Below are 83,413 nucleotides of genomic sequence, written 5' to 3'. Positions count from 1 at the left end.
TATATGTTGATTAGTCTTTCTATTCAGTTTTCAGAGATCTAGGAAAGCCCTTTTTGGGCTTTTTTATTTATCTTTTTAGTACAATATATGAATATGAAACAAATCACTAAACAAAGCAAAAACTATCATATTAAAGACATCACTAAGGCTTTGCAATTGCTACTTTTTTATTTTTTGATTGTAGCTATCTTTGCTTTATTTATGATGATGGGAAAATATATAAACAACGATCAATACTTCAAGAATAAGTTAGTTGTTTCGTATTGATTAATTGCTGTAATATTAGTTAGTCTTTGTTGTGCAACTTATGATTTTATAAATTATAAAAAAGGTTGAGTAGCAATTAAAATATTTGCTTGGTTTAGTCTTGTTTTGTATATTTTAGCCTCGGTAATATTTGTCATTATTGTTTAAGAAAAGGCTAAAAAATCGTTTTGTAAAAAAATCGTTTTTTGTTATAATTAATAAGCAACTACGACTGTGATACATAAGGTTGTAATACTCCGAGCTTAGTTGTTCTTCTCGGAGATTAGTTTTTATGTGGAGTCAGTTCAAAATTAATGAACAAGGAGAACAAATGAAATTACAAATCAAAGTTAAATCATTCGAACATGCTTTAGTTGACCAAGCTAGTGTGAAAATTGTTGAATTAGCTAAAAGCGAGAAAGCTAATGTAAGTGGACCAATTCCATTGCCAACAAGAAAAGAAATCATCACTATCTTACGTTCAGTTCACGTTAACAAAAAATCACGTGAACAGTTCGAATCAAGAACTGACAAACGTTTAATCATTATTGATAACGTAAGTGAAAAACTAGCTGATAGATTCAAATCTTTAGAATTACCAGCTGGAGTTGAATTAAGTATCAAATCTGTTAAGTAATTAACAGTTTGTTTTTATTTTATATATGCGCCCGTGCGTACATATAAATATCAATTTCAATAACAAAATGAAAGGATCAAGATGAAAGGAATCTTAGGAAGAAAAGTTGGGATGACTCAATTATTCACAGCTGAAGGTAATGCAATTCCTGTTACTGTGATTGAAGTTAAACCAAATGTTGTTACTAAAGTTCTAACAGCTGATAAAGACGGTTATGTTGCTGTGCAATTAGCTGTTGAAGACAAAAAACAATCAAGAATCAAAAAACCTGAAGTTAATAGATTCGCTGCAGCCAACACAACACCTAAGCGCTTCGTAAAAGAAATTCGTAACATGTCAGGTTACGAATTAGGGCAAATGGTTGATGTAATTATTTTCGAAGCAGGAGAAGTCGTTGACGTACAAGCAACTTCTAAAGGAAAAGGGTTTGCAGGAACCATTAAACGTCACAATCAAAAAATCGGACCTAAGTCTCACGGGGGAGGGGGAGGAAGCAAACCTATCCGTCAAACTGGATCAATCGGGGACATTTCTGGAAACCGTGTTGTTAAAGGAATGACCATGCCAGGTCACTTAGGAAACGTTAAAACTACTGTACAAAACTTAGAAGTTGTTGCTACTGATAAAGAAAACAACTTAATCATTATTAAAGGTTCAGTACCAGGACCAAACAAAGGATTTGTAACAGTTAAACAAAATGCAAAACATATTGCTAAAAGACCAGCTATTGAATTAGTTGATCTAAAAGTTGCAATTGCTAAAAATGAACTATTCGAAGAAGCTAAAAAATATGGTGTGGTATTAGAATCATCAATGTCACTAGATGAAATGAAACAACTATTAGAAGAAGCAAAACAAAAAGCTGAAGAAGCTAAAGAACAAGAACAAGAGGTTTAATAATGGCAGAAAACAAAAAAGCTACAACTAAAAAAGAAGCTAAACCAGCTGTTGATGTTGTTAAAACACAATCTCAAAGTCTAAAATTTGCTTCAGATAAATTACCACAAAGATTATTCGGATTAGAAGAAGTTCACGCACAAGCAATTTTCGACACTATTTTAAGTGATCGTGCTTCAAGAAGATTTTCAACTCACAAAGTTAAAAATCGTGGAGAAGTTTCAGGGACAGGTAAAAAACCTTGAAGACAAAAAGGAACTGGTCGTGCACGTGCAGGATCAATGCGTTCACCAATTTGAGTAGGTGGGGGAAGAGCATTTGGACCTACCACAGCTAAAAACTACTCATTAAAAGTAAACAAAAAAGTTCGTGCTCTAGCAGTTAAAAGTGCTTTAAGCCAATTAGCTCAAGCACAACAAGTTTTTGTTCACGAATACAAACTTGCAAAACCTTCAACTAAAGAACTAGTTAGTCAATTAAAGGCAACAGGTCTAGCTGATGTTAAAAACGTTTTATTAGTGACTAATGATGAAAATGTTTTCCTATCAGCAAGAAACTTACAAAACGTAGTTACTGTTAAAGTAAGCTCACTAAGCGTTGAAAGACTATTAGCAGCTGATGTGATGGTAATTAGTGAAAACGATGTAAAAGTATTAGAAGGGTTGGTTAAATAATGAACGTTAATGATGTAATTAAATATCCAATTTTAACTGAAAAAAGCTACAACCAAATGTCAGACAATATTTACACATTTGCAGTAGATCGTCGTACAAACAAAGTTGAAGTAAGAAAAGCTGTTGAATTCATTTTTGACGTTAAAGTAGCGAGTGTTAACATTCTAACAGTTGCTGCCAAACCAAAAAGACTAGGACGTTTTGCAGGATACACAAACAAATACAAAAAAGCTTTAGTATATCTACAAGATGGATACAGCATCAATTTCTTCCCAGAAGAATCTAAAGCTGAAGAAAAAGAAGAAACTGCAGTACAAACAGAAGTTGCAGAAAACAAAAAAGACGCTAAAGCAGTAGAAGCAAAAGTTGCTGAAAAATTAGCTAAAAAAGCTGCTAAATAATTTATCTTGCTAACCATAAGATAAGTTTTGAAACAGAATTAATCACCTAAAAGACAAAATCTCATTATTTTTAGGTCAATCATTAAAGGAGAATACGATGGCTATTAAACATTACAAGCCAACCTCTAATGGTCGTAGACACATGACATCGTTAGATTACAAGAAAAATCTAACTGGTCATGCTCCTGAAAAATCTCTACTAGTTACTTTAAAAAAACACGCTGGTAGAAATAATCGGGGAGTTATAACAACTCGTCACCACGGAGGTGGAACTAAACGTAAATATCGTATTATCGATTTCAAACGTAACAAAGATGGAATCGAAGGAATTGTTAAAACAATCGAATACGATCCAAACCGTAGTGCAAACATTTCATTAGTTGTTTATCGTGATGGAGAAAAACGTTACATCCTTCACCCTAAAGGACTAAGTGTTGGAAGTGTTGTTGTTTCAGGAGACAGTGCTGACATTAAAGTTGGAAACAGCTTGGCACTAAAAAACATTCCTGAAGGTACATTCGTTCACAACATCGAATTACAGCCTAAACAAGGGGGAATTATTGCCCGTAGTGCTGGAACAAGCGCCCAAATTTTAGGTAAAGATGAAGAAGGTAAATATATTATTCTAAGACTAAAAAGTGGTGAAGTACGTAAAGTCCTTGGAGAATGTCGTGCAACTATTGGAGTTGTTGGAAATGAAGAACACTTATTAGTAAATATCGGAAAAGCAGGACGTAACCGTCACCTTGGAATTCGTCCAACAGTACGTGGGTCAGCAATGAACCCTAACGATCACCCACATGGAGGGGGAGAAGGGCGTCAACCAATCGGACGTAAAGCTCCACTTACACCATGAGGTAAAAAAGCTCTTGGAGTTAAAACTCGTTCAACTAAGAAAGCTTCAAACAAGTTGATTATAAGAAGAAGAAAGGCAAGTAAATAATGGCTAGATCACTAAAAAAAGGTCCATTTGTTGATGACCATTTAATGAAAAAAGTTGTTGCTATTCTAGAAAACAAAGCACCAAAACGTCCAATTAAAACTTGAAGTCGTCGTTCAACAATCTTCCCAGAATTTGTTGGATTAACATTCCAAGTTCACAATGGAAAAGTTTTCAACGATGTTTTCGTAACAGCTGACATGGTCGGACATAAATTAGGAGAATTCTCACCAACCCGTACATACACAGGACATGGTGCAGATAAAGGGAAGAAGAAATAATGAAATCAGCAAACGCAAGTGTTAAAACACAAAGAATTTCTGCTCGTAAAGCCCGTCTAGTTGCTGACTTAATTCGTAACAAATCAACTCAAGAAGCTATCGCTATTCTAAAAACTACTAATAAAAAAGCTACTTACATTCTTTTAAAACTTCTAAAAAGTGCTATCGCTAATGCAACCAACAACCACGGTCTAAACGCTGATAAGTTATACATTTCAAAACTACTTGTAAATGAAGGTCCAACTTTAAAACGTTACCAACCTCACTCACAAGGTAGAGCATATCCAATCTTAAAGAGAACAAGCCACTTCTTCATTGAAGTAAGTGAATATTAATTAAGGAGAGTTTACTATGGGACAAAAAGTTAATCCAAATGGTTTTAGATACGGAATTACTAAAGACCACAACTCAACTTGATATGCTGACAAAGCACAATATGCTGCTAACTTATTACAAGACCAAGCAATTTACCGTTTCTTCAATAAATTAGTTCGTAACTACCAAATTGGAAATGTACAAATTAAAAGAGACAACAAAGAACACATTTCAGTATTATTGCACACAGCAAAACCAGGTGTTGTTTTAGGGACAAACGGAGACAACATTAAACAACTTACTGCTGATTTGAAAAAAGCGTTAAGAAATAAAAATTTAAATGTCAACATTGAAGTTGTTGAACTTAAAAAACCAGATTTAAATGCTAAATTACTAGCAGAACAAATCGCTGTTAAATTAGAAAACCGTGGAAGCTTTAGACTAGCTCAAAAACAAGCTATCAAGGCTGCTATGAAAGCTGGAGCTAAAGGTGTTAAAACTGCAGTTTCAGGACGTCTAAATGGAGTTGACATGGCTCGTAAAGAGGGATACAACGAAGGTGAAATGAAACTTCACACCCTTCGTCAAGATGTTGACTATGCAACAGCAACAGCTCGTACAACATATGGAGCACTAGGAATTAAAGTTTGAGTATCATTGGGAGAAAAATTAGAAAAAGGAGCTAACGATGTTACAACCAAAAAGAACTAAACACCGTAAAATGTTCCGTATCCGTCACGACAAAACCAAAGCATTTCGTGGAAACAAAGTAAGTTTTGGAGAATACGGATTGCAAGCTAAAACTTCTGCTTGAGTTTCAGCTCGTCAAATTGAAGCAGCCCGTATCGCTATTACCCGTAAAATGGGACGTGAAGGACAAGTTTGAATTAGAATTTTCCCACATATGTCAAAAACTTCTAAACCTATTGGAGTTCGTATGGGATCAGGAAAAGGATCTCCAGATCAATGACTAGCAGTTGTTAAAGAAGACACAATGATGTTTGAAGTTAAAGGTGTTAAAGAAGAAATTGCTCTAGAAGCACTACGTCTAGGTGGACACAAACTACCAGTTAAAGTAAAAATTGTTAAACGTGAAGAAACAGAAGGAGAAAACTAATGGAATTCAAAGATTTTCAAGCTAAAAGTGTTGAAGAACTAGAAAAATTAGTAGCTGACTACAAAGCTAACTTATTCACTCTTCGTTTCAAATCAAAAACTGGACAATTAGAACAAAACCACAAAATCAGAGAAGTTAAAAAAGATATCGCAAGAGCACTAACAGCATTAAATGAAAAAAAATCAAAGGAAGTTAAATAATGGAAAGATCAAACAACCGTAAAGTTTTAACTGGAAAAGTTGTTTCAACCAAAAATGATAAAACCATTATCGTTTTAGTAGAAACATATGTAAAACACCCAATTTACCAAAAACGTTTCAAAAAATCAAAACGTTTTGCAGTACATGATGAAAACAACCAAGCAAATTTAAATGATGTAGTTAGAATTCAAGAAACTCGTCCACTTTCAAAAACCAAACATTTCCGTCTAGTTGCAATTAAAGAAAAAGCTCTAGTAGGAGAAAACTAATGTTACAAGAATTATCAAGAGTTGTAGTAGCTGATAACTCAGGTGCTAAAGAAGTCGGAATTATTTGTAACTTAGGAGGAAGTGTTAAGAAATTTGCAAACATTGGTGATGTTGTTATCTGTTCTGTTAAAAAAGCTCTTCCAAACGGAATAGTTAAAGAAGGACAAATTGTTAAAGCTGTTGTTGTAAGAACTAAATACGGAATTCAACGTAAAAACGGTTCAAACATTCGTTTTGATGATAATGCTGTAGTAATCATTAAAGAAGATAAAAACCCACGTGGAACTCGTGTTTTCGGACCGGTAGCGCGTGAACTTCGTGATAAAGGATACTTAAAAATCGTTTCATTAGCACCGGAGGTACTATAATGGCTAGTCAAAAAATTCGTAAAAATGACACAGTTGTAGTTATCAGTGGAGCTCAAAAAGGTAAAGTATCAACCGTTCTAGCAATCGATCCAGTTAAACAATTAGTTACTTTAAAAGACGTTAACAAGAAAACTAAACACCACAAACCAAGCCAACAAAAAAATGAAGGTGGAATTGAAATTAAAGAATTCCCTATCCACATTTCAAATGTTGCTATTCTAGTTAAAAAAGGAACAGCAACAACCCCAGCAACATATTCAAGAGTAGGATTTAAAGTTGATAAAAACGGTAAAAAAGAAAGAATTGTTGTGAAAACTCAAAAAGCTATCTAATTAAGGAGACATTATGAATAAATTACAAAAACACTATAATGATGTAACCAAAGCTGAACTTAAACAACAATTCAACTACAAATCAGATATGCAAATCCCACGTATTGAAAAAATCGTTTTAAACATGACTGCTGGAAATGAAGTTTCAAACTCAAAAGCAATTGAAGAAGTTATGAATGAACTTGCTTTAATCGCAGGACAAAAACCATACCAAACCACAGCTAAAAAATCACTAGCTTCTTGAAAATTACGTGCTGGTATGCCAATGGGAGGAAAAGTTACTTTAAGAAGAGAAAGAATGTGATCATTCTTAGCAAAACTAATTGAAGTAGCACTACCTCGGGTACGTGATTTCCACGGTACAAATCCAAAAAGCTTCGATGGTAATGGAAACTATGCAATCGGAGTTAAAGAAGAAATTATCTTCCCAGAAATTAGTTTCGATAAAATCCGTAAACTAAAAGGACTAGATGTTCTAATCGTTACAAGTGCTAAAAATGACAAAGAAGCTTACGCTTTACTAAAAAGTTTAGGAATGCCTTTTGCGAAGGCTGAATAAGGAGTAATTAATGGCAAAAAAATCATTAAAAGTTAAAGCTAAAAAGACTCCAAAATTCTCAACCCGTTTCTATACACGTTGTGAATTATGTGGACGTCCACATGCAGTTTTAAGAAAATACAAAATCTGTAGAATTTGCTTCCGTACATTAGCTCACGAAGGTAAATTACCAGGAATTAAGAAAGCGAGTTGATAATATATGGCTATTATTATTGATCCAATTGCGGACATGTTTGTTCGTATCAAAAACGCTAATGCTCGTAAACACCGTGAAGTAGTTGTTCCTCACTCAAACAAAAAAGTAAAAATCCTTGAAATCTTTAAAAACGAAGGATACATTGCTGATTTTAAAGAAGTTGAAAAAGATAACCATAAAGCAATTTCAATTTCACTAAAATACAAGGGATACACCGGTTCACAACCAGTTATTAGTGGACTTAAAAAAGTTTCAAAACCAGGACTAAAAGTTTATGCATCAGCTAAAAACTTACCTAAAGTTCTTTCAGGATTTGGAACTGCAATTATTTCAACATCACAAGGACTAATGACCGATAAAGAAGCAAGAAAGGCAAATGTTGGTGGTGAAGTTATCGCCTACATTTGATAGGAATTAAGAATGTCTCGTGTCGGAAAAAGAGTTTTAAATATCCCAGCAAACGTTGAAGTTAAAATCGAAAAATCATTCGTTGAAGTTAAAGGGCCAAAAGGAACACTAAGCTTTCAATTCTCAGATTTAATTGAAATTAAAAACGAAAACAACCAAATTACTACACACCGCCTAAACGAAGAAAAAAACACCAAACAATTACACGGAACAACCAACTCTTTAATTAGTGGAATGCTAAAAGGAGTTAGTGAAGGATTTAAAAAAGAAATCGAAATTAAAGGGGTTGGATATAAAGCAACTCAAAAAGGTAACCAAATTGAAGTTATCGCCGGTTACTCACACCCAGTTTTAGTAGACATTCCTGCTAACTTAAAAGTAAGTCTACCAAAACCAACAAACATTGTTATTGAAGGAATTGATAAACAAGCTGTTGGTCAATTCGCAGCAGTTCTACGTGACATTCGTCGTCCAAGCGTTTACTCAGGAAAAGGAATTATGTACAAAGACGAAGTTATTCGTCGTAAAGAAGGAAAAAAAGCTTCTAAATAATCGAAGCTAGAAAGGTTAGACAAATATGCAAAAATCAAGAAATGACAGACGTAAAGTAAAACACTTAAAAATCCGTCAACACTTAAGTGGAACAGCTTCAGTTCCTCGTGTATCTGTTTACAAATCTTTACATAATTTCTATGCACAATTAATTAATGACGAAAACCACACCACACTAGCAGCTGCTTCAACTAAAGATTTACCACAACATGCTAATAATATTGATGCGGTAAAACAAGTAGCAAAATTATTTGCTAAAAAATTACACGAACTAAAAGTTGAACAAGTTGTTTACGACCGTTCAGGATACATCTACCACGGAAAAGTTGCTGCTTTTGCTGATTCACTAAGAGAAGAAGGGATTAAATTCTAATGGCAAACGAAAATAAAAACGTAAAAGAAATCACCGAAACAAATGCAGAAGCAAGAAAAACTAGAGTAGTTAAAAAAGCACGTCCAAACAACGCTGATGAAACTAAAGCAGTTCGTAAACCAAGAAATACTGAAAATAATCAAGAAGAAAGAAGACGTCCAAATCGTCAAAATTCTAATCGTGAATTAAATTCAGAATTCGAAGAAAAAGTTATTGACATCGCCAGAGTTACTGTCGTTGTTAAAGGGGGGAGAAGATTTAGCTTCTCAGCCTATGTAGTAGTTGGAAACAAAAAAGGAAAAGTGGGATTTGGACACGGTAAAGCAAACGAAGTTCAAGACGCTATTAAAAAAGCTGTTAAAGATGCACACAAAAACATCTTTGAAGTTCCCGTTGTAAACGGAACAGTTCCACATGAAATTCAAGCTAAATTCTTAGCTTCAAAAGTACAACTACGTCCTGCCTCAAAAGGAACAGGATTCAAAGCTTCAAATACCGTTCGTAGTGTTATGGAATTAGCCGGATATACTGATGTTTCAACAAAATCATTAGGATCAAGAACCAAACAAAACGTTGCTCACGCTGTAGTTAAAGCTTTAAAACAACTAAGAACCGCTCAACAAGTAGCTGAGCTTAGAGACATTAAAGTAGAAGATTTACAATAATTAAGGAGATTTTATGAAACAAACATTAAGCAATTTATCATACACTCCTGGTTCTCGTAAAGAAAAACACCGTGTAGGACGTGGACACGCTGCTGGAAAAGGAAAACAAGCAGGACGTGGACAAAGTGGTCAAACTAAACGTAACACAGTAAGACTAGGATTTGAAGGGGGACAAAACCCATTATTCAGAAGAATTCCAAAACGTGGATTCAAAAATGTTAACCACGTGGAATACCAAGTTGTTAACTTAGATCAATTACAAGAATATTACCAAGCAAATGAAGTTGTAAGTTTTGAATCTTTATTCAATAAAGGTCTAATCAAAAAATACGATATGCCAGTTAAAATTCTTGGAAGAGGAGAACTATCAAAAGCTTTAGTAGTTGAAGATGTTCACGCTCTAAGTCAATCAGCTAGCGAAGCAATTGTTGCAGCTGGAGGAAAAATCGAGGTTAAATAATGGCCTTAACAAAGAAAAAAACAAGCACTAACAATCGCAAACAAAACCAAGTGCGTTTCGATGCGAAGTGAGTGAAATTTAAAAATAGTTACACCGAGTTTTGAAAAAACCATGATCTTGTAAAAAAGATTTTGTATACTATTTTTCTTTTAACAATCTTTGTTGCAGCGGGAACTATTACTGTTCCAGGAATTAATTTAGTTAACCGAGATCAATTAAATGGTGGAGACTTTTTAGGAATCTTGAATCTAGTTGGTGGTGGAGGACTAAGAAACTTTAGCATTATGGCTTTAGGAATTAGCCCCTTCATTACTGCTAGTTTGATTATGATGATTTTACAAACTAAGCTCTTTCCACCAATCTATCGTCTAAGTCAAGCAGGACCACAAGGGAGAATAAAAATTAATATTATTACTCGTTTTGTAACGCTTGGCTTTGCAATTATTCAGGCTATTGTTTTAACAAGAGCCTTAAAAAACCCAACAAGTGGGTTCGGAATCAGAATTGTTGATAGTTTGAATACTAATGCTTATGCATTCTTCTTGCTACCTTTAATTCTGATTGCTGGTAGTCTCTTTGCCTTATTTTTAGGTGAAGAAATTACTAACAAGGGTGTAGGAAATGGAACAAGTTTAATCATTTTTGCTGGAATCGCTTCGAATTTGATTCCAACATTCAGAAATGCTTTCGAGTTTTTAGTTCCTTCATTCAAACAATCTAGTGCTACACTAAAAGAATTACTAAACTTTGGTGTTTATGTTCTTGGCTATTTATTAGTTGTAATGATAGTCGGTATCTTCTATCTAGCAGAAAGACACATTCCTATTCAACAAGTTGGAGCAGGGCTTTCAAGAAATGAAAAAGAACTTTCATATTTACCTTTAAAAGCCAATCCAGCTGGAATTATGTCAGTAATTTTTGCTTTAATGTTTCTAAGTTTACCAACTATGATTGCTGGATTATTCAATCCCGCAACAAGTGCTTTTTATCACTGAGTTTATACTAATTTACAACTAACCCAACCAATCGGTTTCTTCTTATTTGTTGTAATAACCTTTGCTTTCACACTTCTATTTGGTTTACAACAATCTAAAATTGACAAAATTAGTGAAGATTTTGCCAAAAATTCAACCTTCATCCCTGGTGTTAGACCAGGGGAACAAACCGAAGATTATTTAATTGCCAAAATTCTTAATTTAAGTTATTTTTCAAGCATTTATTTAATCTTAATTGGGGCTATGCGTTACATCGAAGAAATTTTAGGAATGCCACAATCAATAGCGTTCGGTGGAACTGGATTAATGATTTTAGTTTCAGTAACTATTGAAACAATCCAACAAATTCAAGCGCGTTACAAGTCTCAAGAACTTGCTCGTAAACGTAAAAAAATATTATATTCACAACAAAATGGTGAAGAAGGTGATTTATTGTGATAAAAGACTGAAACAATGTTAACCTAATATTCTTAGGTGCTCCGGGAGCAGGTAAGGGAACCATTGCGGAAAAATTATCCCTTCAAGATAATTTTGCCCACCTATCAACCGGTGCAATGTTTCGTGAAGAAATTAATGCCAAAACGCCATTAGGTTTACAAGTTGTTGAATTGACCAGCAATGGCCTATATGTTAGTGATGAAATTACTAATCAATTAGTTAAAAACAAGTTGGAAAAATTGACACTTGCAAAACGCCACTATATTTTAGACGGTTACCCTCGAACCGTTGATCAGGTCAATTTTCTTGACAATTTAGACTTTACTAAAATTGACTGAGCAATCTTGTTAGAAATCGATTCAGAAAGTGTTATCAAGAGACTAAGCGAAAGAAGAGTATGTCAAAAATGCTCGCGTACTTATCACTTGTCTTACAATCCTTCAAAAGATAACATTCACTGTGACGATGATGGTGAGAAATTAGTTCAAAGAAAAGATGACCAAAGCGATGTTGTTTTAAGAAGATTAAATGTTTATGAACAGCAAACAAAACCACTAATTGATTTCTACGCATCAAAAGGAATTTTAATTAGTATCAATGCCGACCAAGAAATTGAAAAAGTTTATCAAGACGTGGTTGATGCATTGAAACAAAAGGCTGCAAATGAATATTAAAATTAAAAATAAGCAACAAATTGATGATTTAAAAAAATCATGTGCTATCCTGGCAGAAGTTAAATACTTAGTTTATGACTTTATAAGACCAGGTGTTTCTTTAAAAGAAATTGATAGCATCGCTTTTAAAGAAATCATTGCTCGTAAAGCAAAACCTGCCTTTTTAGGCCAATATGGGTTCCCTAATACTTGTTGTATAAGTGTTAACGAAGAATTAATTCATGGAATTCCAAGCGACAGAGTTTTACAAGAGGGAGACTTAGTCAAAGTTGATATGGGTGTTATTTGAAATGGCATGTACAGTGATTCGGCTTTTACTAAGTATGTGGGTTCAAACCCAGGTGAAGAAGATAAAAAACTAATTAAAGTCGCCAAAGATGCTTTTTATGCCGGTTTTAATGAAGTCAAAGTCGGTAATCGAATTGGAGACATTTCAGCTGCTATTTATAAAGTTATCAAAGCAAATGGAATGTTTACTCCAGAAGAATTTAGCGGTCACGGTATAGGTACTGAGTTACACGAAGATCCCTTTGTGCCAAACATCGGCCTAAAAGGAACAGGACCACTAATTCGCAATGGTATGGCAATTTGTATTGAACCCATGATTTTGCAAGGTTCAGCAAATGTTAAAACCTTAAAAGATGATTGAACCATAGTGAGTCGCAATAATAAAAAGACAAGTCACTATGAACAAACAATTCTTATTGAAAATGATCAGGCAATCATTTTAACAGGAGACAAAATTTAAATGGCAAAAGATGCAATTAAAATGACTGGTAAAGTAACCAAAGTCCACTCATCAAAAGCCTATGTTGTAATGCTTGATAATGGTCTAGAAATTCAAGCTACAATTTCTGGAAAAATGGCTTTATACAATATTCGTATTATTCCAGGAGATGGTGTTGACGTGGAAATGAGTCCTTATGATTTAACTAAAGGACGAATCGTTTATCGTCATAAATAGCGAAAGGAAAAACGATGAAAGTTCGTGCTTCAATCAAACGTATTTGCAAAGATTGCAAAGTTATTAAAAGAAATGGTACAAACCGTATTATTTGTATTATTCCAAAACACAAACAAAGACAAGGATAGTAAATTATGGCTAGAGTTTTAAACGTTGAAATTCCTAACAATAAACGTGTAGTTATTTCTTTAACATACATTTATGGAATAGGAAAAAGTTTGGCACAAGAAATTTTACAAAAAGCTGATATCGATGAAAATATCCGGGTAAAAGATCTTTCTGAAGACCAACTTACAAAAATTCGTGACATTGCTAAAGAATACACAACTGAAGGTGATTTACGTCGTGAAGTTTCTTTAAACATCAAACGTTTAATGGAAATTAAATCATACCGTGGAATCAGACACCGTAAAGGATTACCAGTTCGTGGACAATGTACACAAAAGAATGCTCGTACAAGAAAGGGACCTCGTAAAACAGTTGCAGGTAAGAAAGGTAAATAATAATGGCTAAAAAACAAAAAAAAGTTATTACTAGCGGTATTGCCCACATTCACTCAACTTACCAAAACACTATTGTTTCATTTAGTGATGACAAAGGTAATGTTTTCGCGTGATCTTCATCAGGAGCAATTGGTTACAAAGGAACCAAGAAAAAAACCCCTTATGCAGCTGGTTTAGCAGCTGCTGCAGCCCTAGAAAAAGCTAAAGAATTTGGACTTAAAGAAGTAAAAATCTTAGTTAAAGGGGTAGGAGCTGGAAAATCAACAGCTCGTAAACAAATCGAAACTTCTGGTTTAATCATTAAAGAAGTTAAAGATGTAACACCAGTTCCACACAACGGAACCCGTCCACCTAAGAAAATTTTAAAAAGAAAGTAGAGCTTAAGTAATTATGGAAAAAATGGCAAAAATGAATTATTCAGAATTAAACAGTGAAAGAGTTGATGAATTTAGTTCAACATTTAGCTTAAAACCACTTTCAAGAGGTTTCGCTAATACACTGGGTACAGCGCTTCGTCGCACATTGCTATCATCAATTACTTCTTGCGCTCCATTCGCAATCAAAATCAATAAAGTCGAACATGAATTTTCTACAATCGACGGTATCAGAGAAGATGTTGTTACACTATTACAAAATTTAACTAAAATTCGTTTCACATACAATGAAGAACTATTTAACAAAAATCAAATTGTTAAAGTAAGCTTCCGTTCAAACAAAATTGGTGAAGTTTATGCTCGTGATATCGAGTTTCCAAGCGGTCTAGAAATCGTTAACAAAGATTGCTACATTGCTGACATCCAAAAAGATGGAGATCTAGAATTTGATATGTTCTTACGTGCTGGAAGAGGATTTGTTGATTTCGAAGACAACAAAGCTTACATCCAAACATTAGAACAACGTCTAGATTCAAAAATCAAATCAGGACAATATTTAGCAGTTGACAGTGATTTCAGTCCTGTTAAAAAAATTAGCTTCCAAACTATTGAACTTAACTCTTCAAGTGCTTTAGTGGAAGAAGAATTACTAATGAGAGTAGAAACTGACGGAACAGTTGAAGCTCGTGAAGCATTAAGTCAAGCATCTAAAATCTTAATTGCTCACTTGCAAGTAATTGGAAATGTCCAAAACATTGAACAAATTGATCTTTTTGAAGATGAAAAAATCGAAAAACCAGTGGACGATAAATTAATTCTTCCAATTGAAAAATTAGACTTAACTATTCGTTCAGTTAATGCTTTACACCGTGCTGGATACAACACCATCGATGATTTAGTTAAATTAAGTGAAGATGAATTAGGTAACATTAAAAATCTAGGTAAAAAATCAGTCGACGATATTATTAAGAAAATTCAAATGTGAAAAGAATCAACCAATAAAGGAGATGAATAATGGCAAATCCTGTTCAAGTTTTTAGACGTAATTCAAAATGAACACGTCACTGACAACGTTCACTAGTAACAGATGTTTTAGTAAACGGAAAAGTTGAAACAACTTTACCACGTGCAAAACAATTACGTCGTAAGGTGGAAAAAGTTATTACCTTGGCTAAGAAAAATACTTTAGCAAGTCGTCGTCAAGCAGCAGCTTACTTAAGAGATGTTCAAATGAAAGATGGACGTGATGCTGTGCAATACTTATTTGAAGTTTTAGGACCTCGTTACGCAGAACGTAATGGTGGATATACTCGTATTATCAAAACTGGACCTCGTCGTGGAGACGGTGCTCCAATGGCAATGATTTCTTTAGTTTAATTACTAGCAAATTAAATTAGAAGCAATAAAGGAGATTAGAATATGGCTATAGTTCCAAAACGTAAAACTTCAAAACAAAGAAAACACCTACGTCGTGCACACCACGCTTTAGATGTTAAAGCACAATCAAGCTGTTCAAACTGTTTAGCACCAGTTTTATCACATACAATCTGTAATGAATGTGGTTTCTACAAAGGTGCTAAAGTAGCAAACTTCAAAGCTAAAGCTGACAAATAATTAATTTAATTAAAACCTTTGCTTCGGCAGAGGTTTTTTTATTTTTGGTTACAATTAAAGTAAAGGATTTATTATGCGTTTAATAATTTTTGCCAATATCAACCAGGACAACATCAGTATTGAAGATTTTATTCATTTCGAAAAATCATTCGCCAAAAAAGATAATCAAGTAGTTAAATTTATCAGTTGTGGAAATAGCGAAATGCCCGATAGTTGAATTAAAAATCATTTTGACTGAGCAGTACGTGGTCCAAAAGATATTAATAGCAAGTTGGATAACTTTTTAACTGTTATTTTAAATTTTGCCAACAATATTCAGAAAAGAGTATACCTAACCTACCAACCATCAGGAGCAAAAGAAGTTGATTACAACTCAGAGCTCTCAGTTGCAACTAAGGTAGAAGAGTATTTAGCCAGCAAAAATCTTGAAATTGACAACAACATTTTTATTCACGGTTTTGGAAGATACCCGTTATTAGTACAAAATGAAAAATTTACCACAATCTGCCCTGGAGCATTTATTGACCCACTTTTTGGTAGCGCCGAAACATATCTAAGTCTAGATTTAGACAACAATAGTGGTAAAATTACAAAATTTGAATTCAAAAAAGCAGGACTTTTAAACCACTATTACGAAATGCATAATCTTCACACTTATACGCTTGAAGATGTTACCAAGAAGCAAAAATAACCATTTTTACATAAATACCTATTATTAAGGTATTTTTTTTATTACTTTTCTTAACCAAAATCAAAATATTTTTGATATAGGTGGAAACAAATGTATTATAATATGGGTGATAGTGGGAGGAAATGGGAATGTATGGTAAATATGACCGAACATTAGACGAAAAAAACCGTTTAGTTGTACCTTCTAAGTTTCGTAATGAGTTAGGAAACACTTTTTTCATAACTTACGGACTAGATAGTTCAATCACTGTTCGTAGTCAAGAACAATTTGAGTTATTACAACAAAAATTGAATCAAACCAATATGCTAGATAAAAATGCCCGTAATTTTGCTCGTTACATATTCGCTAATACCGAAGAAGTAACATTAGACAAGTCAGGTCGTTTAAGTCTACCCCTACGTTTCATTACTCGTGCCGCTATCAAAAAAGATGTTGTGTTCATTGGTATGGGTCAATATTCAGAAATTTTCGCTAAGGAAGTTTATGAAGCGACCGAAGGTTCAATGGATGATGATGAGAACTTTGACAAACTAGCCCAAACATTATTTGAAAGTGGAGTTAGCTTATAACCCACATTCCTGTGCTTCTTTATGAAAGTATTGAAGCACTTGACATAAAACCAAATGGAATTTATGTTGATGTTACTTTGGGAAGAGGTGGTCATAGTGAAGAAATCTTAAAAAAATTAACAACTGGCCATTTATATTGTTTCGATAAAGATAAACAAGCAATTTTAGAAGCAAATGAGCGCTTGAAAAAAGTATCAAATAAATTCACCTTGATACATAGTGATTTTGCTTCTTTAAAAGAACAATTGCGAACTTATGGCGTTACAAAAATAGATGGATTGATTGCAGACTTAGGAATTTCAAGTCCGCAAATTGATGATGCTAGTCGCGGCTTTAGCTATTCAAAAGATGCTAAATTGGATATGCGAATGAATCAAGAGCAAGAAATAAGTGCTTGAGATATTGTTAACCAAACTAGTGAAGAACAATTGGCAAAGATTTTGCAAAAAAACGCTGATGTTAAGCTTTTTTCAAAAGTTGCGAAGGCCATTTGCAAATCTCGTCCAATCGATAGTACTTTGCAATTGTGTGAGGTTATTAAAAATGCTTATCCTGCTGCAATATTGCGTCAAAAAAATCCTTATCGCGCCATTTTTCAAGCAATAAGAATTGAAGTTAATCAGGAATTTGAAGCAATTGAAAAAATGTTGCCACAAGCTGTTGAATTACTAACTAAAAATGGTAAATTGGCAGTTATCAGTTTTCACTCTTTAGAAGACAGAATAGTTAAGAACTACTTTAAATCGTTAAAAATAAATAGCGATACTTACAAACTTCCGGTACAAATTACCGAAGGTTATAAATTTAAAAAAATTACTGTCACCGAACAAGAAGCGACTGAAAATTATCGCTCACGTTCAGCAACACTACGAGTATTGGAGAAATTAATTTAAGTTATGGAAAGAAAAGTTTTGGTTTTTTTAAAACTGAAAAGCAAAAACTTTGAAGTTAGTGCCTTAGAGTGCATTAACAATAACTTTTATACACTTTTCCAAAAAGATATTGAATTCAAACAGGCTTTAGCGCAAGTTAAAAATGCATTTGAAGAAATTCAAAGAATTGTTAATGTTAAAAAAACAATTAACAATGTTATTTGTGTTTTTGATAAGCCAGAAAGTCTAAAAACTCAAGTTATAAATTACCAAGCAAATTATCACGGCCAAAAATTTGATGCTCTTTGTCTAAAAGAAATCGAAAATCATTTTGCTAACAATTTAGGAAATGATTATCTAATTTCAAAAAGAGACTTAAAAGTAGCTGCTAATGTTGACAACAACTTCCAAGAATATAAAAATTTAAAACAGTTAATCAATAAAAATGTAAACCAATTAATGCTAGAATCTCGTTTAAGTTTTATTGATAGCGAGGCTTTTGAAATGATGCAAGCTTTAGTTAAAAAGTTGAATTTAAAAGTCGAAAAATTCTTGTCGCAAAACGAAGTTAATGCCATCTATTTAGCAAGCAACGTTTATAGTTCTCAAAAACAAATTAGCGTTACTCTAGGAAAAGAACATTTAGAATTAAGCCTTATTCAAAAAGATAATTTAATCAATTACAAAGCAATTAATTTTGGTTTAGCAAATTTAGTAAAACAAATTGCTAAAAAACACAACTTAAGTTTTCAAGAAGCACAAAATATTTTAGTAAGTTATCCAAAAATGGTAAAAGATGCATACCAAAGTTTAACTTATAGAAATAATTTAAAAACATATCAACTATATTCATTAATTAATAATTTTTGAGAAACAATTTATCAAGAAATCAAAGCTTTTAGTCAAGAAAATGACTTAATTGGTGTTAATGTGGTTATTAACAAATCCAATTTAATCAATTTAGAAAACATGATGCAGTTTTTTAAAACAATTTCCGAAGACTTTACATTTTCTTTAAACAAACAAAGCTTTGTAGACAAAAATCTAAAACTAAACAATTCAGCAATAATCAATTACTTATGCTTTAACGATTACGAACAAGATATTACTAACACCTTTATTATTGATACAAACGTTATTAGAGATGTTAAAATTAAAACTAGTATTTTCAATCGTATTCGCATGTTATTTAATTAATAAATATAAGGAGCATTATGGATCAAAAAGAACTTTCAGCAATTGCCAAAATTAAAGTTATTGGAGTTGGTGGAGCAGGTAATAATTCAATTAAAAGTTTAATCGATGTGGTTAAAATTGAAGGGGTTGAATATATTGCTGTTAACACTGATAAACAAGCTTTAAAAGATATTGCCGATCAATCTATCTGCTTGCAAATCGGGCACGCAAGTGGTAGAGGCGCTGGTGCCAATCCCGAAGTCGGTCGCCAAGCAGCTATTGATAGTAAAGAAGAAATTCGTGAAAGAATTAAAAATGCTGAATTAGTAATTATTGCTGCAGGAATGGGTGGAGGAACCGGAACTGGTGCTTCACCTGAAATAGCAAAATTAGCTAAAGAATCAGGAGCTCTAACTTTAGCAGTTGTTACAACTCCTTTCGGTTTTGAAGGAACCAAAAGAAGACAAACAGCTGACAAAGGTTTAGAAGAACTGAGAAAAAATGTTGATGGTTATGTTGTTGTTTCGAACGAAAAATTGTTAGAAGAATATGGAAATATTCCTATTGATGAATCTTGAAAATATTCAAACAGAGTTTTAAAACAATTAATTCGCTCAATTATTGATATTACAGTTTTACCTTCATACATCAACCTAGACTTTGAAGATTTAAACACCCTAATTCGTTCTAACCCAGGAGAATTTGTGGTTGGAATCGGACAAGCAACTGGAACAGATAAAGCGCAAAAAGCTGTTGCAGCTGCTTTAAAAAGTCCAATTTTAGAATCAAGTATACTAGGTGCAACAGAATGTATAGTTCAAATTTCAATCGGTAAAAAAGGTACTTTAAACGACGTTAACAACGTAAACGAAACAATGAAAGAAATCATTGGAAGTGATGTTAATATGATTTTCGGTTACAATTCACAATCGCAAAGTGATAAAGAAACTGATGATTCAATTATTGTTACAATTATTGCTGCCGGTGTCGAAAATAAAAAACAATCAAGTCATGAAATTTCAGAAGAAATTAATGAAAGAATTAAGAGTTCAAATATTCAGTTCGAATCAGATAAAACAAGAGAAATTATTTTAAGTAAAGACTCACATTCAATGCTAAATGAATTTAACAAAATCGAAGATGAACACAGTTTTGAAAATGAGCTATCAGATGTCTTTGGTGAATAGTGATGTTTCGAAGCTACAAATGCAAAAGATAATCATTTTAACAAGAACCTAACAAGGTTCTTGTTTTTCAATTTATATCTTATTTTGAGTACTTTTTCAGTCTTACTAGCAATTAAGTATAATTTAAGTGATGACAAAGAAATTTATTGATGAATGACTAAAACAAGTTGCTCTAGAACCCTATGATGAATATCAACATGGTTCGCTAAAAGGAATTTATTTAATAAGAATTCAAAACTTACTTTATGTTGGTCAAACTGGTGAAAATTTTAAATCACGTTTTGCTTCTCATAGAAGAGAATTTTTAAAAGCCTCAAAGAATTGAAAAAGCATGAAAGAATCAGGAAAAACTAACATGTATACCAAGTGTTTTGAATACTACAGTAGATCACACAAAGATCCTGACTGATTGATTAAAAGAACTAAGTATTTCATTCTTGAGTCTCACGGTGTTGCAATTTTTGAACAATTAAATCGAAGCGAACACCACTACATAAAATTACTGAAAACCCAGATATATGGATTGAATCAACTCTCAATTGTTGCACATGAGAAACATCATCTAAGAAGAAAAGCAACCAATTGAGATGAGAAAGCACAAAAATATTGAGAAAAAGATAAACAAGAATTTCGTGCCTGACAAAGAGAGGTGGTGCAAGAATTGGAACAAAAAGACAAGAAACTACTAAAACTTTTACTCAGAACTAATGAGTGCTCTGCTGAAAGAGTTATTGGCGAGATTGAAGGTCACAAAGCATTTTGATTCATTTTATTAATAGTGCTAGTAGTGGCAGTCGTGTGTTGTATAATATTAGCATTAACTTTGAAAAAATAAAATAAATATTTTATTTAGAAAGGAATTAGATGGCAAAAATTGTAGTAGGAATGAGTGGTGGAGTAGATTCTAGTGTTGCAGCATATTTATTAAAAAAACAAGGCCACGAAGTTGTTGGTCTTTTTATGCGTAATTGGGACAGTATGTTGAACAATGATTTTTTAGGAAATGATGATATTTCACAAGATATTTGTCCCCAAGAGCAAGATTATCAGGATGCTCTTGCTGTGGCTAAAAAACTTGATATTCCACTACATAGAGTAGATTTTGTTAAAGAGTATTGAGACAATGTTTTTTCTTACTTAATTCGTGAATATGAAGCAGGAAGAACACCTAATCCAGACATTTTCTGTAACAAATACATTAAATTCAATGCTTTTGCTGAATATGCTTTCCAGACACTAAAAGCTGACTATATTGCAATGGGTCATTATGCCAAAAGTGTAGGTGATCAATTGTTTAGAGCCAAGGATAATTCCAAAGATCAAACTTACTTTTTAGCCCAACTTTCTAATTCACAAATTGCTAAATCATTATTCCCGCTGGCAGATTATCTAAAAAGTGAAATTCGCCAAATTGCTCACGATCTAGATTTAATCACTGCTGATAAAAAAGATTCAACCGGAATTTGTTTTATTGGTGAAAGAAGATTCAGTGACTTTTTAGAAAATTATATTCCTGCCCAACCTGGAAATATTATTGATATCGAAACAAAGAAAATTGTCGGTAAACACAAAGGGGCAATGTACTACACAATCGGACAAAGAAAAGGACTGAACCTTGGTGGTTTTGAAAAGCCTTACTTTGTAGTAGGACACAATATTGCTAAAAAAGAAATTTATGTTGCCAATGAAGATAATAAAGAATACTTACTAAGCGACAAAATGATTGCAAATGATTTTAATCAAATTGCTCACGAGTGAAATAGTGATAATTTAACAGCTAAATTTAGGTATCGTCAAGAAGACATTAAATGTCGAATTAAAGTTTTAGCAAACAATCAAATTGAAGTAATTTACGATGCTACTGAAGCAGTAACACCAGGACAGCAAGTTGTTATTTACGACGGTCAAAAAGTTGTTGGTGGTGCAATAATTGATAAGATTTATTATCAAGACAAATTAAAAACATTTTTATATGAGGACTAATTATGTTAACAAGCAAACAAATAAGACAAATGTGATTAGACTTTTTCGCTTCGAAAAACCACATGGTAGTTGAATCAAAAAGCCTTATTCCAGTTGATGATCCTTCACTTTTATGAATTAATAGTGGAGTAGCAACTTTAAAAGATTATTTTAGCGGTAAAAAAATTCCCCCATTCCCAAGACTAACTAATGCGCAAAAATCTATTCGTACTAATGATATTGAAAACGTGGGAATCACAACTCGTCACCACACATTTTTTGAAATGTTAGGTAATTTTAGTATCGGTGATTATTTTAAAAATGAAGCGATAGCTTTTGCATATGAATTTGTATTTGATGTTCTGAAATTTGAAAAAGAACGCATTTACATTACTTTTTACGAAGAAGATATGGATACTTACCGTCGTTGGGTGGAACTGGGTGTGGATCCAAACCACATGATAAAAGGGACAAAAGAAACTAACTTTTGAGATATCGGTCAAGGTCCTTGCGGTCCTTGTACTGAGATTTATTATGATAGAGGTCCTAAATACGACAGTCGTGGTGTGGAATTAATTAAAGATGACATTGAAAATGATAGATTTATTGAAATTTGAAACGTCGTTTTCAGTCAATTTAATAATGATGGAGAAAATAATTACACCGAATTAAAACATAAAAACATTGATACTGGAGCAGGATTCGAACGTTTATGTGCCATTATTCAAGATGTGCCAACTAATTTTGATACTGATTTATTCCAAACAATTATTCATGAAATTGAAAAATACACACCTTACCGTTACGATATAAATAATTACTTCACAAAAGAAAAACAACAAGCAATCATTAACAGTCAATTTAAGATTATTGCAGATCATATGCGGGCAAGTGTTAATGCTATTAACGACGGAGTAAAACCTTCGAATGTTGGAAGAGGTTACATTATTCGTCGTCTAATTCGTCGCTCATATCGTTCAGGATTGAAGCTAAAAATTGAAGGCAGCGCCTTTTTATACAAATTAGTCCAAGCTGTTAAAGATTCATTAATTTACGACATTGATGTTGAAACGGTTTCGAAAGTAATTTACGACGAAGAAATGTTATTTTCAAAAACTATTAATCAAGGTGAAAAATTACTTGAAAAAGAAATAGAAAAAGAAGGAAATATTTCAACCGAAATTGCTTTCAAAATGTTTGATACTTATGGATTCCCAATTGAATTAACTAGCGAAATTTTGGCTGAAAAAGGTTTAAAAATTGATATTAGAGAATTCAATAAATACCTGGAAATGCACCGGGAAAAATCTCGTTCACAAGTAGCAAGCGGGATGCAAAAAGTTATTGCTTCATTAGATTTAATAACAAAATTAGAATCTGAATTCACAGGATATAGCGAAACTCAACATAACAAAGCTAAAATTCTTTACTTACTAAATGAATTTGAAGAAATCGAGCAAACCAATAACAGTGAAGATGTAAGTTATGTAATTTTAGATAAAACTCCATTCTACGCAACCAGTGGAGGACAATTCCATGACTGAGGAAAAATGGTTCAAGATGGTGAAGAAATTGAAATTTTGGACGTTTTCAAAGATAAACACTGAAACCATGTTCACAAAGTTAAAGGAAAAATTCAAAAAGACTTGCCCGTCGACTGTTTTGTCGATGTAGAAAAAAGACAAGGATACATGCGTGGACACTCAGCAACGCACATTATGTTCCATGCTTTAAGAGAAACATTTAATGATGAAAAGATCGAACAGCTAGGTTCAAGCATTATGCCTGAATACTTCACATTCGATTTCCCTGCTGATAAAAAACCAACTAAAGAGCAAATTCAAAGTATTGAAGCTAAAATGAAAGCATACATTGCTCGTGATGTTAAACGTGAATATAAGATCATGTCAGTCAAAGAAGCAGAAGCATTCGGTGCATACATGACTATTGAAGAAAGTGATTATCATGACCAAAGCCATGTTCGTGTAGTTGTTTTTGATGGAATTACTAAAGATTTATGTGGTGGAACACATGCTCCAAGCACTGAATTTTTAGAAGATTTTAAAATCATTTCTGTTGACTCAAAAGGAACTGGAATTTATCGTTTAAGAGTTATAACATCAACTAAATTAGTTAAAGAATACTATGAACAAAAAATTCAAGAACAAATTGAATTACTAAATGCATTAAAAGCAAAAAACATTGAACTTGATGCAAATTATCAATATGAGTTGAGTCTTTTTGATACAACTAGTTACACAAACGATCAATTACATGCTTACTTAGAACAATTGGAAAACGAAGAAGATAAACTAAGAAATGACTTCAAAGAACTACACAAACAAAAGCAAAATGCGAGTCTTGACTTGAGTGGTGTTGAACTTAAAGTTTCTTCAAATGGAACTCAATATCTAATCTTGCAAGCAGATGAAGCAAGCCTAGTTAAAAAGACAGCTATTGAATTAAGAGAAAAATATCAAGAAGCACTAACTATTGCCTACAGTCTAAATGAAGGTAAAGTATTTGTAACTGTTGCAGCTAAACAAAAACCTTCAAATTTAATCCTTAAAACCATTCTTGACAAAAATAATGGTAAAGGTGGTGGAAATGCAATAGCAGCACAAGGAAGTTTTGAAACCGAAAAAGATAGCTCACAACTAGAAGAAATGTTTTTATCGATTATTAACAATGCGTAAATTAGCTTTCGATTTAGGAACAAAAACTTGTGGTTTTGCAATCACTGATTCGGATTGCATCATTGCTAGTGGTTTGGAAAATTTTCGCTTTGAAGAAAATAATTTTCAAGCAGTTATAAAACGCGTGCAATTGTATTTAGAGCAATATAAAAACGATATTGATGTTTTTGTATTGGGTTATCCATTAAGAAAAGACAATTCTAAATCAGAACGAAGTATTATGGTTGAAGAATTTAAAACATTACTAGAACAAAATTTCAGTCAAAAAGTTATTTTAGTAAACGAGCACTCATCAACAATCGGAGCTGAATCAATCTTAATCAATGCCGGTTATTCAAGAAAAAAACGCAAAGGAGTTAAAGATAAATTAGCAGCTCAGTTAATTTTAGAAGATTATCTGACCTACTATTTTAAAAAGTAATATGGCCAAAATTTATTTAAGTGACCCAGAAAGAAAAATTACTATCATGAGTGATGATAATCAAAGTCAGGATGCTATAGTTTTATTCGAATATAGCGAAAATGGAGACGAATATCTATTTGTTGTTACTGATGATGAAAAAAACGAAGCAATAGTGTTTAAACGTTCAGAAGGAAAATTGGTAGCCTTACCAGATGATGAATTTGCCATCATGGAAGAAGTTTTAAACCAATTTTTAGAAGAAAACGAAATTTATGAATAAAGAATGAGCTTCTTGAAAAACTCCACTTTTAATTAGTGTTTTTGTTGTTATTGTAATTGCCGCTGTTGCTTACTTCATTTTGCATCGTTCAGTAATAAAACTTAGAAAAAAATACGAAACCAAAATGCGTGAGGAAGCATTTGCTGAAGCTGCTACCTTCAGTCCAGATTTCGAAAAACATTTGATTGCTTTACAACAAAAAACTGAAAATTGAAAAGCTAATGATCTATTGAGTGCGTTCTTAGTTAACACAACCTTTATTAATCAATTTAAAGACGTTTATCTTGAAGATAATGTGGATGATTTTGTAGCACAAATATTGTTACGTAACAATCCTGGCTTGAATGTCGATATGCTTAAACCAAAATCTGAAGGTTTTGTTGATATTGACTCACAAAATACAGTAAACAAAGTGGGCTCATTGCAAAAAGACTATGATTTATTACTCTTGTTGAGTAGTCTTGATGATGATTATGAAAAACAATTGCTAAAATTAAATTATGCAAAACAAAGTGGTATGACAGTTTTAATTTATAATTCTTATACCAAGAGACAAGTTAAGCATCTTTGTGAACTTTTAGAACAACGCCACTACCGCTTTGAAAAAGTTGGTTATCGTTCTGTTTCACTATTGTTGATAGTAAAAGATGACAAAAGCAAAACTACTTTAAAAAAATAAAGAGGATAAAATGGAAGAAAAAGATATTATTTACTTATCAAAAGAACGTTTAGACGAATATGTTGCTGAATTAGATTATTTACGTAATGTAGTTCGTCCACAAGTTATTGACGAAATTAAAGAAGCACGTGGACAAGGTGACCTTTCAGAAAATGCTGAATATGATGCAGCCCGTGATAAACAAGCCCAAATTGAATCAAGAATTAACGAAATTCAACACATTATAGAAAATCACGTTTTAATTGACACAAAAAACAAAAAAACCACTGTTTCAATTGGTTCTACAGTAACAATCGAAAACAAAAAAAATGGTGAAAGAAAAGTTTTAACCATTGTAGGTTCTCTTGATGCTGATCCTTTTGCAAAGAAAATTTCAAACCAAAGCCCACTAGCAAAAGCAGTTTTAGGTAAAAAAGTTAACGAAGAAACTGAAGTTGACGCGCCCGAAAAATACATCGTAAAAATCATTAATATCGAATAAAAAAACAAATCACTTCGGTGATTTTTTTGTCAAAATTTTGACAAAAAGTGGTAGTCAAAAATTATTCATTTTTTTATTTCAAAGTCCCAATTTTTACTCTAAAATAGAAACATAAAAAACGGGAGGACACATTATGATTATTGGTATCAGTGGAATGATTTCAAGTGGAAAATCATCACTATCGGACAAACTACAAAAACACTATGAAAACGCCAAATTACTACACGAATTTGACGAGAATGATGAAGTATTCAACACATTTTTAAAATGACTATACGAGAAAAAACCAGATTTAACGATTGGTTTTCAATCTTACATAGTTGAAAGTCACTCAACAAAATTCAATCAAATGATGAAGGATTATTTAGCAAGTAATCCTAATATGCAAAAAGATCACATTTTCTTAGACCGTTTTAGTCTAGAACATTACATTTTTGCAAAAATCATTTTGCAACAAAAAGGTGAAAGATATCTAAAAGCATATGATGCTTTATTCGAACACTTAATTACTGAAGATGAACTACCTGATATAGCAATTTATTTAGACATCAACTTTGATACATTCCAAAAAAGAATTTTTCAAAGAGGTCGGGCAAGTGAAGTTGATAACTGAGAAGCAAACTATGACTATTTCAAACACTTGCATGCTAATTACTACTCAACATTTTTGGAATTATGTAAAAAATACAATCTAAAACGTGTTGTTATTGATACAAATAATATGACTGAAGAACAAGTCATGCAAAAAGCAATCGAAATTATTGACAATTACGCCAAGGATTTTAAAAAATAATGATTGATAAACGCATTGAAAAAGTTCTTTTTACTCAAAGTCAACTTGAAACGCGAATTACTGAATTGAGTGATTGAGTAAATAGTCAGTATCAAGATTCCAAAGACTTGATTATTGTGTCAATTTTAAAGGGTGCAATACCTTTTGTTGCTCAGTTAATCAAAACTATTAGTGTTGATTTTATTCTCGATTTTATGACAATTTCTTCATATCATGGTTCAACTAAGAGTTCAGGTAGTGTAAAAGTAGTTTTAGATTTGGCTTTTGATATTGAAAACAAAGACGTTTTGATTGTTGAAGATATTGTTGACACAGGACGTACAATTTCAAAAGTAGTTGCTATGCTAAAACAACGTAATCCTAAGAGTTTAAAAGTTTTAAGCTTACTTGATAAACCAATTGGTCGTGAAAGTGAATTTAAAGTCGATAAAAGTGGTTTTGAAATAGGCAATGAATTTGTTGTTGGATTTGGTTTTGACTATCAAGAAAAAATGCGTAACCTTCCATATATTGGAACTCTCAAAAAAGAATTAATAAAATAAAAAGCTCACTTGTTTAATGCAAGGAGCTTTTTGATTATTTTAAGTATTTGTTTAAGTAGATAACTCCACTAATTAGGGCAATAATTGCTCCTATTATTAACGGAATATTGAATAATAAAATATTTAAGCCTGTTGGTGCAAATATTGCAAATGATAATACAATCAATGCTAAAGAAATAACAATAGTTTTAACTTTGCCTCAAACTGAAGCAGATACTTCTTTATTTTTACTAATAGCTCAAATTCTTGCGCCGTCTACAAAAATGTCACGAACAATAATAACAAGTACTAAAGGAATATATGTAAGCCCTGCTGATGCTAAAAATAGAAGCATACACACTGTTATTGCTTTATCGGCTATAGGATCAAAAATCTTTCCGAACGTTGATACAACTTTTCATTTTCTTGCTAAAAAACCATCTAGAAAATCTGTGATCATACAGAAAATAAAGATAGCAACGTTGGTGAAGTAAATTGGTATTCATTTCGTTGAATGCATGGCGTTAGCGTATCTAAGAACAATCATTAAAACTATGAAAGGAACTATTAAAAACAAACGACAAAGGGTTAAAAAATTAGGAATTTTTGTTTTTATACTATTGTTTTCCATCATTTGCCTCTTCAAGTTCTAGATCTTCATCGTCATAAAATTTTTCTCTAATACTTTGTTTAGCATTTTGACGATATGTTTTCAGCACATCATCATCAATCAGTTCAGTCTGCAATTGTTTAAAATAGTTCATTTCTTCCTGACATTTTTTGTGTCAAGTATTCAATGAAGTGTTATTTAGAGTAACCAAAGCTTTTACAAAGTATTGATATTTTTCACTTTCTTTAAAATCTTTAAAGTCTTCTCTTTCATATAAAACTTGTAAAAGTTTAGCAGCTCCATTTTTTAGTTCAGACATTTTTCTTTGTCCAACACTAACTTGGAATTTGTCTAATTCTTCAAGTGAGTAATCAATAATTTCATTGATAGTTACAACATATTCACGATAAACTTCTTTGTTTACTTCGATTCTTTTGATACGTTTTCTTACTTCCCGTTTTTTATCAACAAAGTGCTTAATAATTTTGAAAATAATGTAACCTACCAAAATAACTAGAATACCACCCAAAATTGCATAAGTCACTCATGACATTGCGCTAGTTGGTCGTTGCTGAGTGTTTGTTGCTTCAGTAAAATTGATTAGTAATTGATTGTTCTGCATGTTAGTTCCTTTTATTAATGAATTAATAACTTCTAAAATTATAACATAAGCAATCTTAGTCTTTTTTAGCCTAAGCTAGCTTGATTCCCACATTTTTCTCATCCCTTGACTCAACAAAATCGATATAGTAAAATTAAAGTGAGTAGATAAAATAAAAGCACCCGAAGGTGCCTGCTCTTAAACCCGGTTTTGTATCAATGTAAATTGATGTCGATTATTTATCTAAGAATATTGATATTCTTCTCGGTTTTGGTTCAATTCCCTTAACCAAGCTCCCTTACCATAATTTAGGTTTCTAGCTTGCGGAGTTTAACCTTTGCACTCTTACCCTAACGGGTAGACTTAGTTTCTGTGTCACTAGTCGTCAGCATCAAATGCTGCCTGAATTTATTAGATTCAGCACAAACACTACTTTCATCGCAGAAAGTGCTAGCCGGGATTTTCCTCTACATTTTTTACAAATGCAGCAATCGACGAGCCATTAAGAATTATAAATTAATTTTTGAAAAAAAGAATATCTACTCGATTTAAAAACTCGCAGCAAAATTTACTTAAATAAGTAGATGAAAAAGTTTAAAAAGATTAAAAACGTTCTAATTTTCATTGCCCTAGGCAGTGTTTTGGTTGCTTCCTTATTGAGTATTAATCATTTGAAAAACCAGTCAACTCTAAAATCTAAGAAAAGGAACAATGACAAGCATTACAACGAATTTTTTCAAATCACTGTCAGTGGCGCAATAGAATTACCTGGAACATACTACTTCGAAAAAGATGCAACTTTGAGAACCGTTTTGAAAAAAGTCGGAATAATGAAGCAAGCTGATTGATCAAAAATTGATCTAAGTATGCATCTAAAAGACAAAATGAATGTTGAAATCCCTTTTAAGCCGGACTTTAAATTGCCTGTGAGTTTTTTTAATACAATCGAGAAGTTTAAAATCCTTAACATTGCACCTAAACAAGCTAAGAGTCTTTTCAATTATTTCAAAGAAAACACTTATTATCAATGAGAAGATATTGCCAAACTTGATCAAATTGGTGAAATTACTATTGCCAAATTGCGCGAGCATTTAATTTTGTAAAGCATGGTTGAGTAAGTCTCTTGACTGTGATTTTAGGTTATTATTTTTTTCAAAATTACAATTTTTATTTACTTCCAATTATTATTCTTTTAATAGCATCAAAAATAGCAAGTTTAGGTTTTTGAAAATCCATTTTGATATTATCTTGTTTGTTGTTGTTAGCACTATTAATTTCTAATCTCGCGTGACAAAATGCCCAGCACTTTAGTGTTATTGTCAGGCCAAAAATAATATTCAGAAGAGGTCTTGTTTTCCAGTTTTTAAACAAAACTTTTTTAGTTCAAAACGTAAATTATATTAAGCCTCAAAACTATTATTTTATACAAGGTTGTATTGAAAAAAATTTGAATGAAAACACTCAATCTTTTCTAGACCAACTAAAAATTGATTTTGTACTTAAAACCAGTACTTTTTCAGTCTTTAATAATAATAAAATTTACAATTTTTTAATGCACAACATTGAAAGAAACGATGTTATTTCCCAAACGTTTCTTAAGCTTTTATTACTTGGTATTAAAGATAAAAATGACATTGTGGTTCAGCACATTTATAAGTTGAATATTAGTCATATTTTTGTGGTTAGCGGATTTCATTTTGGACTAGTAGGATTTGGTTTAATGACAATGTTTAAAAAGTTAAAAATCAATAACCACATTTGTTACTTTTCAACATTTATAATTTTGTTTTTATTGTTGTGTTTACTGAATTTTTCAATCAGTGGTTTAAGGTGCTTTGTTTACTTTGTAATTCTTTATCTTTTGGATTGCAAAAAACCAAACAAATCAAATAAAGTTTTAGCTTTTTATTTAACGCTCTTTATTAATTTTGTTTACATGCCTACTCTTTTTTACAACATTGGTGCAATAGCTAGTTATAGCTTAACTTTTATGTGTTTGAGTGTCACAACAAAAGACACACGATTGAAGTTTATTAAAATTAATCTACTTGCTTATATTCTCAGTCTCGTTTTATTTTCATCAATAATGAAACGAATAAATGTTTTGGCTTTATTTTATCAATTGCTCTTTAGCACAATGATTCCATTCATTTATCTGAATTCACTTCTTTTCTTTTGGTCACCATATACTAATTATTTGATTTTTAATTCTTTGAATTGAATTTTGAATTTCTTAACATCATTACCTTCCACTATTCCTATCCTTAGTTTTGGTACAACATCGTTTCTATATTTCTACTTATTTTGCCTACCTTGATTTTATTTTCAAAAGCAACAAAAAGTAAAATCAAAATGAGAATTCACAACTCTTAAATACACTTAATCAATATTGGTGAAAATCTGTGCATTTTTTCGACTGGATAACCTTTCTTTCTGTAAGAAAAAGTCGACTTTTTACAATATCACTTTTCAGCAAAAAAGTTAATGGGTATAATTAGAATTATGAATTTTGTTTATGGTGACGAAAAATTTTTCGTCGAATTTTATATTAAAAAGTTTATAAAGGCAAACAAGGACGTTTTTGACCGTCGTAAGTTTGATGAATCTTCTGATTTGGAAGATATTTTTGACGCACTTTCTTCAGTTGATATTTTCGATGAAAAAAGATTGGTAATTATTGAAAATTTAGTGCTATTTAAAGACTTAAAAAATCAAAAAAAAGACATCGACAAATTTATTGAGGTTCTTGATAATTTATCACCAACAGTTGAAGTTTTGATTTCTTTATATAGTGAACAAGAAGCTAAAATTAGTCAATCAAAAATATTCAAATATCTAACAAAAAAAGCAAATGTCAAAAAAGTTAATAAACTAAAAGCATATGAAATGAATGCTTTTATCAAGAAATATGTCGAAGATAACAAGGGTTCTATTACTCCTGATGCAATAAACGATATCGTTGCTCGTTATGGTTCGAATTTATTCTTAATTTGCCAAGATTTAGATAAATACTTAGTTAACAAAGAACAACCAATAACTCTTAAAACAATGGAAAATGATGAAATAATGTTTTCTGAAAATCCTGAATTTGCATTTGGTGATGCCTTTCTAAAATGCGTAAGCAATGAAAAACTATATGAAAAATTTGAAGAGCAAATGCTTATGGGAACTCCTTTTGCGTTACTTAACACTTGAGTAGTAAATATCTTAGAACAAGCAATAAAAATCCACGTTTTAAGACAAAATAAGATGTCAGATTCAGAAATTATAATGATTCTGAAATTACATGCCTTTCGTTTCAAATTAATCAATAACTTTTTAAATTTTCATAAAATCGAACAAATTCAAAGCTGAATGTCACAAGTAAGCCAACTTGATTTAGATTTAAAAGAAGGTTTTCTATCTGAAGAGGTTTGTTTAAGCAAGTTTATAACTGTTTTAATGGAGTAAAAATGAATAATGATTTTTTGAATAAAAAATACCCAAAATTAAATTTCTATGAGCTAAAAGTTGACAAGTTTTTAGACACAAATAATTCTGGTTTTGGAGATTATCAAGGAGTAGAAAGAAAAATTGAATATTTTGAAAAAATGAATTTTAATGTCATTTTGTTCAACAATATCCTTGACTACTACCAGGAATTAGACAACATCAATGAAATCCATAATCGCTATGGATCTCTTTATGACTTGCGAAGAATGGTGAAATTATTAGCAGAGAAAAATATTGCTTCAGCTGTCACAATAGACATTAAAAAAATTCAACAAACTTACACGAACTTTAAACGTGCTAATCAATTTTATGACAACAACAAAACACTTGAAGAACAAAAAGAATTATCAAGTTTAGAACGTTATGTATCTTTCGAACATGTTCGTGAAAACAAAATTGATCTAAACTCGAACATCTTAAGCTATTATGAAACAATCCTGAAATTCTATGGACGTTTAGGATTTAAGTATATTTTTATTGAAAATGCTGAAGTTTTACAAGTACAAAAAAGCGACACTTTTTCTTCTGAATTGATTCAAAAATTAAAAGAAATTTACATCATGACAAAACGTTATGATGGTGAGATTAAATTAGTCTTATCAGCCAACAATGTATCTCATAAATTCATAAAAAAACTTCTTTCAGCTGATGCTACTATTTGCGATTATGTGTTTTTAAATTACTTTGCTTTAATTGGAAGAGACAAAAATTATAAAAACTACCTGATGCGAACTTTCCGGCCAGCAAAATTATTTAAAGAAATCAAAAAATACTCAAAATTGCATCAATTTATTATTTCACTTGCATCAGATAAAACAGGAAGAATTAATTCACGTTGGGGTGATGAAAACGCTTACAAATTTGAGTCTGCTAAGTCACTGGCCTTGTTGTTGTTTTCTAGTGCTAACTCAACATCAACTTATTATGGTGATGAACTTGGAATGTTAAAAGCAAAGATTTCTGATAATTCACAGTACAAAATTGCTAATTTTAATGAAATTAAACGTAATCTTGAATCAAAAAATATTAGTAACGAAAAGTTTTTAAAATCAATATCCTATCAACACCCAATTAGTACTAATGGGGTAATGAGCTGATCTAATCAACTTAATGCTGGATTTTCACAACAAAGAGAAATTAGTTTTACAAAACCAGAAAACTTTAAGGAAATTAACTTTACTTCAGAAGCAAACAATAAAAACTCACCGCTTAATTTTTATCGCTTCTTACTAAGTCTTGTTAATGATGATGATTGAGGTGATTTAATGAAATACGGTTCAACTCATTTTAGAATCTCACTAAATCGCAAAATTTTAAAAGTTGTGCGTAAACACCAAAATCAAAAAATGATATTTGTTGTTAATTTAAGCAAAAAACCTTGTTACTACAAGGTAGGTAAAAAATGACAAATTTTTGCTTCTAGCTACTCAGATAAAACCTACACCACAACACCAGAGCAACTAGATGCTTTCGAAAGTTTAATCCTAGTTAAAAAAGACGATGACATTGAGAAATTTAATGCTGAAAAATAAGCTAAAAACTTATGTAAATTATTAATTAAAATGTGATAAAATTGAAAAGCAATATATGAAGACAATAACTGCGAAAGCTTAATTTGTTATCGAGTATAGAAGTTTTGATGTATTGTATCCAAAATCTTAAAAGGAGACAAAATGAGCGACTTAAGAAATGCTAAAGTTTTGGTAGTTGACGAAATTACTAATGCTTTAAAAAATTCTCATGCTCTAGTTGTTGCACGTTACCAAGGATTAAACGTTGAACAATTACAAACATTGAGAAAAGAAGCTAAAGCTCTAGGTGTAACTTTAAAAGTTTACAAAAACCGTTTAGTAAAACAAGCTACTCCTGCTTTAGGTCACGAAGCTCTTAACGACTACTTAACAGGTGCTAACATTTATGCATTTTCAAATAACGATGATATGTCAGCAGCTAAAGTTATCGCTAAGTTTGCTAAAGAATTCCCTCAACTAGAAGTTGTAGCTGGAATTTATGAAAACCGGGTAATTGATGCCCAAGAAGTTCAAGTAGTTGCTTCTCTACCAAGCTACGAAGAAGCACTTATGTTACTTGGAAACTCACTACTTGCGCCATTGAGAAATCTTTCAATTGGTCTAGATATGTTAGTAAAAGAAAACAAATTACAAGGATAGGATAGGTAAAAACTATGGCAAAATTAACAAAAGAAGAATTTATCTCTGCATTAAAAGAAATGAACATTAAAGAAGTTATGGAACTAGTTGAAGGACTAAAAGAAGAATTCGGAATTGACCCTTCAGCAGTTGCAGTAGCAGCAGCCGCTCCAGCAGCTGGTGCAGCAGAAGAAAAAACAGAATTCAATGTTACTCTAAAATCAGCTGGAGACCAAAAAGTTAACGTTATTAAAGCTGTTAAAGAAGCAACAGGATTAGGACTAATGGAAGCTAAAAAATTAGTTGAATCAGCTCCTGCAGTTGTTAAAGAAAACGTTAAAAAAGATGAAGCTGAAGAAATCAAAGCTAAACTTGTTGCTGCTGGTGCAGAAGTTTCAATCGATTAATAATTTTCTATAAACATTAAATGGCTCTATGCCATTTTTGTTGTTTTATTAAGGCACTTTTATTTTTCGCCTAAAAACACCAAAAACACTCAAAACTGAATAAATTTTGTATACAAAAAACATTTTTTAAACAAAAAATTTGGCTTAAGCCAAGCATTATTTCTGAGGAGTTAAATATGGAACAAAACCACCAAAAATTTATTGAAAGAAAATTCGGGCCGATTACCATTCGGCGTGATTATTCAAAATCTCCTAAAGTTTTTAAAACCCCAGACTTTTTAAAAATGCAACGTGATTCTTTTGAACAATTCATTGACCAAGGAATTGAAGAAGAACTAAACTCAGTTTACCCTATCGAAGTTCCTAACAAAGTAAGAATTGAATATAAGAAAAACTCACGTGTTTTTGAAAAACCAAGTAAATCAGAATTCGAATCAATCAAAACCGCTAAGCAAAAAGGTTCTTCATACGTTGGAAAATTAAAAGCAACTCTTCGTCAAACTAACACAACAACTGGTGAGACTGAAGACTATGAAGTTGTTTTTGGAGAAATTCCAATTATGACTGATGGTGGAACATTCATTATCAACGGAAGTGAAAAAGTTATTGTTAGCCAATTAATTCGTTCAACCGGAGCATATTTTGGAGTAGGAGTTCGGAACAAACAAGCTAACGACCTGTTCAACAAACTTGAAATCTTCCCACACGTTGGTTCATGATTAGAAATTAGCCACAAAGTTACTGGAGTTAGTGTTGACTCAGTAAAAATTAAGATTGACAAAAACAAAGGAATTTACTTAACTACATTTTTAAAAGCATTAGGATTAACTGAAGCATCAATTACTAATTTGTTTGGTACAAATGATGTTTTAGCTGAAACTTTAAGAAAAGACAAGGTAAAAGAAGATGACCGTGAAGAAGCTATAAGACTTTCACAGGAACAAATTTACCGTATCATCCGTCGTGGGGATAGAATGACTGATGATAGTGTTAGAAATCTATTACCAAATGTACTATTCAACGAAAAACGTTATGATCTAGCAATCACTGGACGTTTTACTATTAACCGTAAACTAAGTGTTATCGATCGTATCGTAAACTCATATTTAGCTCAAGATTTAATCAAAACTGATGAAGACGGAGTAGTAAGTGTAATTTATAAAAAAGGAACATTCATTACTCCTGATCTAGCAACCAAAATTAATGATGATTTTAAAAATGGAAACATTGATTTAACAAGATTACCAGATATTAGTGAAACAATCTATGCAAATCAATTAAGTACCCCAACAAAATCATTAGCAAACAAACTAAATGTTTCAATGGTTCGTATTTGACCTACTGAAAAAGCAATGGAATTAAATAGTGAACCTGTTTTAGTTATCGGAAATGATCAAAGTTCAGAAGATAAACACTTAATCATTCCTGACATTATTGCTGCTGTTTCATACTACTTTAATTTATTAGAAGGAGTAGGAACTAGTGATGATAATGACTCGCTTGTAAATAAGAGAATTGTTACAATTGGAGAATTATTACAAAACCAATTCAGAATTGGATTACTAAGACTTGAAAAAGTTTCACGTGAAAAGATTTCTGGAAAAGACATTGAAAAAATTACTGCTAAAAATGTAACAAACAACAAGCCTATTTACAACCAAATGAAGACATTCTTCAACTCATCAAAACTTTCACAATTCATGGATCAAGTTAATCCACTAGGAGAAATTTCGAATAAACGTCGGGTAACCAGTTTGGGACCTAGAGGACTTAACCGTGATACAGCACAATTCGATGTTCGTGACGTTCACTCAACTCACTATGGACGTATTTGTCCGATTGAAACACCTGAAGGACCAAACATCGGACTTATCTTAAATATGGCTTCATATGCCAACATTGATAAACACGGATTCATTCAAACTCCATACTTTAAAGTAAATAACGGAGTTGTTGATTTTAACGATGTTCGTTACTTATCAGCAATTGAAGAAGTAAATTACTCATTTGCCCAATCATCAATTAATATTGATGAAAATGGAAAAATTTTAGATCCTAAAGTTGTTGTTCGTAAAAACAATGACTATATTGAAGTTGATGCTAAAGATGTTAACTACCTAGGAGTTAGTTCACGTCAAATGACATCAATCGCTGCTTCAGCTATTCCATTCTTGGAAAATGACGATGCTAACCGGGCACTGATGGGATCAAACATGCAACGTCAAGCAGTTCCATTGATTAAACCTGAAGCGCCATTAGTTGCAACTGGAGTTGAAGCAGATATTGCTAAATACTCAGCTGCTAACATTCGTTCAAACCACGATGGAGTTGTAACTTTCGTTGATGCTTCAAGAATTGACATCAAACCAAACGGACAAAAACAAGCAATCAAATACTGATTACGCACTTTTGAGCGTTCAAACCAAGGAACAGTTATTCACCAAAGACCAATCGTTAAAGTTGGACAAGAAATTGCTAAAGGTGATTTGCTAACTGATGGACCAAGTATGGAAAACGGAGAATTAGCTCTAGGTAAAAACGTACTTGTTGGATTCAGCACCTGATTTGGATACAACTATGAAGATGCTGTTATTCTTAACGAAAGATTAGTTAAAGATGACGTTTATACATCAATCCATATTGAAGAACAAACCATTCAATTCCGTCGTTCAAAAGCTGGAGACGACATTCTAACCAGTGAAATTCCTAATGTTTCTAATCGTTCGAAACGTTTCTTGACTGAAGAAGGAATTGTTAGAGTTGGATCAGAAGTTAGTGCTGGAGACATTCTTGTAGGACGTGTTTCACCAAAAGCTGAAGAAAACCCAAGTCCTGAAGAAAAACTAATGGCTGCTATCTTTGGACAAAAAACATCAACTCACAAAGATACATCACTAAAAGTTAAACACGGACACGCAGGAACAGTTGTTGCTGTTGATGTTCTAAGTCGCGAAAATGGTGATTCGCTAGAAGATGGAATCGAAAAAATCGTTAAGGTCTCAATTGCACAAAAACGTAAAATCAAAGTCGGGGACAAAATGGCCGGACGGCACGGAAATAAAGGGGTTGTTTCAATCGTTTTACCAGAAGAAGATATGCCATATCTAGAAGACGGAACACCACTTGATATTCTTCTTAACCCACAAGGGGTTCCTTCACGGATGAACATTGGACAAGTTCTTGAATTGCACTTAGGACTGGCTGCAAGAAAATTGAATACTAAATTTGTTTCACCAATTTTTGATGGAATTAGTTACCAAGAAATCAAGAAAATCCAACAAGAAGCAGGAGTTGATCCAAGTGGAAAGATGACTGTCTATAGCGGACAAACCGGAGAACCATTTGATAACCCTATTTCAGTTGGAATCATGTACTACTTGAAGCTATACCACATGGTTGATGACAAGATGCATGCTCGTAGTGTTGGTCCTTACTCATTAATTACTCAACAACCTCTTGGAGGAAAGAGTCAAAATGGGGGACAACGTTTCGGAGAAATGGAAACTTGAGCTATCGAATCGTATGGAGCAACAAACGTATTGCAAGAATTATTGACATACAAATCAGATAACATTATTGGACGTAACCAACTTTACAATGCTCTTGCTACAGGTTCAAAACTACCACAACCAGGTACTCCAGAATCATTCAGCGTTCTAAGTTATGAACTAAGAGGATTAGGAATTAAATTAGAAGTTAGTGAGCAAGAAAAAAATAAACATGTTGGTGAACAATTACCACTAGAAGCGCAAGGAGAATACTAATTATGGCAAAAAATTACAAAGGTAATCATGACTCAATTTCACATATTTCACTTGCACTTGCAACTAGTGAAGATGTTCGAAACTGAAGTAATGGTGAAGTAACAAAACCTGAAACTATTAACTATAAAAGTTACAAACCAGAACGCCACGGATTATTTGATGAATTAATTTTTGGACCAATGATTGACTTCCGTTGTCCAATCTGTGGTCACAAATACAAAAAAATTAATGAAGGACAAAACTGTTCAAAAACTGACTTGTGTAAACTAGAAAAACCAGTCATCTTACAAAAAATGGCTCGTCGTAACCACATGGGTCACATTGAACTATCTGCTCCTGTTGTTCACTTTTGATACTACAAAGTTGACCACTCAATTTTGGCAAAATTGTTAGGTTTAAGAGTTGAAAATACTAGTGAATATGTTCGTCGTGCGGATTATGAAAACTTAATTTACTACAAATCGCACATTGTTTTAGAATCAGACGGACTAAAAAGCCTACCAAAAAACAAAATCATTGAAGTTAATAACGCTGGACCTATCTACCGTGATGCTTTACAAGAATTAGCATATCGTTTTGAAGAAGGTAGTGAAGAACGTTTAGATATTGAAGAAGCAATCGAAAACTTGATTGAAAAAGGGGAATCAAAAATCGGTCAAGACTATGGGATTGACTTCTATGAATTCAATGACATTATTCAAGAGTACTCAAATGCTAAAATCGCTACCGGTTCAAAAGCTATTGAGTATTTACTAAAAAACATTAATCTAGAACAAGAACAAAGTGAAGTTGAAGCAGCAATTAGAGAAATCAATCACGAAGAATACACAAATGGAGTAATTTCTTCAACTCAAAAAACTAATCGCGAAAAACTTTACAAACGTTTACAAGTAATTAATTCATTCATTGAAAGTGGTCAATCACCAACCTCAATGTTGATTTACAATCTACCAGTTATCCCTGTTGACTTGCGTCCATTAATTCAATTAGATGGAGGACGTCACTCAACTAGTGACGTTAACGAACTATATCGTCGTATTATCATCAGAAATAACCGTTTAAAACAATGAATTGAAAAAGAAGCACCTAACTTGATTATCCAAAACGAATTACGGATGATTCAAGAAGCAGTTGATGCTTTAATTGACAATGCTCGTCGTAGCCCGAGCCCAGTCCTTTCAAAAGATAACCGTCCATTTAAGTCAATTAGTGATGCGCTAACTGGTAAAAAAGGACGTTTTAGACAAAACTTGTTGGGAAAACGTGTTGACTACTCGGGTCGTAGTGTTATTGTTGTTGGTCCGAATCTAAAAATGCACCAATGTGGTATCCCACGTGAAATGGCTGCAAAACTATTTGAACCATGAATTATTAACGTTTTAATTGAAAAAGAAATCGCTTCAACCATTAAACAAGCCAAAAAAATGATTGAAGATCAAAACCCAGTAATCTGACCACATGTTGCTGAAGTAATTAAAGGAAGATTAGTGCTTCTTAACCGGGCACCAACCCTTCACCGTCTAAGTATTCAAGCATTTGAGCCAGTTTTAGTTCGGGGGAAAGCTATTAGATTACACCCACTAGTATGTACTGCCTTCAATGCTGACTTCGACGGGGACCAAATGGCTGTCCATGTTCCAGTTAGTGATGAAGCGTTACTAGAAGCTCGTGAACTAATGCTTGCTAATAAAAACATTCTAGGTCCTAAAGATGGAGAACCTATCATCAACCCTTCACAAGATATGATTTTAGGTCTTTACTACTTAACTTTAGAAAAGCCAGGATCTAAAGGAGAAGGAAGAATTTTCCGTGACTTCGAACACATGATGCGTGCTTATGAAGCTAAAAGAGTAGACTTACATGCTCGTGTTGCTATGCCAATCGAAGCAATTAAAGATAAATCTGAATCAATTTACAATCCTGAAGACAAATACATCATTTCTTCAGTTGGAAAATTCATCTTTAACTCAGTATTCCCACGCTCATTCCCATTCATTCACCACGCTGATTTTGGAACAACAAATGAAGAAATCAAACAAAACTCAAGACGTTTTGTTCTAAGAAGTGGTCAAGATATTGAAAGTTACATTAAATATGAGTTAGGAATTCAAAAAGCATTTACCAAGAAAAACATTGCCAAAATTGTTCGTTTAGTATTCGATCGTTATGTTTCAGTTGTTTCAATTAAAGATATTGCAACAGTGATTGATAAATTAACTCCTGAAAATTACAAACAAACCTTATCAGAATACATTCAATTGCTAGATTACAATGGTAAAAACATTAATGCTTTACACGCTAATGAATTAGCACAACTAACAGAAAAACACTTTGAACACTGCTTTAATAAAGCAAAAACAGACGCAAACGGTAACTACTACAGCTATTTATCAAGTGCTGAAAAAGCTCGTATTTTAGATGGTGTTTGATTTGATTACACAAACAAAGTAGCTTCAATTCTAGACAAAATTAAAGCTCTAGGATTTGAGTACTCAACAAAGAGTGGTATTAGTATTGCTATTAGTGACATCATCGGAACTGACAAAAAATCGGATTTCATTGATGAAGGGGATAAATATATCAACGAACTAAAAGAATTCTATAACTCTGGAGAATTAACTGATGACGACCGTTATAACTTAACTATCCGTAAATGAGCTGAAGTTAAGGATAAAATTCAAAGTCAACTAAGTGAAGTTATTAAACAAAATACTTATAACCCAGTTATTATGATGATTGACTCAGGGGCTCGGGGAACAATTAATAACTACGTTCAATTAGCAGGTATGCGGGGACTAATGGCAAACAATACCAAAACCCTAAAAGCCGATGCTAAAAACGACCGGGTAGTTCGTTCAACTGTTGAAGTTCCTGTTAAATCTTCATTCCTTGAAGGACTAACAGCATACGAATTCTATTCATCAACTCACGGGGCTCGTAAAGGACTAACCGATACTGCTCTTAACACCTCAAAATCTGGATATCTAACCCGTCGTTTAGTTGACGTTGCACAAAACATTGTTGTTAAAGAAGAAGACTGTGGATCAGATTACGGATTCTTAATTAGAGACATTACTGACACAAAAACAAAGCAAACAATCGTGTCAATGTTAGACCGTATTGAAGGTCGTTTCTCTAATCAAGATGTTTATGATAATAACAACAAATTATTAATTGCTAAAAACCAACTTATTACTCCTGCTGATGTAGCTAAATTACGTAAAGCTGAAATTAAAGAAATTGAAATTCGTTCAATTTTTGGATGTAATACACGTAATGGTGTATGTAAACACTGTTTTGGAAAAGACTTAGCAACGAACCGTCTTGTAAACATCGGAGAAGCGGTTGGAATTATTGCTGCTCAAAGTATCGGGGAACCAGGAACTCAGCTAACCATGCGTACCTTCCACTCTGGAGGGGTTGCTGGGGTTGAAGATATTACTGGTGGATTTACCCGTCTAACTGAATTAATCGATGCTTATGAACAACCTTGAGGAACTCCAGCTGTTATTTCTCCTGTTGAAGGACAAGTAGTTGGAATTGAAACTCAAGAAGGAAAAGAAGGACACTATCTAGTTAAAATTGAATACATCAACAGTAACAAAGAATCACAAATTCTTACTCAACACGTTGAAACTAAGAAAAAACTACGTGTTGAAGTTGGTGACAATGTTCGTATCGGGCAAAAAATCTCAGAAGGTCCAATTATTCTTAAAGACTTACTACAAATTGCGGATGCTCATGCCGTACAGAATTACTTGCTAAAAGAAATTCAAAGAATTTATCGTTCACAAGGAATTGCAATTAGTGATAAATATATCGAAATCATTGTTCGTCAAATGATGTCTAAAGTTGTAATCACTGATCCAGGAGATTCTAAATTCTTTGCTGGAGCAATTGTTGACATTTTTGACTACCAAAGTGAAAGTGGAAAATTATTATCACAAAACAAACGTCCTCCATATGGAAATATCATCATTAAAGGAGCAAAACAAACTCCTTTACTAAGTGATTCATTCTTAGCAGCTGCTTCATACCAAGAAACTACAAAGATTTTAGTTCATGCAGCAATTTCTAACCAAGTAGATCCATTAGAAGGACTAAAAGAAAACATCATTGTTGGTAAGAAAATTCCTGCTGGAACAAACTTCTTACCAGTAGAAGAAAATTCAAAATACAACATTCGTTCATTTGCTAGCTATTTCAAAAACGATGACGAAATGAATTTAGATTTACAAACAGTAAATAAAGATTTAGAAGAAGAATTAACTCAAATTCACCAAGAAAGAGAAATTGAAAATATTTACGAATATTTTGATGATTCAAGTACTGATGAAGATAGCTATGAAATCGATGAAGAATAATTAAATAGCCCAATTTTTGGGCTGTTTTTTTATCTTTTTTGTCCCAAACACCAAAGCACTAAAAAGCAAAACATTTTAAACTTGTCTAAGACTGAAAAAGTACTCAAAATAAGCACTTTTTTGGATTTTAAAAATTCAGCAAAATCGCATTTTTATATTGACTAAAAACCTTTAAAAGTTGAATAATGTATAATTATTTAACAATGAATACAAATTACGAATCAAAAGACTTAAAAGTACTTAGAGGTTTAGAACCAGTCAGAAAAAGACCAGGAATGTATATTGGTTCTACAGATGTCAATGGACTACATCACTTAGTTTGAGAAATTATTGATAACTCAATTGACGAGGCTTTAGCGGGTTTTGCGACCGAAATTACCGTTACTCTTCATAAAGATCAATCAATCAGTGTTGAAGATAATGGAAGAGGAATTCCTGTTGATTATCGTGAAGAGTTCAAAAAGACTGGAGTTGAGTTGGTTTTCACAGAACTTCATGCCGGAGGAAAATTTGATGACTCAGTCTATAAAACTAGTGGAGGACTACACGGAGTAGGTTCAACTGTAGTTAATGCCCTCAGTTCCCGCTTGGTTGCAACCATTTATAAAAACAAAAATATTTATCAAACTGAATTTAAACAAGACGAAATAGTTCAAAGAACAAAAATCATTGGCCCAACCACAAAACAAGGAACCCTTGTTCATTTTTGACCTGATCCTACAATTTTCAAAAAAGTTAAGTTCAATCCCCAAACAATCATCGAAAAAATTCGTGAATCGTGTTTTTTGATTTCAAAATTACAAATTACGTTCATTGATGAAAATACTGAAACCAGTGAAACTTTTAAATATGAGGATGGTTTAAAAGAATATGTTCGCTTTGTTAATGAAAACAAAGACATAATAACTGACATCATCTTTTTTAAATCACAATTTAAAGGAATTGACGTTGAAATTGCTATCCAATATACTGATAGCTACTCGGAAACTATTGTTTCATTCGTTAATAACATTAAAACTAAAGATGGAGGAACCCACGAAACTGCTTTCAAAACTGCATTAACTAAAACAATCAATGAATATGCACAAGAAAAAGGTTTTGCTAAAGGTAAAACTAGTTATGATGGAAGTGATGTTCGTGAAGGTTTAACGGCAATTATTAGTCTAAAAGTTCCCGAAGCTATTTTGGAATTCGTGGGACAAACTAAAGATAAATTAGGAACTCCAGAAGGACGTGAAGCAGTAGATGAAGCATTAAGTTCTAATTTAAAAATTTTCCTAAACGAAAATAAGCAAGAATCAGAAAAAATTCTTAACAAAATCAAGAAAGCATTCGATGCCAGAACTGCTGCCCGTAACGCTCGTAATGAAGTAAGAAAAGTAAAAGATAAATTACAAAACAAAAAGACTATCAGCGGAAAATTAACTCCTGCCCAATCAAAAAATTCAACTGAAAAAGAACTGTTTTTAGTCGAAGGAGATTCGGCTGGTGGGAGTGCTAAACAAGGTCGTGATGCTAAAATTCAAGCTATTTTGCCACTAAAAGGTAAAGTTGTTAACTCAGAAAAAGAAAAATTACTTGACATTCTAAAAAATGAAGAACTAGCCACAATAATTAACATTTTAGGAGCTGGAATTGGAGAAGATTTTAATCTTAAAAATCTTCAATATAACAAAATAATCATTATGACTGACGCCGACACCGATGGAGCACATATCCAAATTCTTTTACTCACATTCTTCTTTAGACACATGAAACCATTAATTGAAAATGGTCATGTCTACATCGCTTTGCCACCTTTATACAAAATCAGTGGAAAATCTAAAACATACGATCCAGTAACTTATGCTTGAAGTGATGAAGAATTGCGTCAAATACTAGCTGAATTTTCTTCTTATACAGTGCAACGCTATAAAGGGTTAGGGGAAATGAATGCCGATCAGTTATGGGAAACTACTATGAATCCAAAAACAAGAACTTTAATTCAAGTAAGTTTAGAAGATGTAGTTTTAGCTGAAAAAAGAGTTTCAACTTTTATGGGTAAAAATGCTGAAGCAAGAAAACGCTGAATTGAAAATAACATTGACTTTTCTCTAGAAGATGACTATAAAATCGATTAAGGAGTTTTATGGCTAAAAATCGTGATGAAATTATTGAAAAAATCATCAATGAAAGCTTAGACATCATCATGTCTAATGGTTTTAATCGTTATTCAAAATATGTTATTCAACAAAGAGCATTGCCCGATGCAAGAGACGGATTAAAACCAGTTCAAAGAAGAATTCTTTATTCAATGTGAGAAATGTCACTAACAAATGACAAACCTTTCAAAAAATCAGCCAGAGTAGTAGGAGATGTTATTGGTCGTTTTCATCCACACGGAGATAGTTCAATTTATGAAGCACTAATCAGGATGTCGCAAGAGTGAAAAATGGCTTTACCATTAATTGAAATGCATGGTAATAAAGGTTCGATTGATGATGATCCAGCTGCTGCTATGCGTTATACTGAAACAAGACTGGAAAAAATCGCTAATCCTTTAATGGGTGAAATCGATAAAAAAATTGTTTCTTTTGCACCTAACTTTGATGACACTGAATATGAACCAACTGTTTTGCCGACTTATTTTCCTAATTTACTAGCCAACGGAGCTAAAGGAATTGCTGAAGGGTATGCAACTGAAATACCGCCTCACAATTTAAATGAATTACTTGATGCTTGTGTCAAAATCATTCAAAATCCACACGTTTCAAATGAAAAATTGTTACAAATCATTCAAGGTCCTGATTTTCCAACTGGTGGAATTATTAGTGATATTGATGGTTTCAAAGAAGCATTTGAAACTGGAAAAGGAAGAGTTGAAATTTATGCTAAACATCGTTTAGTTTATGACAAAAATAATAATGTTGAAGCAATTGAAATTCTAGAAATTCCTTATGGAGTAGTTAAGGTTGAATTAATTAAGCAAATTGACAATCTTATTTTTAATAAAACCATCAATGGAATCAAAGAAGTTCGTGACCAGTCTTCAAGAAATGGAATCAGTATCTATATTGAGTTAGAAACTGAATCAAATGCACAAGCAATTCTTAACTATTTGTTTGAAAAGACTGATCTTAAAAAATATTTCAATTACAACATGGTGGCAATTTGCGATAATGCGCCAAAACTTTTAGGTATTAGACAACTTCTTGATATCTTCTTAAAACACTTATTTAGCTGTAAAACAGATGCTTTAAAATATGATTTTGAAAAAATTTCGCGTCGTCTAGAAATTGTTGAAGGATTGATTAGAGTTAGTGAAATAAGTGATGCAGTAATCAAGCTGATTCGTGAGTCAGACAACAGCAAAAAAGGTGTAATTGAAGCCTTGATGCGTGAGTTTAAATTTACTGAATTACAAGCAACAGCTATTGCCGAATTGCGTTTATATAAATTGTCTAGAATGGATCAATTAGAGTATCAAAAAGAACGCCAGGAACTTCAAGAACAAATTAATCGCCTAGACTTACTTCTAACTAATGAGCAAGAATTCAAAAAATTCTTAATTGATCTTTTACACGACATTAAGAAAACATATGCTTTACCACGAAGAAGTGAAATTTCGCATGTCAAGATTGAAACAGAAATAAACACAAAAGCACTGGCAAAAAATGAAGATTTCTATGTTTTTGTATCAAATGATGGTTATATAAAACGTTTAAGCAGCAAAATTTTTAATGCTAACTCTTTTGATACTTACAATTTAAAAGAAAACGATTTTGTTATTTTTGGACAAGAAATTAACTCACTATCACAATTATTATTTTTCACATCACAAGGTAATTATTTTGTTATCAATGGTTTCGACCTAAAAGAAAACGGTTGAAAAGAACTGGGTACCCATGCAAGTGACTATGCTCGTTTAGAAGGCAGTGAAAAAATTGTTGCTATTTATAATCTCAAAAATGCCCGTCAAAATAATAATGTTTTACTAGTTTCAAAATATGGAGTAGCAAAGCAAATTAACCTTGAAGAATTGAGTCAACAAACTAATCGTAAATTCCTTGCTATCAAACTAAAAGATGAAAGTGATGAATTAGTTGCAGCTCAAATTGTGAGTCCACAAAGCAATATTTTTGTCTTGCTTTCCGACGGACTATACCAATATTTTGAAAATAGTCAAATACCTCTATATAGTCTTAAAGCAAGTGGAGTGCAAATGACTAAACTAAACGATAATTATGTTGCCAAAGTGCTAGTAATGAACGAAAATGACAAGTTATTGTTATCAACTTCACAAGGACAATTCAAAAAAGTATTGGCTAAAAATATTGTTGATGTTAAAAGAGTCAATGTACCAAAAGTTTTCTACTACATCCTAAAAAACAAACCAATTGTAATTCAAGATATTGCTACTTATGAATCAGGAATTGAGTTCTGGTACACATCACAAGAAAATAAATTGCAAAGATGATTAGTTGAAGATATTCCCGCTTCACAGCCAAAAGAAAGTTTTGGTACTGTCAAAATTAATGATTTAAACGTTGGTAGATTTATTAAAAATGTATTTATTAGTCCAGATAAAAATTCCAAAACTAAAATTCTTGATGAATCTGAAAATGATAATTTAGATGTAGATGTTATGGAAACATTCATTTTTGATGAGCCTTTATCAAGTGAAGAAATAGCAAGTGAACAAAAAGAAGAAAACGAGCCAAAACACCAAAAATCAAATCAGGATAATGTCGGAATAATAGATTGATTTAATGTTGATGCCTTAATTGAAAAAGCCAACAATCTCGAAAAAAACAACAAAAAAAATTAGTATAATTTTTAAATAAATTAACAACATTAGGAGGAAAAATGCGTATTGAAATCAGACAAAGAAACAAAGTTAGAGCTGAAAAAAGAGCTAAAAAACTAGCTAAAGAACGTGCTCGTGACCAAAAAAGAGCTGCACGTGCTGCTGAAAATAAATAGATAAATGCACACTACAAAAATTGATCTAAGTAAGATATTTAAAGTTAATTGAATTAGTATCTTAGCTATCAACATCAGCTTGTTTTTTATATTAATATTCGAACCAATGGCTGTTTTGGGAATTTTTGCACCAATAATCGCAATTTTTGCGTACTCGGTGTTAGGTTCATTTCTAGCCTTTGAAACACTAAAAGTGAAAAAAACTACCGTTTGAAGAAAAACGGAATCACTTATCGCTAATTTATTCTTAGTATTTTTAATTAGCTTTTTCGTTATCAAACTTGTTAACTTAGTATTACAAGCCATACTTTTTGACAAACCAGATAAATGACTTTTAGCGACACAAATTTTTAGTACCTTTGCTTTTGTCGTAATGATCTTAGTATTGGCAATTTTGATTTGATACTTTGTTAAAAAAGTGCGCGAAAATCGTCGTCCAACAGTTTGAGATGTAACAGATAAGTTAAAAATTATTGATCTTATTTACTATCCAACTACATTCTTGATGTTATTCTTAGCAGTAATCTTGAAACCAATAATGTTTTTTACTAATGGTTTTTGATTATCATATCAGATTGTAATTTTACCAGTTTTGTTAAGTTTAATTGTTGCTAATAATGTTTGATACGCAATAGTAAATTACAAAAATTTTCATTCAAAGAATAAGTCAAAATTGGATGTAAAAACCTTTTTAAAATAGGCACAAAAAGCCTATTTTTTTATATCCTGGCTAGTTTATAAACTAGCGTTTTAATCTATAATTAAAAGAATATGGAGAAAGCAATGAAAAACAAGACATTTTACATTACAACACCTATTTATTATCCTAATGGAAATTTACATATCGGTCATTTTTACACAACAACGATTGCTAAAACCTTGGCAAATTACAAAAAAATGCAAGGATATGACACATTTTTTGTAACTGGTATCGATGAACACGGTCAAAAAATTCAAAAAAGTGCTCAAGCTCAAGGTATTGAGCCTCAAGCCTTTGTTGATTTACAAGCTGAACAATTCAAAAAGTTATGAAAAGATAGTCAAATCGAATACGATTTTTTCTCAAGAACTACTGCCCCAAATCACCAAAACGCAATTCGTAAGATTTTTGCAAAAATGCTAGAAAAAGGTTTAATACGTTTAGGAAAATATAAAGGGTTATATTCAATAAGTGATGAAGAATACCTTACACCTTCACAAGCACTTGAAATTGATGGTAAATTCTATCACCCATCTTCAAAACATGAATTAGTTGAAATCGAAGAAGAAACTTACTTTTTTGAAATGTCAAAATTCAGTACTTGAATCGAGGCTTTTTACCAAGAAAATCCTAACTTTATGACTTCAAATAAGGTTAAAAATGAACTTTTAAATAATTTCATTCAAAAAGGTTTAGAAGACTTGAGCGTAACAAGAATTACTTTTGATTGAGGAATAAGTGTTGTTACTCCTTCACAGTTTAAACACGTTATCTATGTGTGATTAGATGCTTTATTTAACTATTTAACTGCACTTGGATATTTAACAGATGATGAGACAAACTATGTTAAATACTGACAAAACGGTAATGAAATTGTCCATGTTGTAGGTAAAGAAATTACTCGTTTTCACTGCATTTATTGACCTATCTTTTTGAAAAGTTTAGATTTAAGATTGCCAACTTGCATCTTGACTCATGGTTGAATTGTTACTCCTGAAGGAAAAATGTCAAAATCTAAAGGTAACACTGTAGATCCTTACTTTTTAATTGAAAACTATGGTGTCGAAGAAACAAAATATTTCTTCATGTCGCAAATTAATATCAATAACGATGGAGTGTTTGAACTAAACAACTTCATTAATACACTAAATGCTGATCTTGCTAACAACTTTGGTAACTTATTAAACCGTACAGTAGCAATGCTAAATCAGTCTTTTGACAATGGTATTGTTTACAAAAAGCAATCATTAGAGTCTATTGATTTAGAAATGTATGAACAAATTGCATCAAGTTTTGTTGAATACCAAGAACATTTTGATAATTTTGAGTCTGATAAAGCACTAAAAGCTGCAATTGCACTTTCAAAAGAATTGAATTTATATATTGACAAGACTACACCTTGAAAACTAAAAGACAATTTAGAACGTTTAAATGATGTGTTGTGTGTACTTTTAAATGGAGTGTATGCAGTTAATGTTATGTTGAGTGTTGTTTTAAACAATAAAAGTCAGAAAATCAACAAATTTTTAGCTCAGAACGAGTTAAGTTTTGAAAAAATATATGATTTTAGCAAGTTTGACAACAAAAAATGCTTAGTTAGCGAAATCTTATTCACTAGAATCAAAACTAACTAAGTTGTTGCTAGCAAGTCTAGCAACTTTTTTATTGCTTGTATACTCTTAAAAAGAGTATAACTTGTATAATATTAGTCATGATAAAAATTAAAGACTTGTATTATAAATATCCTGAAAGTGATTCTTTCGCTTTACAAGGAGTAAATTTAGAAATTAAAACTGGCCACTATGTGGGTATTTTAGGACACAATGGAAGTGGAAAGAGTACTCTTTCGAAACTAATAAGTGCAATTTATAAAGCTACTGAAGGTCAAATTTACATTGACGATATTTTGTACTCAAAAGAAAACTTGCAAAAGATTCGTTCAAAAATCGGAATTGTTTTTCAAAACCCAGACAACCAATTTATTGGAGCGACAGTTGAAGATGATATTGCTTTTGGTTTAGAAAACAAACTAGTTCCGCGTGAACAAATGAAAGAAAAGATTGAAAAATACACAACTTTGGTTTCAATGCAGGATAGTTTAGATCGTGAGCCACAAAATTTAAGTGGTGGACAAAAACAAAGAGTTGCCATTGCTTCAACTCTCGCTCTTGATCCTGATGTTATTATTTTTGACGAAGTTACTTCAATGCTTGATCCTAAAGGAAAACATGAAATTTTGGAAATTATTCATAATTTGCATCGTGAAACTAATAAAACTTTAATTTCTGTTACTCATGATATGGATGAAGCGATATTGTGCGATGAATTGTTAGTTTTTAGCGGTGGAAAACTAATTGCTTCAGGAAGTCCAAAAGATATCTTAAATAACAAAGAAATTGTGGAAATTGCAAAAATTGACTCACCTTTTATCTACAAGCTTAGTGAGTTAGTTGATGGCGTAGAACCAACTTATAACGAACAGGAGTTAATTGAAGCAATATGCAAATAAAAGTTGACAATATTTCAAAAGAATTTGATAAAAAATTACCTACTCACATTCAAGTTTTAAAAGATATTAGCGTAGATATTTCTGAAGGTGAAATTATTTCTATCATCGGACATACAGGAAGTGGAAAAACTACTTTTATCGAACACCTTAATGCATTACTAATTCCAGATAGTGGAAAAATTACTTTTAAAGATGTTACAAGTCTTAAAAAATCAAAAAAGAATTTGTTTGCTAAATTTAGAAAAACAAAAACAAGTCCTGAACCAGAAGATGTTGAACTGGTAACAATGGATATTGAAATTGTTAATACTAAACGCAAAATTAAAAACATTAAAGCACTGAGAAAACAAGTTGGAGTAGTATTCCAATTTGCCGAATATCAATTATTCGAAAAAACTATTGAAAAAGATATTATTTTTGGCCCTGTTTCAATGGGTATGGATGTTAATAAAGCAAAAGAATTAGCGAAAAAATACATCAAAATTGTTGGACTGCCTGAAAGTTATTTGACTCGTTCACCTTTTAATTTAAGTGGTGGACAAAAACGTCGTGTTGCCCTTGCTGGAATTTTGGCAATGGAACCGAAATTCTTAATTCTTGATGAACCAACTGCTGGACTAGATCCAGCTGGGGTTGAACAAATGTTGCAACTTTTCTATGACTTACATGTTAAAGAAAACAAAACAATCATTATTGTTACTCATGATTTAGATAATGCTTTACGTTGAACTAAAAGAACCATTTTGTTTAAGAATGGTGAAATTATTCGTGATGGTGACACCTACAGCATTCTAAATGATGAACAATGTTTAGTTGAAAACAATCTTCGTTCAACACAATTGCTAACTTTTGTTCGTAAATTAGAACAAAGAGGAGTAAGAGTTGGAAAAGTAACTAATGTTAATGAATTAGCTCAAGCAATTAACAACTGAAAACAAAGACAAAGACAATTGAAAGGAGAATAAATGAATGCCATTATAGGAAAATATGTCAATCTTAATACTCCTATCCACAAAATGGATCCGAGATTGAAATTTATTGCAAACATTTTATTTATCATTTTATTCTTCTTAGTCGATCATTTTGTTACTCTTGGGATTTTGTTAGTTTTCATTGCTTGTGTTTATTTACTGGCCACTCATTCAGTACGCTCATTAATTAAAAAGATTCGTTTACCAATTTATATCGGTCTAGTCTTAGCGCTAATCAACTTTTTTACCATTAAAGGGGCAGGTATAAATTATGTTCCTTTGAGTGGTGAGAGTAATGTTGATGCTTATGTAAATTACAATGGTTTGATTTTGGTAAATGACACATATTGAGCACCAGGTGGACCTAATAGTGCTTTCCAAATTACTCGTTTCTCACTAATGCGAGCAGCAAGCATCACAGCAAGAATTTATGGAATCATTCTTTCAACTACAATCCTAACTTTTACAACTAAACCAGTTCTACTTACAAAAGCAATTAATGACTTACTTTATCCTTTGAAGTTATTAAAATTTCCAAGTGAAATTATTACAATGATAATTAACATCGCTTTACGTTTTATTCCTACTTTATTAGATGAAGCGGGAAGAATCATGAAAGCTCAATCTTCACGGGGAGTTGACTTTAAAAACGGAAGAACAAAAGAGAAAATTAAGTCAATGTTAACCTTAATTATTCCTTTATTCGTTTCTTCTTTTGCTAAAGCAAACGACTTGAGTGATGCGATGACAGTTAGAGGTTATAATCCTTACCAAAAAAGAACACACTATCGTTTGATTAAACCGGTTTGAATTGACTTTTTAGCAGTTGTAATTTTAATGGGTATTTCAACTATGGTTATTTTCTTCCAAGTACAGTCGCAATCATTACCACACTGATGATTACAAACTTTTGTTAAGGTATAATGATGACAAAAAAAGAAAAAGATATTCGCCTGGAAATATTAGAATTACAACAACAAATTCAAATTTGAAACAACGCCTATTTTGATAATGATGATCCATTAGTAAGCGATGCTGAGTATGATGTTGCTTTAGTTAAACTTAAAGAACTGGAAACTCAGTTCGCTTATTTATTAACTGAACAAGAACTAAAAAACAGTCCCACAAATCGCATTGGGGCTTCAGTATCAAATGCTTTTACTAAATTTCAGCATGCAAAACCTATGCTTTCATTGCAAAAAGCGTATGAAAAAGATGAACTAAAGCGTTGAATTGAAAATGTTGAAAAGGCTAATTCGCAATCAACTTTTTTCATTGAACCTAAAATTGATGGTCTCTCGATTTCTTTACATTATGAAAATGGAAAATTAATTCGAGCAGTAACTCGTGGAGATGGAACAGTTGGTGAAGATGTTACTCACAATTTATTGGTAAACGAAGAAATTCCTTTACAAATTGATTACTTACAGCCATTAGAAGTTCGTGGTGAAGTTTATTTAAAACTTTCACAATTCGAACAAATCAATAAACAATTAGCACAAGAAAACAAGAAGCTTCTTGTTAACCCTAGAAATGGTGCAAGTGGAACATTGCGTCAACTAGATAGTCAAATTACAAAACAACGAAAATTGTCCGTCTATTGTTATGCTATAAATGATGCAACCAAGCATAATCTTTATACCATTGATGAAGTTCGTGATTTTTTACACACACAGAACTTTCCAGTCACAAAAGAAGGTAAAAAAGTTTACAATCTGGAAGAAATTTTGGCTTGAATTAATGAATTTAAAGAAGTCAAAAAGACTTTAGATTATGAAACTGATGGTGTAGTTATAAAGGTAAATGAGTTTAATGTGTACGACTTATTAGGTCAAACTCAAAAATTCCCTCGCTGAGCCATTGCCTTCAAGTATGAACCTGATGTTGCTACAACTGTTATTTTAGATATTTTTACTACAGTAGGAAGAACTGGTTTTATTACTTATAACGCTAAACTTGAACCAGTTTTTTTATCAGGATCAACTATCAGTGCTGCAACTTTACATAATTATGATTACATTAATAAGTTAAAAATTGACATTGGTGACTTAGTTTATATTAAAAAAGCTGGCGAAATTATTCCTAAAGTCATTGGAACAGTAAAGCAAAAAAGTTCTACTAGTTACAAAAAACAAAAATATTGTCCTAAGTGTGGTTCACTGCTAGATGATAGCGAAACCTTAATTGATCAATTTTGTACTAATGATATGTGTCCTGAGGTTAGACTAAGAAAATTGATTCATTTTGCTTCAAAAGGAGCAATGAATATTGACTTTTTAGGTGAAAAAACAGTCGAAATGTTATTTAATAAAAATCTTGTTACTGATTATTATGATTTTTACTCTTTAAAAGATCATTACGATGAATTGATTCAAATTGAAGGATATGGGAAAAAGAGTGTTGACCAAATTCTAGCAAGTATCGAAAAGAGTCGCCAAAATTCTTTAGCAAGACTGTTACATGGTATTTCTATTAAACACATTGGTGAAAAAAATGCTTACTTTATTGCTTCGGAAGTGCAAAAATTCAGTAACTTTTTGACTTTTGATTTTGATAAGCTGATTAATTTTGATGAAATTGGACAAAAAACGGTTGATTCGTTAAAGAATTTTGTTGCTAATGAAAAAAATGTTGCAATGGTTAACAATTTACTTGCCTGCGGACTAGATTTAGAACATCAAAAAAATATTAAGTCTTTAGAATTAGCAAATTTAGTTTTTGTTATTACTGGAACTTTAAGCCAAAGCAGGAAAGAAATTGAAAAAATGCTAATTAGTAGGGGAGCTAAAGTAACTAATACTGTAACAAAATCAACATCATATTTAGTCGTTGGTGAGAATCCAGGTTCTAAGTACGAAAAAGCTCAGCAATTAGGCACTAAAATCATTTCTGAACAAGATCTAATAAATGAATTTCTAAACTAATAAATTACTGATTTTAAGCAACCAGTTGGTTGCTTTTTTGTCATTTTTTTTCAAAAACAGAGGATCGCATAGCAACAAGACGTTGCTATTTTGCCGAACACAAAAAACACTTAAAATGTAGTTTTTTTAACCTATAGGTTAATTTTTTTTTGAAAAAAGTCAAAAAAATAGACCTTTTCCAAAAAAAAAAAAAAAAGTGGTAACTTTTTTGTGACTAATTTTTTACAAAAAATTAGCCTACAAAACTAGGAGTACACTATGGATAACAAGAAAGAAATAGAAAGAGCTGAATTACATAAAGCGATCTGAAAAATTGCCAATGACTTGCGTGGTCAAGTAGATGGATGAGAATTCAAAAACTTCGTATTAGGAACAATGTTTTATCGTTATATTTCAGAGCATATCACAAGCTGATGGAATGAAAATGAACAAGACAGCGATCCAAATTTTGATTATGCTAGCTATGATGATAAACTTGCAGATGAAGAATTTAAAGAAGCATCTATTGAAGAAATTGGCTTTTACATAAAACCTTCGCATCTTTTTGCAAACGTTCGTAAAAACGAAAGACAAAATGAAAATTTAAATATCTTAATTGCAAACATTTTCAAAAGTATTGAAGATTCATCTAAAGGAACAAGTAGCGAAGAAGATTTCAAAGGTCTTTTTGATGATTTTGATGTTAACAACATTAAACTTGGTACAACAGTCGCAGAAAGAAATAACAAGATCATCAAGTTGTTAGATGGTATTGGAGACATGAGACTCGGAGAATTTTCAGAAAATACCATCGATGCATTTGGGGATGCATATGAATTTTTAATGGGAATGTATGCATCAGATGCAGGAAAAAGTGGTGGTGAATACTATACGCCACAAGAAGTTGGTCAACTTCTAGTAAAACTAGCAATCAAGAACAAAACGAAAATCAACAAAATATATGACATGTGTTGTGGTTCTGGTTCACTTTTATTACAAGCAATTAAATTGCTAGGTATTGACAAGGTTAATGGCTTCTACGGTCAAGAAGTTAATCCAACAACATATAACTTATGTAGAATCAATATGTTTTTACACAAAGTTGCATTCAATCAATTCCACATTGCATTAGGGGACACACTTAAAGGCTCAGTATTAAAAGATGAAGGCCCTTTTGATGTTATCGTGTCTAACCCTCCTTACTCACTTAAATGAGACGGAAATAAAGATATAACACTTATCCAGGATGAACGCTATGCCCCTGCTGGAGTACTTGCCCCGAGAAAGTATGCAGACTTAGCTTTTGTAATGCATGCAATTCATTATTTATCTTCTGATGGAATAGCAGCAATAGTTTTATCGGTTGGAGTTTTGCATCGTGCTAGAGAAGAACAAAAAATCAGAAAATATTTAATAGAAAAAAACTTGGTTGATGCAATTATTCAATTGCCACAAAACTTATTTTTTGGAACATCTATTGCTACGTCAATCCTAGTATTGAATAAAGCCAAAAAAGATACAAGCATCCAGTTTATTGATGCATCAAATGAATTTGTAAAGGTCAAAAATAATAACAAGTTAAGTCAAGAAAATATTGACAAAATTTTAAATACTTACTTAAATAAAGAAGTTACAAAACACTTTTCAAATATTGTTCCGCAATCTCAAGTTATAGATAAAAAGTACAATCTTTCAGTTTCTAATTATGTTGAACCAAAAGATACTAAAGAGCCAATCGATATACAAGTTTTGAACAAAGAAATAGCTGAAATTGTCGCTAAACAAGAAAAGTTGAGAGAAGAAATCAGCAAAATCATCGAAGAAATCGAAGGGTTTAATAACTAATGTTTGAAAAAGAGATAAATAAACTAATGTCATCTTGTACATTAAAAAAAGAGTTGCTCGAGAATATTTGTGTTTTTGGGAATAAAGGCAATATTGCAAAGAAAGATCTAAATAAAAATGGAAAATATAATGTTGTAAATTCGTCAATTGATTACTTTGGAAAAATCGACAAATTCAACAACTCGGGAGAATGAATTTCAATTACTTCGCATGGTGAAAACGCAGGGCACGTGAAATATTTAAACGAAAATTTTTATGCAGGAAAACTATGTTACATACTGAAAAGCAAAGATGAAAATTTGATATTAACTAAATTTCTTTATTACTATTTAAAAAATAATGAAAATGTAAAAGTAAGGACTAATGTAATCAAATCTTCTATTAAGTACATGAACTTTCAAAGTTTAATAAAAATTGAAATAGCCATACCTGTTGTGGAGGTACAAAAAAAGATTGTCGAGATTTTGGATACTTTTCAATCATCTACAGCGGAGCTGACAGCGGAGCTGAATAAGAGATTAAAACAATATGATTACTATAGAGATTTACTATTATCTAATGATAATGGTGTTTTTAGCGTTGCAAATCAATACAATCTTGATGAAATCTGTGACTTTAAAAAAGGTAACGTTGTTCGTTTATCGTCTTTAAAAATGGGAAATATTCCAATTGTTAGTGGTGGCAAAGAGGTTTCGGGATATACCGATAAATCCAATTTTGATGGTGAAACAATTGCGGTTGCTGCTTCAGGTTCAGCAGGTTATGTTTCTTGATGAAATGAACCAATATTTGTATCGGACGCATTCACTCTTAAAAACAAAAATAATGATGTTTTGAATTTGAAGTATTTATTTTATTGATTAAAGTCAAAGCAAGACATTATTTATTCGTTTAAGAAGGGTGTTGGTACACCACACGTCTATATAAGTGATGTTTCCCAAATGGTAATAACACTGCCGCACATTGATAAACAAAACGAAATTGTTCGTTGATTGGACAACTTCTACACAATATGCAAAGATCTTAATATTGGACTTCCTGCCGAGCTTGAAGCTCGCAATAAACAGTATGAATTATACAGAGATAAATTGTTTGAATACATCGAAACAGGCAATATCAATGTAGATAACTTGAGAGAGAGAGAGAGAGGATCTAATTAGATTCATAGAGAACTTTGTTAGCTCAATATCATTTTTAAATGCTAAAAAAATATATTTACTCAAAGATGTTTCAACCATCAAAAAAGGGAAACAAATAAATAAAGTGCTTTTAAGTCCAATTAGAACTGACACATATTGTTATCCTGTGATGAATGGTGGTAAAAACCCTTCCGGATATTGACATAATTTTAATGCTGAAAACGTTATTTCTATATGTGAAGGTGGCAATGTTGGTTATTTAAGGATGATGAATGAAAAGTATTGGTCTGGCGGCCATAATTACGCAGTATCAGTAGAAAATACTCAAAATTGGGTAAACATCGAATATTTATATTTTTGTTTGAAACAAAATGAAACAAAACTAAAACGACTTGCAAATGGTGTGGGGATAAAAAACTTAAATTTTAGTGATTTACAAAATTTTGTAGTTCACTTGCCAAACAAAAATATTCAAGATGAAATTGCTTCAAAACTAATAAGATTTGAAAATCTTACTAATGGGATAACTGAAGGAATTCCACTACTAATTGAAAAAGTTGAACAACAATACGAATACTATCGAGATTTATTATTTAAAAAAATTGAGTAAAAAAACAAAAACTAGAAGGGTAATATGAATAATTCGCAACATATTTTCGAGACAAACAAAAATACTATTGTTGGTGAATATGAGCCAACAATAAATAACAAAAATAGATCTTTTTCAGAAGAATCTACTCTAGAAAATTTCTTGATTGAAATGCTTGAAAATCAAGGTTATGAATATGCTAGCGAAATCAAAAATGAAGAACAATTGCTAGCTAACCTAAGAAATCAGATTGAAAAGTTAAACAACACAAAATTTTCAGATCAAGAATGAAACATCCTAAAAAAAGATTATTTGTGTAAACCAAACGAAAGCATTGAAGATAAAACACAAAGAATTCAAAATGATTACTTATATACTCTCAAAAGAGACAATGATGAGTCTGAAAACATAAAAATCATTAATAAAAAAGACATTCACTCGAACTCTTTACAAGTAATCAATCAATTTAGAGCGGATTCTAAAATTCCGGGAAGAAAAAATCGTTATGATGTTACTATTTTAGTCAATGGTTTACCTTTAGTTCATATTGAACTGAAAAAAGCTGGTGTTAATATCGAAAACGCTTTCAATCAAATTGAACGCTACCAGGCTGAGTCTTTTGATGAAAGCGAAGGATTGTTCAATTATGTGCAAATATTCATAATTTCTAATGGAACCTTAACCAAATATTACTCAAATACTACTCGAAAATACGCTATTGATCAGCGTAAAGAAACAGCTAAAAAAGAAACTCGAAGCTCAAATAGCTTCAAATTTACAAATTACTGAGCCAATGTCAAAAACAAATTACTAGAAGGTATTGAAGATTTTGCCAGAACCTTTTTAAGAAAGTCTGTTTTGTTAGAAGTTTTAACAAAATATTGTGTCTATACTGAAGATAAAAAGTTATTAGTGTTGCGTCCATACCAAATAGCTGCGGCTGAAGGAATTATCAACAAATTAAGACTAGTAGTTAATTATCCAGATAAATTTAAAGGAAACAAAAAAGGTGGTTATGTTTGACACACAACCGGTTCTGGTAAAACATTAACATCATTCAAGACTGCTCAGCTAGCAACACAAATTAGTGAGCTTAAAAAGATTATTTTTGTTGTTGATAGAAAAGACCTTGATTATCAAACAATAAATGAATTTAATAAATTCCAGCAAGGCTCTGTAGCAAGTACAAGAAACACCAATATTTTGGCCGGTAAAATCACCAGCACCAAAGAAACTGATAGAGTAATTGTTACAACTATTCAAAAACTTTCTCGTTTTGTCAACAAAAATCACTCTAATTTAAGTATTTTTAATGAAAATGTTGTTTTCATCTTCGACGAGTGTCATCGTTCGCAATTTGGTAAGATGCATGCCCAAATTAAGAAGAAATTTAAAAATGCTATCATGTTTGGTTTTACTGGAACACCAATTTTGGATGAAAATTCAGCATCTGCTTCGAATAATTTAACGACTGAAGCACTTTTTGGTGAAAAGATACATTCATACACAATTATTGACGCAATCAGAGATGAAAATGTTTTGAAATTCAATGTTGAATATGCCAAAATTGAGCACAATTTACCCTTAAGTATCAGTGAAGAAGACATTTATATGCAATCTGGTTATATTTCAGCAGTTGTTAGTCATATATTAGATAATTTTGATAAAAAAACACTGCAAAATGAAAGTTATAATGCAGCAAAACTAACAAATATTAAACAATTGACAACAAGAAATGATGGTGCTAAACAAATGAGTGTCTCGGTACAACAAAATGGATTTAACTCAATTTTTGCTGTTTCAAGTATTGCACAACTAAAACTTTATTATGACGAATTAATTAAACAAATTGAAAAAAGACAAAGCAACATCAAAATTGCTGCTATCTACAGTAAAAGTGCTACCGATTCAGAAGAATATGAAGATATTGACGGAAATGACTTTGAAGCAGTTAATTCGCTTTCGGATTCTGATAAGAAATTCTTAACCAAAATTATCAACAATTACAATAATCATTTTGGTACAAATTACAGTATTGACGATGAAGGTTTTGCAACTTACTACAAAGACATTTCATTAAGAACTAAAAACAAAGAAATTGACATTTTACTAGTTGTTAATATGTTTTTAACTGGTTTTGATGCACCAACATTGAATACATTGTGAGTCGATAAGAATTTAAAACACCACAGCCTATTGCAAGCATTTAGTCGAACAAACAGAATTTATAACAATGTAAAAGATTCAGGTAATATTGTTTGTTATCGCGACCTAAAACAACAAGTTGATGAATCAATTAGACTGTTTAGTGATGAAGATACAGCATCAACTATTGTGTTGATGCGTACTTTCGAAGAATACAACAACGGTTATTACAATGATAAAGGCGAATATCAACCAGGTTTTAGTGAAATTCAAAATAACTTAAAGCAAAAATTTAATCCCAATGATCCATATGTTTTTGATAAGTTATTATCCTTTGAACCATTTAGAAATGATTTTTTACGCCAATATAACTCTTTTATCAAATTGAAAAATATAATTCAGAGATTTGATGAATTTAATGAAGAAAAACATGCCATTGTAACAAGTGACGAAAACCTTAAATACAAATCTTGATATTTAGAATTGCATGATCGTGCCAAAAATACTAGCAAAGATCATACACCAATTGAAATTCCGGAAGATATTGTTTGAAATATTGAAATCATTCGTCAAGATCAAATCACTGTGCTTTATGTTCTTAACTTAATTAACAAGTACAAACAAGCAAATAATTATATTTCATCAGAATATAGAGAAAAAATTATGAATGCGGTTAATTCTGCAATAGACACAAGACGTTTAGCTGATATTTTTGAAAAATTCATTGATATTTGTATTTCTAAAGAAGCCGACGAAGACGATATTGTTTCGCAATTCAAGAATTTTGCTATTTCTAACTATGAGCAAGAAAAAAATAATTTGATAACTAATAAAAAATTAAAACAAGATAAGATCGATGAAAAAATGGTCGATTTTTTCAAAGAAGCTAAAGTTAATTTGGAAGGTTCTTTAAATGATTTAACTGCTCAAAGAATTTCATCACGTGGTGATTCGAAAGCAAAGAGACAACAATGATTTGAAGAAATTCGTGAAGGAATTAATTATTTATTCAATAAATATTTTGTAATCAAAGATGACATCGTTGTTGAATATGAAAAGAGTCTTTCAAATTAAAGCAAAAGAATACTACCTAATTAAAAGAGCAGGAATTTAATTCTTGTCCTTTTATTTTCGATTATTAAATACGAAATTAGACCTGAGGCAACTTAAAGGTTTTTTATTTCATAAAAAAAGCGGAATGGTTATAATTTTTCATATGATTAATATAGTTTTATACCAACCTGAAATTAGTCCTAATACCGCTAATATCATTCGAACTTGTTTTAGTGCTGGTGCTAAATTGCACATTATTAAACCAATTGCTTTCGATTTACACCCACATTGATTGAAAAGAGCGGCAGCAGGAAGATTTTTAAGTGATATCGAGCACGAAATTCACAACTCATACCAAGATTTTTTAGCCAAATATGGCTCAAAAAATGTTTACTATGTAACTCGTTATGGATACACTACATATGCTGACATAGATTTTAAAACTGAATTTAAACAAAATGATGAAGTGTGAATTATGTTTGGTACTGAATCTACCGGGATACCAAAGAAAATTTTGCAAACTAATTTAGATAATTGCTTGCGTATTCCAATGACACCAGAAAGTCGTTCGATAAATTTAGCAAATAGTGTAATTGTTGTTTTATATGAGGTTTTAAGACAATTAGATTTTATGAACTTATCAAAATACGAAGTGCAAAAAGGAAAAGATTTTATCAAGGAGTAAAATGCCAAAACTTACTGTCGACCAAATTGTGAAAATGAAATTTAGTCCGGCAATTAACGGTTACAATGCTGATGAAGTTGATGAATTCATTGATCTTTTGATTGAAGATATTGTTGAATACATTGATGAAATTGAAAAATTGAAGGCAAGGTTAAAAAATGATTAATTGATTTCCAGGACACATGAAAAAGGCATTCGACCAAATCAAACAAAAAGAAAAGTTGTTTGATGTTTTTATTATTGTTTTGGATGCCCGTTGTCCAATTAGTTCTTACAATGCCGAATTTGATAAAATCTCACCACACAAAAAGCGGATTTTTGCTTTTACCAAAATTGATCTTGTAGATAAAAATCGTTTTAATCAAGTTGTTAAATCATTTAACAATCCCAACGATGAAATAGTTTTTTTAAATTTAAAAGACAATAATAAGTCTTACAATGTACTAACAAAAGTAATTAAAAAAATTTATACTCAAAAACAACAAAATACTAAAAAAGGTTTTAAAGTTCCACCATTAAAAATTGGAGTATTAGGAGTTCCAAATAGTGGCAAAAGTACGCTAATCAATATTTTAGCTAAATCTAAAGTAGCTAAAGTTGGTAATGAAGCAGGAATAACGCGGTCAGAGCAGTGAGTAAATTGTAATAACGAATTCATTGTTTTAGATACTCCTGGTTTGCTGTGACCTAAATTTGATGATCAAATGCAAGCTGTCAAATTAGCTGTCATCGGTTCAATAAAAAAAGAAGCATTAGACTTAAAAGATTTTTGTTATGAAGCATACAGGTTAGTTTCACAATATAAACCTCAAGCCTTAGAAGCTTTAGATTTAGAAGCATCGCAAGAAGATGAAATAATTTATAACAACATTATTCAACTTGCTAGACAGAAAAACTTTTTAGATAAAAACAAACAAGTTTTATTTACTGAAACTTATAATTTCTTAATTAATTATTTTAGAAATCTAAAAAACATTATTTACGACTAGGAGAAAGTATGGATTTTCGTGATTTTGTTGAATTTAAAGATAACAATAGACTACCAATACACACAAAAGTTATCGATTCTGACTTGAGAATTGTTTTTTTAGGTGATTCAATTTCAGCTGGTTTTAACTCAAAATTTGGTTTTCAGTCTTGTGGTTATTTCGACAAAGAACAAAGAAAAGTTATAGGTTTAAGTTATCCTGCCTATTTAGTGCGGATGATAGAAGAAATTAGACCTAACTTTTTAAGTTCTTATGATAATTTTGGTTTCAGTGCTATAACAGCAGCTCAATATAGTGAGCTGTTAGATTTTAAGCGTGAAGTTTCAGTTTCATTGCAAAATGAAATGGATTTTATTCGTTCAATTAATGATAATGATCAAAACCCTTTTCAACATGAATTAAGCCCTTACTTTAAAAACTTTAATTTCGGTAATGGTGATTTTGACATAATTAAGGCAAAAATTCAAGATGCTAATGTTGTTGTTGTAACCTTAGGGGCAAACGATTTTTTAGCTAAAATTCCTTGAAATTTATTACGTAATTTTTATGCTGTTAAAAATCTTTCACGTCGCGCCTTTGCTTTTTCGCAAGTTGTAGAACATTTACATATAACAAGTGAAAAAATTGTTAGTGATTTAGAGCAAGTAATTACTAAAATTAGAGCTTTAAATAGCGAAACAAACATAGTTTTAGTTGGTTATCCTTTACCTTTAATTCACTTTAAAAATGCTTTAGATGATACATTTTCAACCACTGATATTAGTTCTGAAAAAATGAGTGATATTATGTTGGGATATTTAAATGCCGCAATCAAAGAAGCTGCCAATAGAACTAACAATATGTATGTCGACAGTTTTGATCGCGATTTTTGAATCACTAACAAAAATTTCTTATATGAAAACATTTTAGACATTCATCCAACTGAAAAAGGGTACAAACATATGGCACAAAGTATTCTTTTAAAACTTGGATTAGATGACAATTATGTTTCAAAAGTCTATGGGGATGATTCTGATAATATTTTGAATTTTTTACCAAAATTTAATATCTACAAAAAGGATTTCAATAGTTATCGCAAAATTTTCAACCTTAAAGCCAATAGTTTAGGTTTAATATTGGCAGTTTTAGGTATGAATCGTGGAGATAAATTATTTTTAGACGATTACTATGAACAAGAAATCAAAAACTTAATGTTACCCAACTATCGCATTTCTGAAGCAACTAGAGCATTAGAAAAACATTTGCAAATGGGATTCGGAAGTACATTAACAAGATATATCGAGAAAAAGTTTGCTTCCGCACCACAAGAATATAAAACTAAACAAAATCTTTTAAATTTCTTAGAAGGTAAGAAATGAAGTCAGGAAATTTTTCTTACCTTACTTGAAAACAACCATGTTGATAATTTTATTTACACAGTTCAAACAAATTTAACAAAGAAAAATCAAATTGCTTGAACTGATATTATTGAGTCAAAAAATAATGTTATTAAGAGACAAAATTTATTTTACCCAGTTGCTCAAAATTTACTAAAAGCAAAATTTATTAATGATTCAAAAGAAGAGTTATGAAATATTGTTTATGATTTTATGACTGAAATTTTGACTACTCCGCTTCTGGAAACACTCATCAATCATAAATTGGATGAAAGATATAGTTACAGTCGTGATTATTTGGCGCAACTAGAAAGCTTTAAAGAATTTATTGATTTCTTATTCAATAACTTTATGTTAAATATCAAAAAATACTCAGAATTAAGATCTTTTGACGAGTTATGATACGTCTGATTAAAACAAAACCACTACAAAATCATTTTCTATTTTGACAAGATTCTAAAAGAAATCAGTTCAAAAGAAAACTTTGCCAAATCAATTCAGTTCATTAAATTAAATTTATTTTCAATTTACAAAATTAATTTTGAACTAAGCGAAAAAGAAAACGCAAAAATTGAAAGAGCAATTTCAAACTTGCTATATTTTGTTTCTGACAACAAGCCGAAACTGAACAAATTGTTAACAATGTTGTTGCAAGAAGCACAAACAATTTCAATTTATGATTATTTATTCAGTGCCGAAAAACAAAAACGTCGCAAGATGATTAAACGTAAATTCTTTGCCAAAGCTTATTTATATTCAAGAATTTTTGGAAAAATCTTTTATTCATCAAGTTCTATCCACTTAATCTTAACCAAAGCTAAAAAAGCACATAGTCAAGAAACTAAGAAAGGAAAATAATGCGTGTATATTCAAAAACAATGAATGTTTATAATGTCATTGAACTAAAAAACGGTTTAGGTTCACCACACTCACCACATATTGGTTGAGAAGAAGTAAAAGGCGCAAAATCTTATGCTATTAGTTTAATTGATCATGAAGCTAACGGGGTTGTAGGAATGTCATTTATTCACTGAATAGCATTCAATATTCACAATGACCATATATGTCGTAATTCAAGTATTTCGAAAGCAAATGAAATAGTGCAATTTGAAAATTCACTATCAAAAAATGTTAATGAAATTTTGTTACCGAGTCAATATTTAGATGATAATGCTTCACGTTATTACGGGCCTTGTCCTCCTGACCAAGATCATACTTATGAAGTGCGTGTTTATGCTTTAGATTTTGAAGATGTAAGCAAATTTGTTGATACATCAAAACCATTATTTTGAAATGATATGGAAGAAATAATTGCAAACCACGTTATTGATGAAGGGGTACTAACTTTTGCTTCGCAACAAGCATTAACTGATTCAGAAGGTAACTTATATGCCGATGAAAGTCAAACTCATGGAATGTTTTATGTCTTAAATGAAAACAAAGAAGTCGACGGCCTAAAAGTTACTATTCCTGCTTTGGAGCAAGATGATAAAAACATTCTTCACTTGCCCAAAAAATATTATTTTGATATCGACAGTGTGTCAAAACCAGACTTGAAGGTTTCAACTCCCTTAATAAAAATTAAAAACATTAAAAATGTTAAAGAATATGCAATTTTTATTTTCAATTCTTCGACAACACAACAATGAGGATTAGTAAGTTGTGAGTTTGCATGTTTAGGTATTAAACCACAAAGTGGAGATTGAACAATTATTAAAGAAAACGACTTGACTAAAGATGAAGAACGGAGCGCTCGTCACTACATTAATAATTCATTTAGTCAGCAGTCGATTATGCCAGAAGAAATTAAAAAGTATTTCGTTAATCGTCAAAATAAGTGAAATGTTTTTAAAAACAAAAAGTCAAAAACAAAAAACAAGTTCCATTGAATGATAGTTTACGCTTTAGATCAGAACATAACTGAGCGCCAAAAAGCTAACAACGTAGCGGATGCCTATCGGCTAATTAAAAATAAAGTAATAGCCGAAAAAATCATTAAATTCAAACTCAAATAAAAATTATGGTGGGTTAAAAACCTACCTTTTTATTAAAAACACTAAAAAAGACTGATTATTTTGCATCTTTTTCGTATTTTTTAAGATTCTTAATTTCATACCAAAGAAAATTTAAAAAATAATTTGAAAACAAAAAATAAAAATATGTCTATAATTATTTGCGAAAGGAAAAGTAAAATGACTACATTTAACTCATTACGCAAGTGTACATTTTATATGACATACATGTTTATTAACACATGTATTATTTTCTTTTCAAATTTTGATTTTATTATTAAGTGAATTATTATTAATAACCAAAAACTAAATTTGAAAGCAATCTAGCTTTTTGCCAAAACTTTAATTCGACAAAAGGCTAAGAAGTCCGTTTTTTTTCACATAAATAAAGTCAAAATTAATTGTTATTCTTGTGGTTTATCCCAAAATTGAAACTATTTTTAATAATTTTAATTCTAAAAGCTAGCAATTAACTTTGTCGGTTAAGTGCTAGCTTTTATTTTTTAAAAGCAGCAAGAAATAACAAAATTATCTAAAAACAATTAAGGAGAAAAAAATGAAAAAACTTAAGTGACGTAAATCGCTTCTTCTCTCATCATTGACAGTTTTAGGATTAGGTGCCAGTGCTGTGCCATTTATCGCTGCTTCATGTGATGATACAAATAGTGGTGGTGGTACTGGTGGTGGTAAAACCGAAGGTGGAAGCCAAGATGGAAGTCAAAATTCACAAAACAGTGTTGAACCAAATATCGATGTAAATGATTCTTTATATAAATCTTATTCACCAGATTTACAAAGTTATTACAATGCTAAGATTTCAAAATCAAAAAGTGATGCTCTAAAATACTGACAAGGTAAACAAACAGTTGCAAGTCTTAAAAAATGATCAACAAGTTATAACACTGATGCTCCAAACCGTGCCTTCATATATGAAGGTTCAAGAGGATATGGTTCATTAGGAAATGCTGCAAGTCTTTCAGAAACATCAACATTATTGGTTCGTATGCAAGGTTTAAATCAAGCAACGTATGAAACAAAATTAGTGATTGATGATGGTAAACCAACTACTCAAATTTTGATTGCTCGTCCTTCATACTGAAGATATACACTTGATGGTGCAAAGGCCATTTTAGTTACTAAAAACGATGGTTCAGTAGTTGTTTTCGACAATGATGAAGTAGATTCAATTGATAAACAAAAACCAGTAATGTTAGCAGATGGTATTCATTTTAGATACATGGATAACCAAGCAACTTCAAGTAATGATCGTTCAATTAACTCACAACACTTCAAAGATGTCTTAAAAGACGCAAAAAGTATGCAATTCGTTGTTCGTGAATATGCTTGAGTAGATGGTGATGGTAAAGATTCAGGAACTAAAACAAAAGCCGAAGACTACTATGTAAGTTTTGTTCGTACTGTTGCTAATTCAAAAGGGTTCAGACTAGAAAATGGTGGAACTGAAAGTTTAGACAAAATCATCAATGAAATCTCAACAAGAATGGGTTCTCCAGACATTTATGGTGAAAAATCAAAATATCCAAATGCTTACATCTACCAAGCCTTCGGAATTGACTTATCAGCACTATTGGATAAATCAAAAGCTATAACCAAAACACAAACATCTGAAGCTCAGTACAATAATTTAGATGCTTATACTTTCAGTCTTGTTGATGGAGCAACAGAGTCTAATTTCTATGGTTTATTTGAACAAGTTGCTAAATCATTTGAATGATCAGCGGCACCTAGTGACTGAATCAAGCAAAATACCAATAATATTGATGCTAGTTCTCCATATTGAGGAAATCTTGAGAGTGATGAAAAAACTCAATTAGAAAGTGCACTAAAAGATTCTCAATACAATAGTCTTGCAAAAGAAGCAGGAATTTACTGATATGGAATTACTCCAAAAGCTACTTTATACTCAGGACGTTACTTACCAACAAAAACAATTAACTCAACTGAACTAAGAAAAAACCATTCATACTGAAATCAAAATTGAGTAAATTCAGGATTAACAATTGATACAATCGTTGAAAATTACAACTTAAGTCAAAACCCTGAAGCATTCAAAGTCCAACAATACAACCAATACAAAGAAGGAAGTACATCAGCAATTTCTTATTCTTCTTTAACATCGGCACAACAAAGTGAATTTACTAAAGACATTTGAGGTTACAGATATAACCAATCAAGAAACTTAAAAACATGAGTGGCTCGTGATCTTCTTTCAGCATTCCCAACTAATCTATCTTCTTTAGTAAAAGATTTAAAATCAGACAAAAAATACACTGATCAAGTGCCAGGATGACAAGCTAAATACCCTTACAATGATGCATATGCAAAATTAATGTACGGTGCTTCATTAGAAGATATTGCTAATGGAAATGTAAAAGATGTAACATCATTTATCGCTGGAAGTGGTTTAGAATTCAGAACATTAACTAATGCTGCTTTAAACTGAAGAAAAATAGCATTTACTGTAAGCCCTAATGCTCGTGAATGATTAGTTCGTTTTGCGCAAGATACACCTTTTGGTGGAACAAACCAAGCCGAATGAGCAGCTAAAGATGAAGTCACTCCACGTGATAAATATAATGAAATTAACGCATTGTATGCAGTTGATAAAGACGGAAACAAATTAGGTTTAAATGATGACAACTCATCAATCACTCCAAAAGACAACGAAAATGCAATTCTAAAAGTTTCAGATGACTTAGATCAATACAAATCAGCTGCTTATGACAAAGTAAAAGTGGCGATAAAAGCATTGTTGGACAAATTCTATGCAGAAAATAATCTATCAAATGATGTAAAAGTAAGTTGAGAATTAATTTATCCATATTCAAATATTTCGGCTAACGACACTAAATTGTACGAAAATGTGCAAAAAACTTTGAACTCACTAGATTCTCGTTTAGATGTTAAATTCAATGCTACAATTGGAAACTGAACTGAAGTGCAATATCCAAAACTTGTAGCAGCAGGCCTTGACATTGTAGGATGAGGATACGACTACCAAACAATAGGTTCAGGATTTGACGCTTACTCATGAATGGGTTCATTGTTACCAACACTATATGAAATTGCAACTAAACCAGAATTACAAACTAGCTTGCAAAAAGCATTCCCTCACTTAGTTGAACTATCAAAAGAATTGAAAAAATTCTATGATAACAATAAATCTAAATTCAACAATCTTTTAGATGCAGATAAATGATGAAACACTGCGCTAAAAGAAGGAAGAGATTATTACTCAAAATTCGGTGACAATATTTGAACTTTCTCATACCAATTCTGACAAAATATTAATAGTACAAGTACAAATGAAAAATTACTAGCACTTGCAAATGAAGTGTCAGTATTCACTGGACCTTCACTTGATGGAAATATGGTAACAGCACGTTCAGCCTTTATTCCATACTTAGCATCAATTCAATATGACATTCCAAGAGTTGGGACAGACTACGTATACATTGCAGATTACAAACTAAATAAATAGAAAATGACTCGTTATATTTTAGAAAGAATAGGTTTTGCACTCTTAACCTTATTTCTAATTTCTTTAGTTTCGTATGTTTTAATGGCAGCTTTTTCACAAGAAAACCCATTTTTAACTTACGCTCAATCCAAAAACATTAGTCCAGTAGCTGACTATGTTAAAGCACAAGAAATTAAATATGGTTGAAACTTACCTATTATTGTTCGATTTTTCAAATATTTAGGGGGGATTTTTAAAGGTGATTGAGGTGCAATTTATAACCCTGATATAGCAACCAAGTTAGGAATGGAAAATAGTACAATTCCAAAACTATTCTTTGTTCCTTTAGTTTACTCGATCCGTATTTCATTACCAGCCTTTTTTATTAGTGCAATTATCGGAATAGGGTTAGGAACTTTATCAGGATACAAAAGAGGTACACTAACCGACAGTATCATCAATACTTTTGTACTTATCTTTATTGCATTGCCTTCATTCATCATCGCCCCACTAGCAATCAATTTAGCCGTTAAATTAGGTTTACCTTCACGGGTATTCTTAGAAAAGGACGGCTTTTCTCAGTCTAGACAGATTTTGTCATATTTAACCCCAATCATCATTGTTATTCTAGGTTCACTAGCAACTTATACTTCATATACTCGAAATCAAATTATTACTGTTTTAACTTCAAACCATGTTTTAATCGCTAAAACTAAAGGTTTGAGTAATTGACAAATTTTCTGAAAACATGTTTTAAGAAATATTTCCATTCCGTTGTTTTCAATCATTTTTCCATCATATATTGGTTTATTAACTGGTTCGATTGTTATTGAAACGTACTGAAGCGTGCCAGGAACATCACAAGTTATTATTAACTCATTCCCTAAAGGTGAAATCAATATTGTGATGTTTAACATTGTATTCTTTACATTCTTATCAGTCTTTACTGAAATTATTGTTGATGTCAGTTATGTAGTTCTAGATCCAAGAATTAAATACGCATCAGCTTCAAAATACAACTATTTAGGTTACCTAAAATCTTGAAATGAAAGAAGAAGAATCTTCAAATCAATGCAATTAGAAATTAGCGAAGGAGGACAAAGTGAAAGCGGCAGAGTTTAATAAAAAATACAAACTGAGTAATGAATTAAACGAAAAAATTCATTTTGTTGACCCTAATAAACGTAAAATCATTTCAAATATTGCTGGTAAGCCCAAAAAAATCGTTATTGAAATCTTCAAACGTTTCTTCAAGAACCCTTATGTAGCGTTTTCATTCTTTATTTTTGTTGCTTTATTGTTGTGTGCTTTTATCATTCCAGCAACATCGCAATATCAAGCAAATAAACCAGTCACCGGTGATAACTTAGAATTTATTAAATTTTTACCACCTAACAACAGTCCGATAACAACTCGTAATGTTACTTTAACTCCAGGTTCAGGAGCAGAAGCAGTCAGTGATCAAGTTTTTGCTACTTACTTAAGAATTAAAGACTTAGTAAGCAAGGATGACACTCCAGAATATGTAAAAGATTATTTCCAAATCTTGTTAAATTCTTCATCATTTTCACAAATTGGAGAATCAGTTCAAGTTGCCTTTACTTACAATAGCTATCAAATGTATCAATCTTATGTTGTTTACGCAAAATTATTTGCTTATTTAAGTGAAAATAACAGCAATTTCCCAGCTCAAGATGTTTTCGCTTCTTGAATAAACTCAGCACCAAAAGTTAATTCGATTTTAGGAACTGATGTTTACGGAAGAGATGTTTGAACAGCTTCTTGATATGCAACTGCTGAATCAATCAAAATTGCTATTTTAACCGCTATCGTGCAAACCATTATTGGAGTATCAATTGGAGCTTATTTAGGTTTCAAAGCAGGAACAAGAATTGATACCATAACAATGCGGGTAATTGAAATTATTCTTTCACCACCTTCATTAATTTGAATGCTACTATTCGTATCAATTTTAGGAGTTAACAACTGAGCTTTAATCTTGTCACTAATCATTACTGGTTGAGCATGACCAGTTTCTTCAACAAGAATGTTTATTATTACTGTTAAAGATGAAGAATACATTACAGCTGCAAAAAGTATTGGTGCTTCGACCACAAGACAAGTATTCATTCATGCACTACCAGCAATCTTAGGAAAAATTGCTAACTCATTTGTTAAAAGAATTCCGTCAATCATCTTGTCTCTTGCTTCACTTGCCTTCTTAGGTTTCTACAAAGACAACAACAATGTTAACTTAGGACAATTATTAATTGATGCAACACCACAAATTTCAAATAACTTCTGAATCTTATTATTGCCTTCATTAATCCTTCTAACTCTATCACTTTCATTGCATTTCATTGCTATCGGAGTACACGATTCACTCGATCCGCGTATAATTAGTGCGAATAAAAAATAGAGGTTTTTATGTCAAAAAGTAAAAAAGTCGTTTTAGACGTTGAAAATTTATCAGTCAGTTTTCGCACTGGTAAGAAAAAAATCTTAAACATCATTCGCGGTGTTGATTTAAAAATTTATGAAGGACAAATTGTTGGATTAGTTGGTGAATCAGGTTCAGGAAAAAGTGTTACATCCAAAAGTTTAATTAATGTTAATGGTAAAACTATTTTTAAAGCTGACAAGGCAATGGTTGAAGATGTTGATTTATTGAGTCTAAAAAAAGATAAAAGTTGGCAAAAAGTGCGTGGTTCAAAAATTGGTTATATACCTCAAGACCCACTTACTTCGTTAAATCCAACTCGTAAAATCGGGAAACAATTACTTGATGCCTTAAATCACAATAGTGAGTGAAAAAAGGCTTCTTATGCTGCCAAAAAAGATTATTTAATTGGCTTGTTGAAAAAATTTGGTCTAAGAAATGCAGAAGAAATTTTCTACATGTATCCACACACATTAAGTGGGGGGATGAAACAAAGAATTGTTATCACAATGGTGGTTGCTTTAAAACCAAAAATTATTATTGCTGATGAGCCAACAACCGCTCTAGATCCTACTGTTCAGGCTTCAGTATTGGCATTATTTAATGACATTAATCGTGAGTTTGGAATATCAATTATTTTAATTAGTCACAACATTTCAGTAGTTGCTAAATTCTGTGATTACATTTACGTAATGTATGCAGGAAGAGTAGTTGAACGAGGAACTAAAAAAGAAATTTTCACTGACCCACGTCACCCATATACTTGAGCATTAATTAGCGCAGTACCAGAAAATAAAGAACAACGTCTTTACTCAATTAAAGGTACTCCACCTGATATGGCTAATTTATCGTTAGGTGATCCATTTGCACCACGTAATGACTATGCTTTAGAGATTGATTTTATTAAAGAACCACCTTTAATCGAAGTCAGTCCTACTCACTCAGCTGCGACTTGATTATTGCACCCAGATGCACCAAAAGTTGAGCTTAATCCTGATTTAGTAAAACGTTTAGAATCATTTAGAAAGGTTTTTGAAGATGAACAAAGATAAGCAAAAAGTTGTTTTAGAAATAGACAATCTAAAGAAATATTTTATTCATGGTTCAAACGTTAACAAAGCAGTAGATTCAGTATCTTTCAATGTCCATGAGTCAGAAATTGTTGGTTTAATCGGAGAGTCTGGTTCAGGTAAAACAACTGTTGGACGTTCATTAATGCGTCTGTATGATGATTACAACGGGTTCGTTCGTTTAGATGGAAGAATAGTTAGTGGTCGCAAAATTAGCCGTGATACTGAAAAGTTTCTGCGTCGTAATGTACAAATGATTTTCCAGGATCCACATGCTTCTCTAAATGGACAAAAAAACATTTTCTCAACACTAAAAGAACCACTTGTAGTAAATGGAATTATGCGTGAGAAAATGAAGGATCTATTCAGTGACTGAAGACACGTTAAGAAAAATTTCCGTTACACTTTTAAATCATTAGCACAAGAATATGAAATCATTAATTTAAGTTCATTCAATAATATTGCTAAAGATTTTGTTGTTGAGTGAGAAAATAAATTCAATAATTTAACTTTTGACAGTCAACTTTCAAATGAAGATAATTTCAATCAATACTTTGCATTTTTAGAAGAAAAGCAAAGCATGGAGACTGAAGTTATCAACACCATGTACTCAAATACAAACAAATTGATTGACTTTTATTACCAGAAACAAAAAGACTACCGTGAAGACAATATCGACTTAGATGAAATTGAATTACGCAATGCTTTAAAAAATTACAACAATGCTAAACTAGGTCTTCGTTACACAAACGAACAAGTTAAACTTTACCATGAGTATAAAAATGTTAGATCTCAGTATAAAGCACTCAAAAAAGAACACAGTGAGTTTTTAAAAGTTTCTAAAAATGCTTTTACAAATTATATTTATGAGTTCAAAAATGAAAAAAACATGCTAAAGAACTCACGTTTGCTTTCGACAAATTTAGATTTTTATATTTATAACCTAAAAAGAGAATTAATTAATTCAAAAGCAAATGAATTTCTAAAAGAAGTGTATCCTGAACTGAAATACTTAGAGTTTGAACAAATCAAAGCCTTAATTAAACACTTACGTGAATACATGGTTGGTTTTTATAGAATTAAACTGAATGTTGAATACTCAAAACAAGCAAAACAATTGTTACAAGAAACTATTGATTCTGAGTTTAATTTCAATATCGATGAGTATCTAAAACAGTCCAAAACCAATAAAGCTAACTTTGATAAAAGATTTAAAGACATCGAAAGCCAAATTGCTTTCTATATTGAAAATTTGGCACCTAAAACTGTTGATAAAGCACAAGCTAAACAAGATTTAAATAAAGCAAAACAAAGACTTTCACTGGCTGAAGATAGCTATCAAAAACGTTATATTCAACATGTTAGTGAAAGAAAAGAATTAATTGCAGCAACTGAGGCTAAAATTGTTGAAATTAATGAAACTTACTATGCTTTAAGAAAACAAATTAAAGAATTAGTTAAAAGATTTAAATCAGTGCACAAAAATTTCATTCAATATCTAAAAAATCAAGAAGTTGCTAGTAAAAAAGCAGCTAAAAAACAACAAAAATATGAAATTATTTCTTTCAATACAGTTGTTAACGCTAAATTAGAAACTCAAAAATCATTTGCTATTGAGTATCGCTACTTGGTTAAAGATATTCACAACATTGACTTACTACTAGGAATAAACCATAATTTAGTAGACATCATTTTCAAAGACAAATATCCAAAATTGCGTTTTTTCTATGCAAATTACATTTTTGCTCCTTTTGCTTGAATTAGATTAAAGAATCTTTTCTATAAAACAATAATTTACAAAGCTTTAGAAGATGTTGGTTTATTAAAACAATTTGCATATCGTTATCCACATGAATTTAGTGGTGGGCAAAGACAAAGAATCGTTATTGCGCGGGCATTGATTACTCAACCAAAAGTAATTATTGCTGATGAACCAATTGCTTCACTTGATATTTCAATTCAGGCTCAAGTTGTTAACTTGTTAAAAGATTTATGTAAAGAAAAAAACATTGGACTAATATTTATCGCTCACGACTTGTCAATGATTGAATACATTGCTGATAAAGTGCAAATTATGCACCTTGGGAAAATTGTTGAATCAGGTGACACTGAACAAATTTATGCTCACCCAGTGCACCCTTACACAATCAATTTATTCAAAGCGATTCCAAAAATTTCCAATGCAAATGAAAAATTTGAAAATGTAAGTTTCGAACTAAATTACTTAGAACAACAAAAATTCCCTAACGTTCCGAAAACTTGACAAATTGGTCAAAATCACTTCGTTTACGGAACTAATCAACAAGTTCATGAGTGAACTAAAGAAATTAGTGATGTTAAAACTTTAAAACTAAATAGTGATGATGATAGTTATTTTGAAGAATTAATTTTAAGCAACGAAGAAAAGAACAATGACAAATAAAGAAAGATTAACTTTTAAGCAACGATTTTCAAGTTATATAAAAAGAGGTTTCAACACTGGAACAATCATCTTCTTAGTTGTCAACGTAATAGTTTTTTTGACTTTCTTTTTAATATTATTTTTCCGTTACCGTACTCAAGCTGAACAAAACAAAATTGCTTTAACAACACTAAAGATTTGTGATGCTTTAACCGTAGCTAATATTATGGTTTTTTCATTAAATATTCTTGCCTTGATTGTTAGAAGAGGATTTGGAAGAGGAATTATTCGTTTTTTCCGACAAACCTTTAATGGTATGAAATATTACAAAGACGATGATACATTTCGCAAATCACAACAAAGAAAACATAATAATAGCTTTAATGATGATTATTATGATGCCTTACGAAATCAGAAAAACCAGCAACCAAAAGAAATTAGTTCTAAAGATCCCATTAGTTGAAAAAGTTCATCTTTTATATTCGTATTTCTTATCTTGTTAACTATTATTTTACAAATCATTTTAATACCTTTTATGGTTAGATAATTTTGTTCCTGACTAGGGTCGAATAATCAGACTCTAGTCAGTTTTTTTTATCTTCAAAAGGTGTTAAGTAAAATTGCTTGACACCTTAACAAAATATGCTATAATTTGTTTTATTAAAAACACATCACATTATTATGAAAGGAAAACGCTATGGTTAAATTAAGACTAAAACGTAATGGAAAAAAATTCCAAGCTATTTATAAAATTGTTGCTGCCGATGCTCGTTCACCACGTGATGGACGTTTCATCGAAGAAGTAGGTTTTTACAACCCTCACTCAAAAGAAGTTGTATTAAACAAAGAATCTCTAACTAAATGATTAAACCAAGGTGCTCAACCAACCGACACTGTTAGAAAACTTCTAAAACACGACAATTTCTACGCTGAATACACAAAAAACCGTAAATAATCAGTATGAAAATTAATATTTTGACTTTGTTTCCGAAATTTTTCGAAAATTTCGTTCAAGAATCAATTATTGCAAGAGCAATCAAATTAGGTCACTTGGAAATCAATATTATTGACTGAAGACAATTTTCAAAAGATAAACACCAAAAAGTAGACGATGAAGTTTATGGCGGTGGCCAAGGGATGTTGTTGCAAGTGGAACCATTAGATTTAGCGTTGCAAACAGTTGGTGGTAAAAAGATTCTTCTTTCACCACAAGGAAAAGTTTTCAATCAACAAAAAGCTCGTGAATTTGCTAAAGAAAATGAAATAACACTAATTGCCGGACATTATGAAGGTTTTGATGAAAGAATTCTAAATTTTGTCGACGAAGAATTAAGTATTGGTGATTATGTATTAACTGGTGGCGAAATTCCGGCTATGATTGTGGCGGATGCTATTGCTAGACTTGCACCGGGAGTTATTAGAAAATCATCACATTTAGAAGAAAGTTTCGAAGGTGATGGCTTGCTAGATTATCCACAATACACAAGACCAAGAGTTTACAAAGGTTTTGAAGTACCAGAAGTACTGTTAAGTGGTGACCATAAAAAAATTGAAGCTTGAAGACAAAAAGCAAAATATGAAAAAACATTAAAAAATCGTCCAGATATAATTGAAAGGTTAAAAAATGAGTAGAGCAAAATTATTAGAAATTGTTGAACAAAAACAATTAAGAAGCGACTTACCAGAAATTAGAGAAGGATACAATGTTCGTGTTCACGTTCGTATTAAAGAGGGAGATAAAGAAAGAATTCAAGCTTTTGAAGGTCTAGTTATTGCTTTAAGCGGAACAGGAACAGCTAAAACATTTACAGTTCGTAAAAACTCATACGGAATTGGTGTTGAACGTGTATTCAACTACAACTCACCTCTAATTAGCCACGTTGAAGTGTTACGTAAAAACAAAGTTAGAAGAGCAAAACTATACTACATGAGAGAACTTAAAGGTAAAGCAGCAAGACTTAAAGAACTTAAAAACACAAAATAATCGTGAGTGTTTTTGATTGCAAATCAAGCAAAGCCACTGTGCTTTGCTTTTTTATTTAAAGAACAAATAAAAAGTCGCAAGCGCGACTAAATTTACAAAAAGACACAAAAACAACCAAAAAAGACTGCTAAATTATCTTCTCTTGTGAAATTAATCCATTTTTTGATAGGTAGTCGTTTCTTTTTGATATGAATTTCTTAAGCTCATTATTAAGTTTGCTATGTTCTATTTGCTTGTAAGGCTCTAAGTATGTTGCTATACGTTCATTTTTAGCTATAGTGTCATCTAGTATTACTTGATTGCCATTTTCAGCATCGAATGTAAATTTATATCCGTCAAACATTTTATGAACAGTAGCATCTAGATTAAGAAAGTTATATTTGTTTGATATATCAGATAAAATGTTATTAATTTCTTTTTCTAACTTACTCCTTTTTCAGCTAGTGTTTTGATGTGCGTATTCAATAGCATCTCTTTTGATTCAACTAACATTATAGATGTGTGCTTTTTCAATAGCTTCTACAGCAAAATTTTCAAATACAAGTCACTCTGATGTTTTGTCTCTATATTGTGCTCTTTGTTTTTTTGCTTCATCTTTAATGTATTGAATGAATCAATAGTACTTTTCACTCTTTTTTAAAGTCTTTTCACGTAACATTTTAATTTCTATGTCTTTTTGGTTTTTTAGTGATTTATCATACTTATTCAATAGTTTTATCAAGTTGTACAAAAATTCACAATCGGATTTAATGTATTCTAAAAAATCATTGAAAGATTCAACATTATTTTCTCTAGTATTAATTGTTAAAAATTCATTTAAATTTTGGTACTTAAAGTCATCGGTATCCAGAAAAATTGAGTCAAAAGCTAATGCTGGATTGATTATTGTGAAGTTATCTTTTTTACTTGGGAGACTTACAATTTCAGAAGAAGATGGATTTGTAACAGAACCCCCAGGATTATTTCCTTTAAACAGGTAAATTAGACCCTTCAAAGTGCAACCATCTTCAAAATAATTGTTGTTAACATAGTATTCAAGCGATTTTAACTGCTCGTCATCAAGAGTCTTGATAAGCTTGGCTTTTCTGTCGGGTCTCTCTTGAATTTTGAAACCAAGTCTTTCTTCTAATAGTTGTTTTCTGTGTCTGAAATTCTTAGGATTAGTTTTGAAGTGAGAAGGAGTTGTATACAAGTCAATTTGAGCTTCTAGAAAGTTAGCATATCATGTCTTGATATAAAGAAACTTAGTGTCAAAAACAATATATAAATCGAACAGTACTTTTTCGCCTCTACTTCTTTTATTAATGTATGACTTAGAACACAAAGGAATTTTAAAGATTCTAGTGTTTTTGTCTATTTTAAACATTTTAGTATTTGGCTAAAAAGTTGTTCTAAAACTTCAACACAAATTGAATTTCCACATGTGTAAATCATTTTTGTTTCAGAAACTAAATCACTGCTTTTTACTATCTGTCAGTCACGCTTTTCGAATCCCATATACTCGTAAGCTTCCTGAGAGTTAATTACCTTAAGAATTTTAGATCTTTCAAAATAGAATTTTAATCTGGCATTAGCACCAGAAGCAGTCAATGTAGGTCCTTTATTAATTGGCTTATAAACGTATGATTCTGAGTTAAATTCAGTGTAATTTAGTAGTCTTGCCTTAGTTATATTGTTGGCTGTTGTTACAAAATCAGTCATTTCATATTTTTGTGCTAAATTAAGGCGTTTATCATTGCTCTTGACTGCGCGAATGATATCTTTTAAACTTTTACCATTTTCAACTTTTTGAGGAAATTCAAATTCTTCTGATAATTTATCTTTCAGGATTGAAATAGCAAAAACTCTTTCGCGATTTTGAGCACTACCCATATCAGCGGCATTAATTACTTTTCAATAACTTTTATAACCTAATTTCTTGAGTGTGTTCAGTCAATCTTCAAATTGGTGAATAAATTTTTGTGAAGCTAGCGCTTTAACATTTTCAAGTACTAACACTTTTGGTAAACGATCCTTATTTTGTTTTAAAATTCGTTCGACCTGGTATAACAGACCACTACGAGTTTCCTTAGTTAAACCTCGTTGTTTACCTTGCTGGCTCAAGTCCTGACAAGGAAATGAATAAGTGAAAATGTCAATTCCTTCCGGTAAGGTTTGAAATTTCGAAATATCAGTGTTACTACTTGCTTGTTTGTCTTTTTTGAAACCATATTTTTGATGAAAGTAATCATTGTTAACATACGAATATAAGTAAGGAAAAATTGATGCCAACTTTTGTTCATTCATTTTCATAAAATAATTATTACCAACTGGCTTTTTGCTATCGGCACTAAAAGTATATTGTGCTAAAAGATTAGCCATTTGTTCGTGGCTATATTTTGTTTCTTTTTTTAGTTTTCCATAATGAATTAGTTGATATGAAATAATAGCATCAATGTATCAATCGATTGTTCCTAAATTGATTACTCTATACTTAGATTGCCTTTTAGAGAGAGAGAGAGAGAGAGACGCGCTCAAGCGCTCTATATTGGCTTCCTATTCCAGCGAAAGCCTCAAATAGTGTAATTTCCTTTTTCATGTCTAAAGTATTATAACGAAACGATATACAAAAACAACGATACCCGGCGTTCGATATTAACAACTAATTATCATTTTTAACTTCATAAGTAAAACAACACAAAAAATGTTTTTGAATTTATAATTTTAGTAATTCTAAGGAGGTATGTATGAATGAAAAAAATGAACTAATTATGACAATTGATAAATCATACATAAATAATGAAAAAGACGGTTTTATTTTAATTGTTGAAAATAACAAATTAATTGCTTATCGTCAAAAAATTCCTTTTAAATTCCGTTTAGTTTTAAATGATATTGATGAAGTGGTTCAATCAGTTTTTGTAACTAATAAATACTTAGTTAGCGTCGAGATGAATAACGTTAAAACTATTGGTACAAGAGCTTTTTATCAATGTATTAATTTACAAGAAGTTAAAATGAAAAATTTACAAGAAATTGGTGTTGCTGTCTTTGAAGGTTGTGTCAGTTTGAAAGATGTTGAGATGCCAAGTATTAAGAAAATTCATGCTTCAGGGCTTTCTTACACTACACTTGAAAAACTTGATGCCCCTGCTCTTGAATACATTGATTTTTATGCCCTTGCATATTGTTACAAATTACAAGAAATCAATGCTCCTAACTTAAAACACATCGCTCCATATTCTTTATTTGAAACAAAAACATTATCAACCATTAATCTTGAAAATGTTGATTTTGTAGGTGAGTATGCTTTCGAAAACTCAAGCCTAGCACAAGCTAAATTTCCTAACATCAGTTATGTTGCTAAAAATGCTTTTACTGGTGCAAAATTCTTTAATGACAATAAATTAGACACTAAAAGCTTATTAATTTACGACAACATTTTAGTTGAATCAAAACAAGAAGTAAGTGAGTTAATCTTAGGTTCTAACATTCGTCTTATTGCACAAAAAGCCTTTTATTTCGACAATAAAATAAATAAAATTAGTGCTGAAAATGTACTTTTTGTAAACGATTTAGCCTTTGCAAATTCTTCAATTTCAAAAATCAAAATGCCAAAAGCAAAGTGACAAAAATCCAGTCTTTTTGAAGCAAGAAAATTGAATTTTTTAACTCGTTTAAAATTCAAATTTAAAGACGCAAAAGTGTTTGAAAAACCAGAAAATTAAACCAAAAAAAGACTGAATTTTTTCAGTCAAAAAAACCGGTCAAAAAACTCAAAAAAACAGTATTTTTCCGCATTACAAGCAATATTGCTCGCATTTTTTTTTTTTTTTGCAAAGCCGACAAATTTATTTAAATATGTAGTAAGATTTTTAGAAATCTTGTTTTTACAAAACAACAAATTAAGGAAGTGATTTTTTATGGAACAAAGAACAAGCCAGGAAGTTGCTAAAAGCAACTCAGAAAGCAAAAATAAAGAAAAAAAGCCAATGACTAAGGGGCAAAAAATTTGACTAGCGATAGCAATCATTTTGACTTTGCTTCTGCTTTTGATTTTGTGTGTTGAAATCGCTTATCTAGCAGACTTTATTCGTTTCAATAACACTGATGCAAATGGTTTGCTTTTAACTAAAGCACAAAGAGTAAATGGAATTTTTGGATTTTTTAAAAATAACTAATCATCAAAACTAAGGAGAACAAGTATGAAAAACAAATTATTAAATTCAATGATAGCCTTGGGTACTGGAACTGTAGCTGCTGTTGGTCTTACTACTGCACTACTTTTGGTAAAACAAAGTTCTGTTGAAGAAGTTAATTATGCAAAGAATAACAACATTTACCAAGCAATGGAAGATGAAATTAAGAAAACTCAAGTCGAGTTGGCTGAAAACAAAAATCTAAGTGATGACAACAAGCAAAAAATTAGTGACTTAGTACAAAGAGCATCAGAATTTGTAAAACAGAAAGATTCTGATGTTGCGCAAATGTATCGTCTTAAAAATGAATTATCTCAGTCAGTAAAAAAAGCAAAATTTGAATCTGTTGTTGCTAATAAAGAAGCTACAAAAGAACAAATTCAAGCATCATTAGACGAATTAGCATCACTAGTTAAAGATAATGAATTAAAGGCAAAAGTTACATCACTTTATGACAATGTAAAAAATAATGACGCTAATGATTTTGATTTTGACAATTTCTATGCCAATTATGATGCATTGCTACAAAAAAGTAATGAATTTTCAGATCAATTAGAACAACAATTTTATGAACTAATTGAAAAAGATATTTACAACGATAATTTCTTCAAAAACTCAACTGACAAAAATAATGTTTTCCAAGCTCTAGACACAATTAAAAATGAAATGGCTAACCCAAATACTAGCCGTGACTTTGCACAAACTTTAAACAATATTTTCAACCAAGTTCTAAGAAATGCAGCAAGCAGTACTCAGGATGCTTTAAACACTTTATCAAAAGAAAACATTGACTCAATCAATACTAAATTTGATGCATTAGTTAAAGAAATT

85 protein-coding genes, 1 other RNA gene and 1 pseudogene (1 of these 87 running past the window's edge) are annotated in these 83,413 nt (G+C 31.4%); 82 read left to right on the top strand and 5 right to left on the bottom strand.

The window, feature by feature from the left end:
• Positions 1-87: 87 nt before the first annotated feature.
• The 45 genes and pseudogenes from ACWXVN_RS02675 to hpt all read left to right on the top strand — a co-directional run bounded on the left by ACWXVN_RS02675 (position 88) and on the right by hpt (position 27,783).
• On the top strand, positions 88-414 hold the full coding sequence (locus tag ACWXVN_RS02675) for a hypothetical protein (protein WP_455979026.1): 327 nt from the start codon (positions 88-90) through the stop codon (positions 412-414).
• 163 nt (positions 415-577) lie between these two features.
• Positions 578-883, top strand: a complete 306-nt coding sequence (gene rpsJ / locus ACWXVN_RS02670; RefSeq protein ID WP_455979025.1) for a 30S ribosomal protein S10 — start codon at positions 578-580, stop codon at positions 881-883.
• An 81-nt stretch (positions 884-964) separates the two neighbouring features.
• A pseudogene (rplC, locus tag ACWXVN_RS02665) lies at positions 965-1,639 on the top strand (50S ribosomal protein L3); the annotation flags it as partial.
• A 143-nt stretch (positions 1,640-1,782) separates the two neighbouring features.
• On the top strand, positions 1,783-2,454 hold the full coding sequence (rplD, locus tag ACWXVN_RS02660) for a 50S ribosomal protein L4 (RefSeq protein WP_455979024.1): 672 nt from the start codon (positions 1,783-1,785) through the stop codon (positions 2,452-2,454).
• Entirely contained in the window at positions 2,454-2,855 is a 402-nt protein-coding gene (rplW, locus tag ACWXVN_RS02655; protein WP_455979023.1) for a 50S ribosomal protein L23, read from the top strand. Before rplD ends, rplW begins: the two co-directional genes overlap by 1 nt.
• 97 nt (positions 2,856-2,952) lie before the next feature.
• Positions 2,953-3,798: a 50S ribosomal protein L2 gene (gene rplB / locus ACWXVN_RS02650; RefSeq protein ID WP_438341307.1), complete on the top strand. Its 846-nt coding sequence runs from the start codon at positions 2,953-2,955 to the stop codon at positions 3,796-3,798.
• Positions 3,798-4,076 (top strand): 30S ribosomal protein S19, encoded by a 279-nt coding sequence (gene rpsS, locus ACWXVN_RS02645; protein WP_455967809.1) that lies wholly within the window; start codon positions 3,798-3,800, stop codon positions 4,074-4,076. Before rplB ends, rpsS begins: the two co-directional genes overlap by 1 nt.
• Positions 4,076-4,411: a 50S ribosomal protein L22 gene (gene rplV, locus ACWXVN_RS02640; RefSeq protein WP_438341305.1), complete on the top strand. Its 336-nt coding sequence runs from the start codon at positions 4,076-4,078 to the stop codon at positions 4,409-4,411. Before rpsS ends, rplV begins: the two co-directional genes overlap by 1 nt.
• A 16-nt stretch (positions 4,412-4,427) precedes the next feature.
• Positions 4,428-5,102 carry a 30S ribosomal protein S3 gene (gene rpsC, locus ACWXVN_RS02635; protein WP_438341304.1) on the top strand — a complete coding sequence of 225 codons (675 nt, stop codon included), beginning with the start codon at positions 4,428-4,430 and terminating at the stop codon, positions 5,100-5,102.
• On the top strand, positions 5,080-5,508 hold the full coding sequence (rplP, locus tag ACWXVN_RS02630) for a 50S ribosomal protein L16 (protein WP_438341303.1): 429 nt from the start codon (positions 5,080-5,082) through the stop codon (positions 5,506-5,508). Before rpsC ends, rplP begins: the two co-directional genes overlap by 23 nt.
• Positions 5,508-5,708, top strand: a complete 201-nt coding sequence (gene rpmC, locus ACWXVN_RS02625; protein ID WP_438341302.1) for a 50S ribosomal protein L29 — start codon at positions 5,508-5,510, stop codon at positions 5,706-5,708. The genes rplP and rpmC overlap by 1 nt, the downstream gene beginning before the upstream one ends.
• Positions 5,708-5,977, top strand: coding sequence for a 30S ribosomal protein S17 (gene rpsQ, locus ACWXVN_RS02620; RefSeq protein WP_438341301.1), 270 nt, complete (start codon positions 5,708-5,710; stop codon positions 5,975-5,977). Before rpmC ends, rpsQ begins: the two co-directional genes overlap by 1 nt.
• On the top strand, positions 5,977-6,345 hold the full coding sequence (rplN, locus tag ACWXVN_RS02615) for a 50S ribosomal protein L14 (protein ID WP_455979022.1): 369 nt from the start codon (positions 5,977-5,979) through the stop codon (positions 6,343-6,345). Before rpsQ ends, rplN begins: the two co-directional genes overlap by 1 nt.
• A complete protein-coding gene (gene rplX / locus ACWXVN_RS02610) occupies positions 6,345-6,677 on the top strand; it encodes a 50S ribosomal protein L24 (protein ID WP_438341299.1) in 333 nt (110 codons plus the stop codon). The genes rplN and rplX overlap by 1 nt, the downstream gene beginning before the upstream one ends.
• 10 nt (positions 6,678-6,687) lie before the next feature.
• Complete coding sequence (gene rplE / locus ACWXVN_RS02605) at positions 6,688-7,236, top strand: 50S ribosomal protein L5 (protein ID WP_438341801.1); 549 nt, start codon at positions 6,688-6,690, stop codon at positions 7,234-7,236.
• Between the two features lie 10 nt (positions 7,237-7,246).
• Positions 7,247-7,432: a type Z 30S ribosomal protein S14 gene (locus ACWXVN_RS02600; protein ID WP_438341298.1), complete on the top strand. Its 186-nt coding sequence runs from the start codon at positions 7,247-7,249 to the stop codon at positions 7,430-7,432.
• 9 nt (positions 7,433-7,441) lie between these two features.
• A complete protein-coding gene (rpsH, locus tag ACWXVN_RS02595; RefSeq protein ID WP_438341800.1) occupies positions 7,442-7,843 on the top strand; it encodes a 30S ribosomal protein S8 in 402 nt (133 codons plus the stop codon).
• A gap of 9 nt (positions 7,844-7,852) precedes the next feature.
• Positions 7,853-8,392: a 50S ribosomal protein L6 gene (gene rplF / locus ACWXVN_RS02590; protein WP_455979021.1), complete on the top strand. Its 540-nt coding sequence runs from the start codon at positions 7,853-7,855 to the stop codon at positions 8,390-8,392.
• 25 nt (positions 8,393-8,417) lie between these two features.
• On the top strand, positions 8,418-8,765 hold the full coding sequence (rplR, locus tag ACWXVN_RS02585) for a 50S ribosomal protein L18 (protein WP_438341296.1): 348 nt from the start codon (positions 8,418-8,420) through the stop codon (positions 8,763-8,765).
• The gene (gene rpsE, locus ACWXVN_RS02580) at positions 8,765-9,430 is read left to right on the top strand and encodes a 30S ribosomal protein S5 (RefSeq protein WP_455967815.1); all 666 of its coding nucleotides are present in this window, start codon (positions 8,765-8,767) and stop codon (positions 9,428-9,430) included. Before rplR ends, rpsE begins: the two co-directional genes overlap by 1 nt.
• A 13-nt stretch (positions 9,431-9,443) precedes the next feature.
• A complete protein-coding gene (gene rplO, locus ACWXVN_RS02575) occupies positions 9,444-9,890 on the top strand; it encodes a 50S ribosomal protein L15 (RefSeq protein ID WP_438341294.1) in 447 nt (148 codons plus the stop codon).
• A complete protein-coding gene (secY, locus tag ACWXVN_RS02570) occupies positions 9,890-11,326 on the top strand; it encodes a preprotein translocase subunit SecY (RefSeq protein ID WP_455979020.1) in 1,437 nt (478 codons plus the stop codon). Before rplO ends, secY begins: the two co-directional genes overlap by 1 nt.
• Complete coding sequence (locus ACWXVN_RS02565) at positions 11,320-11,997, top strand: adenylate kinase family protein (protein ID WP_455979019.1); 678 nt, start codon at positions 11,320-11,322, stop codon at positions 11,995-11,997. The genes secY and ACWXVN_RS02565 overlap by 7 nt, the downstream gene beginning before the upstream one ends.
• Positions 11,987-12,745: a type I methionyl aminopeptidase gene (gene map / locus ACWXVN_RS02560; protein WP_455979018.1), complete on the top strand. Its 759-nt coding sequence runs from the start codon at positions 11,987-11,989 to the stop codon at positions 12,743-12,745. Before ACWXVN_RS02565 ends, map begins: the two co-directional genes overlap by 11 nt.
• Entirely contained in the window at positions 12,746-12,961 is a 216-nt protein-coding gene (gene infA / locus ACWXVN_RS02555) for a translation initiation factor IF-1 (RefSeq protein ID WP_438341290.1), read from the top strand.
• Between the two features lie 14 nt (positions 12,962-12,975).
• A complete protein-coding gene (rpmJ, locus tag ACWXVN_RS02550) occupies positions 12,976-13,089 on the top strand; it encodes a 50S ribosomal protein L36 (protein WP_438341289.1) in 114 nt (37 codons plus the stop codon).
• Between the two features lie 6 nt (positions 13,090-13,095).
• A complete protein-coding gene (rpsM, locus tag ACWXVN_RS02545) occupies positions 13,096-13,464 on the top strand; it encodes a 30S ribosomal protein S13 (RefSeq protein ID WP_438341288.1) in 369 nt (122 codons plus the stop codon).
• A 2-nt stretch (positions 13,465-13,466) separates the two neighbouring features.
• Entirely contained in the window at positions 13,467-13,841 is a 375-nt protein-coding gene (gene rpsK, locus ACWXVN_RS02540; RefSeq protein ID WP_438341287.1) for a 30S ribosomal protein S11, read from the top strand.
• Positions 13,842-13,854: 13 nt separating this feature from the next.
• Positions 13,855-14,853 carry a DNA-directed RNA polymerase subunit alpha gene (locus tag ACWXVN_RS02535; RefSeq protein WP_438341286.1) on the top strand — a complete coding sequence of 333 codons (999 nt, stop codon included), beginning with the start codon at positions 13,855-13,857 and terminating at the stop codon, positions 14,851-14,853.
• A complete protein-coding gene (rplQ, locus tag ACWXVN_RS02530; RefSeq protein ID WP_438341285.1) occupies positions 14,853-15,215 on the top strand; it encodes a 50S ribosomal protein L17 in 363 nt (120 codons plus the stop codon). Before ACWXVN_RS02535 ends, rplQ begins: the two co-directional genes overlap by 1 nt.
• A 42-nt stretch (positions 15,216-15,257) precedes the next feature.
• On the top strand, positions 15,258-15,452 hold the full coding sequence (gene rpmF / locus ACWXVN_RS02525; protein ID WP_438341284.1) for a 50S ribosomal protein L32: 195 nt from the start codon (positions 15,258-15,260) through the stop codon (positions 15,450-15,452).
• A 73-nt stretch (positions 15,453-15,525) separates the two neighbouring features.
• Positions 15,526-16,143: a hypothetical protein gene (locus ACWXVN_RS02520; protein ID WP_455979017.1), complete on the top strand. Its 618-nt coding sequence runs from the start codon at positions 15,526-15,528 to the stop codon at positions 16,141-16,143.
• Positions 16,144-16,271: 128 nt separating this feature from the next.
• Positions 16,272-16,712, top strand: coding sequence for a division/cell wall cluster transcriptional repressor MraZ (locus ACWXVN_RS02515; RefSeq protein WP_438341282.1), 441 nt, complete (start codon positions 16,272-16,274; stop codon positions 16,710-16,712).
• An 11-nt stretch (positions 16,713-16,723) separates the two neighbouring features.
• Positions 16,724-17,605: a 16S rRNA (cytosine(1402)-N(4))-methyltransferase RsmH gene (rsmH, locus tag ACWXVN_RS02510; RefSeq protein WP_438341281.1), complete on the top strand. Its 882-nt coding sequence runs from the start codon at positions 16,724-16,726 to the stop codon at positions 17,603-17,605.
• Positions 17,606-17,608: 3 nt separating this feature from the next.
• Complete coding sequence (locus ACWXVN_RS02505) at positions 17,609-18,781, top strand: hypothetical protein (protein ID WP_455979016.1); 1,173 nt, start codon at positions 17,609-17,611, stop codon at positions 18,779-18,781.
• A gap of 17 nt (positions 18,782-18,798) precedes the next feature.
• Entirely contained in the window at positions 18,799-19,947 is a 1,149-nt protein-coding gene (gene ftsZ, locus ACWXVN_RS02500) for a cell division protein FtsZ (RefSeq protein WP_438341279.1), read from the top strand.
• 130 nt (positions 19,948-20,077) lie between these two features.
• Positions 20,078-20,782, top strand: a complete 705-nt coding sequence (locus ACWXVN_RS02495) for a hypothetical protein (RefSeq protein ID WP_455979015.1) — start codon at positions 20,078-20,080, stop codon at positions 20,780-20,782.
• A 29-nt stretch (positions 20,783-20,811) separates the two neighbouring features.
• Positions 20,812-21,930 carry a tRNA 2-thiouridine(34) synthase MnmA gene (gene mnmA / locus ACWXVN_RS02490; RefSeq protein ID WP_455979014.1) on the top strand — a complete coding sequence of 373 codons (1,119 nt, stop codon included), beginning with the start codon at positions 20,812-20,814 and terminating at the stop codon, positions 21,928-21,930.
• A gap of 2 nt (positions 21,931-21,932) precedes the next feature.
• Positions 21,933-24,605 carry an alanine--tRNA ligase gene (gene alaS / locus ACWXVN_RS02485; RefSeq protein ID WP_455979013.1) on the top strand — a complete coding sequence of 891 codons (2,673 nt, stop codon included), beginning with the start codon at positions 21,933-21,935 and terminating at the stop codon, positions 24,603-24,605.
• Positions 24,598-25,026 carry a Holliday junction resolvase RuvX gene (gene ruvX / locus ACWXVN_RS02480; protein ID WP_455967826.1) on the top strand — a complete coding sequence of 143 codons (429 nt, stop codon included), beginning with the start codon at positions 24,598-24,600 and terminating at the stop codon, positions 25,024-25,026. Before alaS ends, ruvX begins: the two co-directional genes overlap by 8 nt.
• Before the next feature lies 1 nt (position 25,027).
• On the top strand, positions 25,028-25,288 hold the full coding sequence (locus ACWXVN_RS02475) for a hypothetical protein (RefSeq protein ID WP_438341274.1): 261 nt from the start codon (positions 25,028-25,030) through the stop codon (positions 25,286-25,288).
• Positions 25,281-25,967, top strand: a complete 687-nt coding sequence (locus ACWXVN_RS02470; RefSeq protein WP_455979012.1) for a BC85_0335 family putative methyltransferase — start codon at positions 25,281-25,283, stop codon at positions 25,965-25,967. Before ACWXVN_RS02475 ends, ACWXVN_RS02470 begins: the two co-directional genes overlap by 8 nt.
• 10 nt (positions 25,968-25,977) lie before the next feature.
• Positions 25,978-26,448, top strand: coding sequence for a transcription elongation factor GreA (gene greA / locus ACWXVN_RS02465; protein WP_438341272.1), 471 nt, complete (start codon positions 25,978-25,980; stop codon positions 26,446-26,448).
• A gap of 133 nt (positions 26,449-26,581) precedes the next feature.
• Positions 26,582-27,241 carry a deoxynucleoside kinase gene (locus ACWXVN_RS02460; RefSeq protein WP_455979011.1) on the top strand — a complete coding sequence of 220 codons (660 nt, stop codon included), beginning with the start codon at positions 26,582-26,584 and terminating at the stop codon, positions 27,239-27,241.
• Positions 27,241-27,783 carry a hypoxanthine phosphoribosyltransferase gene (gene hpt, locus ACWXVN_RS02455; protein WP_438341270.1) on the top strand — a complete coding sequence of 181 codons (543 nt, stop codon included), beginning with the start codon at positions 27,241-27,243 and terminating at the stop codon, positions 27,781-27,783. The genes ACWXVN_RS02460 and hpt overlap by 1 nt, the downstream gene beginning before the upstream one ends.
• A 34-nt stretch (positions 27,784-27,817) precedes the next feature.
• Here the strand turns inward: hpt and pgsA are convergent, their stop codons facing one another.
• From pgsA to rnpB, 3 genes are all read right to left on the bottom strand, one after another.
• Positions 27,818-28,393, bottom strand: coding sequence for a CDP-diacylglycerol--glycerol-3-phosphate 3-phosphatidyltransferase (gene pgsA, locus ACWXVN_RS02450; RefSeq protein ID WP_455979010.1), 576 nt, complete (start codon positions 28,391-28,393; stop codon positions 27,818-27,820).
• Positions 28,380-28,994, bottom strand: a complete 615-nt coding sequence (locus ACWXVN_RS02445) for an MHJ_0274 family protein (protein ID WP_455979009.1) — start codon at positions 28,992-28,994, stop codon at positions 28,380-28,382. Before ACWXVN_RS02445 ends, pgsA begins: the two co-directional genes overlap by 14 nt.
• A gap of 173 nt (positions 28,995-29,167) precedes the next feature.
• Positions 29,168-29,476: RNase P RNA component class B (rnpB, locus tag ACWXVN_RS02440), an RNA gene on the bottom strand.
• 81 nt (positions 29,477-29,557) lie between these two features.
• On the opposite strand from rnpB, the gene ACWXVN_RS02435 reads away from it, so the two are divergent.
• From ACWXVN_RS02435 to rplS, 34 genes are all read left to right on the top strand, one after another.
• Positions 29,558-30,076: an MAG0490 family ComEA-like DNA-binding protein gene (locus tag ACWXVN_RS02435; RefSeq protein WP_438341267.1), complete on the top strand. Its 519-nt coding sequence runs from the start codon at positions 29,558-29,560 to the stop codon at positions 30,074-30,076.
• Between the two features lie 344 nt (positions 30,077-30,420).
• Complete coding sequence (locus ACWXVN_RS02430) at positions 30,421-31,356, top strand: ComEC/Rec2 family competence protein (protein ID WP_455979008.1); 936 nt, start codon at positions 30,421-30,423, stop codon at positions 31,354-31,356.
• Positions 31,357-31,475: 119 nt separating this feature from the next.
• Positions 31,476-32,423, top strand: coding sequence for a DNA polymerase III subunit delta (gene holA / locus ACWXVN_RS02425; RefSeq protein WP_455979007.1), 948 nt, complete (start codon positions 31,476-31,478; stop codon positions 32,421-32,423).
• A 2-nt stretch (positions 32,424-32,425) separates the two neighbouring features.
• Positions 32,426-33,997: an alpha-amylase family glycosyl hydrolase gene (locus ACWXVN_RS02420; RefSeq protein ID WP_455979006.1), complete on the top strand. Its 1,572-nt coding sequence runs from the start codon at positions 32,426-32,428 to the stop codon at positions 33,995-33,997.
• Between the two features lie 141 nt (positions 33,998-34,138).
• The gene (rplJ, locus tag ACWXVN_RS02415) at positions 34,139-34,636 is read left to right on the top strand and encodes a 50S ribosomal protein L10 (protein WP_455967835.1); all 498 of its coding nucleotides are present in this window, start codon (positions 34,139-34,141) and stop codon (positions 34,634-34,636) included.
• A 14-nt stretch (positions 34,637-34,650) separates the two neighbouring features.
• Complete coding sequence (rplL, locus tag ACWXVN_RS02410; protein ID WP_455979005.1) at positions 34,651-35,022, top strand: 50S ribosomal protein L7/L12; 372 nt, start codon at positions 34,651-34,653, stop codon at positions 35,020-35,022.
• Positions 35,023-35,198: 176 nt separating this feature from the next.
• Positions 35,199-38,786 carry a DNA-directed RNA polymerase subunit beta gene (gene rpoB / locus ACWXVN_RS02405; RefSeq protein WP_455979004.1) on the top strand — a complete coding sequence of 1,196 codons (3,588 nt, stop codon included), beginning with the start codon at positions 35,199-35,201 and terminating at the stop codon, positions 38,784-38,786.
• Between the two features lie 2 nt (positions 38,787-38,788).
• Positions 38,789-43,150 carry a DNA-directed RNA polymerase subunit beta' gene (rpoC, locus tag ACWXVN_RS02400; RefSeq protein ID WP_455979003.1) on the top strand — a complete coding sequence of 1,454 codons (4,362 nt, stop codon included), beginning with the start codon at positions 38,789-38,791 and terminating at the stop codon, positions 43,148-43,150.
• Positions 43,151-43,335: 185 nt separating this feature from the next.
• On the top strand, positions 43,336-45,270 hold the full coding sequence (gene parE, locus ACWXVN_RS02395) for a DNA topoisomerase IV subunit B (protein ID WP_455979002.1): 1,935 nt from the start codon (positions 43,336-43,338) through the stop codon (positions 45,268-45,270).
• A gap of 8 nt (positions 45,271-45,278) precedes the next feature.
• Positions 45,279-47,957, top strand: coding sequence for a DNA topoisomerase IV subunit A (parC, locus tag ACWXVN_RS02390; RefSeq protein WP_455979001.1), 2,679 nt, complete (start codon positions 45,279-45,281; stop codon positions 47,955-47,957).
• 159 nt (positions 47,958-48,116) lie between these two features.
• Positions 48,117-48,812, top strand: a complete 696-nt coding sequence (locus ACWXVN_RS02385; protein WP_455979000.1) for a hypothetical protein — start codon at positions 48,117-48,119, stop codon at positions 48,810-48,812.
• An 83-nt stretch (positions 48,813-48,895) separates the two neighbouring features.
• Positions 48,896-50,446, top strand: coding sequence for a methionine--tRNA ligase (metG, locus tag ACWXVN_RS02380; protein ID WP_455967845.1), 1,551 nt, complete (start codon positions 48,896-48,898; stop codon positions 50,444-50,446).
• 77 nt (positions 50,447-50,523) lie between these two features.
• Entirely contained in the window at positions 50,524-51,321 is a 798-nt protein-coding gene (locus tag ACWXVN_RS02375; RefSeq protein WP_438341255.1) for an energy-coupling factor transporter ATPase, read from the top strand.
• The gene (locus tag ACWXVN_RS02370) at positions 51,312-52,286 is read left to right on the top strand and encodes an energy-coupling factor transporter ATPase (RefSeq protein WP_438341254.1); all 975 of its coding nucleotides are present in this window, start codon (positions 51,312-51,314) and stop codon (positions 52,284-52,286) included. The genes ACWXVN_RS02375 and ACWXVN_RS02370 overlap by 10 nt, the downstream gene beginning before the upstream one ends.
• Entirely contained in the window at positions 52,287-53,216 is a 930-nt protein-coding gene (locus ACWXVN_RS02365; RefSeq protein ID WP_455978999.1) for an energy-coupling factor transporter transmembrane component T family protein, read from the top strand.
• Positions 53,217-53,218: 2 nt separating this feature from the next.
• The gene (gene ligA / locus ACWXVN_RS02360; protein ID WP_455978998.1) at positions 53,219-55,216 is read left to right on the top strand and encodes an NAD-dependent DNA ligase LigA; all 1,998 of its coding nucleotides are present in this window, start codon (positions 53,219-53,221) and stop codon (positions 55,214-55,216) included.
• A 258-nt stretch (positions 55,217-55,474) separates the two neighbouring features.
• The gene (locus ACWXVN_RS02355) at positions 55,475-57,040 is read left to right on the top strand and encodes a type I restriction-modification system subunit M (RefSeq protein ID WP_455978997.1); all 1,566 of its coding nucleotides are present in this window, start codon (positions 55,475-55,477) and stop codon (positions 57,038-57,040) included.
• Entirely contained in the window at positions 57,040-58,200 is a 1,161-nt protein-coding gene (locus ACWXVN_RS02350; RefSeq protein WP_455978996.1) for a restriction endonuclease subunit S, read from the top strand. Before ACWXVN_RS02355 ends, ACWXVN_RS02350 begins: the two co-directional genes overlap by 1 nt.
• On the top strand, positions 58,166-58,789 hold the full coding sequence (locus ACWXVN_RS02345) for a restriction endonuclease subunit S (protein ID WP_455979027.1): 624 nt from the start codon (positions 58,166-58,168) through the stop codon (positions 58,787-58,789). The genes ACWXVN_RS02350 and ACWXVN_RS02345 overlap by 35 nt, the downstream gene beginning before the upstream one ends.
• 24 nt (positions 58,790-58,813) lie before the next feature.
• On the top strand, positions 58,814-61,987 hold the full coding sequence (locus ACWXVN_RS02340; protein ID WP_455978995.1) for a type I restriction endonuclease subunit R: 3,174 nt from the start codon (positions 58,814-58,816) through the stop codon (positions 61,985-61,987).
• 142 nt (positions 61,988-62,129) lie between these two features.
• A complete protein-coding gene (locus tag ACWXVN_RS02335) occupies positions 62,130-62,651 on the top strand; it encodes a tRNA (cytidine(34)-2'-O)-methyltransferase (RefSeq protein ID WP_455978994.1) in 522 nt (173 codons plus the stop codon).
• Between the two features lies 1 nt (position 62,652).
• The gene (locus tag ACWXVN_RS02330; protein ID WP_438341247.1) at positions 62,653-62,817 is read left to right on the top strand and encodes a DivIVA domain-containing protein; all 165 of its coding nucleotides are present in this window, start codon (positions 62,653-62,655) and stop codon (positions 62,815-62,817) included.
• Positions 62,810-63,640 (top strand): ribosome biogenesis GTPase YlqF, encoded by an 831-nt coding sequence (gene ylqF, locus ACWXVN_RS02325; RefSeq protein ID WP_455978993.1) that lies wholly within the window; start codon positions 62,810-62,812, stop codon positions 63,638-63,640. The genes ACWXVN_RS02330 and ylqF overlap by 8 nt, the downstream gene beginning before the upstream one ends.
• Positions 63,641-63,648: 8 nt before the next feature.
• Positions 63,649-65,874 (top strand): SGNH/GDSL hydrolase family protein, encoded by a 2,226-nt coding sequence (locus ACWXVN_RS02320; RefSeq protein WP_455978992.1) that lies wholly within the window; start codon positions 63,649-63,651, stop codon positions 65,872-65,874.
• Positions 65,874-67,031 (top strand): YbhB/YbcL family Raf kinase inhibitor-like protein, encoded by a 1,158-nt coding sequence (locus ACWXVN_RS02315; protein ID WP_455978991.1) that lies wholly within the window; start codon positions 65,874-65,876, stop codon positions 67,029-67,031. The genes ACWXVN_RS02320 and ACWXVN_RS02315 overlap by 1 nt, the downstream gene beginning before the upstream one ends.
• Before the next feature lie 553 nt (positions 67,032-67,584).
• On the top strand, positions 67,585-70,530 hold the full coding sequence (locus tag ACWXVN_RS02310; RefSeq protein WP_455978990.1) for an OppA family ABC transporter substrate-binding lipoprotein: 2,946 nt from the start codon (positions 67,585-67,587) through the stop codon (positions 70,528-70,530).
• A 3-nt stretch (positions 70,531-70,533) separates the two neighbouring features.
• A complete protein-coding gene (locus tag ACWXVN_RS02305; RefSeq protein ID WP_455978989.1) occupies positions 70,534-71,631 on the top strand; it encodes an ABC transporter permease in 1,098 nt (365 codons plus the stop codon).
• Positions 71,612-72,928: an ABC transporter permease gene (locus ACWXVN_RS02300; RefSeq protein WP_455967859.1), complete on the top strand. Its 1,317-nt coding sequence runs from the start codon at positions 71,612-71,614 to the stop codon at positions 72,926-72,928. The genes ACWXVN_RS02305 and ACWXVN_RS02300 overlap by 20 nt, the downstream gene beginning before the upstream one ends.
• An 8-nt stretch (positions 72,929-72,936) precedes the next feature.
• Positions 72,937-74,001, top strand: a complete 1,065-nt coding sequence (locus ACWXVN_RS02295; RefSeq protein ID WP_455967860.1) for an ABC transporter ATP-binding protein — start codon at positions 72,937-72,939, stop codon at positions 73,999-74,001.
• Positions 73,988-76,441: an ATP-binding cassette domain-containing protein gene (locus ACWXVN_RS02290; RefSeq protein ID WP_455978988.1), complete on the top strand. Its 2,454-nt coding sequence runs from the start codon at positions 73,988-73,990 to the stop codon at positions 76,439-76,441. Before ACWXVN_RS02295 ends, ACWXVN_RS02290 begins: the two co-directional genes overlap by 14 nt.
• Entirely contained in the window at positions 76,431-76,967 is a 537-nt protein-coding gene (locus ACWXVN_RS02285; protein ID WP_455978987.1) for a hypothetical protein, read from the top strand. Before ACWXVN_RS02290 ends, ACWXVN_RS02285 begins: the two co-directional genes overlap by 11 nt.
• A gap of 150 nt (positions 76,968-77,117) precedes the next feature.
• Positions 77,118-77,375: a 30S ribosomal protein S16 gene (gene rpsP / locus ACWXVN_RS02280; RefSeq protein WP_438341790.1), complete on the top strand. Its 258-nt coding sequence runs from the start codon at positions 77,118-77,120 to the stop codon at positions 77,373-77,375.
• A 5-nt stretch (positions 77,376-77,380) separates the two neighbouring features.
• Positions 77,381-78,052 (top strand): tRNA (guanosine(37)-N1)-methyltransferase TrmD, encoded by a 672-nt coding sequence (trmD, locus tag ACWXVN_RS02275; protein ID WP_438341789.1) that lies wholly within the window; start codon positions 77,381-77,383, stop codon positions 78,050-78,052.
• The gene (gene rplS / locus ACWXVN_RS02270) at positions 78,045-78,404 is read left to right on the top strand and encodes a 50S ribosomal protein L19 (protein ID WP_455967863.1); all 360 of its coding nucleotides are present in this window, start codon (positions 78,045-78,047) and stop codon (positions 78,402-78,404) included. Before trmD ends, rplS begins: the two co-directional genes overlap by 8 nt.
• A gap of 127 nt (positions 78,405-78,531) precedes the next feature.
• On the opposite strand, the gene ACWXVN_RS02265 is transcribed toward rplS, so the two are convergent.
• Both ACWXVN_RS02265 and dcm_N read right to left on the bottom strand, forming a co-directional pair.
• Entirely contained in the window at positions 78,532-79,770 is a 1,239-nt protein-coding gene (locus ACWXVN_RS02265) for an MAG4270 family putative restriction endonuclease (RefSeq protein ID WP_455978986.1), read from the bottom strand.
• Positions 79,758-80,921: a DNA (cytosine-5-)-methyltransferase N-terminal subunit gene (gene dcm_N, locus ACWXVN_RS02260; RefSeq protein WP_455978985.1), complete on the bottom strand. Its 1,164-nt coding sequence runs from the start codon at positions 80,919-80,921 to the stop codon at positions 79,758-79,760. Before dcm_N ends, ACWXVN_RS02265 begins: the two co-directional genes overlap by 13 nt.
• Positions 80,922-81,130: 209 nt before the next feature.
• Here dcm_N and ACWXVN_RS02255 point away from each other — a divergent pair, with 209 nt between their 5' ends.
• The 3 genes from ACWXVN_RS02255 to ACWXVN_RS02245 form a co-directional block, all read left to right on the top strand.
• Positions 81,131-82,111, top strand: coding sequence for a leucine-rich repeat protein (locus ACWXVN_RS02255; RefSeq protein ID WP_438341783.1), 981 nt, complete (start codon positions 81,131-81,133; stop codon positions 82,109-82,111).
• A gap of 195 nt (positions 82,112-82,306) precedes the next feature.
• A complete protein-coding gene (locus ACWXVN_RS02250) occupies positions 82,307-82,564 on the top strand; it encodes a hypothetical protein (protein ID WP_438341782.1) in 258 nt (85 codons plus the stop codon).
• 24 nt (positions 82,565-82,588) lie between these two features.
• On the top strand, positions 82,589-83,413 hold the start of the coding sequence (locus ACWXVN_RS02245; RefSeq protein ID WP_455978984.1) for a hypothetical protein. The gene runs 7,878 nt beyond the window's last position; 825 of the gene's 8,703 nt are visible here — the first part of the coding sequence; its start codon is at positions 82,589-82,591; the stop codon falls past the right edge of the window.

This window comes from Mycoplasma sp. 4044 (genome assembly GCF_053851695.1).
Note: the sequence above shows the minus strand (reverse complement) of the source record. Positions and strands in the feature narration are given on the sequence as shown.